The organism is Brachybacterium sp. EE-P12, assembly GCF_003711805.1.
In the GTDB taxonomy this organism is placed as follows: domain Bacteria; phylum Actinomycetota; class Actinomycetes; order Actinomycetales; family Dermabacteraceae; genus Brachybacterium.
In genome coordinates, this window is the sequence record NZ_QXCP01000012.1 from 172,715 (window position 1) to 286,141 (window position 113,427).

The following is a 113,427-nucleotide window of genomic DNA, read 5'->3' on the forward strand; positions in this document are numbered from 1 at the left end:
GCCGGGCGTTCGCGGTTCTTCCTGCGGTGATCACTGCACTTTCGTGCTGATCAGCCGAACAGCGCCTCGGTGTCGTCGTCGACCCAGTCCAGGGTGCGCTCGACGGCCTTGCGCCACAGGCGCATGTAGCGGTCGCGGGTCTCCTCGTCCATCTGGGGCTCCCAGCGCTTGTCCTCGGCCCAGTTGTCGATGACGTCCTGCTCGCCGTCCCAGTAGCCCACCGCGATGCCGGCCGCGTAGGCGGCGCCGAGCGCGGTGGTCTCGATGACCTTCGGGCGCACGACGGGCACGCCGAGGATGTCGGCCTGGAACTGCATGAGGGTCTCGTTCTTGACCATGCCGCCGTCGACCTTCAGCTCGGTCAGCTCCACTCCCTCCGAGGCCGCGTCGGCGATCGCCGCGTCGAGCACCTCGCGGGACTGGAAGGCCGTGGCCTCCAGCACCGCGCGGGCGATGTGGTTCTTGTTGTGGAAGCGGGTCATGCCGACCATCACGCCGCGGGCGTCGGAGCGCCAGTGCGGGGCGAACAGGCCCGAGAACGCCGGGACCACGAACAGCCCTCCGTTGTCGTCGACCTGCGTGGCGAGGTCCTCGATCTCCGGGGCATCCTTGATCAGGCCGAGGTTGTCGCGGATCCACTGCACGAGCGAGCCGGTCACCGCGACCGAGCCCTCGAGGGCGTAGACCTGCTTGTTCTCGCCGATCTTGTACGCCACCGTCGTGAGCAGCCCGTTCTCGCTGCGCACGAGGTCCTCACCGGTGTTGACCAGCATGAAGTTGCCGGTGCCGTAGGTGTTCTTGCCCATGCCGATCTCGAAGCAGGCCTGGCCGAAGGTCGCCGCCTGCTGGTCGCCGAGGATGCCGGCGATCGGGGTGTCGATGAGCAGGCCCTGCTTGCGCCCGTAGCCGTAGACCTCGGAGGAGGACTTGATCTGAGGCAGCATCGACATCGGCACGCCCATGTCGGCGGCGATCTCCTCGTTCCAGTCGAGGGTGTCGATGTTCATCAGCATGGTGCGCGAGGCGTTGGTGACGTCGGTGACGTGCACGCCGCCGTCGGTGCCGCCGGTCATGTTCCACACGAGCCAGGCGTCGGTGTTGCCGAAGAGCAGCTCGCCCTGCTCGGCCCGCTCCCGGGCACCCTCGACGTTCTCGAGGATCCAGGCGATCTTCGGGCCGGAGAAGTAGGTCGCCAGCGGCAGTCCCACACGCTCCTTGTACTTGTCGGCCCCCTCGTCGCCGCCGAGCCGATCGCAGATCTTCTGGGTGCGGGTGTCCTGCCAGACGATCGCGTTGTACACCGGCTCGCCGGTGTTCTTGTCCCACACCACCGCGGTCTCGCGCTGGTTGGTGATGCCGACGGCGGCGAGCTGGTGGCGGTTGATCTCGGCCTGCTGCAGGGCATCGGCGACGACGGCGCGGGTGTTGCGCCAGATCTCCAGCGGATCGTGCTCGACCCAGCCCGACTTCGGGAAGATCTGCTCGTGCTCCTGCTGGCCGGACGAGACGATCTGGCCGGCGTGGTCGAAGATGATCGCGCGGGTCGAGGTGGTGCCCTGGTCGATCGAGAGGATGTATTTCTGGTCGGTCATCGGAACTCCTTCGTGGTGATGAGCGGGGGTACGGGATCCATCGTGCCGGACGGTGCCCGCGAGCGGTCGCGGCCCGGCGGCGGGGGATCAGAAGGCCATGGAGGCGAGGCCGGCGAGGACGCCGCCGAGGATCGGGCCGAGGACGGGGACCCAGGAGTAGCCCCAGTCGTTGCCGCCCTTGTGCGGGATCGGCAGGACCGCGTGGGCGAGCCGGGGGCCGAGGTCACGGGCGGGGTTGATGGCGTAGCCGGTGGGTCCGCCGAGGGAGGCGCCGATCGAGACGACCAGCAGCGCGACGGCGAGCGGGCCGAGCCCGCTGGGGGTGTTGCCGAACATGATGATCACGAAGACCAGCACGAACGTCGCGATGATCTCGGTGACGAGGTTCCAGCCGTAGGAGCGGATCTCGGGCCCGGTGGAGAAGCTGCCGAGGATCGCGCCCGGATCGGTCTCCTGGTCGTAGTGGTTCTTGTACGCCATCCAGGCCAGGACCGCGCCGACGAAGGCGCCGATCATCTCCGCGGCCAGGTAGGCGAAGGTGTTGCCGAGGGTCACGGGGATCCCGTCGGCGTACTCGCCGCCGCTGGCCGCGAGGCCGAGGGTCACTGCGGGGTTCAGGTGGGCGCCGGTCTTGTAGGCCGTCCACACGCCGGCGAAGACCGCGAGGCCCCAGCCGACGTTGATCAGCAGCCAGCCGCCGCCGTTGCCCTTGGTCTTGCCGAGCACGACGTTGGCGACGACGCCGCCGCCGAGCAGGGTGAGCATCGCCGTGCCGGCGATCTCGTACAGGAAGATGGTTGCCATGGGGCCTCCTCGTCGAGCGGCCCCGCGACGCAGCGGGACCGGTGGCATCCAGGTGGTGGGGAGAGGGGCGGAGCGTGCTCCGCCGACGGGGGCCGAGGGCGCACCACGGCCGATGAGCGGCCGCGGCGCCCCTCGACCCATGAGGGGTCGGGGCGTGCGGGGTCAGCGGCGGTCGGGCACCTCCGATGCGGTCGCGATCCGGGCGGCCACCTCGTCGTCCGAGGTCGTCCCTTCCGCATCCAGTCGTGCCGCGATGTATCCGCGATAGGCGGAGACCTCCGCCGCGGTCGCGGCCTCGTCCCAGCCGAGCTCGGCGGCCAGGAGCGCAGCGACCTCCTCGGCCGCCGCGACGCCGCGGTCGCGGGTCTCGTAGTCCAGCCGGGTGCGGCGCTCGAGCACGTCGGCGAGGTGCCGGGCGCCCTCGGCGCGGGCGGCGTAGACCACCTCGGCGCGCAGGTAACGGGGGGCGTGCTCGAGCGGCGTGGCGAGCGAGGGGTCCTCGTCGATCAGCGCGAGCACGTCGGTCAGCAGCGCGCCGTAGCGGAACAGGAGCCGGTCGGTGCGGATCTCGTCGAAGCCGTGGCGCCGGGCGATCTCGGCCTTGTCGCGCACGAGCGTCTCGTAGCCCTGCGCGCCGATCACGGGGACGGAACGGGTCAGGCTCGGCCGGCCCGGCTCGATGTCCTTGATCGCGAAGTCAACGACGTCCTCGGCCATGACCCGATAGGTGGTGAACTTCCCGCCCGCGATCGCGCTCAGACCGGGTTCGACCTGCATGACGGTGTGCTCGCGGGAGACCTTGGTCGAGCCCTTCCCGGAGCCCTCGCCCTTCTTCACCGGCTGGAGCAGGGGCCGCAGGCCGGAGTAGACGCCGATGACGTCCTCGCGGGTGAGGTCGTCCTTCAGCACGGCGTTGGCGTGCTCGAGCACGTAGTCGATGTCCTCGGAGGTCGCTCCGACGTCGCGGGGGTCCTGGGTCCAGGGGGTGTCGGTGGTGCCGATGACCCAGTACTCGTCCCACGGGATGATGAACAGCACCGACTTCTCGGTCTGGGTGATGATGCCGGTGTCGGGCACGGCCGGGATGCGGTCGCGGGCGACGGTGACGTGGATGCCCTTGGAGGCGAGGACCTCGAGGCCGGCGTCGGCCCCGGCGAGGTCCTGCTGCTCCTGGGTCCAGACACCGCCGGCGAGGATGGTCTCGCGGGCGTGGACGTCGAACTCCTCGCCGGTCTCCTCGTCGCGGACCCGCGCGCCGATCACGCGCTCGCCCTCGTGGAGGTATCCGACGACGGTCGTGTAGTTCGCGACCGCGGCGTCGTGCTGGGCGGCGGAGCGCACGAGCATCATCACGAAGCGGGCGTCGTCCATCTGCGCGTCGTAGTACTCGAGCGCGCCGACGGCCTTCTCGCCGTCCAGGGCCGGGAAGACCTCGAGCATCTTCTCGTGCAGCAGGTGACGGTGGAAGGGGACGGCGCGCTTGCGGCCGATGGACTGCATCGCGTCGTAGAGCATCACGCCCGAGCCGATGAAGCCGCGGTCGATGACCTTCTTGAAGAAGGGGAAGACGAACTTGATCGGCTTCACGAGGTGCGGCGCGGTGTGCTCGAGCAGCAGGTCGCGCTCGCGCAGCGCCTCGGCGACGAGCTTGAAGTCGAGCATCTGCAGGTAGCGCAGGCCGCCGTGCATGAGCTTGGAGGAGCGGGAGGAGGTGCCGGAGGCCCAGTCGTGGGACTCCACGAGGCCGACGGACAGGCCGCGCGTGGCCGCGTCGAAGGCGGCGCCCGCGCCGTTCACGCCGCCGCCGACGACGAGCACGTCCAGGGGGTTCTCGGCGGTCGCGCCGCGGAGTCGGGAGAGATGCTCCGTGCGCCCCTCGGGGGTGAGCGCGGATCGCTGCTGATCGGTCACTCTGTCTGCTCCTTCGCATCGCACCTGGTGCTCCCGGCCGGTGGGCCGGGTGTTACGGCCGGTGGGCCGGGTGTCCCCGACCGGTGGGGCCGGACGTCCCCGGCCGGTCGGCCAGGGCCGCCGCGCGTCTCGGCGGCGGGGACGGGGCCATCCTGGGACGGTCGTGCAGCACGCCGCAAGCCGGGTGCACGAACGTGCAAGACTGACGTCCATGAACCGCGACTCCCGGCTCGAGGACCTCTTCACCGCTGCACGGATGTACTACGGGCAGAGCCGGACCATGGAGGCGATCGCCGGCGAGCTCGAGGTGTCCCGCTCGACCGTCTCGCGGATGCTGCGCGACGCCCGCGAGGCGGGGCTGGTGCGGATCACCCTGCGTCCGCCCGACGCGCACCGCGTCGAGGACCTCGCCCGGCGCATATCCCGCCAGTACGGGGTCACCGTGCACGTCGTCCCCGCCCCTCCCGAGGGGGACCAGCGCGACCGGCTCGCCGCCGTGGTCGAGACCGCCGCCGAGCTGCTCGACCGGATGCTCGAGCCGGGCACCACGCTCGGCGTCGCCTGGGGCACCACCGTCGCGGCGCTGCTGGGCGCGGTCCGGCCCCGGCCCGTGCCCGGACTGCGGATCGTGCAGCTGAACGGCGCGATCAACGTCGAGGGCTCGGGGCTGACCTACATCGCGACGGTGCTCGCCCGCGCCGCGGACCGCTGGGACGCGACGGTGCACCAGTTCCCGGTGCCGGCCTTCTTCGACTACGCCGCCACGCGCGAGGCGATGTGGCACGAGCGCTCCGTGCAGCGGGTGCTGGAGACCCAGTCGCAGGCCACGGTCGCCGTGTTCAGCGTGGGCGCCTTCGACGCAGAGGTCCCCAGCCACGTCTACACCCACAACTACCTCACCGCCGCGGACCTGCGCTCGCTGCGGGCCGACGGCGCGGTGGGCGATGTGTGCACCGTCTTCCTGCGCGCCGACGGCACCTTCCGCGACATCGCCATGAACGCCCGCGGCTCCGGCACCGCCCCGGACCGCCTGGCCCGGATCCCGCGGCGCCTGCTGATCGCCTCCGGTTCGCGCAAGGCCCTCCCGCTGCGTGCGGCGCTGCGGGCCGGGGTCGCGACCGACGTGGTGATCGACGAGGTCACCGCCGCAGCGCTGCTCGCGCTGCGCTGAGCTGAGCAGGGGCAGCGCGCCGCGTCCGATACTCCGAGCGCGTGTCAGGTACCCCGAGCGCGTGTCAGGTTCTCAGCCACTCCGTGCCCAGAAGCGGTTGCGATCGAAGCATTCGCCGACGCCCCTGCGCGACACCCGGGCCACGTCCGATACCCCGAGCGCGTGTCAGGTTCTCAGCCACTCATGCCGCGAGAACGGCTCAGATCGAAGCAGCGCCCCGCATACTGCAGCTGGCCGAGCGCCGCCCGCCGCTCGGCCATCGTCGGCCAGGCGGGCCGGCGGGTGAACGAGCGGGCAGCCGAGCGGAAGTGCGGGTGAACGAGCGGGCAGCCGAGCGGAAGTGCGGGTGAACGAGCGGGCAGCCGAGCGTGCGCGGGCGGGTGAGCAGGTGTGCGAGCGATCAGCGCTGGCGTCGGGCGATCCGCATCGAGAGCCCTCGTGCCCCGACCTCGGTGACCACACGCCGGATCCGCTCCTCCGTCGGGGCGCGGAGCCCGCGTTCCTCCATCGTGCGACCGATCCGCAGCAGGATCCGCGTCGGCCGGAGCAGATCCTCACCGTTCGCCCTGCTCAGCGTCCATCCGCGAGAGGCGAGCTCGTCTCGCCGCACCTCGTCCTCGCGCCACTGCCCCTTCGTGCGCCGGTGCCCGTCACCGTCGTACTCCAGACCGAACCCGATCTCTTCCCAGGCCAGGTCGATCTCCTTCGTGCTCCCCGTGTGAGGCACCGTGACGGGGAGATTGAGCGAGGGCCGGGGGAAGCCCGCCGCGTCCAGCAGCAGACGGAAGATCGTCTCCCCGGGTGAGCGCACTCTCGGCCGAGCGAGCCCCAGGGCCTCGAGCGCACGCGGCGTGCCGGGCCGACCGCGTGCTGCGGAGACCGCGCCCGCCATGCTCTCGAGGCTCTCTCCCGGGCACCGGGACCGAGGGCCCACCACGGCATCGGCCGCCGCGACGACGTCCCACAGCGGCATCATGGTCGCGAGCTCCCGCAGCACCTCGGAGGGCGCGGAGACGGTGAGCTGCCCGACGGCCGTCGTCGGCCCCGGAAGCAGGCGATGCACGACCGCGCCCCGCGCGACACCCGAGGTGCCGCCCCGCTCGACCCGCGCATGGAGGATCGGCAGGCTCGCGCCGGTGCGGAGCGAGGCCCCGGGTAGCAGCGACGGGATCCGCTCCACGCCGTCCGCTTCGAAGAGCTCCTGGTCCCGGAGAGCGGAGATGCCGCCGTCGAGCCGGAGCGGGAACGGCATGCCCAGGAACAGCGCCGCCGTCGTATGGCTGAGCACGGATCCCGGCTCCACCCGGTTCTGCAGCACCCACGCCATCGAGTTCAGCAGTGCGGGGTGGTCTGTCAGCGTCTGATAGCCCGGGAACACCGTGGTGAAATCTTCCGAGGCCAGATGGCGCGTGTGGAAGCCCAGGCTCCTCCACACGCTGTGATGGACGAGAGCCCCGCGGTACCGATCCACCGACTTCCTCATGCGGCCGACGTTAGGCACCGTCCCCTCACCCTGCTCACCCTCGGGCCACGATGTGCACGGCGCACCGCTGGGGAGGACCGGTGCACGAGAGGCGCTGAACCCCGACAGCTCGCAACTGGGCATGCCGGTGTCAGGTTCTCAACCGTTCTAGCGATCAGAGCGGCTGAGATCGAAGCACTCGTGGCACGGCGCCGCGCCTGTCGCGGCGCAGTCGCGGCACCTGGGCCTCGGGTCTCGGGTCTCGGGTCTCGGGGCTCGGGGCGCGGGTCTCGGGGCGCGGGTCTCGGGACCTCGGCCGGCGGCGGTGGCGGTGGTCGTCACCGGATGTGGACCAGCCTGAACGCCTCGCAGACCACGAGCATGTCCGGCGTGAAGCCCTGGTCCGAGTACGCCGCCCAGAAACGCTCGTGGATCCTCCGCCAGGAGTCGAGGCTGCGGTCGTCCTCGCCCTCCGCGTGGGCGTGCTCCGCGGTGACCTGGTCGAAGGGCACGATGTCGATCGATGTCACCTCGAGGACCGCTCGAGGCTCCCCTGCACCGTCGAGGATGATCGAGAGCTCGCCGACACACGGCACCTGCTCCTCGCCGGTCTCGTAATCCCCCAGCGCCGAAGCGGTCGCCGTCTTCACGCCCTCGAGCACGAGGCCGAGCAGTGCGTCGGCATGCTCCGGGGTCGCTCCGAAGGCCCAGGCCTGCGGGAGCTCAGCGGGGAGTTCGGGATGCGCGGCCCGAGCCTCGGCCCAGAACTCGCGGAGGTGCCTCTCATCGCTGGTCACCAGCTCACGGTAGCCGACCTGGAGGGTCGCCGCACGACCGCCTGCGCAGCGACAGTGCGCGGAGCGCGCGACGCTCCGCGAGTGTCAGGTTCTCAGCCGCTCTCGCCCTCGAACCAGCTCAGAAAGGAGCACTCGTGAGTCGTCGCCGGTCTGCGGCACCGGCCCCGTCGATCACCGCGCACACCCGCCCCGCAGTCAGCCCTCGGCGGCGGTGAAGTCCAGGCGCTCGGGATGGGTGTAGAGGTTCATGCGGCCGTCTCCGTCGTCCTGGGCGCGGGTGAAGCCGACGAGGGTCTGCCCGAACTCCTCGGCGGTCTCGACGGCGAGCGAGCTCGCGGCCGAGACGCAGGCCAGCAGAGGGACTCCGGCCATGCACGCCTTCTGGACGATCTCGAAGCTCGCCCGGGAGGAGACCAGCAGGAAGCAGTCGCGCAGCGGCAGCCTGTCCTCCATGAGCGCCCAGCCGATCACCTTGTCGACCGCGTTGTGCCGGCCCACGTCCTCCCGGACCACGAGCAGATTCCCGTCCAGGTCCACGAGCGCGGCGGCGTGCACTCCGCCGGTGCGGGCGAAGACGGCCTGCTGCCCGGAGAGCTCGCGGGCGGCGCGCAGGATCACGCGCGGGTCCAGGGTCCAGGACTTCAGCAGGGTGTAGCGGCTCTTCTGCCGCACTGCGTCGATGCTCTCCGCCCCGCACACCCCGCAGGCCGACGTGGTCGTGAAGGTGCGCGTGACCTGCGGCAGCAGCTGCGGCCGGGTGGTCGTGAAGTCCATGACGTTGTAGGTGTTCTGCGCGAAGCCGCTGCCGGCGTCGATGACGGCGCCGTCGCAGTAGCGGGCCTCGGCGACATCCTCCCGTTCCCGGATCAGACCCTCGGCGTGGAGGAAGCCGTGGATCAGCTCGACGTCATGGCCGGGGGTGCGCATAGTGAGCGAGAGCTGCTGTCCGTTCAGGCGGATGTCCAGCGGCTCCTCGCCGGCGACGTGGTCGCTCTTGCGCCCGGCGTACAGCTTCCCGCCGCGCACCCGGACGGTGCGGATCCGCGTGCTGTCGGTGACCCTGGCCATCCCTCGAGGATAGTCCGGCCGCCTGTGCCATCGACCTGCGCCATCAGGTGCCGTCGGCCCCGCCGTCCACGTCCTCGCCCCCGCCCCGGCCGTTCTCGGCCAAGCGCTTGGCGAGGTCGAGCTCTTCCTGCCAGCCGCGGAGGTTCTCCTCGTAGTTGCGCCGACGCACCGCCTCGTCGAGTCCGAGCTTCGCGAAGCCGCGCTCGCGCACGGTGAGCCGCACGAGGTTCCGTGCGGCGGTCCCGGCGGGGTCGATCACGAACTCGACGGTGTTGTTCGGGGCGTCGGAGATCTCGCCGAGCCCGCCGCCGAGCCAGCGGAACGCCACCCGGTTCGGCGGCTCGTGCGCCTCGATCGCGAGCTGGAAGCTGCCGTGGACGGGATCGACCACCCGCGTGACCGGACCGGTCGTGGTGATCGTGTGCTCGCGGTACTCGCCGTCGTTGATGAACCATCCCGGCTCGCGGACGACCGCGAACACCCGCTCGGCGCTCGCACCGATCAGCACGCTGTGCTCGATCTCGTCGGGGACCGGGGCGTCGGCGGGCAGGACGGACTCGTCGGCCATGGCTGTGCTCCTCGGATCGGGGCGGCCTCGTCGCCGCCTGATCAGAGCGTGCCAGAGTTCCGGGCTCCGGGCGAGAGGCGCTCCGGGGCGGTCAGCTCTTGGTGACCGCCGCGGCCAGCAGGTTCAGCGACTCCTCGAGCTTCTCCTCGGGGATCACCGGGAAGCGGACCTGCTTCAGCAGCGCGGGGTCGGTGACATCGGACCAGCTGTAGGTGAGCGAGACCTCGGTGGAGTCGGAGCCCTGCGGGGCGAGCTCGTAGAGCCACTCCCAGCCCAGCGGGCCCTCGGGTGCGACGCCGTCCTCCTCGGGGGCGGGTTTCCAGCCGACCATCTTGTTCTCGTCGTAGGCGGTGACGAAGTTGTGGGTGCGGTAGTCGCCGCCCATGTGCTCGCCGTGCATGTTCATCACGAACTTCTCGCCGGCGGCGGTGATGCGCTCGGTGTCGTCGGCGGCGCGGACCATGCCGGAGCCGTCGAACTCGTGGTGGCGCGCGGGGAGGGTCAGCACGGCGAAGACGTCCTTCGCAGGGGCGTCGATGGTGCGGGTCACGGTCAGATGCGTCTGCTCTGTGCTCATCCCTTCACCCTGCCGCGCCTGCTCCGAGATGTCACGCCACGGCGACCGCACGGTCGGAACGCCTGGTGGGAGGGCCGGCCAGGGCCGGATCGGGGCATGGAGGGGCGCCGGCTCGGCGGCACGAGAAGGGGTGCCGGCGCAGCGAACGAGGGAGGGGCCGGACCGCGGCGTCAGGCGAACTGCGCGGGGCGCACGGAGCGCTCGGCGGACTCCTCCTCCGGGGAGGCGGAGCCGAGCTCGGCCATACCGTCGACCAGCCAGCGCACCACATGGTCGGCGAAGGAGGCCCGCGGGAGGATCCGCCAGGTCTCCTCACCGCTGCGCACGAGCACCACCGGGACGGTGCTCAGCAGCGTCGCCTCCGCGCGGCCGACGCCGAACACGCGCGGGTGGAGGTCCAGCGCCACGCTCTTCTCGAGCACCTCGCGGGCCCCGGGCCCCTCGAGCACGAGCACGGTGCGGTGGGCGGAGAGGTCCACGGCCTGGCCGGGGATGCCCTCGAGCGCCTCCTGGCACGCCGTCTCGACGCCGGGCTCCTGGCGTCGGGAGACGTCCACGGCGAGGAACTCGTCGGGCGCGAGACGCAGCACGTGCAGTCCGTCGAGGTCGCCCGTGACCTGGCCGTGCGTCGTGGGCAGGGGCACGCCGAGCACCTGCTCGAGCGCCCGGGCGCCGGGGCTGCCGGGCTCGGCGCGCAGGCCGAGCTGGACGGCGAACTCGTGCTCGTGCAGGGTCGCGCCGCGCGGCCCGAGCACCGAGGCGCCCTCCATGAGGTCCGCGAGATGGCGGGCGGGCGCCGCGCGCAGCGCCTCGAGCACCTCCAGCGGCGCGGCCGCAGGCTCCGAGGCCGCCGACGAGGGCTGGGCCGGGACCTCCCCGGCGGTGGAGGGGGTCGTGGGGGTGGATTCAGCCGTCACGGCGGGCTCCTTCAGGGTCGACGAGCACGGGAGAGGTGATGGTGAGGTCGACGAGCCGGTCCCCCTGCGGGGAGCGGACCGTCTCGCCGATGCGGCCGAGGCCCCCGTCGACGAGGGCGAGCGCGAAGGGCTGCCCGAGCTCGGCGGAGAGATACGAGGAGGAGACCCAGCCGATCATCGGCACCGGCCCGTCCTCGGGGGTGATCGGGGTGCCGACGTCGACGATCTGCGCGCCCTCCTCGAGGCGCGTCGTGCCGTCGGCGCTGAGCAGTCCCACGAGCTGGCGGCGGTCCTCGCGCACCGAGTCGGGCCGGTCCAGGGACCGCTTGCCCACGAAGTCCTTCTTCTTCGCACCGACCACCCAGGACATGTTCGCGTCGTGCGGGGTGATCGTGCCATCGGTGTCCTGGCCGACGATGATCAGGCCCTTCTCCGCACGCAGCACGTGCATGGTCTCGGTGCCGTAGACGGTGATCCCGAACTCCTCGCCCGCGGCGAGCACGTCCTCCCAGACCGTCCGGCCGTAGAACGCCTCGACGTCGATCTCGAAGGCGAGCTCGCCGGAGAAGGAGATCCGCGGGATCCGGGCGGGGATGCCGCTGGCGAGGACCGTGTCGCGGAACTCCATGAACCCGAACGCCTCCTGGGAGACGTCGAGGCCGGGGGCCAGCTTCGCGATCACGTCGCGAGAGCGCGGGCCGGCAACGGTGATCGTGGCCCACTGCTCGGTCACGGAGGTCATGGACACGTCCAGGTCCGGCCACTCCGTCTGGTGCCACTCCTCGAGGTGGTCGAGCACCGCGGCGGCGCCCGAGGAGGTGGTGGTCATGAAGAAGCGGTCCTCGGCCAGGCGCATGGTGACGCCGTCGTCCATAATCATCCCGTCGGGCCCGCACATCACGCCGTAGCGGCCCTTGCCGACGGGCACCTTGAGGAAGCCGTTGGTGTAGATGCGGTCGAGGAACCTCGCGGTATCGGCGCCGCGGATCTCGATCTTCCCCAGCGTGGTGCCGTCCATCGCGCCGACGGAGGTGCGCACGGCCGCGCATTCGCGCAGCACGGCCGCGTCCATGTCCTCGTCGCCCTGCGGGTAGTAGCGGGGCCGCTTCCACTGGCCCACGTCCTCCCACTCGGCGCCGTGCTCGAGGTGCCAGGGGTGGATCGAGGTGATGCGGGCGGGGTCGAAGAGCTTCCCACGACGCCTCCCGGCCAGGGCTGCGAAGCTGACCGGCGCGTAGGGGGCGCGGTAGGTGGTGGTGCCGATGCCGCCGAGGTCCTCCTCGCCCAGCAGCACGCTCATCACGCCGATCGCGGCGACGCCGGAGGTCTTGCCCTGATCGGCGCCGGTGCTGATGGAGGTGTACCGCTTGACGTGCTCGACGGCGCGCATCCCGGCGCCGAGCGCCCGCAGCACGTCGCGCACGGTCTGGTCTCGCTGGAGGTCCACGACGTGCTCTCTCCAGCGCTCGGGGTCCTCCTGCGCGGAGCCGACGGGGCCCGAGTCCGGGCTCGGCACGAGCCACAGCGGCCGGGCCGGGGCGACGGGGGCCGACGGCGCGGCGTGCGGGATCTCGGCCTCCACGGGGTGACCGGCGGCGGTCGCGGCGGCGGCCCCGGCCCGCGCGCCCTCGGCGAGCACGTCGGCGAGGTCGGCGGTGCCGAGCACGGCGCCGGCCAGGTGCTGATCCTCGACCGAGGGGACGGCGACGAACGAGGTCAGCGCCTCGTCGTACTGGATCCTGCCCTGTCGCTGGGAGTGCAGGTGCACCAGCGGGGAGAGCCCGCCGGAGACGGCCAGGAGGTCCGCGGGGACGGTCTCGACCTCCCCCGCGATCTCCCCGTCGACGCCCAGCGGCGCGATGCGCACTGCCGAGAGGCGGCCGCCCGGGCCGCCCCCGTCGGTGTCGACGACGGACCAGCCGAAGCGGGCCTCGACACCGGTCGCCTCGAGCACGGCCGCGGCGCGGGCGGAGGGCTCGGGGCGGGAGTCGAGCACGACGGGCACGCGGATCCCGGCATCGTGGAGGTCGGCGACGAGCTGCCAGGCGGAGTCGTTCGTGGTGAGGACGGCGACGTCCTCGCCGGCGGCGACGCCGTAGCGGTTCAGGTACGTCTGCACGGCGGCGGCGAGCATGACGCCGGGCCGGTCGTTGTGCGCGAACACGACGGGGCGGTCCATCGCGCCGGGGGCGAGCACCACCTGGGCGGCGCGGATGTGCCAGACGCGCTCGCGCGAGACCCCCTCGCGCCCGGCCTCCGCGTCGGGGCGGCCGAGGTGGTCGGTGCGCTTCTGCAGGGCGGTGAGGTAGTTCGCGTCGTAGCTGCCGAAGACGGTGGTCCGCTCGAGCACGGTGACGTCCTCGGTGCGGCGCAGCGCGGCGACGGTGCGGTCGGCCCAGTCCATGGCGTCGGCGTCGTCGATCCGCATCCCGCGGGAGGACAGCAGGGATCCGCCGGCCAGCGGCTGCTCGTCCAGCAGCATGACGCGGGCGCCGGAGCGGGCGGCCTCGCGGGCGGCGGCGAGACCCGCGGGTCCGGCACCGACGACGAGCACGTCGGTGTGGACGTGCTTGTGGTCGTAGCAGGCGCGGTCCTCGCGGGGGTCGAGGGTGCCCATGCCGCTGAGCAGGCTCGCCTCGAGCCCGTCGACGGCCTCGACGGCGGTGGCCGGGAGCATCGACTCGTCGGTCCCGTCCTCGCGCCGGTCGTGGACGGTGAGCAGCGCATTGGTCTCCTCGAGGCCCGCGGCCATGAGGCCTCGGGGTCGGGAGAGGTAGATCGAGGGGGCGACGGCGAGCCGGCCCGCGGCGAGCAGGGCGCTGGCGACGCTGTCCCCGGCGAGCGCGGGCAGGGCCTCGCCGTCGACGGTGAGGGTCAGGGGGCGTGCGGGGTCGACGCCGTGGGCGGGGCCGCGGCGGGGGGTCCGGGGCTCAGGCATGGTCGTCCTCGTTCCCGGTGCGTGCGTCGGCGTCGGTGCCGACGGCGGCGGAGCTGTCGGTGGCGGTGAGGGCGGCGTCGCCGTCGGCCCGCCCGTCCGTGCGTCCCTCGGTGGTGGCGGCGGCCGCGAAGCGGTCCGGCTCCGCGGCGTCGGCCGGGATGTCGGGCGGCGTCGGGAGGTCGGGGCGCGGGGAGCCCATCGGGTAGATGCGCTCGAAGCGGTAGGTGCGGGTGTCGCGCAGGGCGTTGAACCACTTGCGGCACCCGGCCGAGTGCTGCCAGCGCTCGGCGAGGACGCCCTTGGTGTTCGCCCGGTAGAAGAGGTAGCGGGACCATTCGCGGTCGTCGAGGGCGGAGGGGTCCTCGGGGTAGGGCACGTGGGCCTCGCCGCCGTAGCGGAACTCGACCTCGTTGCGCGGGCCGCAGTGGGGGCAGTCGATGAGGAGCATGGTGGCCTCCTGGGAACGTGGCGTATCGAGGGTCGCGGTCAGTGGGCGACGCCGGCGGCGCCGTGCTCGTCGATGAGGTGGCCGGTCTCGAAGCGCTCGAGGCTGAAGGGCCGGTTGATCTCGTGCGCCTCGTCTGTCGCGATGGTGTGGGCGAGGGCGAATCCGGCGCCGGGCGTGGCCTTGAACCCGCCGGTGCCCCAGCCGCAGTTGACGTAGAGCCGGTCCACCTCGGTCTTCGAGATGATCGGGGAGGCGTCGGCGGTGACGTCGACGATCCCGGCCCAGGTGCGCAGCACCCGGGCCCGCGCGAAGATCGGGAAGAGCTCCACGGCCGCCGCGAGCTGGTCCTCGATGACGTGGAAGGCGCCGCGCTGGCCGTAGCCGTTGTACTGGTCCACGCCCGCGCCGAGCACGAGCTCGCCCTTGTGGGCCTGGGAGCAGTACACATGCACGTGGTTGCTCATCACGACGGCGGGGTGGACGGGCTCGAACAGCTCGCTGACCAGGGCCTGCAGCGGCCGGGACTGGACGGGCAGGCGCACCCCGGCGGTCTCGGAGACCTCGGTGGAGTGCCCGGCCGCGGCGAGCGCGACCTTGCCCGCGCCGATCCGGCCGCGGGTGGTCTCGACGCCGACGGCGCGGCCGTTCTCGACGATCACGCCTGTGACCTCGCAGTTCTGGATGATGTGCACGCCCAGCTCGTCGGCCTTGCGCGCCAGGGCCCAGGCGACGTGGTCGTGCTTGGCGATGCCGGCGCGCGGCTGGTAGGTCGCGCCGAGCACGGGATAGCGGATGTCCTGGGAGGTGTTCAGGATCGGCACGACCTCCTTGACCTGCTGGGGGTCGAGCCATTCTGCGTCCACGCCGTTGAGCCTGTTGGCGTTCACGCGGCGCACGGAGCCGCGCACGTCGCCGAGGGTGTGGTCGAGGTTGAGCACGCCGCGCTGGCTGAACAGGACGTCGTACTCGAGCTCCTCGGGGAGCTGCTCCCACAGCCTGAGGGAGGCCTCGTAGATCATCGCGGACTCGTCCCAGAGGTAGTTCGAGCGGATGATCGTGGTGTTGCGAGCCATGTTGCCGCCCGCCAGCCAGCCGCGCTCGAGCACGGCGACGTTCGTGATGCCGTGACGGGAGGCCAGGTAGTAGGCGGCGGCGAGCCCGTGACCGCCGCCGCCCACGATCACGACGTCGTAGCCGGAGGCGGGGTCGGGCGTGTGCCACAGGAAATCCGGGTGCTCGGGGAGAAGGTCGGCCATGGAGGGTTCCTTCGACGAGGGGCCGGGTGCTCCCGACGGTGGGTGCCGTCCCGGACGGACAGTGTGTCGACCAGTCGCCACTGACTGATATATCACTTCTGGGTCACAGTAGGGTGGGGCGCGGGCGGTGTCAACAGCGCCTTGCCCACCGCTTCCCGACGTCCCGGCACAGGAAGAGGAGACGGCATGACGACGAGCGCCGAGACCGCACCGGCCTCCCTCGCGACGCAGGCCTACCTGGCGCTGCGCGACCGCCTCGTCCTGCTGGACATCGCCCCCGGCGAGCCGCTCCAGGAAGCCCGACTGGCCGAGGAGCTCGGCGTCGGCCGCACCCCGCTGCGCGAGGCGCTCAAGCATCTCGAGCTCGATCATCTCGTGGTCACCTACCCGCGCCGCGGCACCTTCGCCACGAACGTCGACATCACGGCGCTCGCCGCGATCACCCAGGTGCGCGCCGCGCTGGAGCCCGTGGCGGTGCGGGCGGCGAGCGCGAACCAGGACCCCTCGGCCCGCGCCGCGCTGGAGGAGGCCGCCCGCTCGCTCGAGCCGCTCGAGGCCGACGCCGATGTCGACGGCCCAGGGCGAGCCGATCCACCCGACCCTCGCCGAGCCCTGCAGGTGGACGTCGAAGTGCACCGTGCCATCTACCGTGCCTGCGGGAACCTCTACCTCGCCGAGCCCCTGCTGCGGCTGGACAACCTCTCCACCCGCATCTGGTGCGTGGCGATGCACCGTCTGCCGGGCCTGACCTCGCACGTCACGGAGCTGCGGGAGCTGCTCGAGGCGATCCTGGGCGGCGACGGCGACCGGGCCGCGGAGCTGATCTCCCGGCACGTCGCGGAGTTCGAGTCCTCGATCCGGGCGGTGCTCTGAGCGCTGCGCCGAGCAGCGGGGCGCCCCACGCCTTGACGTGACCTGCAACACAGGGCAGGGTGTGCAACGCGGTTGTCCCGATCGCAACGAGCGCCGCCCTCGCGCGCTCACCGCCCCCGCGTCATGCCGTCCCGCGCGGACCGACGCATCCGGCCTCCCAACGGCGGGAGGCAGACAGGAGCCCCATGTCCAGCGACGCCGCCCACGGAGCGCCCACCGCCCCCGGCGACCCGACAGCGGCCGGCTCCCCCACCACGCGACTCGGCCGCGCCCAGATCCGGCTCACGCTGAGCACCGTCGGCCTCGGCACGTTCATCGAGTGGTTCGAGTACGCGAGCTATGCGTATCTCGCCACGACGATCGCCACGGTCTTCTTCCCCAGCGCGGACGGGAGCGTCGCGCTGATGCAGACCTTCGGCATCTTCGCGCTCTCGTTCCTGGTCAGGCCGCTCGGCGGGCTGTTCTGGGGGCACTTCGGCGACCGCATCGGGCCCAAGCGCACGCTCACCCTCACGATCGTGGGCATGGGGGTGGCGACCTTCGCCATCGGCGTGCTGCCCGGCTACGCGTCGATCGGCATCGCGGCACCGCTCCTGCTGCTCGTGGCACGGATGCTGCAGAGCTTCTGCGCGGCCGGCGAGTACTCGGGCGCGGCGGTCCTGCTGGCGGAGCACGCTCCGGCGAACAAGCGGGCCCGCTGGGTCTCGACGGTCCCGATCGCGACCTCCGCGGGCTTCCTCGGGGCCTCCGTGGTGGCGTCGATCCTCAACGGCCTGCTGCCCGCCGAGGCCGTGCAGGAGTGGGGCTGGCGGATCCCGTTCCTCGCCGCCGCGGTGCTGACGATCGTGGTGCGCTGGATCCGCCGCCGGGTCGCCGACTCGCCCGTGCGCGAGCGGATGGAGCAGGAGGAGTCCGTCGCGAGGGCACCGCTGTTCGAGCTGGTCAAGGGACACTGGCCCTCGATGCTGCGGATGCTGTTCATCATGGCCGTGAACGCGAGCGGCTACTACCTGGTGCTGACCTACATGGCGACCTACATCGAGGTCGAGCTCGGGCTGACCGCCTTCCAGTCGAGCCTGATCATCTCGCTCGCGCTCGTGCTCTACCTCCCGCTGATCTTCGTGGGCGCCTGGCTCTCGGACACCTTCGGCAGGCGGCGCCTGCTGCTGGTCAACGCGGTCGGGTTCATCCTGCTGAGCTATCCGGCGTTCGTGCTGCTGGGGCAGTCCGGATTCCTCGGCGTGCTGCTCATCCAGATCTCGCTGGTCGCGCTGTTCAGCCTCAACGACTCGACCTTCGCCGTCTACTTCGTCGAGGCCGTGCCGCCGCAGGTGCGCCTGAGCGGCTTCGCGATCCCGTTCAACTTCGGCAACGCGATCTTCGGGGGCACGGCGCCGTTCATCGCGACCTGGCTGATCTCGGTGACCGACAGCTCGTACTCACCGGCCCTCCTCATCATGGGCCTGTCACTGATCGGCCTGGTCGCACTCATCTTCCAGGGCGATGCCTACGACCCGCAGGCTGCCCGGGAGGCCGTGGAGCAGGAGGAGCAGCAGGGGGTCGGCACCGCCTGACCCTCCCGGGCGCGCACGGCGCGGGGTGCTCGACGCCTCGCTGCTGCTGCACCTGCAACCCGAGCTGCGCTCGCTTGACGCGACCCCGCCCACGCGCAACACTGACGCAACCTGGTTGCACGCCTTGCAACCCTCGAGATCATCACCCGGACCGTGCCCCACCGAAGGAGACGATCATGACCCAGTCCACCGCGACCTCCGTGAGCGATCTCGAGCGCCTGAAGGTGCTCCACAACGGCGAGAAGCAGCCGCTCACCTTCTCCGATGCCGAGTTCGAGCGCCGCCTGACCGGGCTGCGCCGGATCATGGCGGAGAAGGACCTCGACGCCGTGCTCCTGACCAGCTACCAGGGCATCAAGTACTACTCGGACTTCCTGTTCACGTACTTCGGCCGCTCCTACGGCATGGTCGTCACCGCCGACGACACCTGCACCATCAGCGCCAACATCGACAACGGCATGCCGTGGCGCACCAGCTACGGCGAGAACATCGTCTACACCGACTGGAACCGCGACAACTTCTACTACGCGCTCCAGCAGGCCCTCGCCCAGCGCGGCATCACCTCGCCGAAGCGCCTGGGCATCGAGGAGGACACCGTCTCGCTGCAGATCCATCGCCGGCTCCAGGACGCCTTCCCCGGCGCCGAGCTCGTGGACGTCTCCGAGGCCGCGATGCGCCAGCGCATGATCAAGTCCGACGAGGAGATCGCGGTGATCCGCGAGAGCGCCCGGGTCGGCGACATCGGCGGCGAGGCGATCCGCGATGCGGTCCACGCGGGGGTGGCGGAGTTCGAGGTGGCGCTGGCCGGCACCGAGGCGATGACCCGCGAGATCGCGAAGGCCTTCCCGCACCGCGAGGTGCGCGACACCTGGGTGTGGTTCCAGTCCGGGATCAACACCGACGGCGCCCACAACTGGGCCACCACCCGGAAGGTGCAGGAGCACGACATCCTCTCCCTGAACGCCTTCCCGATGCCCACCGGCTACTACACGGCCCTCGAGCGCACGCTGTTCTTCGGCGAGCCCGACGAGGAGTCGCTGCGACTGTGGAACATCAACGTCGAGGTGCACCGCGCGGGCATCGAGCTGATCAAGCCCGGTGCCGTGTGCAAGGACATCGCCCACGAGCTCAACACCATCTACGCCGGCTACGGCCTGCTGCCGAACCGCACCTTCGGCTACGGGCACTCCTTCGGCGTGCTCTCGCACTACTACGGCCGCGAGGCGGGGCTCGAGCTGCGTGAGGACATCGACACCGTGCTCGAGCCGGGCATGGTCGTGTCGATGGAGCCGATGATCACCGTTCCCGAGGGGCAGCCCGGCGCGGGCGGCTACCGCGAGCACGACATCCTCGTGGTCGGCGAGGACGGGGCCGAGGACATCACGAAGTTCCCCTTCGGCCCGGAGCACAACATCATCCCGGCCTGAGCCCTGCGGGCCGGCCTGCCCCGCGCCAGCAGCGGGATGGTCAGGTACTGGCGCAGGGCGTCCCAGTACGCCCATATGGACGTACTGGGACGCCCTGCGCCACCGGATGACCACGATCTCCCGGCTCCTGCCGCCAGGCCCTCGCGCCGCCAGGCCCTCGCGCAGCGCGCCACCGCTAGGATCCGAGGATGACCAGCACCAGCGACCGCGAGCGGACCGAGACCGGCCGTGGGGCCTCCGTCATCGTCAACGTCCTGCGGATCATCCGCTGCTTCACCGTCGAGCAGCCGCAGCAGGGCGTCACGGAGATCGCCGAGAAGGTCGGGCTGCACAAGTCCAGCGTCTCGCGGATCCTGGCGACCCTCGAGCAGGAGCGGGTGGTCCAGCGCGACGCGGAGACCCGGCGCTACCGCCTGGGCCTGGGGCTCATCGCCGTGGCAGGCCCGCTGCTGGCGGAGCTCGACGTGCGACGGGTCGCGCTCGAGGACCTCACGGAGCTCGCCGAGCTCACCGGGGAGACCTCCGCGCTCGCGGTGTGGAACGGCGAGGCCTCGGTGACCGTCGAGCAGGTCCCGAGCCGCCACCAGATCAAGCACACCTCCGTGCTGGGCAGCCACTACCGCACCGCGCTCTCCTCGACCGTGCAGGTGCTCCTCGCGGCGCTCGACCCGGGCGAGGCCGAGGAGCTGGTCTCCTCGGGCACGATCCGCCTCGAGGAGGGGTGGACGGTAGCCGGATATCTCGACCGCCTGGACGAGGTGCGCGCGCAGGGCTACGCCCTCAACGACCGCGCGACCTCCGAGGACGAGGTCTCCCTCGCCGCGCCGGTGCACGATCACCGCGGGGAGGTCGCCGGGGCGGTGCTGCTCGCGGCGCCCTTCTACCGGGCCGGTGCGGAGCAGCTGCCCGTGCTCGCCGACCGCACCCGCGCGGCGGCCGACGCGATCTCCCGCCGCCTCGGCGCGGTGCGCGCGGGCTGACCGCCCGTCACAGCGGGCCGACGACCGCCTCCGCCACGCCGCAGGGCACTGAGGAGACGAGGGCCTCCGCCATCGTCTCGCCGACGTGCTCGTACGACTCGTCGCGCGGCCGAATGAGCTCCAGCGCCGCGTCGGCGAGGCTCACCGCGACCGGGCCGGTGATGACGATGCGCATCAGACCAGGCCCTTCTCCGAGAGCCAGGCCGAGGCGATGTCGGCCGAGGACTGCTGCTCGACGGTGCTGCGACGGTTCAGCTCGACGAGGTCATCCGCGCTGAGCTCGGCGAGGACCGCGTCGATCGCGTCGGCCGCGGCCTCGTCGATCTTCTCGGAGACGACCGGCACCACGTTCTGCGGCAGGATCATCGACTCGGGGTCCTCGAGCACCACGAGGTCGTTCTCGGCGATCGCGGGGTCGGAGGTGTAGATGTCCGCGAGCTGCACATCGCCGTCGACCAGCGCCTGCACGGTCAGCGGGCCGCCGGAGTCCTCCACGGGCACCACCGAGACGTCGACGCCGTACACCTCCTTCGCACCGTCGGGCCCGTAGGGGCGCACCTCGAACTCGCTGTTCGCCGCGATGGTGAGGTCCTCGTCGACGCCTGCGAGGTCCCCGATCGCGGTCAGGGAGTGCGCGGAGGCGAAGTCGGCGGTGGTCGTGTAGGAGTCCTGGTCGGTGGCCTCGGCGAAGTCGAGCACCCGCAGCCCGTCCGGCAGCGCCTCGGCGAGCGCGGAGTGGACCTCCTCGGGCGTCGCGGAGACGGCCTCGGAGTCGTAGTGCTGCAGGAGGTTCCCCAGGTACTCCGGCAGCACGTCCAGCGCACCGGACTCGAGCTCGGGCATGTACACCTCGCGCTGCCCGATCTGGTACTGGCGGTCGACGGTGAGCCCCTCGGCCTCGAGCGCCTGGGCGAACAGCTCGGCGATGATCTCGTTGGAGTAGTAGGCCTGGGAGCCGATCGCGATCGCCGCCCCGGATCCGCCGCCGTCCGAGGAGCCGGAGCCGGAGTCGCCGCCGGAGCCGTCCTCCTCCTCGAAGGGGTCGGAGCTGCCGCAGGCCGCGGCGCCGAGGGCGAGGCCGCCCGCGCCGAGGACGCCGAGCAGGTGACGACGGGTGCTGTGGATGCTCATGAGGGATCTCCTGGGTGGGTGGGTGCGAGCGGTCGGGAACGGGCCGGGGCGTGGGGTGGAGTGGTCGGCTGATGGCGCAGGGCGTCCCAGTACGGCTGTACAGGCGTACAGGGACGCCCTGCGCCAGTACATGACCAGCCGCAGCGGGGCAGGAGCGGTCGGCGAGCGGCGACGGCACGGGCCGAGGTCATGGGGCGACCGTCCCGCGCGGGGCGGTGAGGCGCTGGAGGAGCAGCAGGGCGAGGTCGAGCACGAGGGCGAGGACGATGACCAGCAGCGAGCCGGCGATCATCTGCGGGTAGTCCTGGGAGCCGAGGCCTTGGAAGATGTACCGTCCCAGCCCGCCGCTGCCCACATAAGCGGCGAGCATGGCGGTCGCGACGACCTGCACGGTCGCGCCGCGCACCCCGCCCACCAGCAACGACATCCCGAGCGGGATCTCGACGCGGGTCAGGATCTGCCACTCGGTCATGCCCTGGGCGCGCGCGGCATCGACAGTGGCGGGATCCGCGGACTCGACGGCGGAGTAGGCCCCGGCCAGGAGGGACGGGATCGCGAGGGTCACGAAGGCGAGCAGCGGGGCGGTCAGCCCGATTCCCACCAGCAGCGCGAACAGGGTCACCAGGCCCAGGGTGGGCAGGGCGCGGGCCACGCCCGCGGCACCGACGGCGAGGCCCTTGAAGCGGCCGGTATGGCCGACGTAGAGCCCGACGGGCACGGCGATCAGCGCCGCGACCAGAACGCCGAGCGCGGTGTAGCCGAGGTGCTCGGCGGTGCGGACGGGGATCCCGGAGGGCCCTGACCAGCGCATCGGATCCGCGAGCCAGTCAAGCGCGCCGAGGAAGGGGTTCTCGTTCACGGCCGGCCCGCCTCCCGTCCTCGATGCCAGGGCATGAGTAGGCGCCCCAGCATCACCAGCAGCGCGTCGGTGAGCAGGGCGAGGGCGGCGGTGGCGACCACGCCGGCGGCGATCTCGGCGACGATCCCGCGCCGCACCCCGTCCACGAAGAGCATCCCCAGGCTCGGCACTCCGAGCACGCCGCCGACGGTGACCAGCGAGATCGTGCTCACCGCGACGACCCGGACCCCGCCCAGCAGCACCGGCCCGGCCAGCGGCAGCTCGACGGCGAGGAAGCGGGCGGCGGGCGCGTAGCCCTGCGCGGTCGCGGAGCCGAGCACGTCACGGCTCACCGAGCGGAACCCGTCGGAGGCGGTGGGGACCATCAGCGCGAGCCCGTAGAGGGTCAGGGCGACGACGATGTTCAGGGGGCTGCGCACCCCGGTGCCGATCAGGCCCGGCAGCAGCACGAACAGGGGCAGCGAGGGGATCGCGTACATGAGCCCGGAGGTGGTGGTCACTCCGGTGCGGAGCCAGCCACGGGAGTTCGCGAGCTTGGCCAGCGGCAGCGACAGCACGAAGGCGAGCAGGATCGGGGGCAGCGCCTGCACGAGGTGCGCGCCCGTGTAGCCGGCGATGACGTCGAGGTTGTCGAGGACCCAGCTCACCGGGGCCGCTCCTCGGTGGCCAGCGCTTCCGCCCCGGGCCCGGCGGCCGCGTCACCGTCGGCCGCGCCTCCGTCGCCGAGGCGCCCGTCGGCCCCGGCGAGCACCCCGGCGGCGCGTCCGTCGGCGTCCACCACGACGTCGCGCCCGTCGACGTGCTCGACGTGGAGGGTGCGCGCCCCGCGGTCGGCGCCGACGAAGCTGGCCACGAAGTCGTCGGTCGGGTCGGCGAGGATCTCCTGCGGGGTGCCGACCTGCGCGATCCGGCCGCCGGGGCGGAGGATCGCGACGCGGTCCCCGATGCGGAAGGCCTCGTCGATGTCGTGGGTGACGAAGACGATCGTCTTGCGCAGCTCGCGCTGGAGGCGCTGCAGCTCGCCCTGGAGCTCGTCGCGCACGATCGGGTCGACGGCGCCGAAGGGTTCGTCCATCAGCAGGATGTTCGGGTCGGCGGCGAGGCCGCGGGCCACCCCCACGCGCTGCTGCTGGCCGCCGGAGAGTTGGGCGGGATAGCGGTCCGCGAGGTCGGGGTCGAGGCCGACGGTGTCCATCAGCGTGCGCGCCCGTTCGCGCGCCTCGCCCTTGGCGGTGCCGCGCAGCACGGGGACGGTGGTGATGTTGTCGAGCACGGTGCGGTGCGGGAGCAGCCCGGAGGCCTGCATGACGTAGCCGATCGAGCGGCGCAGGACGACGGGATCCATCGCGGCGACGTCCTCGTCGTCGATGTGGACGCGCCCCGCGGTCGGGTCGACCATGCGGTTGATCATCCGCATGAGGGTGGTCTTGCCGGAGCCGGAGGTGCCCACGAGCGCGACGGCCTCGTGGGAGGCGATCTCGAGGGAGAAGTCCTCGACGGCGACCGTGCCGCCGGGGTACTCCTTGCGGACGTTCTCGAAACCGATCACGGGGCCTCCCAGCGGAGATCTTGCCGACGAGCTCTCGTCGCCGGATGCTCCAGCCTATCCATCCCGGGCGAGGCGGTGGACGGACCGGTGGGAGGCGAGCGGGGCAGGAGGGTCATGCCTCGACGGGGACTTCGGTCAGGCGCCACGTCTCCTCGTTGTCGTAGGCGAGCGGGCCGGTCACTCCGTACTGCAGCGTGACCTGCGCGCCCTCCTCGACACCGGCGACGTCGCGCGGGAAGACGAGCTCGAGCACGCGCGGCACCCCGCCGTCGGCTGCGGAGTTCATCGACAGATCGGTCAGCGGCCGGATCGTGTCCGCCTCGCCGCCGGCGCGGTGGAAGGCCGGGTAGGTGATCACGCTGCCCACGAGCACCCCGACGCCGCCGCTGCTGGCGAGCAGGGTGTAGTCGCTGACGCCGTCGGGCTCCTGGGGCATCCCGGTGCCGGAGTCGAACTGGCCGATGCCGGTCACGCCGTTGCGCTCCTCGTCGGTGGGGGTGACCTCGAGGGTCACCACGAGGTGGCCCTCGACCATCCGGGCGGCGCCGAGCTGCAGGTCGAAGGGGCGCAGCACGTTGTGCTCGGTGCCGTCGAACTGCACGCCCTCGGCGGCGGTGCCGACCCTGCCCTCGAACTCCGGCAGCTCCGTCGTCTCCTGCTCCTCCCGCAGCGCGGTCTCGAGCACGATCTCGACGCGCCGGTTCAGCGCCTTGCCCTCCTCCGTGTCGTTGGAGGCGATCGGCTCGGACTCGCCCTTCCCGTCGGTGGACAGCTGGTACGCGCCGGCGTCGAGGCGATCGGCGAGCGCCTCGGCCACGGCCTCCGCCCGCTCCTTCGAGAGCTTCAGGTTGACGTCGTCGGAGTCGACGCTGTCGGTGTGGCCGATGATCGTCACCGGCCCGGACTCATGGGACTCGATCCGCCGGGCGGCCTCGTCCAGGGCCTCCTCGGCCTTCTCGTCCAGGTCCGCGGAGCTCGAGTCGAACAGCACGTCGGAGCTGATCGCGACCGTGGTGGTCTCGGCCTGGCGCTGCTCGCGGATCGGCTGGGCGAGGTCCTGGGACAGCGCCAGCATCGGCTCCAGCGGCGCCTCCTCGACCGCGGCGAGGTCCAGCTGCTCCTCGGCGCCGTCGATGGCGGGCACCTCGGCGTCGATCACCGGTACGTCCGCGAACAGCGGGAGCTTCGGGACGTAGACGGCGAGGGCGTCCGCGCCAGGGTCCGCGAAGGCGACCTGCACCGTGCCGCGCAGGCCGTCGCCCTGGGAGCCGCCGCCGTCGGAGGTTTCGCCCTGCCCTCCTTCGACGATCAGCCCGACGGTCTCCCCGTCGCCGTCGAGGGCGGTGGAGGCGACACGGTCCCCTGCGAGATCCAGCAGTCGCACGCCGAAGCAGTCCCGGGTGTCCCCGGACGAGGAGCCCCACCCGTCGCCCCACCGGTCCGTCGCCCCGGAGGCGAGGCCCGCTGCCAGGGCGTCCTGCTCCTCGGCGTCGGAGGCGCCCTGGTCGGCGCTGAGGTCGAGGGTCAGCACGAGGCTCTCGCCGCTGCGCACCAGCGGGCGCACCCCCACCGTCACCTCGGTGCGGCCCAGCATGAACGTCGAGCTCGCCACCGCGGCCGAGGGATCCGCCGTCGCGTCGGCGCCTCCTCCGCCGCCGTCGCTGCCCGATGAGCCGTCCCCTTCCTGCGCCGGGTCCGCCTCGTCACGATCCGTGCAGGCGGTGACCACGCCGCCGGCGAGGAGCGCGGAGAGCATCGTGCGTCGTCGCAGAAGAGCCATGTCCGGCAGGGTAGGCACATCGGTCATCTGTCCTCAAACCGCCGTGCGGCACCCCGCCATCCCGTGCCGCCGGCGCAGTCGTCCCCTGCCGACGGCTCACCGCAGCGGCAGCGGCGGATGCTCCCCGACGCGCAGCGTGCCTCGGTGCACGGTCAGCGCCGCCCCCTGGCCCAGGGTCGCGAACCCCGCCTGCGGGTAGCCGGTCGAGGAGACGAGAACCCGGTCGGTATCGGCCCGCCAGCGCAGGTCGTAGACCTCCACCGGCTGGTCGGCCGGGGCCTGGGCGGGGTCGTGCTGGGCGTAGGCGACGAGCGTGCCGGGGGTGGTGAGCAGGCAGTTCAGCGACTCCGGCGGGCGGTCGAAGAGCTCCGTGGACAGCGCGGTGAGCTCGGCGGCGGCGTGCTGGACCGCGAGCGCCCAGTCGGGTGCTCCGTCACGCGGCGGCAGCTCGTCGGCCCAGGCGGTGATCAGCGAGAGGAACAGTTCGGAGTCGGTGGTGCCGAGCGGGACGCGGCCGCCGCGGGCCAGGATCCGCTCCCGCAGCTCGTCGGAGAGGTCGAACTGTCCGTTGTGGCTGAAGGTCACCTCCTCCTCGACGAAGGGGTGGGTGTTCTCGGGGGTCAGGGCGAGGCCCACGCTCGCCCGGCGCAGGTGCACCACGATCACCTCGGCGCGCGCCTCGTCGACCGCGTCCCCGTAGGCGCCCGAGGCGAGCGCGGTGTCGGTGCCGCGGCGCAGCAGCGGACGGGTCGGCGCTGGATCGTCGCCGCCGTCGGCCCCGGTGCCGGGGGGATAGGAGGCCACACCCCAGCCGTCCTTGTGCCGCTCCGAAAGCGCGGTGAACAGCGGGAGCTCCTCCGGGACCGCCTCGGGCAGCGGCAGCGCGCCGCGGGAGACGACGCCGAGCAGACGGCACATAGGACTCCTCCTTCTCCTCCTGACCGGGCCATCCTCCGGTGCAGGGCCGACGGGCCGGCGTCGGCTCAGCTCGCCGCCGCGCGGGCCTTCATCCGCGCGTCCAGCGCGAGCGCGACCCGGGTGAGCAGGAAGTTGATGACGATGTAGATGACGGAGACGACGAGATACGTCTGCACCAGGTAGCGGGTGATGGACACGAGCGTCTTGCCCTGGAACTGCAGCTCGTTGTAGCTGACCACATAGCCGAGGGTCGAGTCCTTCAGCAGGGTGACCAGGGCGAGGATGAGGCTCGGCAGCACCAGGCGCACCGCCTGCGGCAGCACCACCGAGACCATCGCATCGCGCCTCGAGAGCCCGATCGCGGCGGCGGCCTCGTGCTGCCCGCGGTCCACCGCGTTGATCCCCGCGCGGAACACCTCGGCGGTGGTCGCGGAGGAGACCAGGATCATCGGGATCACCAGCATCCAGAACTGCGGGAAGGTGACCCCGAAGGCCGGCAGGGCCAGCAGGAACGCGTAGACGACCAGCAGCATCGGGATGCCGCGGTAGAACTCGATCCACACCGCCGCGAGCGCGCTCAGCATCCGGAAGCGGGACAGCCGCGCCAGGGCGAGCAGCAGCCCGAGCGGGAAGGCGACCACGGCCGCGAGGGCCGTGACCTTCAACGTGCCCCACAGCCCCTGCCAGAGGAAGGCGATGTAGTCCGCGCGCAGGTAGACGACCCACTTGCCCGGGTCGAGCTGGCCGTTGGACTGGAACTGCCACAGCGCGCCGACGAGCAGCGCGAGGATCACCAGCACGCTGAGGATCGACAGCAGCAGGATGCGTCGGCGACCCTTCGGGCCGGGCGCGTCGAAGAGGACCTGGGTGGCCGTGGTGCTCATGCCTGGGCTCCTGCCGTCACGTCGAGCGCGGCGCCGGCCCGCGACCGATCACGGCCGCTGCCCGGGGAGACGGCCCGCTCGATCACGCCGCCGAGGGCCGCACCGCCGAGGGAGAGGATGAGATAGGCGGCGCCGGCGATGAGGAACATCAGCACCGCCTGGGCGTAGCGGATGTTCAGCGTCTGCGTCACCCAGGTGACCTCCTGCACCGCGATCGCCGAGCACAGCGCCGAGCCGATCACGGTCCCGATGAACACGTTCACCAGCGGCTGGACCATCGAGCGGAACGCCTGCGGCAGCACCACGTGGCGCAGCGTGCCGAAGAAGCCCAGCCCGATCGATCGGGCCGCCTCCGCATGTCCGACGGGCACGGTGTTGATGCCCGAGCGCACGTTCTCGCACACGAACGCCGCCGACGACAGGGTCAGCCCCAGCACGCCGCACCAGAAGTACGGCAGGCGCAGCCCCACGTCCGGCAGGCCGAAGGCGATCAGGATGAGCAGGCTCAGCAGCGGGATGTTGCGGAAGATCTCGACGTACACGGTCGCCGCCCAGCGCAGCGGCGGGATCGGGCTGACCCTCGCCACCGCCATCGCGGTGCCGACGACGAGCGCGAACACGTAGCCGAGCACGGTCAGCGCGACGGTGGTCCCGATGCCCTGCAGCAGCAGCGGGATGTTCTCGCGGATGGCGTCCATCTGGGGCCTCTCGGTGTGATCGGGGACGGGGGATCAGCGGGCCGTCGGCCGATGGGGCGCCTCAGGGGCTGCCCGTCGACCTTCCGCCGCGCACCGGCCGGCGCGCGACGGAGGGCCGGCCGGCTCAGGAGGGGAGGTCGCCGGGGGTGGGCGGCTCGGGCGCCTCGGTGTCGATGACCTCGCCGATCGTCGCTGTCCACAGCGCCTCCCAGGCGCCGGAGTCGATGATCTCCTGCAGGAAGGTGTTGACGAAGTCGACCGCGCCCTCGGAGTCCTGGGACAGGCCGATGCCGTAGGGGTCGTCGACGAAGGGCTCGCCCACCACGGTGACCTCGGGGTCGGCGGCGGAGTTGCCCAGCAGCACGCCCTGGTCGAGCACGTAGGCGTCGGCGCGGCCCTGCTTGAGCGCCGCGACGCAGGACTCGTTGTCCGGGAGGGTCTGGACGAGGGAGGCGTCGTAGTCCGGGATGAACTCCTCCGCGGCCTGGATGCCGGTCGAGTTCGCCTGGGTGACCACCTTCGTGCCGGTGAGGTCCTCGGGCCCGGAGATCTTCTCGGCGTCCTCGGTGCGCACCTGGATCGCGGTGCCGGAGAGGTAGTAGGGGCCGGCGAAGTCGATGACGTCGAGACGCTCGGGGGTGATCGAGTAGGTCGCGATCACGCAGTCCACGGTCCCGTTCTGGACGAGGGTCTCGCGGGTCTCGACGGTGGTGTCGATGTACTCGACCTTCTCGTCCCCGCCCTCGCCGAGGATGTACTTGGCCAGCAGCTGGGTGATCCCGGCGTCGAAACCGGTGGGCTGCCCGCCGGTGGTCGAGGCGAGGGAGAAGACCTGGTTGGCGACGGTGCCGCCGCGGATCAGCTGGTCCTTCTCCTTGATCGCGGCGGCCCAGGCGCTCGCGGCGACGGCGTCGTCCTCGGCGACGGGGCCGGAGGCGATCACGTCGGCGAAGGGCGAGCCCTCCTCGTCGCCGCCACCCGCGCCGCCGAGGTCGGGGCCGTCGCCGGTGTCGGAGCCGCAGGCGGCGAGGCCGACGAGGGGCAGGGCGGCCGCGGCGGCCACGATCGCGCGGCGGCGGGGGCGGAAGCTCGTGTGGGTCATGGATCTCTCCGGTCTCTCGGTGGGAATCGGTGCGCGCGCCGGCGGGTCAGTGCGCGAGGATCTTGGACAGGAAGGCCTTCGCGCGGTCGCTGCGCGGGGCGGTGAAGAACTGCTCGGGCTCGCCCTCCTCGACGATCTCGCCCTGGTCCATGTAGACCACGCGGTCGCACACGTGCCGGGCGAAGCCCATCTCGTGGGTGACCACGAGCATCGTCATGCCGGCCTCGGCGAGCTCGGCCATGACGTCCAGGACCTCGTTGATCACCTCGGGGTCCAGGGCCGACGTGGGCTCGTCGAACAGGAGCGCCTTGGGCTTCATCGCCAGCGCGCGGGCGATCGCGACGCGCTGCTGCTGGCCGCCGGACAGCGCCGTGGGCAGGGAGTTCGCCTTGTCGGCGAGGCCCACGCGCTCGAGCAGCTCCATCGCCTGGCGGTCGGCGTCCGCCTTCGACGCCCCGCGCACCTTGCGGGGGCCGAGGGTCACGTTGTCGATCGCCTTCAGGTGCGGGAAGAGGTTGAAGCTCTGGAACACCATGCCGACGTCGGCGCGCAGGCGGGTGAGCTCCTTGCCCTCCTCGGGCAGGCGCTCCCCGTCGATGGTGATCTCGCCGCGGGTGATGGTCTCCAGGCGGTTCAGGCAGCGGCACAGGGTCGACTTGCCGGAGCCGGAGGCGCCGATCAGCGCGACGACCTCGCCGCGATGGATGTCGAGGTCGATGCCCTTCAGCGCCTGGAAGTCGCCGAAGAACTTGTCGACGCCGCGCGCAGAGATCAGGGGGTCGCCGGTTCGACGTGAGTCACCGCGGCGGGCGCTGCGCTCGGCGGCCTGCGTGCCGGCGGCGCCGCCCTCGGCACCCTGCGGGCCGGCAGGACGCTGCGGGCCCGTCCCCGCGGCGGCGGCATCGGCAGCGTCGTCGGCCTCGGCGGCGTCGGGCGGAGTGCTGGTCTCGTTCATCCCCTGAGAATGCGTCCCCGCGCGACATCTGTCCAGATGAGAGAAGGGCTGATCGCATGTCGGGATCCTTTCGTGACCGCCTGGCACGCTCTGGTCGCACGCCTGCCATCGGCCCCGTCATGCAGCGTCACGTCACGTCACGCCGTGCCACGCACCGAGTGCTGCGTCTGGACCGCTATGACGAGCTCATAACGGTCCAGACGCAGCACTCGGTGTGGGATCGGTGCCTCAGCCTCGGTAGGCGCCCTGGTAGACGGAGTCGAAGGGGGTGTGCCCCTGCTGGCGATGCTCGATGGAGCTGGTGACCACGGCTTTCGCGGTGCGGGCCGCCTCGAGCGGGGTCGCGCCCTTGGCGAGCTCGGCGGTGACGGCGGCGGCGAGGGTGCAGCCGGCCCCGTTCACGCGCTCCTCGCCGATCTTCGGGCTGCGCAGCTCGACGGTCTGCTCGCCGTCATAGAACACGTCCACCGCATCCTCGCCCTCGAGCACGACCCCGCCCTTGGCCAGCACGATCACGTCGAAGGTGTCGTGGATCCGCTTCGCGGCCTCGGTGAGCTCCTCGACGTTCTCGATGCTCTCCATCCCGGACAGGGCGAGGGTCTCGAAGTGGTTGGGGGTGACGAAGGTGGCCAGCGGCAGGATCTGCGCCTTGAGCGCATCGTCGGTGTCCTGGGCGAAGCCGCCCTCGTTGCCCTTGCAGATCAGCACCGGGTCGAGCACGACGTTCGTGAAGGAGCGCTCGGCGAGGGCATGGGCGACGGTGTCGATCGTCGCCGGGCTGCCGAGCATGCCGATCTTCGTGGTGTCGATGTCGTGGACCGAGGTGCTCGCCTCGATCTGGTCGGCGATCAGCTGCGGGTCCAGGGGCACGAAGCGGTGGCCCCAGTCGTTCTTCGGGTCGAAGGAGACGATGCAGGTCAGCGCCGCGGTCCCGAAGGTGCCCAGCTGGTGGAAGGTCTTCAGGTCGGTCTGCGCACCGGCCCCTCCGGAGGCCTCGGAGCCGGCGATGGTCAGGGCGACGTGGGTCATGGGGGCCTTTCTCGGATTGCGTGCGTCGGTGCCGCTCGGTCGCGGCCGCCCGTGGCGCATCGGCCGACGGGTGCCGTCATGGCGGTGGTGACCGCGCGCTCCCAGGGCGGTCGCTCCCGCGGGGTCGTCGCCGCCCGTCGCAGCGGTCGTGCCGCGCGCTCCCAGGGCCCGGCGCCGGTGTGAGGCGCCGCCGACCCGTCGCTGCGGCAGGGGGTCGATCCTACCGGGTCCGGTACAGTGCCGGGCGTGCTGTCGCCGGACGAGACGACGGGGCGCAGCGTCCCGTCCACCACGCGCCGGGAGACAGCTCTGTCCGGGGCCGGGCCGAGGCCCGAGCGGCCCGAGGACGCCTCCCCCGCGCCTCCGGCCCGCTCCCTCCGTGACCGAGCGGGCGCGCTGGTGGACGAGCACCTGCGCTCGACGATGAAGTTCCTCGTCGTCGGCGGTCTCGTGTTCCTGCTGGACGCGGCGATGTACAACCTGCTGGTCTTCTGGCATCCCACGGACGGCTGGGGGCACGGGCTCCTGCACGGCACCCCGCTGACCGCGAAGGTCCTCACGATCGCCGCCGCCTCGTGCCTGACCTATCTCGGCAACCGCCTGTGGACGTTCGCGGACCGGCCCCGCCCCGAGACGACCCGGTCCATCATGCTGTTCGTCCTGGTGAATCTCATCGCGACGGGTCTGCAGCTGGCCTGTCTGGCGTTCTCCCGCTACGTGCTGGGGCTCGACTCCCCGCTGGCGGACAACATCTCGGGCACCTTCATCGGCCAGATCGTCTCGACCTCGTTCCGGTACGTCACCTACGGCCGTCTCGTCTTCCCGAAGCGCTGAACGCTCCGCGGGGCCGGGCTGTGCCGCCAGTGCGACGCGACGGCTGATGAGAGACTCGGGCCCATGAACTCCTCAGGACCCTGGACCCGCGCCGCCGCCGCTGCCGGCCTGCTCGTGGGCGGCGAGGCCCGCCCCACCGTGTTCGCGCAGATGTCCGCGAAGGCCGCCGCGCATGACGCGCTGAACCTCGGCCAGGGCTATCCCGACGACGCGCCGCCCGCGGTCGTGGCCGAGGCCGCCGTCGAGGCGATCCGCGGCGGCGCGAACCAGTACCCGCCCGGGGCGGGGGTCGCCGCGCTGCGGGAGGCCGTGGCCGCGCACCAGGCGGCCTGGTACGGGCTGGACTGGGATCCGGCCACGGAGGTCCTGGTCACGACCGGGGCGACCGAAGCGCTCGCGGCGACGATCCTCGCGCTCGTCGAGCCGGGCGACGAGGTGCTCACCCTCGAGCCGTTCTACGACCAGTACGCGGCGGCGATCGCCCTGGCCGGCGGCGTGCACCGGACGGTCCCGCTCACCTCGCACACCTCGGCCGACGGGGACCTGGTGCTGGGCGTGGACCGCGAGGCGCTGCGCGCGGCCTTCTCCGCGCGGACCCGGCTGGTGCTCGTGAACACCCCGCACAACCCCACCGGTCTGATGCTCGGAGCCGACGTGCTGGAGGCGGTCGTCGACGAGGCGACGCGGCATGACGCGCTGATCGTCACCGACGAGGTCTACGAGCACCTGACCTTCGACGCCCCGCACCGGGCGCCCGCGGCCCTGCCCGGCGCGCAGAACCGCACGATCTCGATCTCCTCGGCGGGAAAGACCTTCGCGGTGACCGGGTGGAAGATCGGGTGGATCACCGCTCGTCCCGAGCTGATCACAGCGATCACCGGCGCCAAGCAGTGGCTGACCTACGCCTCGGGCGCTCCCTTCCAGCCCGCGATCGCAGCGGGTCTGCGCATGGACCCGTCCGTCTTCCACGACCTCGCCGCGGACCTCCGCGCACGCCGCGACCTGCTCACCGACGGCCTGCGCGAGATCGGCTTCCGGGTCAGCGTGCCCGAGGCGGGCTACTTCACCGTCGCCGACGCGGCACCGCTCGGGGAGCCCGACGCCCGCGCCCTCGCCGAGCGCCTGCCCGGGGAGGCCGGGGTCGTCGCGATCCCGCTGTCGGCCTTCTACCGGGACGGCGACGCCGGGGACGCCGCCTCCCACCTGCGCTTCGCCTTCTGCAAGTCGCGGCCGACGATCGAGCAGGCCCTCGAGCGGCTCGAGAGCTGGGCGGCGCCCCGACGCTGAGCGGCGCTCGACCGGCGAAGGCTCCATATTCTCCGCCTGGCGCGGACTCCGCACTTCGTTATCCAGATGATGTCGGAAGAAAGCGCTTCGCACCCCTTCGCAGAATTATGATCTGGTTCACCGGAGCGCTCTAGCTCCGTCTTCTCTGCATCCCGAAGGAGACGGCCCCTCGCGCCCAGAATCATCATGAGCATCCCACCCCCTCAACCTCCCCAGTCAGGATCCCCCAACCCCTGGCACCCCTCGTCCGCGAACGGCCAAGGCCCCTCATATCCGTCAGGCCCCCCTTCGCACGAGCCCCCGTACGGGTCTCCCTACGGACCTCCGTCGAACGGCAGCCCGTACGGTGCGCCGCCGCCCACCACCTCTCCTGGTGCTGCTTACGGGTTCCAGCCCGGACAGCAGCCCCCGACCAAGAACGAGTCCGGCAGCGGGGGCGTCGTCAAGTGGTTGGTGATCGGCTGCCTCGGATGCGCAGGAATCGTCGTTCTCGGTTTCCTCGCGCTGCTCCTCCTCGCCGTGCTCGACGGAGGAGGCGACGACGAGACGCCGACCTCTACGACGTCGGTCGAGACGGGCGTCAGCGACGGCGGCGGAGAGGCGACAGACGCGGACGCGGAGAACGCGCCGGACGACGAGAGCGGAGAGGAGAACGCCCCTGCCGATCCCGCCGACGTCACCGCCGAGACGGACGCCGTCAAAGTCACCGTCCTGTCGATGGAGCGGACTCAGGAGCTGAGCGATTCGCTCTGGGAGTACACGACGAGCAACGAGTACGTCGTCATCGACATCAGCTACACCAACAAGTCCTCGGAAAGCCTGGACCTCTGGGCGAACGACATCGTCCTCGTCGATCCCGAGGGTAAGGAGTACGAGGCCAACACCGATGTCTCACTCGCCGTCGAGGCACCGATCATCATCGAGGAGATCAATCCGGGTCTGACCATCGAGGGCACTCTCGTCTACGAGGTCCCGGCGGGCACGGAGTTCGCAGAGCTCCGCTTCGAGGGGAGCTACGGGACCGGCGAGGCCGTGACCATCGACTTCGATTGAGTCAGCCCTCCGAGCCGTCGCGCTGACGCCCCCTTCCTGCCTCGTCGGCGGGAAGGGGGCGTCCCTCTCTCACGCCCTCGGGTCACCGACCCGCGGTGAACCGCTCTCCATGGAAGGCGCTGCCCGTCGTGCGCTCGGCGGCGCCGGAGGCGTCGAGATAGGGGGTGATCCCGCCGCGGTGGCGGGGGAAGCCGGCGCCGAGGATCAGCGCGAGGTCCACCTGCTCGGGCTGCTCGACCACGCCCGCCTCGATCATGAGCTGGATCTCCTCGGCCAGGCCCGCCCGCACCTTCTCCAGCAGCGCCTCCCCCACCAGCGGCTCGACCCCGGCGGGGCGCTCGCCCTCGCCGAAGACCTGTGCGACCGTCGGCGAGACCGGAGGGTGCACGGCGGTGCGGCTGCGCTCGGTGAAGTGGACACCGCCCTGCGCCATGACGCCCAGGCCGGGCGAGGCGTGGAAGCGGCCGCCGAGCTCCTCGACGAGCACCTGACCCACGTGGTCCGCGACGCCGAGACCCACGAGGTCCAGCAGCGCGAAGGGCCGCATCGGCATGCCGAGAGCGTCGAGGGAGACGTCGACCTCCGCGGGATCGGCGCCCGCGTCGAGGGAGGCGAGCACGGCGCCGAGCACGCGGAACAGGAGCCGGTTGACGATGAAGCCGGGCGCGTCGGCGCTGCGCACCGCGAACTTCCGCAGGCGGCGCACCACCTCGAGGCCGGTGGCGAGGGTCTGCTCGTCGGTGGCCTCGGTGTGGATCACCTCGACCAGCGGCATCTTCGCGACGGGGTTGAAGAAGTGCAGGCCCACCACCCGCTCAGGGCGGGCGAGCTCCTCGGCCATCCGCGCGACGGACAGCGAGGAGGTGTTGGTGACCAGCAGCGCATCCTCGGCGAGGACGCCCTCGAGCTCGGCGAAGACGGACTTCTTGACCGCGAGCACCTCGGGCACGGCCTCGAGCACGAGGTCGCAGCCTGCGAGGTCCTGCAGGTCGGTGGTCGCGGAGAGGTTCTCCGCGATCGCGGTCGCGCTCGCCTCGTCGAGCAGGCCGCGAGCGGCGGCCTGCGCGACCACGTCCCGGGCGGCGGCGAGGCCCTTCTCGGCGGTCGTCTCGTCGAGGTCGCGCATGACGACGGGGACCTGCAGACCGAGGGCGAGCTGCGCGGCGATCTGGGAGGCCATGAGGCCGGCCCCGGCCACGCCCACGCGACGGATCTCGCGGGCGCCCTCGACGGGGGTGCGGCCGGGCTTGCCGCGGCGCAGCAGCTCGGCGGAGTAGAGGGAAGCTGCGGCGGCGTCGCTGCTGACGAGCTCGGCGAGCGCCTCCCCCTCGCGGGCCAGGGCGTCCTCGAGGGTGGAGCCGGGCAGCTGCTGCAGCAGGATCAGCGCGCGGCCGACGGCGGGGGCGCCCTGCTCCTCGAGCCGCTGCGCCCAGGCGCGGCGGGTCTCGGCGGGGGTGTGCGGGGCGTCGAGGGCATCGAGCAGCTCCTCCGCCTCGGGGGATCCGGCCGCGGGCAGGGCGGGGGCGCGGCCGCCCCAGGCGGCTCGACCGGCCGCGTCGGCGGCGCTCGTGCCGGTCGTGCCCGCCTCGCCGATCACGGCGGGGTCGACCACGTCGGTGTCGGTCTCGTCGACGTCGACGTGGGCGGCGACCAGGGCGGCGAACTGGTCGAGCGCCTCGTCGAGGTCTGCGGCGAGCTCGTCGACCAGGCCGAGCTCCTCGGCTTCCTCCGCGGTGAGCTGCCGGTCCCGGGCGGGGTCCTCGAGGATCATCCGCACGGCGGTCTCCGCGCCGACGACGGACTGCAGGAGGGTGGTGCCGCCCCAGCCGGGCAGGATGCCGAGGCTCGTCTCGGGCAGGCCGATGCCGCGCACGCCGGGGGCGGCGGTGCGCACGTCGGCCATGAGCGCGACCTCGAGGCCGCCGCCGAGTGCGACGCCGCCCAGGTGCGCGAGGAGCGGCACGGGGCTGGTGCGCACACGGACCTGCAGGTCATGGGCGGCATGGGTCATCTCGTGGACGTTCTCGGCGGCGGTCGGGTCGGCGAACATCGACAGGTCCGCGCCGGCGAGGAAGGCGCGGCCGGTGCCGGTCATCGCGATCGCCTGGACCTCGCCGGCCTCGGCGCGGTCGAGCGCGGTCGCGATCGCGCCGGTGACGGCGTCGATCGAGCGGGGGCCGAGGGTGGCGGGGCGGCGCTCCTCCCCCTCGGGAGGGGCGAAGGTCAGCACGGCCACGGTCCCGAGTCCGGGGTGCTCACGGTCCTCCGTGAGGACGCGGGTGATGTGCTCGGTGTAGCTGCTCATCGGGGACCTTTCGCGATCTCGTCGTCGAGTGCCGCACAGTTGTCTGATACTGCCGGTTTCAGATAGATCATGCCTCAGCGCCGGGGCGGGTGTCCACCGCATCGGCGCGGCGGGCCAGCGGCGCGGTTCCCGCCGCCACGTGCACGACGGCTCCGGGGCGGCACCGCCGCCCTCAGCCGGTCGCGAAGTAGAGGACCTCTCCGCTGAACGTCTCCACGCCGAGGCGGAAGGTCTCCAGCTCGGTCTCGGGGACGAGGAAGGCGCTGTGGAAGCGGGCGCTCTGCCCGTCGGCGAGCGGCGTGATCCGCTTCATCGGGTCCGGGACGATGCCCTCGCCGACGTCGGGGAAGTAGGTGCGGTCGGACTCGCCGGTCAGCCACAGCTCCTCCGCGGGGGCGAGGTGCCCGGTGCCGTCGTAGCGCACCTCGTAGTCGACCAGCACCAGGTGGTATCCGTCCTGGAGCAGGTCCTCCCCTCCCGCGGCGGGCAGGGTCGCGTCGAGGTCGACGGCGTGCGGGGTGACGGAGAGGGTCCCGCCGGTCCAGACGTTCCAGGTCACGGTGTGCTCGCCGATGGTGGCCGGGTCGTCGTAGCCGCCGGTGCCGTCGTCGACCTCGCGCCCGTCGGCGTCGGTGACGGTGCCCGGCTCGCGCGTCCGCTCCTCCTCCTGCGAGGCGGGGGCGCGGGTGGCGGGCGCGGAGCTGGGGGCGGCCGACGGGACCGCCTCGTCGTCGGCGAGCAGCGTCCGTGCGGTCCCGAGCACGAGCGCGACGATGGCGACGGCGGCCGCCCCCTGGACGGCGACCATGGCAAGGATCGCCCAGGCGGGGAGGCGTCCCTCGCGGCGCCCCTCCTCGGGCGGTGGGGGCGGCGGCTCGTCAGTGAAGGTCGGGGCGCCGAAGGGCGCCTCGTCGCCGAGGTCCGAAGGGGTGCGCGGCGGCGAGGCGGCATCGTGCGCAGGCAGGGAGAAGGGGGCCACGGCGCCCATGGGGGACGACGGGGAGGGGGCGGGGGCTTCCGGCCCCTGTCGGCCGGCGCCGTCCTCCCAGTCGTAGTCGGAGGGCGACCCCCGTCCCGTACTCATGCTCCGAGCCTAGAGGACGGACACGTCGGGGGAGGCTGCTCGCCCCGGGGTCCACACCGGCCCCTTCGGCCCGCCGGCCCGCCGCGGGCGCTCAGCCGATCCAGGAGCCGACCAGCACGTAGACCACGACGGAGACGACCACGACGATCCCGAGCAGCGCGAGGGCGACGACGGTCGGCGAAGGCCGACGAGAGCCACGCGGCTCGGGCGTGCGAGGGGACTCGTCCTTGCTGGTCTGCGGCACGGACCGCGCTCCTTCCGGGGCAGGGCGGACCCGGCGGCTCCGGGTGCGTTCACGATACCTCGGCGACCGGGGACCACCCCGCGCTCGCGGACTCGGAGGAGGTCACGTAGCAGGATGCCTCCACGGGCTCTCGCCCCGGACCGATCCGAAGGTTCCGGGCCGACGGGAGTAGCGTGATCCGGTCTCGCCCCGCAGGGCGCACTCCCTGCCGCACCCCTCTCCTTCCCGTGCCCGAGGACCCGCATGACTGCCCACGACCCCCTCTCCGATACGCCGCTCCCGCCCGTGCACCTACCGACCCGCCCACGCGATGACGCGGACGGGCCCGGCACCGCCCAGGTGCCCGTCTCCCCTGCCCCGGCGGCGGGCGAGGCCGTGCTCGACGAACCGGCGTGGTCCTCGCTCACCGGTGCCCACCGCCACCTCGCGATCGGCAACGAGCACGTGCTGCGCTACCCCTCGGACGTCTCCCCCTTCGTGGGGGTGCACGACTGGGAGCACCCCGAGGTGTGGGACGCGATCCTGGACGTGTTCGGCCACGACGCCGTCGTCTCCGTCTCGCACGCCGATCCGGTGCTGCCCGAGGGCTGGCGCCCCGAGTTCTCGATCCCCGGGGTGCAGCTGGTCCAGACCGAGCGCCTCGCGCCGCAGCCCGAGCCGGAGGCAGTCGAGCTGGGCGCGGCGGACAGCGCCGAGATGCTCGCGCTGATCGAGCTGACCCGGCCCGGCCCCTTCGAGGCGCGCACCCATGAGCTGGGCCGCTACGTGGGGATCCGGCGGCAGGGAGAGCTGATCGCGATGGCCGGCGAGCGCCTGCATCCGGCGGGCTGGACGGAGATCAGCGCGGTCGCGGTCCACCCCGAGCACCGCCGGCAGGGACTCGCTTCCCGCCTCGTGCTCGACGTCGCCTTCCACATCCAGCAGCGCGGCGACCGGGCGCTGATGCACGCCTCCGCCGCGAACACCGTCGCGATCGCCGGCTACGAGAAGCTCGGCTTCTCCCTGCGGCGCCGCCTCACCTTCGGCGCGGTGCGCACGCCCTGAGCCTCGGGTCGCATCGGGGTGCGCCTGCGGCCCCTGCACGTCTCCCGGCTCGGTACCGTCGTGCCATGACCATGACCATGAGCGCGAGCTGGCCCGAGCCCCTGCAGGACGTGGATCGCAGCGATGAGGAGCTGCGGGCCTGGGTGGCCGAGCGGATCCACCGGCTGGACGCCGACGGGCGCCGCAGCGCCGACACCCATCTGGTGCGCCTGGACCTGCCGGAGGACTGGGACATCCAGCTCTACCTCAAGGACGAGTCCACGCACTCCTCCGGGAGCCTCAAGCATCGCCTGGCCCGTTCGCTGTTCCTGTTCGCCCTGGTCAACGGGCAGCTGCGTCCGGGTATGCCGGTGATCGAGGCGTCCTCCGGCTCGACGGCCGTGAGCGAGGCGCATGTGGCGCGGATGCTGGACATCCCCTTCGTCGCGGTGATCCCGCGCGGCACGAGCGCGCGCAAGATCTCGCTGATCGAATCCGCCGGCGGGCACTGCCACGTGGTGGACGGCGCCGCGGACATGAGCCGGGCGGCGCAGCGCCTGGCCGAGGAGCGCGGCGGGCTGTTCCTGGACCAGTTCACGCACGCCGAGCGGGCCACCGACTGGCGGGGCAACAACTCCATCGCCGTCAGCGCCCTGGCCCAGCTCGAGCTCGAGCCGCATCCGGTGCCGCGCTGGATCGTGGTCGGCGCGGGGACGGGCGGGACCAGCGCGACCTTCGGGCGCCTGCTGCGCTACCGCAGTCTGCCCACCTCGCTGTGCGTCGCGGACGTGGAGAACTCGGCGTTCTTCCCCGGCTGGGTCCAGGGGGATCCGACGCTCACGACGGGAGAGGGCTCGCGGATCGAGGGCATCGGCCGCCCGCAGGTCGAGCCGAGCTTCGTGCCCGGGGTGGTGGACCGCATGATCCGGGTGCCCGATGCGGCCTCGGTCGCCGCGGCCCGGTATCTCTCCGAGGTGCTCGGCCGACGGGTCGGCGCCTCGACCGGCACGAACCTCATCGCCTCCGCGCAGCTGATCGCCCAGATGCGCGAGGGCGGGGAGGCTGGCTCGGTGCTCACCCTGCTGTGCGATCCGGGCGACCGCTACTCCGACACCTACTACGACGACGACTGGGTCGCCGCGCAGGGCTGGGACCTCGCACCGTGGCGCGCGGCGCTCTCGGAGCTGCTGCCGCTCGGGGTGCGCTGAGAGGGTTCCGGGCGCCGGCCCCGCTCCGCCACCGGCTGGCTCCGCCACCCCGCTCCGGGATTGGTCATCTGCTGGCGCTGGGCGTCCCACTACGGCGATATAGGCACAGAGGGACGCCCAGCGCCAGTACCTGACCATGGCGCGGGGCCGCAGCACGCCGGGGCCACCGCGCACCAGGGACTCAGCACGCCGGGCCGCAGCAACCCGGGGCCGCAGCACGCCGGGGACTCAGCGCCCGGGCACCTCGAGCCTCCAGGCCTCGGCGAGCGCCCCACGCACGCGGACGCGCTCGCCGCCTGCCGGGTAGAAGCGCAGCGTGTGCGGGGTGGCCGCGTCCGGGAGGTGCTCGAGCAGGCTCGCGTCGAGGAACACCGTCGCGGGCCCGTCATCGACCGAGAACACCTCGCGCGCAGCGCCGTCGGCCTCGAGGATCTCGACCGTGACGGCCCCGCGGGTGCGCACCTCGGCCCGGACGGGCGTCTCGAGCACGAGCTCGGAGACGCCGGCGGGCACCTCGACCTCGGCGAGGGACGGAGCACCGATGCCGCCGGCACCGGCCACCGACTCGAGCGGCAGCGCCTCGACCCGCAGCGCGCGCAGCTCCGGGGCCGGCGCGCTGCGCAGCTCCTCCCCGTCCAGCCGCAGCTCCCGCGGGAAGGTCAGCGTTCCCGCCCAGCCCTGGGCGTCGGTCTGCTCCTGGGTGCGCTGCAGACCCTCCCAGGACCAGCCCCACACCAGCACCCGGTCGCCCTCGGCGTCGACGACGGCCTGGGGTGCGTAGAAGTCAGGACCGATGTCGACCTGTCCCCCGGCGGACGGAGCGAAGCGCGGCGCGCCATCCGGGCCGTCGACGAGGTCCCCCACCAGGTAGTCGACCTGGAGGGTGGAGCGCTCGTGGGTGTCCGGGTGGCCCCAGCGGGAGACCAGCAGCACCCAGCGCCCGCCGACGGGCACGAGCTGCGGGCACTCCCAGAGGTCGGCGGGCGCATGCTCGGCGGCGACCGGGTCGTCCCCGTGCAGCAGCGTGCCGACGAGCTCCCAGCGCTCGAGGTCCTCGCACGAGTACAGCAGCAGCGTCGGCACGAGCTCCCCGCCCTCGCGCACCCCGGCGCCCTGGATCCCCCAGCGCTTCCCGCCGTGGGTGAACACGAAGGGATCGCGCACGCCGACCAGGCCGGGGACCTCGGGCACCTCGGCGGCGACGACCCCGGGGCGCACCAGCGCGGTGCCGCTCGCGTCGAGCCGGGCCACGAGCACGCGAGAGAGCTGGTTCTCGATCCCGTCGACCCCTGAGTAGACGAGGGTGGGCACGGCGGGAGCACCGGGCCCGTCGGCGACGGCACCGACGGAGCGGTCAGCAGCAGCAGCGGCGACCGGGTCGCCGGGTGCAGGGTCGAGGAGACCGATGCCGCTCCAGCAGCCGTCCTGGTCGGCCTCTCCCGCGCGGGGCACGGGGCCCAGCGGCTCCTCGCGCCAGCTCACCAGGTCCGAGGAGGACATGTGCCCCCAGTGGATGAGCTCGTGGCGGGTGGAGGCGGGGTTGTGCTGGAAGAACACGTGCCAGCGGCCGTCGGCGGTGCGGTGGATGCCGTTGGGGTCGTTGATCCAGCCGCGCGGGTGGACGCGGTGGAGGGCCGGGAAGCCGGGGTCGAGGGGCTCGGTCATCGTGATGCTGCTCCTGGTGACGTGGGGGCGGGGAGGGTGCGCCGAGGGCGGCGGGCAGGGGTCACTTCGAGGACCCGGCGGTGAGGCCCTCGCGCAGGTAGCGCTGGCCGAAGAGGAAGACGACCACCGCGGGGACCATCGAGAGGATCACCCCGGCGAGCACGACCGAGATCGAGCCGGTGCCGAGGTTGCCCTGCAGGGTGACGAGGCCGAGCGGGAGGGTGTAGTTCTGCTCGGAGATCATGAAGATCAGCGGCCGGAAGAACTCGTTCCAGTGGTAGTTGAAGGCGAGGACCCCGACGATCGCCATCCCGGACAGCGCCAGCGGCGCGTAGATCGAGAAGAAGGTGCGCCAGGGGCTCGCGCCGTCGAGGGCTGCGGCCTCGCCGAGCTCGAGCGGGAGCCCCAGGAAGTACTGCCGCATCAGGAAGGTCCCGAAGGCGGTGGGGATCGCGGGGAGGATCAGCGCCAGCAGCGTGTCCGACAGACCCATGCCGCGGATGATCATGAACACCGGAACGATCGTGACCTGCACGGGGACCATCATCGTGGACAGCACGATCGCGAACAGCAGGTTCTTGCCGCGGAACTCCATGCGGGCGAAGACGTAGCCGGCCATCGCGGCGGTGAGCATCTGGCCGAGGGCGACGACGCCGGTCACCAGGGCGCTGTTGAGCACCAGCAGCGGCACGGCGATCTGCTCGAACACCGCGGCGTAGCTCGAGAAGTCCGGGGAGGTGGGGAAGAAGCTCGGCGGGAGGCTGAAGGATTCCGCGGCGGGGCGCAGCGAGGTGGTGAAGGTCCACCACACCGGGCCGAGGGTGAGGACGGCGGCGACGAGGAGGGCGGCGTACTTGGCGAGGGCGGGCAGGCGGCGTGTCATCGGGGGTCCTTCCGGACGGGGGCAGGGGCGCTCACGGCGGCGGGAGCGCGGCTCACTGGTAGAAGACGAAGCGTCGGGCGAGGCGGAACTGGACGGCGGTGACGAGCATGATCAGGATCATGAGGACCAGGCCGATCGCGCTGGCCCGCCCGAACTCGAGCTCGCGGAAGGCGCTCTCGTAGATGACCATCACGACGGTGCGGGTGGAGTCGCCGGGCCCGCCGCGGGTGAGCACGTAGGGCTGGTCGAAGACCTGCAGCGCGGAGATGATCGCCATCACCGAGGCGACCAGGACGGTGGGGCTGACCAGCGGCAGGGTGAGGTGGCGGAACTGCCGCCACCCGGTCGCGCCGTCGATGGAGCCGGCCTCGTAGACCTCGGTGGGGATCGCGCTGAGCCCGCCCACGAACAGCAGGAACGAGAAGCCGAAGTTCTGCCACACGTACACCGCGATCACCACGACCATCGCCCACTGGGGGCTGGTCAGCCAGGGCACGGCGGGGATCCCGAGGAGGGAGAGCAGCCAGTTGATGACGCCGTAGCTCTCGTTGAACAGGTACTTCATGAGGATCGAGACGCTCGCGGCGGAGAGCACCAGCGGGAAGAAGAAGGTCGAGCGGAAGAAGACCCGCAGCCATCCCGGCATCCGGGAGCTGACCAGCACCGCGAGCAGCATCGCGACGACCAGCTGGGCGGTGACGGCGAAGAGCACGAACACGGCGGTGTTGAGGAAGGAGATGCCGACGGTGCGGTCGGTCGCCATCGCGGTGAAGTTCGCCAGGCCCACGAACTGCGGGGCGGTGATGATGTCCCAGCGGAAGAAGGCCAGCACGAGCGAGCCGACGATCGGCAGCACCACGAAGATGCCGATGCCGAGCATCGTGGGGGCCAGGAACAGCCAGCGCAGCAGGGCGCTGTCGCGGTCGGTGGTCATGAGGGGTCCTCCTCGGCGAAGACGTCGCGCAGATCGGCGTCCAGCGACGCGAGGGAGCGCGCGACCAGGTCGGGGCCGCCGGACAGGGCGGTGGAGACATTGCGGATCAGCGCCGTCTCGACGGCGGCCTGCTGGGGCGGCGCGGGGATCGGGCCGGTGTCCGGGAAGCGGTCGAGCGTCTCGTAGAAGCGGGACCAGTGCTCGGGGCCGACGCCCGTGTACAGCGAGTCGCTGACCATCGAGCGGCGCGTCGGGGTGGTCGACGGGGTCGGGAAGGCGAGCTCCATCGCCTCCTTCGAGGCGGTGTACTTGATCCACTCCCAGGCCTGGTCGGGCTTGTCGGTGGTCTTCATGACCGCGTACCCGGCGGCGCCGAACTGATGGCGCTGGCTGCGCCACTTCGGGAAGAACTGCACGTCGTACTGCTCGGGGCGCATGCCGCCCTCGGCCAGTCCCTGCACCCAGTAGCCGCCGGCGGGGGTGGTGCCGATGCGCCCGGAGGCGAAGAGGCCGACGAGCGTGTTGCCGCCGCCTTCCTCGGGGCGCACGGCGAGCCCCTCGCCGACGAGGCCGCGCAGGTACTCGAAGCTCTCGTGGACGCGGTCGTCGGTCGCGTTGGAGCCGGTCCACAGGTAGCCGCCGGAGCGCTGCTCGCCGGGGTAGAACGTGGACCAGAAGCCCTCGCCGCCGGCGGCCCGCTCCTCGATGAGGAAGGAGGTGTCGTTGACGTAGAGCCAGGGCACGATCCCGCCGAAGAGGCGGTTGGTCCAGTAGTACGGGGTAGCGTCGCCCTTCATGCCGCGCAGCAGCTCGGTGAAGTCGTCCTTCGTCCACTCCTCCCCCGGCATCTCGAGCCCGTTGCGCTCGATGACGTCGAGGTTGAGGTACATGTTGGCGGCGTTGAAGTCGAGCGGCAGCTGGAAGAGCGAGCCCTTGTACATGAACGCCTCGACGAGGCTGGGGTGGACGTCCTCGAAGTAGTCCCGCATCTCCTCCGCGTCGCGCAGGAGGTAGTCGTCCAGCGGCAGGGCGAGCCGCTCGGCGAACAGCTGCGCTCCCTCGGTCGCGGTGTAGACGATGTCCGGCTGGGTGCCGGAGGCGACCATCGTGAGGATCTTCGCGAAGAAGTCGCCCCAGTCGGTGGCCTGCACGGACTGGATGAGCACGGGGATGTCGGGGTGGGTCTCCATGAAGGCGTCGGCGATCTGCTGGCGACCGGCGGCGTCCTGGGAGGTGCCGAGGATCAGGATCGTCAGGGCGTCCTGTCCCCTTCCGGGGATGTCGGCGCCGGTGAGCCGGGGCCAGGCGGCGACGGTGCCGGCGAGGGCTGCCGCGCCGCCGGCGCCGAGGAGGGCGCGGCGGGTGAGGGTGGAGGGGCTGGCCATGCGGTCCTCTTCGTCGAGAGTCGGGACAGTCGGGACGGGCTGGGTGGTGCGGTGCGGGCGGCCGGGGGCACTGCCGACCCCTGGACGCCGCCCGACGCTTACACACGTGTCGAAGCGGTGTGCGGCGAGTATGGGGCACCACTTTCACACGTGTCAAGGCACGGCGTTCGCGGATGCCCTGGAGCGGGCCCTGCAGAAAGGGGCGTCCAGCGGCACGCTGCGGAGCTGAGCGCCGCGCCGTGCCGCTCAGCGCCCGAAGATGCAGGCGCGACCACGAAAGGACGGCGGGCTGCCCGAGCAGGTCAGCCCGCCGGAGCCAGGTCAGCCCTCCGGAGCGCTCCCCACCGAGTCGCGTTCGACCAGCGGGCACTCGACGACCTCGACCCCCTCGCCGCCGACGACCCCGTCCCCCGCGAGCCGCGCGAGCAGCGCGGCCATCGCGAGCCGCCCCATCTCCTCGTGGGGCAGGGCGATCGTGGTGAGCTTCGGGACCAGCCGCTCGGCGAAGAAGTCCTCGTCGTCGAAGCCGATCACGGAGAGGTCGCCCGGCACCGACACACCCGCGGCGGTCGCGGCATGCAGCGCCCCGGCGGCCACCCGGTCACGGATGCAGAACATGCCGGTCGGCGGCTCCGGCTCGGCCAGCAGCCTGGCCGCGACCCGATAGCCGTCGTCGATCTGCCATCCGGCCGGGGCCACGCGCGGCTCGATGCCTGCGGTGGCCAGCTCGTCGCGGAACCCGGCCTCTCGCTCGACGACACCGAGGGAGCGATCGTCGCCCGACAGCATGGCGATCCGCCGATGCCCGGTCTCGACCAGCCGGCGGGCCGCACGCCGGGCGCCGCCGTAGTCGTCGGGCAGGAAGGTGGGCGGCGCCGCGGCCTCTTCGTCACCCTCGACCTCGCAGTTCAGCAGCACCAGCGGGATCCCCGGCGGCACGTCCGGGAGGGGCACGCGCACGCGCCCCATGGTCGCGTAGATCAGCCCGTCGACCTGCCGCTCGGCGAGCAGGCGCGCGGCGTCCTCGACGGTGTGGTCCCGCAGCGAGAGGTCCACCGTGATCACCAGGTAGTCGTGCTGGGCGGCGATCATCGAGGCGGCGCGCGCCATGCGACCCGCGAAGGGCGAGGTGGCGATCTCGTCGGTGATCAGGCCGATCGTGCGGGAGCGACGCTCCTTGAGCGAGATGGCGAGGGCGGAGCGGGTGTAGCCGAGCTCGGCGGCGGCCGCGAGCACACGCTGCTGCGTGGCCGGTGCGACCGTCCCCTCGACGCGACCGTTGAGCACCATCGAGACGGTCGCGCGCGAGACGCCCGCGCGAGCCGCGACGTCGGCGGAGGTGGGACGGCGGGGCGAGGGGCTCACAGCTCGCAGGATACGCGGCCCGGCATGGTTGACAGCGTCGTCTAGAGCGCTCTAGATTGCCGTCACCGAAGAGCCCGCCCCGAAGCAAGGACGCCTCATGGCCATCGCCCGCACCTCCGCCCCGCCCGTCCGCGAGGACGCCGTCCCCCTCACCGCCGCGCCCCGCGTCGGCATCGCCCCGGACTCCTGGGGCGTGTGGAACCCCATCGATCCCGCCCAGCCCGAGCCCGAGCAGTACCTGCGCGAGGTCGCCGAAGCCGGATTCCACTGGACCGAGCTGGGCCCCTACGGCTATCTCGGCACCGATGCGGGCCGTCTCGCGGAGCAGTTCGCCGCGCACTCGCTCCAGCTCTCCGCCGGCACCCAGGCGATGCCGCTCGAGCAGGGTCCCGCGACGGTCGAGACGGTCTGGGCCGAGACCCGCGAGATCGCCGCGCTCGTGCGCGCCCTCGGCGGCGAGCACCTCATCGCCCTGCCCTCGATGTGGGAGCGCGAGGCCGACGGCCGCGTGCGCGGCCCCCGCACCCTGGACACGCAGGGCTGGGAGCACCTGTCCTCCGGCCTCGACGCGATCGGGCGCCGGCTGCGGGAGGAGTTCGACCTCGCCCTGCAGTTCCACTCCCACGCCGACAGCCCCGTCGGCACCCGCAGCGAGGTGCTGCGCCTGCTGGAGAGCACCGATCCCGAGGCCGTGAACCTGTGCCTGGACACCGGACATCTCGCCTACTACCAGGCCGATTCGGCGGGCCTGCTGCGCGAGGTCCCCGAGCGAATCGGCTACCTGCACCTCAAGCAGGTCGCCCCCGAGGTCCTGGCCGACGTGCTGAAGAACGACGTGCCCTTCGCCGAGGCCGTCGGCCGCGGGGTGATGGTCGAGCCGCCGCACGGCGTGCCCGGCTACGGCCCCGTCCTCGAGCTCGCCGCCGCGGCGCATCCGGGGATCTTCGCGATCGTCGAGCAGGACATGTACCCCGTCGCGGACCTCTCCGAGCCCGCACGCATCGCCCGCCGCACCCGCGAGCACATCGCCGGCTGCGGCGCCGCCGTCCGCTTCCGCTGACCCCTGCCCCGTTCGAAGGAGAACCCTCATGACCACCTCCCCCACCCCCGTGCGCATCGCCGTGATCGGCGCCGGCATGGCCGGCCAGGCCCACGCCTTCGGGTACCGCACCGCGATGATGGCCGTCAGCTCCTCGCTGCGCGTCGAGCTCGACACGATCGCCGACCCGAACCTGCCGCTCGCGCAGTCCGTCGCCGACCGCTACGGCTTCGCCCACGCCACCGGCGACATCGACGCGCTGCTGGAGCGCGAGGACATCGACGCGATCAGCGTCGCGCTGCCGAACTTCCTGCACGCCGAGGTGCTGCCGAAGGTGCTCGCCTCGGGCAAGCACGTCCTCGCCGAGAAGCCGATCGGCCGCACCGTCGAGGAGTCCTCCTCCCTCCAGGCCCTCGCCGAGGCCTCTCCCGCGGTGACCGGCGTGGGATTCTCCTTCCGGCGCCTGCCGGGACTCGCCGCGCTCGCCGCCGCCGTGCGCGACGGGCGGATCGGCGAGGTCCACACCGTGCGCGGCTGGTACCGGGCCGACTACGCCGCCGATCCCGCCGGGGCGCTGTCCTGGCGCTACTCGCAGGAACAGGCCGGCGCCGGCGCGCTGCTGGACATCGGCTCGCACGCGATCGACGCGGTGCAGTTCGTGGCCGGCGCGATCTCGAGCGTGGACCGGGCGAGCCTGCGCACCGTGATCACGGAGCGGCCCGAGCCGGCGGCGGGCGCGATCGGCCACGGCGCCTCGACCTCGACCGAGCGCGGCCCCGTGGACAACGACGACATCGCCCTGCTGAGCGTCGGCTTCGCCAGCGGCGCCGCGGGGCAGATCGAGCTCAGCCGCATCGCCCACGGCACCCCGAATTCCCTGGGCGTGGAGGTGTTCGGCACGAACGGGCACGTCACGTTCGAGTCGCAGCGCGCCGGCGAGTTCACGATCTTCGAGGCAGGGCTGACCGATGCGGCCTACAACGGCCCGCGCACCGTGGTCACCGGTCCCGAGCACCCCTACTTCCGCGACGTCGCGGCGATGCCGGGAGGCGGTGTGGGCACCGGCTACGCCGAGGCGTTCACCGCCGAGATCCAGGAGTTCGTGCGCGCGATCGGCGAGGGCGCCGCGATGGACACCGACTTCGCGGCGGCGACGGCGATGATGCGCGTGGTCGGCGCGGCGCTGGAGTCCCACCGCAGCGGGCAGGCCGTCGAGATCGCCTGAGCCCGACCCACCCGATCCGGACCGAGACGAAGGAGTCCTCACCATGTCCGCCAGAACGACCTCCAGCCCTTCCGCCGGGCCACCCGCCGGCTCGCGCGCCGTGGACGCCTCGCAGCTCCCGCCGCTGATCCCGGGTCCCCATGGCCGACGCCTCACGATCGTCGCCCTCATCGCGACGATCGGCGGGCTGCTGTTCGGCTACGACACCGGGGTCATCAACGGCGCGCTGCGCCCGATGACCGCCGAGCTGGGGCTGACCCCGCTCACCGAGGGCGTGGTCACCTCCTCCCTGCTGTTCGGCGCCGCCGTCGGGGCTTTCCTCGGCGGCCGCCTCTCCGACGCCTTCGGCCGGCGCCGCACGATCCTGGGCCTCGCCGTGGCCTTCCTGGCGGGCACCACGATCTGCGTGCTCTCCCCGAGCTTCGCGGTGATGGTGCTGGGTCGCGTGGTGCTGGGCCTGGCCGTCGGCGGCGCCTCCACCGTGGTGCCGGTCTACCTCGCCGAGCTCGCGCCCTACGAGACCCGCGGCTCGCTCGCGGGCCGCAACGAGGTGATGATCGCCGTCGGCGCCTTCGCCGCCTTCGCGGTCAACGCCGTGATCGGCAACGTGTGGGGGCACCTGGACGGGGTGTGGCGCCTCATGCTCGCCGTCTGCGCGATCCCCGCGATCGCGCTGTTCGTCGGGATGCTCACCATGCCCGAGTCCCCGCGCTGGCTGGTCGGCCGCGGCCGACGGGACGAGGCGCTCGCGGTGCTGCGCACGATCCGCTCCCCCGAGCGGGCCGAGGCGGAGCTCGCGCAGGTCGAGGTCGCCGCGGGCGGGGAGCGGGCTCGCCGCACCAGCTCCTGGCGGACGGTGCTGGGGAACCGGTGGCTGCGCCGGATCCTGCTGGTCGGCGTCGGAGTGGCCGTGTTCCAGCAGCTCACCGGCATCAACACGATCGTCTACTACGGCCAGGTGGTGCTGATCGAGGCCGGCTTCGACGAGAGCGCGGCGCTGATCGCGAACGTGGTCCCGGGGCTCATCGGCGTGGTGGGCTCGATCGCGTCGCTGTACATGATGGACAGGGTCGACCGGCGCACCATGTTCCTCACCGGCTACTCGCTGATCACGCTGTGGCACCTGCTGATCGCGGGCGCCTCGGTCGCCCTGCCCGCGGACAGCGCGGCCCGCCCCTACGTGATCCTGGTGCTGGTGGTGCTGTTCGTCGGCTCGATGCAGACGTTCCTGAACGTCGCGACCTGGGTGATCCTCTCGGAGATCTTCCCGCAGCGCATGCGCGGCCTGGGCATCGGCGTGGCCGTGTTCTGCATGTGGATCGCCAACGCGCTGCTGGGGCTGTTCTTCCCCTCGCTCGTGGACGGGATCGGGCTGACCGGCGCGTTCCTGCTGCTGGCGGTGCTGAACCTGGCCGCGGTGGTGTTCGTGCGCACCACGCTGCCCGAGACCCGCGGGCGCACCCTCGAGGCGATCGAGGAGGACGTCACCACCGGCGAGATCTACGCTGTCGCGTCCCACGATCGGTGACCCCCTCGCCGGGGCGGTGTTGAACCTTCCCGGAGGCTCGACACCGCCCCGACGAGGCTCACGAACCAGGCGCTGTCGGCAGTGCCGAGAGGGGCTGACCGTACGCGACGTCGATTTTCGTGAGGTCCACGGTCCGACGCAATGCGTGGCCCCATCCGTGGTCACCGGTGTCATGCTGCACACGGCCGAGCACGATCGACGGGGCCACACCAAGCGCTCCTGCCGCTCGCTCGACTGCTGCGAGATCACGGCGGCGCGGGAGCGACGCCGCCAGAGCCGGCGGGATCAGAGTGTCACTGCTGAAAGCATCCGCCTCTGCCTCCCACTGCGAGGAATCGGAATCGAGGAACAGCCCAGTCCTGCTGTGCAGGAGCACATGCCCCAGCTCATGGAAGAGCGTGAACCAGAGCTGATCATCGGACTTCCTCAGCGCCGAGAGCTGGATCAGCGGCACGCCGCTGAACCAGCGTGTGGCGCCATGCACGCCGACGCCAGGAATCGCCGGGGTCAGGTGTACGCGCACCCCGACCGTCCGCAGCATCCTCACGGCGGCCGGGATCGACGAGGTCGGCTCATCCTGGGTGCTCTCGCGCAGTTCGGGGAGCATCTTTCGAAGTGCGTCCTCGTCATACTCCGCGATCACGCCATCAGCCTCCGCCGCACGTTCACCGATTCGCAGCCAGGCCTCGAGCTTCGGAGCATGGTCGTGCGAACGGGCCTCTCGACGGTAGGCCACGTTGCCCTGCGACCACGTGGCGTCCAGAGCATCCATACTCGCAACCCCGAAGAATGCGAGGAGGTCACGAACGCTGCCGGCCCGGTCCCGCGCTCCACTGGCGATTATTCCGAGTTTCCGCAGTTCAGTGAGCGGGAAGGCCTTGGCGCGCTCGTACTGCGCGGCATACGCCTTCTCCTGACGCAACCGAGCCAGTGCATCGCGATACGCGCTCTCGTACTGGTTCCAGATGCGCGCGGGAACACCCGTCGTCGACTCGAGGGACAATGCGACGTCATGGGACAGCGCGGCTTTCCCGGAGATCAGCTCGCTCACATGCTTGCGGGAGACGCCCAGGCGGCGCGAGAGCTCTGCCTGATTGACATCGTGCTCCTCCAGCCACTCGTCGATGTACTCGCCCGTAGCTACAGCGAACCCCAGATCCGCGGTCATGGAGATCCTCCTTCCAGGGGCCTCGAGACTTACTTCCTGTGGTAGTCGACGATCTCGACGATGATCACGTCCACCTCGCCCTCTTCCACCTCGGCGACGACAAGCCGCCAGTTGGCTGACAGCCGTGCAGACCACTGACCAGTGCGGTCCGCCTGCAACCTCTCCCATCTGCCGGTGCCGAGAAGCAGGTCCTCCATCGATCGGGCCGCCACGAGCTCCTGAAGCCGGCGACGAAGCGTCTTCACGACCTTGATGTCGAAGCGGCGTTTCATCTGCTTCTCGTCCGTGCAGACCTTGCGCAGCTCCTCCGAGCCGTACCCGAGCCTCATCGATGATGTTACCTATCGTGTAACAGGAAGTCCATGGAGTCTGCCGGCCGTCACACCCGCAGCCGACAAGGCCGAGTATCTCCGATGCGTCCGACATGCGAGTCCGCGACAGCCCCGGATCAGCCTCACGCCATCCCGAAGCTCCTACGCCACCGACCCCTCACACCACCGCGGTCATCCCGCCGTCGACGTGGAGGGTCTGGCCGTTCACGAAGCGGCTCGCGTCGGAGGCGAGGAAGACCAGCGGGCCGACGAGGTCCTCGACGTCGCCCCAGTGCCCGTCGGGCGTGCGCCGCGCGACCCAGGCGGAGAACTCCTCGTCCTCGACCAGCGCCTTCGTGAGCTCGGTGGCGAAGTAGCCGGGGGCGAGGGTGTTGACCTGGATGCCGTGCGGGGCGAGGTCCGCGGCGAGGCCCTTGGTGAACATCGCGATCCCGCCCTTGGTCGCGCTGTAGGCGGCGATCGAGGGGCGCGCGAGCTGGGACTGGACCGAGCCGATCTGCACGATCTTCCCGCTGCCGCGCGCGATCATGCCGCGGGCGACGCGGCGGGCGCAGTAGAAGGCGGCCGAGAGGTTCGTCGCCAGCAGCGCGTCCCAGTCCTCGTCGGCGAACTCCGCGATCGGTGCCCGGCGCTGGATGCCGGCGTTGTTGACCAGCACGTCCGGGGTGCCGTGCGCGGCCTCGATCTCGCCGAGCGCTGCATCGACGGCGGCGGGGTCGGTGACGTCGAAGCCGGCCGAGAGCAGCTCCGCCCCCTGCCCGGCCTCGTCGGCGATCTCCTCGGCCGCGGCGGCCGCCCGCAGCGGGTCCCGGCCGTGGACGATCACGCGCGCCCCGGCTCGGGCGAGGCCCGTGGCCAGCGCGCGGCCGATGCCGCGGGTCGAGCCGGTCACCAGGGCGGTGCGGCCGGAGAGGTCGAACAGATCGGTCATGGAGGTGCTCCTTCTCAGGGACGGGGAGGGGTCTCCCCGAGGATCTCAGGCCCGCGCGGGGCTCGTCGGGGCCTGGCTCGACGGCGCCTGCCCGACCTCGGCGGGGACGACGGCCGCCTCGGCCTCGTAGGCGGAGTCCTGCTCCGTGGTGGACAGGCGGATCGCGTCCTCGGTGCGCAGCAGGTCGCGACCGCGGGTCTCGGGGACCAGGAAGGTCGAGGCGGTCGTGATCGCGGCGAGGGTCGCCATGTACAGGCCCAGCACGATCCAGTTGCCGTCGGTCCAGGCCATCAGCGAGGCGCCGAGGACACCGGCGAGGCCGCCGGCGAGCACGGCGGAGAGCTCGCGCGCCATCGCCACGCCGAGATAGCGGTGGCGGTTGCCGAAGAGCTCGGGGAGCATCGCGCACTGCGGGCCGAGCATCGAGTTCACGGCCACGCCGATGCCGACGGCGACCACGGCGATCGACAGGCCGGTGCTGCCCAGCGACAGCATCCACCAGGCCGGGAAGCTGTACAGCAGCATGAACACGGCGCCGAAGCGGTAGACGGGCACGCGGCCCACCTTGTCGGAGAGCGCACCGGTCAGCGGCACGGAGAAGACGCCGAGGAGGGAGCCGAGGGTCACGCCCCAGGCGACGGAGCCGCGGTCCAGGCCGATCGCCGCGGAGGTGACGAAGGCGAGGGAGACGGACTGGAAGAGGTAGGAGCCGCCGTTCTCGGCCATGCGCAGCCCGATCCCGACGACGACGCCGGGCAGGGCCTTGGTGAAGATGTCGCGCAGCGGCCGGGAGGCGGTCTGCTCGCGCTTCTCGAGGTGGACGAAGGTGGGGGTCTCCTCGAGCTTCGCGCGGATCCACAGGGCGATGAGGATCAGCACGAAGGAGGCCAGGAACGGGATGCGCCAGCCCCAGGCGAGGAACTGCTGCTCGGGCAGCAGCGACAGCGCGGAGAAGGCGACGCCGGCCAGGAGCGTGCCGGCCTGGATGCCGACGAAGGGCAGGGCGGCGAAGAAGCCGCGCCGCTTCACCGGGGCGTACTCGGCCATGAGCACGGTGGAGCCGGCCTGCTCGGCGCCGGCGCCGAAGCCCTGCGCGAGGCGCAGGATCACCAGCAGCACCGGGGCGAGCGCGCCGACCGACTCGTAGGTGGGCAGCACTCCGATGAGCATGCTCGAGCCGCCCATCAGCACGATCGTGGTGACGAGCACGAAGCGTCGGCCCACCCGGTCGCCGAGGAGGCCGAAAACGAGGCCGCCGACGGGGCGGGCCGCGAAGCCGACGCCGTAGATGCCGAAGGCGGCGACGAGCGCGATCGCGGGATCGGACTGGTCGAAGAACAGCCGGTCGAAGACCAGCGCGGTCATCAGGCCGTACATCGCGAAGTCGAAGTACTCCAGCGCGCTGCCGACGCTCGAGGAGAGCGTGGCCCGGCGCAGGTTCGCCTGGTACTCGAGGTCTGCGTCGGCGGCGACCGCGCCGGGCGGGGTCGTGTGGTCGGCGGCCGGACGCTCCGGGGACGGGGTGGTGCTCATGGGACATCTCCTTCGATGGCTCGCAGAGGGGGCCGACGGGCCCGAGGGGCCGGGCTCAGTCGGCGGGGCGGAGGAAGGGGTTGGTGAGCTGGGCGGCGACGCCGACGGCGGCGCGGCCGAGCCGCTCGAGGGTCTCCTCGTCGGCCTCGGCGGCGGGCAGTGCGACACCGAGGGCGAGGGGCGGGTCCGAGGGGCGCCAGGGCTCGAGCGGCACGCCCACTCCCCAGAGCCCGTCGAAGCCGTGGCCGGGGTCGATGGACCAGCCGCGCTCGCGGGTCTCGGCGATCTGGGTGCGGACCTGCTCTGCGGGCGGGATGTCGGGCGTCTCGGTGCGGGCGATGATCTCCTCGACGCGCGCGTCGTCGAGGCGGGAGAGCATCGCCAGGCCCACCCCGGTGGTGACGGCGAGCAGGCGCGAGCCGAGCGGGGTGCCGAGGCGGTGGGCGCGGCCCTCGTGTCGGGCGAGGTAGAGGGAGCTGGTCCCGTCGAGCATCCCGACCTGGACCACCTCCTCGCGCAGCACCGGGTCGGCCTCGACGACGCCGTAGAACTCGCGGATCTGGTTGAACTGGTGGGCGAAGGCGCCGCCGAGCTCGGCGGTGCGTCGGCCCAGGCGGTACCCGGTCTCGACGCGGCGGATCATCCCGCCCTCCTCGAGGACGGCGCAGACGTTCGAGGTCGAGGACTTCGCGGCGCCGAGGGCGCGGGAGAGGTCGGAGAGGGTCAGCGGCGCGCCGCCCGACTGCTCGAGCAGCTCGAGCACACGCAGGGCGCGGGTGACGGCGGGGGCGGGGTCGCGGGTCGGGTCGCTCATCGGTGATCGCTCCTCGGTGTCGTCTCGCGGCTCAGTAGAACTCGACGGTGTCGACGAGGTTCTCGAGCTCCTCGCCGTCCAGGAAGCGGCGGAGGTTCTCGACGAACTGCGCGACGATCCGCTCCTCCTCGCGGCTGTCGAGCGCTGCGGTGTGGGGGCTGATCAGCACGTTCGGGTGGTCCCAGAGGGGGCTCGAGGGCGTGAGCGGCTCGCGGGCGACGACGTCGAGGGCCGCGAAGCCGATCCGTCCGTCCTCGAGCGCTCCCTGCAGCGCCGTCTCGTCGACGACGGTGCCCCGGCCGACGTTGACGAGGATCGTGCCGGGGCGCACGGCGCCGAGCACCTCCTCGCCGACGAGGCCGGTGGTGGTGTCGGTGTCGGGCAGGGTCACGACGATCGCGTCGACATCGGCGGCGGCCGCGGCGAGGTCCTCGATCGGGACCAGCTCGTCGACGCCGTCGACCGGAGCGCCGGAGCGGGTGGTGCCGAGCACCGTCGCGCCGACGGCGTGGAACAGGGCCGCGCAGGCCCGGCCGATGCCGCCGAGGCCGACGACGAGCACGCGCATGGTGTCCAGCTGACGCATCTCCCAGCGGGGCGCCCACTCGTGCGCACGCTGGTGCTCCTGCAGGCGGGGCAGGGTCTTGGCCCCGGCGAGCACGCCGAGCAGGGCGAACTCGGCCAGCGGTCCGCCGTGGGCACCCGCACTGGTGGTGACGGCGATGCGCTCGAGCTGGTCGGCGTCCAGGTCCGCGGCACGCAGCTGGGAGCCGCCGCCGGCGGCCATGGTCATCACCCAGCGCAGGCGCGGGTTGGCCGCGGCGGTGCGGGCGAGCTGGGCGGGATCGACGTCGGGCAGGGAGAAGAGCACGTCGGCGCTGTCAACCAGCTGCTCGTAGCGGCGCTGCTGCTCGCCGGTGCGCTGGTGGGCGGGATCGCCCTCCCAGTCGGCGGGGAAGCGGCGGGGCCGGTAGAGCTCGTGGTCGCGGACCACCTCGACGCGGGGCTCGGCCTGCTCGATGCGGGCGCAGAGACGCTCGGGCAGGTCCACCGCGATCACGACGCGGGGGCGGGCGGCATCGGCGGGGGCCGGCTGCGCGGGGGTGGTCGTCATCGACGCTCCTTCGCTCGGACGGTGACGGTCTGCGGTGACTGCGGAGTGAGCGTACAGCAGATTCAGAGGAGTGAACAGCGTCCACTCCTGTGGACTGTCGTAGTCTGACGCCATGCGAACCGATGACGCTTCCTCGACTCCCGCCAGCCCTGCCACCCCCGCTCCCTCCACTGCCGAGGACGCGTCCGCGCGCCTGGGCGTGATCGGCCTGGGCTCGATGGGCGAGCCGATGGCCGGGCGCCTGCTGGCCGCGCGCGGCAGCCTCGTCGTCCACTCCCGCAGCCGCAGGCCGGCCCTGCTCGAGGCGGGCGCGACCTGGGCGGAGACCCCGCGCGAGCTCGCGGAGCAGGCCGACGCCGCCCTCGTGATGCTCCCGGACCTGCCTCAGCTCGCACCGATGCTCGAGGGACCCGACGGGCTGCTCGCAGCCGGCACGGAGCTGCTGCTCATGATCGGCTCGACGAGCTCCCCGCGCGGGATCCGCGAGCTCGCGGAGCGGCTCGAGCGCGAGTCCGAGGGCCTCGTCCGCCTCGTGGACGTGCCGGTCTCGGGCGGCGAGAGCGGCGCGAGGGCAGGGACGCTGTCGATCATGGCCGGCGGCGCCGAAGAGGACGTCGCCCGGGCGACGACGCTGCTCGCTCCCTGCGGGACGGCGCGGCACCTGGGCCCGCTCGGCGCGGGAGAGGTCGCGAAGGCCTGCAACCAGATGATCGTGGGCGCGACGATGATGGCCCTCGCCGAGGCGACGGTGCTCGCCGAGCGCAGCGGGATCGCGCCGGCGGCTCTGTTCGAGGTGCTCTCCGGCGGCTACGCGGGCTCGCGGCTGCTCGAGGACAAGCGGGAGAATCTCGTCGCGGGCGACTACTCCCCCGGCGGCATCGCCGCGTACATGACCAAGGACCTGGGCTTCGCCGCGGACGTCGCGGAGGACACGGAGAGCGCCCCCGCCCTGCTCGGTGCACTGCGCAGCGCCTACGACGAGCTGGTCGCGGCGGGCCTCGGCGAGGAGGACCTCTCCGTCGCGCGACGCTTCATCGCCGAGCGGCACGGCGCGGAGTGACCCGCTTCTCGAAGGTTAGGCAAGCCTTGCCTGATGCTCTGCTCGCGTCCTAGGGTGGCGGCTCCGGCATCCGCCGACCGTCCCCCGACCGCTGAGGAGCCCCCGTGCCCATGATCCCCCTGCGCCACCTGCTGATCGGCGATGAGCACGACCTCCCGCTGCTGAGCTCGCTGCTGCGCACCCTGCCGCCGGACACCGTGGGCGAGCTGGTGCTGGAGCTGCCCGACGAGCGTCGGCCCCTGCTGCCCACCCCTCCCGGGGTGACCACCCGCCATCTCGTGCTCGGCCGCGGCCGCCGCCGCGGGGATCGCGCCTGCGCGGCGCTCGAGGCCTGGACCGAGGAGTGGCTGCTGGACGAGCACCTCCGGGCGGACGCGCACGCCGTCTTCGTCGGCCTCACCCACAACCCGAAGGTCGCGGCGCTGTGCGACCGCCTCGCGGCGCAGCACCCGACCCTGCACATGCACCGCCCCAGCCGCGTCGGCTCCGTGCACTGACGAATATCGGACCGGCACCGCGCCGGGACCGAGGACCCGGCCCGGTCCCCGCACTCGCGGGAGGATCGGACGAACGCCCCTGACCCCGACACCGGAGGACTCCATGACCGTCGTGAAGATCAACCGCCTCGCCGTGCCCGCCGGGCAGCAGGCCGAGCTCGAGAAGCGCTTCGCCGCGCGCAAGCACTCCGTCGACGGGGCGCCCGGCTTCGAGGGCTTCGAGCTGCTGCGCCCGGTCGCGGGCGAGGAGCACTACTTCGTGCTCACCCGCTGGGCCGACGACGAGAGCTTCCGGGCCTGGGCGGACCAGCGCCAGAAGCGGGACCCCTCCACCACGGTCTCCCGCGCCGAGGGCATGCTCGAGTTCGAGGTCGTGGAGCTGGACTGAGCCTGCGGCTGGAGCGGGCGTCGGGGCGCCCCGACCTCTCCGGTATGTTCGCCGGCATGGCCGCGACACCGCCCGTCCCGGCCCCGTCCGGTCGACTGCGCCGGGTGGGGGTCGTCCTCGCGATGCTCGCCGCTGGGCAGCTGCTGGCCGGCGCGCTCGTGGTGCTGCTCGCCGAGCCTGCCTCGACCTTCCTCGCGCTCGGGGCGCTGCTCGCCGCGATCGCGCCGTGGGTCGTCGCCGCCGCGACGCTGCGCCCGCGCGCCCCTGGCCCGGTGACGGCCGCGGACGCCCTGACCCTGCTGCGCCACCTGGGCACGGGGGCTCTCGCGGCGGCGACGGTGCTGACCCTCGGCGGGGAGCTGGCCGCGCGGTCGTGGCCACTCGTGGTGCTGATCGGGGCGACCCTGGCCTCCGACGCCGTGGACGGCCCCGTCGCCCGGCGCACGGGGAGCGCCGGCCCCATCGGCGCCCGGCTCGACATGGAGGCCGACGCGGCACTGGTGACGGTGCTGTCGGTGCTCGCCGCGACGGTGGTGGGTCCGTGGGCGCTCGCGATCGGGCTGATGCGCTACGCCTTCGTCGCCGCCTCGCGGGTGCGGCCCGCGCTGCGGGAGCCGCTGGACTTCAGCCAGTTCCGGAGGTTCGTCGGCGGGGGCCAAGGGGTCGCGCTGCTGATCGCGCTGGTCCCCATCGTCCCTGCCCCGGCGGCGGCCGCGGTGGTCGCCCTCGCCCTCGCCCTGCTCGTGGTGTCTTTCGGGCGGGACGTGGTGCGCCTCGAGCGCGCGCAGCGGGCCGCAGTACGCTGAGGCCGACGGCAGCGCCGCCTGTCGTGCACCCGGAGACCTCGACCCGGTGCCGCACGGGCGGCGCCACGACGGGAGACCTCGCATGACGCTCCAGAATCCTCCGGCCGGCTACCCCGTGATGAGCGGGATCGTCCTGACGACCCTGATCACCGCGATCGTCCACCTCTCCCCGTGACCCTGCTGGTCGTCGAGGCGGGCCGCGCCCGGAGCACGGCCCGCTGAGCATGTCGTCCGCTCCGGCGCGACTGCACCGGAGCGCACGAGCGGCGGCGGAGCCCCCGCTCCGCCGCGCCCTGCCGATCTGTCTCGAACAGGCCGCTCACGCGAACGCGCTCACCCCGGTGATCGACCGGCCCACGATCAGCGACTGCATCGTGTCGGTGCCCTCGTAGGTGTGCAGGGCCTCGATGTCGCTGCGGTGGCGCACCACGCGGTTCTCGAGCAGGATCCCGGAGCCGCCCAGGAGGTCGCGGGCGTTCGAGGCGATCTCGCGGGCGGCGCGGGTGTTGTGCACCTTCGCGAGCGAGGCCTGCTCGGGCCGGATCGTCCCCGCCTCCTCCAGCTGGGCGAGCCGCAGGCAGTACAGCTGCATCGAGGTGAGGGTCTGCAGCATGTCCGCGAGCCGCACCTGGACGTGCTGGGCCTTGGCGAGCGGGCGGCCGAACTGGATGCGGGTGGTGGCGTGCTCGAGCGCGGCCTCGTAGCAGGCGGTGGCGTGGCCGAGCGCGCCCCAGGCCACGCCCGCGCGGGTCGCGAAGAGGACCTTCGAGGTGTCCTTGAAGGAGCGGGCGCCGGGCAGGCGCTGATCCAGCGGGACGCGCACGTCCTCGAGGGTGATGTGGGCCTGGTGGATGGCGCGCAGGGCGACCTTCCCGCGGATCACCTCGGCCTCGTAGCCGGGCAGGGACTGGTCCACGAGGAACCCGCTGACCTGGCCGTTCAGCGCCTCGTCGGAAGGGTCCTCGATCCGCGCCCACACCACGCTCAGGTGACAGCCCGCGCCGTTGCCGATCCAGCGCTTCTGACCGGTCAGCACCCACTCGTCGCCGTCGCGGCGGGCGACGGTCTCCAGCGAGACGGAGTCGGAGCCGTGGTCGGGCTCGGTGAGGGCGAAGGCGGCGTGCTCGGCGCCGGTCGCGAGCGGCTCGGCCCAGCGCTGCTTCTGCTCCGCCGAGCCCAGCAGCATGATCGAGCGCAGCGCGAGCCCGCCCTGCACGCCGACCATGGTGCCGACGCTCCCGTCGATGCGGGAGAGCTCCATGTTCACCAGGCCCGCCCCGAGCGGGGAGAGGGTGCGGTGGCCGGGCACGTCCAGGCCGTCGGTGAGCAGGTCGAGCTCGCCGAGGCGGGCGATCAGCTCGATCGGGTACTCGCCGCGGTCCCACCAGTCGTTGATGCGCGGGAGCACCTCGTCGGCGAGCGAGCGGGCGTCGGCCCAGGCCTTCAGGTCCTCGCCGGCGACGTCCTGGAACAGGGCGAGATGGTCCGCGGCGGCGGGCAGGAGGGCCTCCGGGGTCGCGGCGCTCGCGTCGGGGGCGGAGACGACGGCGTGGTCGGTCACCACGGAGTCGATGCGGTCGCGCTCCTCGTGGTCGCCGGGGTTGCCGCCCAGGGAGATGTGGCCGGGCACCGGGGCGTCCCAGCTGCTGGGGCCACGGCCGGTGTCGGGGGTGCTGCCGGTGGTGGTGTCGTTGCTGGTCATCACTTGATCCTCTCGATGATGAGGGCCATGCCCTGGCCGCCGCCGACGCACAGGGTCGCCAGGCCGTAGCGGCCGTCGCGCTCGGCGAGACCGTTCAGGAGCGTGGTGGTGAGTCGCGCACCGGTGGAGCCCCAGGGGTGGCCGAGCGCGATCGCGCCGCCGTGGACGTTGAGCTTGTCGTGGGGGATGCCGAGGTCCTCCGCGGAGGGGAGCACCTGGGCGGCGAAGGCCTCGTTGAGCTCGACGAGGTCGATGTCGGCGATGGTCAGTCCCGCGAGGTCGAGGGCGCGGCGCGTCGCCTCGACCGGGCCGAGTCCCATGATCTCGGGGCTGAGGCCGGAGACGCCGGTGGCGACGACGCGGGCGAGCGGGGTGATGCCCAGCTCCTCGGCATACTCCGCTTCCATGATGACGAGCGCGGCGGCGCCGTCGTTCAGGGGGCAGCAGTTGCCGGCGGTGACGGTCCCCTCGGGGCGGAAGACGGGGTCGAGCCCGGCGACGGCCTCGTAGGTGACGCCGGCGCGCGGGGAGTCGTCGGTGTCGACGACGCTGCCGTCGGCCAGGGTGATCGGGGCGATCTCGCGGGCGAAGAAGCCGGAATCGCGCGCGGCCTCGGCGCGGTTCTGGGAGGCGACGGCGAACTCGTCCTGCGCCTGCCGGGTCACGCCGCGCAGCTCGGCGACGTTCTCGGCGGTCTGGCCCATGGCGATGTAGGCGTCGGGCAGCTCGCCGTCCTCGCGCGGGTCGTGCCAGGGGGCGGGGATCTCGCGGGTGGCGCGCTTCTCGGTGCGCTCCCAGGCGGCCTGGAACTCCGGATCCCGGGCGTCCTCCTCCATGAGCTTGCCGGTGCTCGTCGAGATCGACTCGACGCCGGCGGAGATCACGGCGCGCGCCTCACCGGAGACGATCGCGTGGAAGGCGGCGCGGGTGGTCTGGATCGAGGAGGCGCAGAAGCGGGTGACGGTCGCGCCGGGCACGGCGTCCAGGCCCAGCTTCACGGCGACCGTGCGGGCGAGGTTCCCGCCCTGCTGGCCCTCGGGGATCGCGCAGCCGAGCTGCAGGTCGTCGATCGTGGCGGGGTCGAGCTGCGGGACCTGGTCGAGGGCGGCGCGGATGGTCTGCGCGGCGAGGTCGTCGGGCCGGACGTCCTTCAGCGAGCCCTTGCGGGCCCTGCCGATCGGCGAACGGGTGGCGGCGACGATGACGGCTTCGGGCACGGGTCCTCCTGTGACGGCGGTGTCTGCGGGGCGCAGACCGTCAGGGCCCGCGCTCACTCGTTAGTGATACTACGGGTTGCAGGTACCTCGGGGGAAGTCGGGCCCGCCTACTCAGCCCCGACGCGGTGTGAGCAGCAGTCGTGCGAGCAGGTCGATCGCGGCGCCGAGCACGCCGATCACGAGGATCACCACCAGCATCTCGTCGTAGGCGAGGCGGTCGCGGGCGTTGAGGATCTCGTAGCCCAGCCCGCTGGTCACTCCCAGCATCTCGGCGGGCACGAGCACCACCCAGGCGATGCCGAGGGCGAGCCTGATCGACTGCAGCACGGCAGGCCGCACCGACGGGACGAGCACCGTGCGCAGCATCTCGCGCCGGTTCGCGCCGAGGGTGTGGGCGACGGCGACGTAGCGCGGGTCGATCGCGGCGACCGCCGACGCGGTGCCCAGCAGGATCGGCCAGATCGCCGCGGCCGCGACGAGGAAGACCACCGGCGCCGAGCCCACGCCGAGCAGCGCGACGGCCACCGGCGCCCAGGACAGCGGCGAGATCATGCGCACGAACTGGACGGGCAGCGCACTCGCCCAGCGGGTGGGGCGATGGAGCCCGATGAGCACGCCGACGGGGATGCCGAGCGCGGCCGCGATCCCCATGCCGAGCAGGAGCCTCAGGGTGCTGGTGACGAGGTCCTGGACGAGAACGCCCGTGGCGAGGAGGGAGGCGAGCGCCCCGGGCACGCCGAGGGGGTTCAGCGCCGCGAGCATGGGGCTGCCTGCGCCGCCGACGGCGGTGAGGGCCCACCAGGCCAGCCCCGCTGCGAGGACGCCGAGGGCTCCCCAGGCCAGGGCCGGACCGCGCTGCGCACGTGCGCCGGGACGACGCCCGGGGCGTCGCGACGGCCCGTCGGCACCGCGGCCCGTCGGATCCCCGGGACGCGCTTCGGCGGCGGCGTCCCGAACCACAGGACGGTCGGGGTCCTCGGAGTCGAGATCGGCGGGGGCAAGGCTCATGGGTCGATCTCCTCGGGGTCGTCGAGGCCGGTCAGGGAGCCCGGGTCCAGACGCCGGGCGGCCTCGCGCAGGGCGGTGTCGTCGACGACGAGGTCGTGGGCGGTCTCGGGGTCGAGCTCGGCGAGCGCTCCGAGCGGGGCGTCGAGCACGGTGGTGCGCATCTCGCGGACGAGCCGGGCGGTGAATCCGGGGCGCAGCACGGGCGTGAAGTCGAGGGTCTCCCCGCGCCAGTCGGGATGGGCGACGTGCGCGCGCCCGGCGTCCTCGCGGTGCATGGCCGCGGCGATCGCGGCGGGCGGCTGGGGGAGGTAGCTGCCGGCGAGCTCGGCGGCGACGCCTTCGCGGTCTTCGCGGCAGGCGATCTGCGCGCGCACGAGGGCCTCCGCGACGCCGGCGACCTGCTCGGCCGGACGGTGCAGGAGGGCCCCGGAGGCGACGGTGACGCAGCAGGGATGGGAGCGCCACACGTCGCCGAGGAAGCGGCCGATGGTGCCCGCGCCCGTCGTCTCGCCCATCGCGTTGAAGGGGTCTGCCACGGTGTAGCCGCTGATGGAGCCGGCGTCCAGCGCCGGGATCATGTCCGAGGGCGCCATCGGCACCAGGGTCACCTCGCCGCGGTCTCGGGAGGCGGTGCGACGCACGACGGGGGTGAGGCCCTCGGCGCGCAGCATCTGCTGGACGATGATGTTGTGGATCGAGAACCAGGCGGGCACGGCGAGGGTGCTCCCGGCGAGCGCGCCGAGCTCGGGCACGTCCCGACCGAGGGTGACGGCGGAGCCGTCGACATGGTTGGCGCCGAGCACGGTGATGTCGGCCCCGAGGTCCAGGCGCATCTGCAGCGCCATCGGGAACAGCAGGTGGACGAGGTCGACGCTCCCGGCCAGCAGGGCCTCGCCCATCGTGGCCCAGGAGCGCAGCCGCACGGGCTCGGCCACCTCGACCCCGGCCTCGGCGAAGAGGCCGCGGGAGTGGGCGATCAGCAGCGGCGCGGCGTCGGTGATGGGGAGATAGGCGATCCGCAGCGGGCGACGCGCGGAGGAGTCCGCTCCGCCTGATCCGGAGCCGCCCGGCCCGACACCGCCCTGCCCGGCCCCGCCCTGCCCGCTCCCGCTCGCGGGGACCTCGCCGCGTGCGCCCAGGCCGATCCCCGCACCGGCGAGGCCGGAGAGCGCGAGCGCTCCCCCGCCGCCGAGGACGGCGCGTCGGCTCGGGCCCCTCGCACCCGGGACCGGGTGCGGGGAGCGCCGAGGGGTCATCGGCTCGCTCCGGCGACGGCGCCGCGCCGGTAATGGGCGAGCATCTCCTCACGTGTGGTGCCGTCCTCGCGCGGGGACCAGTCGGCGGTGATCCCGCGCGCCCCGTCGAGGTAGACGATGCGGTCGGCGACCACGAGCGCCTCGTCGACGTCGTGGGTGACCAGCACCGCCGAGATCCGCACGTGGGTGAGCACGTCGCGCAGCCAGGTCTGCAGGTCGGCGCGGATCGCGGGGTCCAGGGCGGAGAAGGGCTCGTCGAGCAGGACCACGGTGGGGTCGACGGCGAGCGCCCGACCGAGGGCGACGCGCTGGGCCTGCCCGCCGGAGAGCTCGGACGGCAGGGCGCCTGCGAGCTGGGCGATGCCGAGGTCGGCCAGCAGCTCGGGGACCCGCTCGGGGCGGAAGCGGCCGGCGTTGGCGGCGTAGCGGCCGCCGAGGGCGATGTTCTCGGCGACGGTGAGCCAGGGGAAGAGGTCGGGGGACTGCGGGACCAGGGCCGGCAGTCGGGGGTCCGCCCCGCGGTCGATGCGCCCGGACTGCGGCTGGTCGAGGTCGGCCAGCAGGCGCACCAGGGTCGACTTCCCGGCCCCCGAGGCGCCGAGCACGCACAGGACCTCGTGCTCGACGACCTCGAGGTCCAGGTCCTGGAGCACGGGGCCGGCGCCGCCGGGATAGCGGTGCGTGACCCCGTGGAGCGCGAGGCTGCTCATGCGGGACCGTCCCCCGGTGCCTGGACGCCGGCCCGGGACAGCAGGTGGCGCAGGTGGGTCTCGGTCGGGGACTGGACGGGCAGGAACGCCGCCTCCCGGGCGCGGCGCGAGGTGTCGGAGGCGAGCGCGTAGCCGCGGCCGCCGACGATCTTCTGCTCGAGCCGGGTGGCGCGCCCGGTGAGCAGCGCGGCTGCGAGCCGCACCCGCACCAGCTCTGCCGGATGCACTGCGTCGGCCTGATGCGCTGCGGAGGCCGCGCGTACTCCTCTCGAGAGCGCCTCGCGCAGCTCGCGCCACTCCGCGGCGGCCGCGGCGAGCTCCTCGGCGAGGACCTCTCGGGCCGCATCGTCGGCCCCGGCCTCGGCCGCGTCCAGCGCCGCCCCGGCGAGCCCGAGGCACATGGCAGTCTGGATCTGCAGGAACGCGGCGCGGACGTCGTCGCGGAAGGCGGGCAGGTCACGGGTGAGGACGTCCTGCTCGGGGATCTGCACGCCGTCCAGCAGCAGCACGCCGGAGGCGGTGGCGTCCAGCGCCGTGAGCCCGGTGAGCGCCTTGACCCGCACTCCGTCGGCGTCGCGCCGGTGGCGGACGACGGCACGTCGGCCGTCCTCCCAGCGGACGGGGGTGACGACCCAGCCGCCCTGGCGGAGGTTCGAGCACCACGGCAGCACGCCGGAGACGGCGATCGCGCCGTCCGGGGCGTCGGTGGCCAGCAGAGGGATCTCGCCGAGGCCCGCCTCCTCCTTGAAGGCGGGGGCCATGCCGGAGGCGAGGGCGACGGAGCCGTCGGCGGCGCCGTCCGGCAGCGGGGTGCCGGTCGCCTCGTGGTACGCGATCGCCGAGCGGTGGCCCCACAGCGCGAAGGCGCTCGCGGTGCAGCGCCGGGCGAGGGCGTGGGTGAGCTCCGCGGCCAGCGGCAGCGGCGCGGCGAGGAGGTCGAGCTCCCCGAGCGCGGCCAGCCCCTCCCAGAGGTCCGCCTCGGCCCGGTCGACCGCCCCGGCCCGCTCGGCGACGCGGGCGAGCACGCTCTCCGCCGTCGCGGGAGGCTCGGCGAGACCGAGCCCGGCGCGGGCGGCGGGGACCGTGCCGGCCGCGGGCACGCCGCTGCGGGCGGAGGTGGTGGTCATCAGGCGCCCGTGGTGTCGAGCTCGATCGCGCCGAGCGCCCAGATGCGGTCGATCGGGGTGGAGACCGCCTCGCGGGCGCGCACCACGGCGTCCTCGTCTGGCGCGTCGTAGAAGCACAGGCACTTGGCGGTGTCCTCGCGCACATAGGTGCGCAGGAAGCTGGTCTCGGGGACCTGCGCGTACTTCGGTGCGTTCGCCTTCTTGCGGGCGAGGTACTGATCCATCGTGATCTCGGCGGGGATGTCCCACTCCACGAGGTAGCCGGCGCCGCGGCGCAGGGCCTTGATCTCCTCGAGCTCGGCGCCGACCAGGCGCACCTCGTCGGGTCCCTGGACCTCGTCGGCGACCGCGCGCACGGCCTCGCCGACGGCGGCCGCGGCCTTCGCGGACCCGGCCTCGACCACCGTGAACAGGCGCGAGTGATCGGCGGCGACCTGCGACTCGATGATCTCCGCGGGGTCCCCGCCGTCGGCGCCGAGGAGGGCGTCGAGCACGGCCTGGCTGCCCTCGCGGGTGGCGGAGGAGGGCACGATCTCCAGCAGGTACAGCGACATGAAGGCACCTTTCGTCGTCCGCTCCGATTCCACGACGGAACGAAGCATCGCTTATGTCGGCCCATAGCATGGCACAGGGTCGAGGGCACTGTCGTCCCCCGCGGTCACGGACGGTCCGGCTCAGGGCCGGTCCGCGGTCTGGGCCTCGGTCGCCATCCGCGCCACGTGCAGCGCGAGATAGGAGATCTCGTCGTAGGAGAGGCCCTCCCCCATCCGCAGCTGCACGATCACGGCGAGCTGCTCGGCGGTGCGGGTCGCCTCGGGATAGGCCTCGCGGATGGTGCGGCTGATGAGGGACTGCTCCCCGGAGAGCTGTCGGTGCTGCTGGATGCGCACGAACATGTAGCGCACGTGGGTGATGAACCGGGCCGCGGCCATGGAGTTGCGGTCCAGCGCGATCCCGAAGCGCTCCCCCACGATCGCGAGCATCTGCTGGATGACGCCGGTCATCGTGTAGGTGAAGGAGAGGTCGCCGGTGGAGAAGCCGGCGCCCACCAGGTGCAGGGCGAGCGCGGTCGCCTCGTGCGCGGGCAGGCGCGGCTCGACGAGGCGGTTCATCTCCTCCAGCAGGCGTCGGGCGCGGTCGTGCTCCTGGGGATAGAGGGTCTGGACCTCGGCGCGCAGCGGGTACTCGATCTCGATCCCGCGGCGCAGCCGGTCCAGCGCCCCGGAGACGTGGTCGGCGACGGCAATGGCGAGGGTGGGGCGGTCGGACTCGCCGTGCTCGATCCCGGCCTCGCGAAGCGCGATCACGACGGCGCGCAGCACCTCCTGGTCGATCATCGCGAAGGCCTCGGCGAGGTGGTCGGGGTCGCGGCCGTCGGCCGGGACGAAGACCTGCACGATCTTCGCGGGGTCGACCTCCTGGCCCACCTGGGCGCGGAAGCCGATGCCGCGTCCGGTGAGGATGACCCCGCGCCCCGTGTCGTCGCGGGAGAGCACCACGTTGTTGTTCAGGACCCGCAGCACACGCATCGGCTCCGCACCCTCCTGTCGTTCCTGCTGGGACGCCTCCGTCCTCCCGCACGGAGCCGGCCGCGGGGCGGCGCGGTCCGTGCGCTCCGTCGGCCCGGGGCGCGCCCTCCCTGCTCGGAGGGTACGCGCACCGGGCCGACGGGCCGCTCAGCGGCGGGCGGTGAGCGCCGTGTCCCCGGCGACGACCTCGCCGGAGGGGGCGGGCTCGACGGCGGCGAAGGTCGCAGTGTTCGGCACGGTCACGAGCGTGATCGGGTCGACGCCGGCCTCGCGGATCGCCTCGAGGTCGACCACGGCCAGGAGATCGCCGGCCGCGACCCGCTGCCCCTGCCCGACGCGCACGTCGAAGCCGGTGCCCTGCATGGTCACGGTGTCGATGCCGACGTGCACCAGCACCTCGGCGCCGCCGTCGGTCACCAGGCCGAAGGCGTGCCCGGTGGGGGCGACGCTGGCGAGCAGCCCGTCGGCCGGGGCGAGGATGCGCCCGTCGGCCGGGACGATGCCCACTCCTTCGCCGAGCGCCCGGGAGGCGAAGACGGGATCGGGGACCTCGTCGAGGCCGACGAGCCGGCCCGCGACGGGAGCGGCCACGACGACCTGGTCGGTGGCGGTGGGGGCAGCAGCGGCGGCGGGGGCAGCAGCGGCGGCGGGGGCAGCAGGGGCAGCGGCGGGGGCGGTCTCATGAGCAGGCGCGGCCTCGGCCTCGGCGGCGTCACGGGCGGCATCGGCCTCCGCGCGCTGCTCGGCGGTGCGGTAGTCCGAGACGTACACCAGGACCATCGCGACGACGAACGCGACGGCGATCGCGATGACGTAGGTGAGCATCGGGTCGAACACCGGGATGGTCAGCAGCGAGGTGAACGCGAAGACACCGGTGTTCACACCGCCGAGCAGGCCGACGATCAGACCGCCCGCGAGGCAGCCCACCAGCATGCGCGGGTAGATCCGCTTGAAGCGCAGGTGGATGCCGTACAGGGACGGCTCGGAGATGCCGCCGAACAGGCCTGCGGCGAGCGCACCGGTCGCGGTCTGGCGCATCTCGGTCTCGCGGTGGCGGATCGAGAGCAGCAGCACGCCGGCGGTGGCGCCGAAGCAGGCGAAGTTCCACGCGCCCATGGGGCCCTGGATGAAGTCGTAGCCGAGGGCATTGATGTTCTGGAGCATGAGCGCGTTCAGCGGCCAGTGCAGGCCCAGCGGCACCAGGAACGGGTACAGCAGCGGGATGAGGATCGCGAAGACGAGCGGCGCGTTGCCGTTCAGCCAGGCCAGGCCCGCGCCGAGCCCGTTGCCCGCCCAGATGCCGAGCGGGCCGATGCCGAACGCGGTCACCGGGATCATCACCAGCATCGCGAGGAAGGGGACGAACACCAGCTGCACGTTGGCGGGGAACACCTTCTGCAGCCCCTTGTAGACGAGGGCGAGCAGCGCCGCCATCAGCAGCGGCACGAACACCTGGCCGCCGTAGTCGTTCAGCTGCATGGGCAGGCCGAACACGGTCGCCACGCACTGCTGGGTCCCCAGCAGCTCGTTGGTGGTGCAGGTGACGCCGGGGGCGGTGCCGTCCAGCAGGCCGATGTAGTCCGGGGTCATCACGGCGGCCATCACGGCAGCGCCGACCCAGCCGTCGATCTGGAGCTTCTTGGCCGCGTTGTAGGCGACCATGATCGGCAGGAAGTACAGCACCGAGCGCCACATGGCGTCGACGAACACCCAGGTCGCGGACTTGTCCTCGGCGCGGAAGTCGATCATGCCGAGGGCGTCGAGCACCGAGGCGATCGCGATGATGAGGGAGGCGCCCAGCAGCACGCCCATGAGGGGGCGGAAGGAGTCCGAGAGGTACTCGAAGAAGCTGTCGAGCCAGGACCACCTCCCGCGGCCCTTCGCGCGGATCTCGGCCTTGACCTCGGCGTCGGTCTTCGCCCGGGGCGTGCCGCCGTCGGCCATGGCGGGCAGGTTCATGATCTGGGAGTAGACCCCCGCGACCGCACCGCCGATGACGACCTGGAAGCGGTCGCCGGACTGGGGGACCGTGCCCATCACCTCGGGCAGGGCGTCCAGGGACTCGCGGTCCACCCGGGCGCCGTCGTGCAGCTGGAAGCGCAGCCGGGTCGCGCAGTGGGTGAGGCTCTCGATGTTCTCGGGTCCGCCGACGCCGCGGAGGATCTTCTCGGCGGTCGAGGTGGCGGTCCCTGGGGAGGAGCTGCTCATGCGGCGCCCTCGCCCCCTTTCGTGGTCTGGTCCGGCTCGACGAGGGGCACGGACCCGCGTGCGGGCAACAAAAAAGACCCGGGGCCCTGCCGGGTGCGTGAGGGCGCACGGCATGGTCCCAGGTCTTGCTCCCCCGCCGGGACGGGGGATGACAATCCGGTGAACGCTGAGTTCGCGATGGACCTTAGCAGGATCCGGACGGAGCGCAAGGGGACCTTCGGCCCCCACTACCCTCGCGGGCATGTCCGCGCCCCGCCCTGCAGCCCCGGCCTCCGTCTCCGGATCCGCCTTCACGGTCGACGTCCCGACGCTGGCCGACGTCCCGGCGCTCGCCCGCGTCCACGTCCGCGGCTGGGAGGTCGCCTACGGGCACGTCCTGTCCGGCGAGGAGTGGTTCGGCCAGCCCGCGATCGAGCGACGCATCGAGCAGTGGACCCGCTGGCTGACCCCGGGCGCCCCCGAGGCCGACGAGGGCGCCTTCCGAGCGGGCCGCGACGGCGACGGCACCCCCGTCGGCCTCGCCGCTTCCTGGCCGCCGCGGGATGCGGAGCCGGTGCGGGAGCGGGAGCTGTCGGTGCTCTACGTCGAGGCCGCCTGGCACGGCACGGGGATGGCGCAGGCTCTGGTCGAGTCGTTGATCGGCGAGGAGCCGGCGAGCCTGTGGGTCGCCGAGGACAACGCACGTGCCCAGCGTTTCTACGCGAAGCTCGGCTTCGCGCCCGACGGGGCCCGGCACGTCGATCCGCGGTGGCCCGCGCTGCCGGACATCCGCATGGTGCGGTGAGCCGGCGCCCGCCTCCGGTCGCGCCTCGTCCCGCCGAGGATCCACCTGCAGGCTGACCCTCTCGCCCTCCTCGGCGGACGCGCCCGGAGGGCCTGCGACGCGAGGGTGGAGCCATGAAGAACGCCACCATCGCCACCAGCCGCACCCGAGCCGACTCCGACCACCTCATCCCCTATCGTCCCCGGCCTGCGACCTGGGGAGACGTCGAGACCCTGCAGGCCGTCCGCGCGCAGCGGTCCCGCGCCGCGGGCCAGGGCCTGGACCCGAGCACCCTCGAGGCCCGAGCCGGGCGCCGAGCAGACCGGACGCACGAGGCGGGCCGGGGGCCGGCGTCGCAGCGGACCGTGCCGGCCGGCCGGCACCGCGCCCGGCCGTCGTTCCCCGCCCTGCTCGCGCCGCTGCTCGGCGTGCCCCGCAGCGCCTGAGAGGCGGAGGGGTCGAGATCTCGACCGGACCGAGCGCCCCACGGGCTCTGCACCGAACACCGCACCGAGCGCTGCATCTGGACCGCTATGACGGCCCTGAAGCGGTCCGGATGCAGCACTCGATCTCAGCGGAAGTCCAGGGCCGGCGCGAGGTCCGCGGCCCGGAAGCAACGCTCGACCGCGACTCCCCCGGCGCGACGCGAGGTTCTAGGATCAACGCCATGACCAGCGCCTCGAACCGTCTCGCCGGTGAACGCCTCGACTATCTCGCCGGGTCCCTCGCGGACTCCGCGCCTGCGGACCCGCTCGAGCTCTGCGATGCCTGGCTGCAGGATGCCTTCGCCCGCCGGGAGTCGCACGGGGACATCACGGACCCGACCGCCGTCGTGCTCTCCACGGTCGCCCTCGACGCCGACGGCGCACCGCGCCCGCGCTCGCGGACCGTGCTGCTGAAGGGGCTCGACGAGCACGGCGCCGTGCTCTACACGAACCTCGAGTCGGACAAGGCCCTCGAGCTCGCCGCGACGCCGCGGGCCGCGCTGCTGCTGCCCTGGTACCCGCTGCAGCGCCAGGTGCGGATCGAGGGCGTGGTCGAGCAGGTCCCCGCGGCGGAGTCCGACGCCTACTGGGCCACGCGCCCGCGCGGCTCGCAGCTGGGGGCGTGGGCCTCCCACCAGTCCCGCGAGATCGACTCCCGCGACTCCCTCGAGACGCAGTACGCCGAGGTCGAGGCGCGTTTCGAGGGCGCGGAGGTGCCGCGTCCGGAGTTCTGGGGCGGGCTGCGCGTACGGCCCGTCCGGGTCGAGTTCTGGCAGGGGCGGGCGCACCGCGTGCACGACCGGATCGTCTACACGCGCACTGCGGAGGGTGACGGCTTCGGACCCTGGGGGAGGCATCGTCTGCAGCCCTGAGACGGGGAACGGGCGGGACGGGGATGCCGCCCGGCCGACGGGGCGCCCGGCCGACGGGGCGCCCGGCCCGAGCTCGCGCGTGGTCCACGCCCGGCCCGAGCTCGCCCGGCGTTCATATGCCGAAGGCGGGCGGGTAGGTGATCCGTCCGCGCGGGAGCGGACGGTCCGGGTCCAGGGCGAGGGCCATGAAGGCTTCGTCGGGCACGTCGAAGGGGGCGCCGATGCCGTATCGCGAGGCCGGAGCGAAGCCGAAGCGAGGGTAGTAGTCGGCATGGCCGAGCACGATCACGCAGTTCTCCCCGGCCTCCCGAGCGGCCCCGAGCGCGGCGCGGATCGCGGCGCTGCCGGCCCCGCGCCGCTGCCGGGCGGGCAGGGTCGCGCACGGGGCGAGGGCGAGCACGGGCTCCCCGTCGACGTGGGCTCTGGTCAGCAAGGCGTGGGCGACCGGGCCGAGGTCCTCGTCGGCAGCGGCGTCGGCACACGCGCGGGCACCGGCATCGGAGCGGGAGGGGGCATCGGCGTGGGCGATCCAGGAGAGCCCCTCGATCCAGGCATCCGCGTCCCGACGCAGGGCCTCGACGAGGTCCGCCTCCTCGGAGGTGGGGAACGCGGCGAGCAGCAGGTCGCGAAGAGCGGCGGCATCCTCCGGACGCTCGGGCCGAGTGCGCCAGACGGACTGCGGCGGGCCCTGCGGCATACCCGCCTGCGAGTCGTCGACCAGGGCATCCGTCGGCGGCACGCCCGCCCGCGAGGCGTCGGACAGGGCCTGCGGCGGAGGGGTGCCCGGCGATCGCCGGGGCGGCTCCGCCTCCCTGGCCCGGCCCGGGGACGGCGGGTGGTCGCGAGAGGTCATGACCCCAGGATGCATCGCCTGCCGGAGGCCCGGGGCCTCCCGCCGCGGCCCGTCATCTCGTCATCGGCGCCCGCTCTCGCCGGTCGGAAGGGCCGGGCCGGACCCGCTACCCTCGTGACAGCCCGCCGCCCCCGCCCCTCCCGAGGTCTGCACCCATGGTCGCTCCCCGCTCCCGCACCCCGCTCGTGCTCGGCATCGTCGGCGGCATCGCCTGCCTGGGCCTCGTGCTCCTGCTCGTCCTCGGCGGCATCGTCGGCTACCTCGTCCTGAAGGAGGGCTCGGAGACCGCAGCCGACCCGGGCCCCTCCACCCCCGCCGCGCCCGGGGACGACAGCGGCGCAGGAGAGCTCGTGGCCCCGCCCGGCGTCTCCGAGGACCAGCCCTATCTGGAGCTGAGCTCCAGCACCGACGGCCCGGTCGTCGACGTGCACCTCGACTTCCTGTGCCCGCACTGCAGGACCTTCCAGGAGACACAGGGCGAGGACCTCGCGGAGCTGGCGCAGGACGGCGCGGTCACCCTGCGGGTGCACCCCCGCCCGATGCTCGACGCGAGCTCGACCCCCGCCGGCTACTCCGGCCGGGCCGCGCACGCCGCGATCTGCGCGTACGCCGAGGACCCCGAGCAGTGGTTCCCGGCGGAGGCCGCGCTGTTCGAGAACCAGCCCGGCAGCGAGGGACTGACCGACGAGGAGCTGGTGGAGATCGTGGACGGGGCGACGGGGCTGGACATCAGCGCCTGTCAGGCCGAGGGCACCTACCAGCCCTGGCTCCAGGAGGTCGTCGAGCCCGACGCGCAGGCGACCACCTCGGGCACCCCGACCGTGCTCATCGACGGCACGGAGTTCACCGGCGACCTCGCAGCGCCCGGCTCCGTGAAGGAGGCCGTCGAGGCGGCCTGACCAGGCGTCACGCGAGCGACCAGGCATCGCCGGAGCGGCCAAGTGTCGCCATGGCGACGCTGTGGGGACGCCGTGGCGAACACCTGAGGACGGTCCTGCCACGCCTCTGGGCACCTCTCGCACCCGGCCCTAGCGTGGGAGCATGCGGCCCGAGATCTGGCACAGCCCCGTCGGCCTCACCCATGACGCCGGGTGGGAGCTCGACGTGCGACGCATCGTCCCCGGCCCGGCCGCCGAGACCTGGCGGCGGCTGCTCGACGAGTGGCTCCCGCAGTGGCTCGGCGTCGACTCCGTCCCGCAGATGGTCGGCGCGCCCGTGCACCGCGGAGGCCGGGTGCGCGGGCGGGTGATCGGCTGCCATGTGGGCCGACGGGTGCAGCTCCGGTGGACGCCGGAGATCCTGGACCACGAGACCGTGTTCCAGGTGACGCTGCAGGAGACGCAGGCCGGCGCGGCGCACGGCGATACGGCGGGCACGGAGCTCACGATCCACCAGGAGCGCCTGCTCGGCCCGGCAGAGCGGCAGGGGCTGCTGGAGCACTGGCAGCAGGTGCTGGACGAGCTCATCACCGGTCCGGGGCGCGAGATCGGCGGCCGTCCGCTCGACCTGAGGGGCTGAGCGGCGCCTGTCGGACTGAGCGCGGCCTTCAGGAGCTGGCTCCGATCAGCCGCGCTCGGCTCGCTCACCAGATCTGCCCGGTCCGCCTGGCTGAGCTGCGTGGTCGCCTGCGCAGGGCCGCGCCTCACGCCTCGTCGACGGGGTGGGCGAGCGCGCCCTCGCCCTCCGGGATCTCGGCGTGTTCGCGCAGCACCTCGATCCGGGCCACGTCGATGTCGACCCCGCCGGAGATGCCGGAGACCGTCCCGTCGAAGCGCACCTGCCACACGGCCCAGTCGCCCTGCACGGGTCGGGAGCCGTCGGAGAACAGCCAGTCCGGGCGCGAGTCCGTCACCGGCAGCCCGTAGTGGTCGCGCCACTCGGAGGAGGAGTAGATCAGCAGGCGCCGGCCCCATTCCTTCTCGACCGCGGCGGTGAACGCGTCCACCTCGGCCTGCGCCTCGGCCGCATCGGGCCGCTCCCCGCAGGCGCCGTCGAACTCGAGGTCCAGCGCCGGAGGGAGCGCGGAGTCGTCCGGCGGCGCCGCGGCGAGGAAGTCCTGGGCCTGCTCCGCCCCGGAGGAGCACAGCGTGAAGTAGTGGTACGCGCCGGGGACCACCCCGGCCGCCTTCGCCCCGTCCCAGTTCTCCTGGAAGCGGGAGTCGGCGAAGCCCGAGCCCTCGGTCGCCTTGATGTACGCGAAGCCGTACCCGTCGGCGGCGACCTGGCCCCAGTCGATCTCCTCCTGGTGGGCGGAGACGTCCAGGCCCATCACCTCGTCGGGCGCGAGCGTGGTCTCCCCGGGCAGGTTCTCGAGCGCCGGTGCCTCGGTGGAGGTTGCCGAGACCTGCATCGCGGCGTCATCGGCGGAGAAGGGAGCCTTCTCGGTCGGCGGCTCCTCCTTCGTGCCGCCGAGGCTGCGCACGAGCCCGACGGTGCAGCCTCCGATCAGCAGCACGAGAAGCAGCGCGAGGGCGCCGGCGACGATCTGACGTCGACGGACCTGCTCGGGTGTGAATCGGGGCACGACACGGGACGGTACCGGAGCGCATGCGCCAGCCGCGGGAGGCGGGCCGGTGCTGCGACGAGGGGGGGAACGCGCTTCCACCTGGAGCAGGCGGACGGGCAGGGCCCACGCCGGGGACGCGCGCGGGCGGGTCCGGCTCGTGCGCCGCGCTCATCGAGCAGGGGCTCTCACCCGCTCGCGCTCGCCGGGCGCGGCTCGTGCCCGTCCCGCTCAGCGGGCGAACAGCCCCGCGAAGGCGCGCAGGAGGCGAGGCGGCTGGTCGGCCTCGACGTGGCGCAGCTGGGTGAAGATGTCCTCCATCTCGTCGGGCGAGAAATAGCCGTGGTCGCGATAGGCGCGCGCCCGCTCGATGATCGAGGGGACGTCGAGCTCGGGGTGGAACTGGGTCGCGTACTGCCGGGTCCCGACCCGGAACATCTGCACCGGCGCAGTGCGACCGCTGGCGAGCGCGGTCGCGTGCGGGGGCAGGGTGTGCACGGCCTCCTTGTGGCCGACGAGCCCCAGGAACGTGTCGTCCAGCTGCGCGGCGCGGATCAGCGGGTCCTCGCGGCCGGCGTCGGTGAGGGTCACCTCGACGGCGCCGAGCGGCTCGCCGTGGGTGCGGTCGATCAGCGCTCCCTGATGGGTGCCGAGGGTCCCGATGCCGTAGCAGGCGCCGAGGAAGGGGATGTCCTCGGCGACCACTCGGTCCAGGACGCGGAAGATCTCGGCCTCGGCGCGGACCTGCGCGGCGGACTTCTCCGCGACGGGGTCGGAGACGGTGAAGGGGCTGCCGCACAGGATGATGCCGGAGATGTCCACGCCGACGAGGTCGGGGAAGGGATCGCGGTCCAGGCGGGCCCAGATCAGCTCGTCCTCGGCCAGTCCGGTGAAGGCGAGGACGGCCTCGCGCTCGGTGAGGGCGACGTCGTCCTCGGGGCGGGTGGCGATCTGCACGAACGGTTTCACGCACGCATGCTAGCGGCCGACGGGACCGGCGGCGGACCGTAGTGTGCGGAGACGACCTTCTCCGCCGCGAGTGGAGGACCCGCTGTTCTCGGAGGAGAGATCATGCCTGACCCCTCTGCCCCGCTGGTAGCCGGGCACCCGATGCCGACGCTGCTGGGGCAGGGGCAGGATCCGGAGCTCGTCGCCTGGCGGGAGCGGCTGCCGGCCCAGGTGGACGATCTTCTCGCGCGCTGGGAGCTGGAGGCCTCTGCCCCGTTCGTCCCCGGCGGGTCCAGCGCCTGGGTGGCACCTGTCCGGGACCGGGACGGGGCCGAGCTGGTGCTGAAGGTCGCGTGGGCTCATGAGGAGGCGCGCGACGAGGCCGCGGGGATGCGGGCCTGGCAGGGTCGTGGCGCGGCGGTGCTGCACCGCAGCGAGCGCGTGGGGGACACCTCCGCGCTGCTGCTGGAGCGGGTGCGGCCCGGGGTGCCGCTCGCGCAGCTGCTGACCTCGCCGGACCGGGACGAGGTGCTCGTGGGGGTGGCCCGTCGGCTGTGGGTCCCGCCGGCGCGGCTGGTCGGCGAGGAGGACGCCGCCTCGTTCCGCCCGCTCGTGCACATGTGCGCGTGGTGGGCGGATCGGACGCTGGAGTCGGGGGCCGGGGAACGAGCGGGGCTGCCCCGCGAGGTGGTGGAGCGGGGCCTGGAGCTGTTCCGGTCGCTGCCCGCGCAGTGGGACGGGGAGCAGGTGCTGCTGACGACCGACCTGCATCCGGGTAATCTGCTCGCGGGCGGGGTGCCGTCGAGCAGCCCGGGCTCGTCACGGCGCTGGGTGCTCATCGATCCGAAGCCGTACGTCGGCGATCCGCACTACGACCTGCTGCAGCACATGCTGAACGATCTCGACCGTCTGCGGGCCGAGCCCGTCCGTTTCGCGGATCGCATGGCCGACCTCGCGGGACTGGATCGTCGCCGGACCCGTCGCTGGCTGTTCGCCCGGTGCGTGCAGGAGGCCGGCCAGTTCGACGGATTGGCCGAGGTCGCGCTGAGCCTCGCGGCCGACGGGGACTGGTGAGCAAGGGGTCCGTCGGCCAGATCGTCGCCCGGGCCCGTCATGGTGAGGAGTCGTCGAGCGGAGCAGGGGTGTCGTCGTCCCGCGCCGCATCGGCCGGTCCTCGCCCGGTCAGCAATCTCGTCGGCCCGGTCTCCCGCTCCGTGCCGGAGTGGCCGGTCCAACGCACCCGATGCCCCGGTCGTCCCGGGTCCTCGACCCGTTCGACGTTCGCGTGGAGCTGCTCCTTCTTGTTGCAGTGGGCACAGAGCCCCTGGCCGTTGTCGAGACTGGTGGGGCCACCGCGGGAGACCGGGACGATGTGGTCGTACTGGCGGATGGTCGCGTTGCAGAACGGCCCGCGGCAGGTGGTGTCGCGCCAGCTGAGGAAGCGGCGCATCGCCGGCGGGAACGGCCGGGAGGTGGCGTCCATCGCGACGAGCTCGTCGGCGGTGGGGTGGGCGTAGAGACGCCGCAGCATCACGCGCACGGCGTCGCCGTCGGGACCGAAGGGATCGCTCTGTCCGTCCTCGGGCGCGGTGGTGCACGCGCGGAGCTGCTCGCGGACGGCCTCTGCCGGCACGGCGCCGTATCCCTCGAGGTGCGCGATGTCCCCCGAGTCGGGGCGGAACAGCGCGCGGTCGGTGATGATCACGCCGACCTCGAGGGTGACGGGCGGGGCGGAGCCGTCCGCGGGACGGAGCACGGCGTCGACCAGCGCATCCGCCATCGCAGCCCCGTGGCCGTTGCGGTCGCCGGCGGCGCGGCGGCGCTCGGCCTCGCGGTTCAGGCAGCGGTGGAGCTGCTGGGCGTCGAGGGCCGAGAGCCGTGCCGTGAGGGTCGCCATCCCGTGCTGACCGGGGGTCATGGTGACGTGCCGGTCCCTGTGCGCCCGTCGGTGCCGGAGCGTGGCCCCTTCGGGATCGAGCTCCCCGGCGATGGTCGCCACGGCGTCGCGCCAGCGGCGGGTGCCCGCGCCGTCCATCTCCGGCAGGCGCTCGCCGAGGATCCGGTCCACCTCTCGGGCGAGGTCCGGGTCCAGCACGGCGGAGGCATCGGCGACGGCGTATGCGGCATCTCCGGCCAGGCGCCCGTCGGCGAGCGCGGACATGGTCCGCGGGAGCGTCTCGACCAGGCGCCGGGCCGAGGCGAGGGTGCGGCCGGCCATGTGCGGGGAGCGACGTGTCAGCAGAGAGACGTCGGTGACGGTGGCGCCGTCGGCCTCCCGCTCGATCCGGGCGCGGGAGGGTGTCGCCGCGCCCTCATGGGCGGCGCGGTCCCGTGCCTGGTCCCAGCGATCGCGCCGGGTGGCGTCCTGCAGGGCGGTCACGGCGCGCGCCTCGAGGGAGTCGAGAGCGCCGCGGGAGGCCTGGATCGCGCCGAGCAGATCGGAGAACTCGCGCCGGCTGCGGCCGGCGGTCTCGAACAATGCGCCGGGATCGCTCGCGAGGCCCTGGAGGAGGAAGGCGAGGTCGCCGAGGTGGTGGGTGAGGCCGGCGGGGTCTGTCCCGCGCAGCGCGGCGAGGATCTCCTCGGGGGTGTCCTCCCCCGAGGAGCCTCGGAACCACGGTGCGCTCGTCATGACCCCATGCTTCCTGGGCTGGTGGCGTCGCACCAGGCCACCACGGGAAATGTGGATCCGCAGGGGGTGTGGAGGAAAGGTCGAGGGAGGAGCGGCGGGCAGGCCGAGGGAGGAGCGGCGGGCAGACCGAGGGAGGCGCAGCGGGCAGACCGAGGGAGGAGCGGCGGGCAGACCGAGGGAGGCGCAGCGGGCAGGTCGACGACGGTGCGGCGGGAAGCTGGGCCCGCCGCCCGTTCAGCCGACCGCCCCACAATGGAGCCATGACGACTCTCGCAGATTTCACCGCCACCACCCTCGCCGGCGAGGAGCAGGACCTCTCCGCGCACCTGGGCTCCGTCGTGCTCGTAGTCAACACCGCGAGCAGGTGCGGACTGACCCCGCAGTACGAGGGGCTCCAAGCCCTCCACGAGCGCTTCGCGCCGCAGGGGCTGAGAGTGCTCGGCTTCCCGTGCGATCAGTTCATGCACCAGGAGCCGGGCAGCGATGCGGAGATCTCCGAGTTCTGCCAGGTCAACTATGGGGTCACCTTCCCGATGTTCTCGAAGGTCGAGGTCAACGGGGAGGGCGCGCATCCGCTGTACCGCTGGCTGACCGGGGCGCACGAGGTCGAGGGAGGGCTGGAGATCCCCGCCGGGGACATCGAGTGGAACTTCGCGAAGTTCCTGCTGGGCCGCGACGGCACGGTGCTGCGCCGCTGGTCCCCGCAGACGGAGCCGGCCGACATCGCCGACGACATCGAGGCGGCGCTGCGCGCCTGAGCCCGCGGGCGCCCCGCACACTCGCCGCCCCCTACTCGTCGCCCCACTCGTCGCACCGCGATCGTCGCACCGCGCCCGCGGCGCCGAGTCATCACGCGGCGCCGCGTCTCACCCCGGCAGCGTCCACCCGTCGGCGATCACCGCCTGTCGATCCTCCGCACGGTCGGTGTCCACGAGCACCTCGCGCCCGTCGGTGATCCGCAGAGCACCCACCCAGGCGCCGAGCCCGCGCGTGGACGCGTCGGTGGTCAGCGACAGCCGCACCTGCACCTCGCCGGCGAGCGGGCCGTCCGCGCCGGTCAGCGGGAACGTCCCCGTCCATGCGACGCGGCGCCCCCAGCCCGTGATCGTCCCGTCGGGGATCTCGACGGGCTCCTCGTGGCGGGCGGTCAGACGCCCTGGCAGCGGGGTCCAGCTGGCACCCCCGTCGGCCGAGACCTCGAGGACCAGCAGGTCGTAGGCGGTTTCGAGATGCGCGAACAGCTCCACCTCGAGCTCCGGGTCGCGGCCGGGCAGCTGCGCCGAGACCTCGAGGGTCGCGGCCGCGTCGTCGCGGTCCCCGGCGCGCCAGCCCCCGCGCAGCCGCTCCGGGACGATGCCGAGCGCGTGGGCGACGCAGGTGGAGACCTCGCGCCTGGTGACCGAGGTGGTGGACCACTCGCGGGTGGGGTGCACGGAGTTGGTCAGCAGCACCACGACCGTCTCGGTGAGCGGGTCGATCACGAGCGAAGTGCCGGTGAAGCCGGTGTGGACGCCGCTGTACGGGCTGGTCAGCCCCGCGTGGTAGAACCAGGCCTCGAGCTCGGGCCCGAGTCCGCGGCGGGCCCCGCCCACCCCGGTGACCTCCGCGATGCGGTCGGTGAACATCGACTCGACGGTGTCGGGCTGGAGGATGCGGGCCCCGCCGTAGGTGCCGCCGTGCAGGAACATCTGCGCGAACACGGCGAGGTCGCGGGCGGTGGAGAACACGCCCGCGTGCCCTGCGACGCCGCCGAGTGAGTAGGCGTTCTCGTCGTGCACGTGGCCGTGGACCAGATATCCGTAGTACTCCACGTACTCGGTCGCGGCGATGCGGTCCTTCAGCTCCGCCGGCGGGTTGTACATCGTCTCGTCCATGCCGAGCGGGACGGTGATGTGCTCGTGCACGTACTCGTCCAGGCTCTGCCCGGAGAGCTTCTCGACGATGAGGCCGAGGGTGATCAGCCCCAGGTCGGAGTAGACGTACTTCGTGCCGGGCGGGGTGTCCGGCACGACGGTCAGGACCGCGTCGATCCGCGAGGGCACGTCGGGGTGGGCGGAGTAGAGGTCGATGAAGGCGGGCAGTCCGCCGACGTGGGTGAGCAGGTGCTGGATCGTGACCTCGCCCTTGCCGTTCTCGGCGAAGCGCGGGAGGTGCTCGGCGACTTTGTCGTCCAGGCTCAGCAGTCCCTGCTCGACGTGCTGCATGACGGCGGTGGCGGTGAAGATCTTCGAGATCGAGGCGAGGTCGTAGATCGTGTCCGCGCGAGCGGGGATCCGCTGATCCTCGGGCAGCTCGGTGCTCGCGTCCTGCCAGCGCAGCGCGTACCCGTCGGCGTGCTCGTAGGCGATGCCGCGCTGCGAGGCGACCAGCAGCGTCGCCCCCGCGAAGCGGGGCGGGTCGTTGTCCAGTCCCGCGCGGAGGATGCCGGGGAGCTGCTCGAGCACCTCGGGGTCGAGGCCGACGTCGGCCGGCTCGGCCTCGTGGAGGGTCTTCGCGGAGCCGCGCCGGTTCCAGGGGTGGGGGTGGGGTCCGCCGGGCCGCCAGCCCGGGGCGGCCGCCGCGTCGCGGCGCTCGGGGCGGTCCTTGCGGGGCGCGGGGTCGCCCATGGCGTGCGCAGCGGCGGGGAGACCGACGGCGCCTGCGCAGGCGGCGATCGCTCCCGCGGCGAGGCCGGTGCGGCGGGTCATGCCGTCGGGGGCAGGGGCTCCTGGCGTCGGGCCGACGGGATCACCGCCGACGGGAGCGCTGCCTGCGGGGTCGCTGCCTGCGGGGTCGTTGCCTGCGGGGTGGTTGCCTGCGGGGTGGTGCTGCGGCTGGTCCATGGGGCTCCTTCGCGTCGAGTCCGCCGCACGGCCGGGGGCGTCCTCGATGACGCCGCATGTCCGTCACCGCAGGTCGGACCGGGGTGGCACCCGGGGTCCGCTCCCCCTCGGCAGGAGTCCCGCGCACCGTCGACCAACCTATCGCCGCGCCCGGACAGCGGCAACCGTCGCCTCGCCGGTATGGAGGGCGGGTCGCATCGCCGATGTGGAGGGCGGAAAGGAGCGCGCGCCCCGGAGGCCGGCAGCCGGCCGCTCAGCCCCGCTGCCCGACCGCTCAGCCCCGCTGCAGCTCGAGAACGGGCACGCAGGCGGGGCTGAAGCCGAGCACCTGGCCGTAGAAGGACAGCGACGCCTCGATCGCGCGCACGATCGTCCCCGCCTTGCGGAAGCCGTGCTGCTCCCCCTCGAACAGGAGGTAGGCGTGGGGGATGCCCTTGGCGGCGAGCGCATCGCGGAACGCCTCGGACTGGCTGGGCGGGACGATCCTGTCCTCGTCGCCCTGGAGCAGCAGCACCGGGCACTCGAGCTCGTCGACGTGGCTGAGCGGGGCCCGCTCGACGTACAGATCGCGCCGCTCGGGATAGGGGCCGACGAGCCCGTCGATGTAGCGGGACTCGAAGTCGTGCGTGTCCAGACGGAACTGCTCGAGCTCGGCGACGCCGAAGCTGGAGACCCCGGCGGCGAAGGCGTCCGTGCGGGTCAGGCAGGCGAGCGTGGTCCAGCCGCCCGCGCTGCCGCCCTCGATCGCGAGCCGGTCCCCGTCGGCGATCCCCTCGGCGACCAGGTGCTCCATCACGGCGACCGTGTCGCTGACGTCGACGACGCCCCACTGCCCGCGCAGACGGTTGCGGTACTCGCGGCCGTAGCCGCTCGAGCCGCCGTAGTTCACGACCACGACGCCGAGGCCGCGCGAGGTGTAGTACGCGATCGGCAGCGACAGCACCGGCGGGACGTGCGCGGTGGGCCCGCCGTGGACCTGCGCGATGAACGGCGGCAGCTCGCCCTCGCGGCCGGCGAGGCCCTCCTGTCGGGGGCGGTGCACGATCGCGTGGACCACGCCGCCGTCCGGCAGCGGGACCTCGATGCTCTCCGCCTCCGGCAGCAGCCCCGGATCCGGGGCGTCCTCGCGCGAGGAGCGGAGCACGGTCAGCGGGGACAGGGCCGGGGCGCCCTCGAGCCGGAGCTCGGCGACGTGGATCGCGTCGAACTGCGTCGGGGAGGCGCCGTCGAGCACGAGCAGCCCGTCCTCGCGGCGCTGCGCGGAGCCGATCGAGGTGAGCGGGCAGCCCAGCGGCGTGAGCTCGCCGGTGCTGATCCGCAGCACGGACAGGGAGGTCGCGGCGCGGCCGTGCTGCACGAGGACGCGGTCGGCGTCGAGCACCTGGTACCAGGTGGTGCCGAGCGCCCACATCGGACCGGCGAACTCCTCCTCGCGCTCGAGCACCTGACGGGCGCCGGTCTCGGCCGACCACACCCACGGGTTCCACCAGCCGGTCGTGTCGGAGAGGAAGAGGAGCCGCTCGTCGTCGAGCCATTCCGGCTGCAGCACCGAGACGTCGGTGCCGCCGGCGACGATCTCGCCCTCCCCGGCGCTGCCGTTCAGCAGCGGCGCGACGTGCAGCTCGGTGCCGTCCCACGGCATCTGCGGATGCTCCCAGCTGATCCAGGCCAGACGCGTCCCGTCGGGGCTGAGCCGCGGGTGGGCGACGAAGCGGGAGGAGGGCGTGATGCGGCGCAGCGCGGAGGAGTCCTCGGCCGCGGAGCCGTCCAGCGGCACCGCCACGACGTAGCGCTCGATGTACGGGGCGCCCTCGGCGTCGGCGCGGGGGCCGTCCGCGCCGCCGGTGTGGTCCTCGCAGATCCACCACACCTCGGCGGTGCCGTCGGCGAGGGTGACCACGGTCGGATCGGCCCAGCGCAGCGAGGGCCCGTGGGCGGAGGCGACCTCGGGGCCGACGGGGGTGAGCGGGCGCGGCTGCTCTCCCTCACGCAGCGCGTGGACGCGCTGATCCTCGAAGTTCACGAACACGACGAGCGGCGGGCGGGCGGCGGAGGTCCCGGTGGGAGCGGACTCGCTCCGGGGCCTCGGCTCGGGTGCCGCTGCGGCGGGCTCGGGCACGACGGTCCAGCTCGCGCCGCCGTACTCGTGCACGCGCGAGCGGGCGTTGTACGGGGCGGGGAGCACGGTGACGGTCTCCGCCGGGGCAGACCCTGTCGGGGCGGTGCCGTCGGCCGGGGCCGGGTCCTGCAGACCGACGGGGCCCGCGGTGCGGACGATCGCCTGGCGGCCGCCCTCGGTCGCGATGCCCTCCGTCCACCACACCTGGTCGCCGACGAGGTGCGGGGAGCCCAGACGCGTGCCGCCGGTCGCGAGGAGCTCGGCGGTCAGGGGCGAGGGCCAGGAGCCGTACGGGAGTGTGGTGACCATGAGGTCAGGGTATGCAGTCGGCGTGTGACTGGCGGGGGAATCTGCGAGGAGGGGCCGAGACCTGCACGGTCCTCCCCCCGCTCCGGCTCAGGACCGCCGCGCAGCCAACCCCGGCACCTCACATCGGGTGGGCCTGCGAGCTTGCTCAGGCCAGGATCGTCCCCTCGACGGTGAGCACCGTGGCTCCACCCACCCACAGCGTCCCGTCGGCCTCGCGCTCGAGGAGCACCCGGCCCTCGCGGCCGAGCGCCGTGCCCTGCGCGGCCGTCCACCGCTCGGGCGCCTCGCCGCGCGAGAGCAGCCACTGGGCGATGCCGGCGTTGAGGCTGCCGGTGACCGGGTCCTCGACGCCGACGGGCGCGAAGGCGCGCACCTCGTACAGCGGAGCCCCGTCGGCGCCGCCGCTCCCCCACCACCCCATCACCCCGACCTTCCGCTCGCCGAGCGCGAGCAGGTCGGGGGTCAGGGCGAGCACCTGCTCGGCGTCCTCGAGCTCGAGCACCTGCCAGCCAGGCCCGTTGTCGGCCCAGGTGTGCCCCCGCACCGCAGTGCGGTCCACGCCGAGCGCCGAGGCGATCAGGTCGACCTCGTCCTCCTCGAGCGGCCCCTCGCGCATCAGCGGAGGGGCGGCGAAGGCGAGCTGCTCCCCGGCGCCGGTCACCGCAGCGCCGCGACCTGCTCCCGGACACCGCACCTCGACCACGCCGATCCCGCACTCCTGCACGATCCGCTCCCCCGCCGGGACCCCGCCCGCATGCAGCCAGGCCCGGGCGGTGCCGAGGGTGGGATGACCGGCGAAGGGCAGCTCGCCGCCCGGCGTCCAGATCCGCACCCGGTAGTCGGCGCCCGCCGCGGTGGGCGGGAGCAGGAAGGTGGTCTCGGAGAGGTTCGTCCACTGCGCGATGCGCTGCATGTCCGCGTCGGAGAGCCCGTCGGCGTCGAGCACCACTGCGAGCGGGTTGCCGCGCTGCGGCGCGTCGGCGAAGACGTCGAGCTGGAGGAAGGGACGACGACGGGGAGCACGGCTCGAGGCGGTCATGGCACCCATCCTCTCCTGCCGGTCATGGCCGAGGCGCGGCGTCGGACCGTGGGGGTCCGGCGCCGCGCCTCGGCCAGGGGTGCCTGCGTGCGGCCGACGCTCAGCGGCCGCAGGCGTCCAGCGCCTCGGTCTCCGCCTGGATCGCCTCGGCGCCGTAGTCCTCCGGCTCGGACTCGGGGATGTCGGTGCCGTGCAGGGACGCGCCCGCGGTCTCCTTGAGGAAGAACAGCGCGGCCATGCCCACCAGGCAGCCGATCATCACGTACACCGCCGGGAACTCCAGGAACCCGGTGCTCTCCACGACCGCCTCGTTCAGCGGCGCGGCCGTGCCGCCGAAGATCGAGGTGAACACGTTGTAGGTCACCGCGAAGCCGGCGAAGCGCACATGTGCGGGGAACATCGCCGGGAAGGTCGCGGAGATCGTGGACAGCTGCGGGATGTACAGCAGGCCCAGCACCGCGAAGCCCAGCATCGCCAGGCCGAAGCTCTGCCCCATCAGCCAGTACATCGGCAGCGCCATGATGAACAGGCCGATCATCGAGAACCACCACATCTTCTTGCGGCCCACTCTGTCCGAGTACGCCCCGCAGAACGGGATCACCGCCATCATCGCGATCTCGCCCACGAGGATCACCATGAGCGACTCGTTGGGGCTGAGGTGGATCTTCGTCTCGAGATAGCCCGGCATGTAGGTGAGCAGGGTGTAGTTCGCGATGTTCAGCGGGATCACGAGCCCCGCCATCACCAGGATCGGGCGCCAGTACTTCACGATGAGGTCGCGCAGGCCGCCGGTCGCGCTCTCCTCCGCCTCGCCGGCCTCCTCGAGGTCCTGGAAGACCGGGGTCTCCTCGAGGCGCGAGCGCAGGTACAGGCCGATCAGGCCCAGCGGGGCGGCGACGAAGAAGGGCAGACGCCAGGCCCACGCCATCATCGCGTCCTCGCCGAGGACCAGCTGCAGGAAGAGCACCACCACGGTGCCCAGCGCGAAGCCGCCCAGCGTCCCGAACTCGAGGAAGCTGCCGTAGAGTCCGCGGCGCTTGTCCGGCGCGTACTCGGCCATGAAGGTCGCCGCGCCGCCGTACTCGCCGCCGGTGGAGAAGCCCTGCACCATGCGCAGCACGGCCAGCAGGATCGGGGCGAGGATGCCCACCTGCTCATAGGTGGGCAGCACGCCGATGAGGAAGGTCGCGGCGCTCATCAGGATGATCGTCAGCGCGAGCACCTGCTTGCGGCCCATCCGGTCGCCGAGCGGCCCCCACACGAACCCGCCGAACGGCCGGGCGATGAAGGAGATCGCCAGGAAGGCGTAGGTCCAGAACAGCCCCTCGGAGCCCGAGGGGAAGAAGTGGGCCGCGATGTAGGTCGCGACGACCGCGTAGGCGCCGTAGTCGTACCACTCGGTGGCGTTGCCCATCGCGGAGGCGGCGACGGCCTGCCGGATCGTCCGACGCGGCGGGAGGTCCTCGAAGGCGGTCTCGCCCGTCGTCGTGGGAGGTTCGCCGCCGGGGGCGGGGGTCGGGGAGGTGGATGTCGTCACAGACAGGTCATCCGTTCTTCGCGCACGTGCCGCAGCACGCTGTGGCGGCACTCCCCGCCGGCACGGGCCGGCGCCCGCGAGCGGGAAGCGGCCGGTGACAGGTGGTCACCGGACGGACGCGGGGCGCCTTCACCGACCGGATGTCGGCGGGCGCCCCGTCGGCAAAACGTCGTCACGATAACGACCTCCCTCGCCGGTTTCCAGCCGGTACCTCTTCCCGACACGGTGTTCGCGCAGGTGGCATCGACAAAAAATTCCCTGCTCAGAGCCCTGCGGAGCGGTCCGCCGAACCGGCTCCCCGCCCCGGGGCGGGTCCGGCCCGGACACCGCCGCAGCCCGTCCAGGACCTCGTGAGACACTGACCGCGGAGAGCCGGGAAGTCTGGTCGGCACGGAGGTCCACCCTCCGTACACCCGTCAGCGATGCCGAAAGAGACCAGTATGGTTCTCCAGTCCCCCACCCCGTGCGTCGGAGTGCGGATCGACCGCTCCTCCTGCAGGCGCCGACGTCCACGGGCACGGTGCGGGAGCGCGGCGGATCCGCGTCCGTCCTGTCCCGAAGGTGACGTGATCCGCGATGGACTTCCCCGTCTGGACCCTGATCCCGTTCGTGCTCATGCTCGCCGGCATCGCGGTCTTCCCGCTGGTGCCGCAGCTGGCGCACCTGTGGGACCGACCCCGCAACCAGCTGCTGTACGCGCTGGTCCTCGGCGTGCCGGTCGCGATCGGGCTGCTGATCGCGGCGCATCCCGAGCTGGTCGCCCATGCGCTGATCGAGTACGTGCAGTTCATCGTGCTGCTGCTGGCGCTGTTCACGGTCTCGGGGGCGATCGTGCTGCGCGGCGACCTCGCCGCGACGCCGCGCACCAACACCGCCTTCCTCGCCGTGGGCGGGGTGCTCGCGAGCTTCATCGGCACCACCGGGGCGGCGATGCTGCTCATCCGTCCGATCCTCGCCACGAACTCCGAGCGCCGCTACCGGGCGCACACCGTCGTCTTCACGATCTTCGTGGTCGCCAACTGCGGCGGACTGCTCACCCCGCTCGGCGACCCGCCGCTGTTCCTGGGCATGCTGCGCGGGGTCCCCTTCACCTGGACCTTCCACCTGATCCCGCAGTGGCTGTTCGTGAACTCGCTGCTGCTGCTGACCTACTGGGCGCTGGACCGTCGCTTCCACGCCCGGGAGAACCCCGAGGCGCTCGCCCAGGACAGCGAGAACCGCGCCCCGCTGCGGCTGGGCGGCGCGCCGAACCTGCTCTGGTTCGCGCTGATCATCCTCGCCGTCGCGAAGATCCCCTCGCTGGACATCGACGCGGTCGCGCACGGCCACATCGAGGGCCTGAACTGGGTGCCCTGGCGCGAGCTGGTGATGCTCACGGCCGCAGGCGGCTCGCTGCTCACGGGCTCGAAGAAGATCCGCTGGCAGGAGAACGAGTTCTCCTGGGCACCGATCCAGGAGGTCGGCGCGCTGTTCATCGGCATCTTCCTGACCATGGTGCCCGCGCTGCAGGTGCTGCGCGCGGCCGCTCCGAACTTCCCGCTGAACGAGATCACGCTGTTCGTGTTCACCGGCGGGCTCTCCTCGGTGCTGGACAACGCCCCCACCTACGTGACCTTCTTCGAGATGGCCACGCAGATCCCCGGCGAGCCGCGCGTGGCGGACGTGCCCGAGGCGCTGCTGGTCTCGATCTCGCTGGGCGCCGTGCTGTGCGGGGCGATGACCTACATCGGCAACGGCCCGAACTTCATGGTGAAGTCCGTGGCCGAGGACGGCGGCGTGAAGATGCCGACCTTCCTCGGCTACGTCCGCGCCGCCTTCCAGTACCTCGCCCCCGTGCTGCTGGCGATGGTGCTGCTGTTCATCGCCGATGCATGGTGGGCGAAGGCGCTCGGCGGCGTCGTCGTCGCACTGCTGCTGGTGCGCGTGCTGCGGCACGCGACCGCCCCGCCGCCCCAGGTGCTCGGCCGCGCCGACCGCCGCCCCTCCCCGGAGGCCCCTGCGCAGGACTGATCCGCGCCGACGGGGCCCCGCTGCACATCGACCCCGACCCGCAGGAGACACGTCCATGACCACCACCCCGTCCTCGACCGCGGCGTCCCGCCGTGAGCACGGCACCTTCCGCGTGCGCCATCCCGCCGAGGAGTGGGTGACCCGCGCGATCCCCGGCGGCGCCCTGCTGCTGCTGGCGACCGTGCTGGCGCTGCTGTGCGCGAACACGCCGCTCGCGGATGCCTACTTCGGGGTGCGCGACGCCCACGTCGGCCTCGAGCTCGGCCCGCTCTCGCTGGACCTCTCGATCGGGCACTGGGCCTCCGACGGGCTGCTGGCGGTGTTCTTCTTCCTCGCCGGGCTCGAGCTGAAGCAGGAGTTCGTCGTCGGCGACCTCCGCTCCCCCGCCAAGGCGCTCGTGCCGATCGCAGCGGCCTTCGGGGGCGTCGCCGTGCCGGCGATCCTCTACACCCTCATCAACCTCGCCGGCCCTGCGGGATCGGGAGGCGGCTGGGCGATCCCCGCTGCGACCGACATCGCCTTCGCCGTCGCGATCCTCGCGCTGCTGGGCTCCTCGCTGCCGACGGCGCTGCGCACCTTCCTGCTGACCCTCGCGATCGTCGACGACCTCATCGCGATCACGATCATCGCGATCTTCTACACCTCCGACCTGCGCCTGGGCTTCCTGGCGCTCGCGCTCGTGCCGCTGGGGGCGTTCTGGTGGCTGACGAACCGGCGCGAGGCCTGGTTCAAGAAGCACTACTGGACCGCGTGGGCGCTGCTGCTGCCGCTCGCGGTGATCACCTGGGTGCTGTTCCTGAACTCCGGCGTGCACGCGACGATCGCAGGCGTGGTGCTGGCCTTCCTGGTCCCCACCCGCGGGATCTCCGAGTACGGGAAGCAGCACTCGCTCTCCCACACCCTCGAGCACCGGCTGCGTCCCTTCTCGAGCGCGATCGCGGTGCCCGTCTTCGCGTTCTTCAGCGCCGGCGTCGCCGTCGGCGGGTTCACGGGGCTGCTCGAGGCCTGGCAGTCCACGGTCGCGCTCGGCATCGTCGTCGGACTCGTGGCCGGCAAGATCGTGGGCATCGTCGGCACCTCGTTCCTGCTCACGCGCCTGACCCGCGCGACGCTCGACGCGAGCCTGCGCTGGGTGGACATGCTCGGGATGGCGGCCGTGGCGGGCATCGGCTTCACCGTCTCGCTGCTGGTCTCCGAGCTGAGCTTCGCGGCGGGCGATCCGATGTACGACGAGGCGAAGGTCGGGGTGCTGACCGCCTCGGTCCTCGCCGCCGTGCTCGGCGCAGCGATCCTCCTGCCGCGGAACCGGATGTACGCACGCCGGGCGCACGAGGCCGGGGACGGCGACGAATTCGGGAGCGCCGGTCAGTCGCCCGAGGGGCGTGATCCGCGCGCCGGCTGGGGCGACGTCAGCTGAGCGGATCACGCCGCCCGGGCGGCGGGGCTCAGCGCGGGGCGCGCAGCACCTGCACGACCGTCGGCTTCGGGCCGCGGCCGTCGAAGTCGGGGAAGAAGGAGGTGTGGGCTCCCCACTCCCCGTCCTCGCCCGGGTGCTGCACCGAGACGAAGGCGCTGCGGTCCTGGTCGCGGACGATCGGGCCGCAGGTCTCTGCGTCCACCGGGACGGACAGGAACTGCTCGACGCGACCGCGGGATCCCCCCTCGAGGGTGACGCGGAACAGGCCGTCGTTGTAGCCGATGCCGGAGGGGGCGCCGTCGGTGGAGATCCACAGGTTCCCCACGGAGTCGAAGGCGAGGTTGTCCGGGCAGGAGATCGGGGAGACCTGATCGGCGGGGAAGCCGGAGAAGTAGGTCTGGTCCCCCTGGGCCGGGTCTCCGCAGACCAGCAGCAGGTTCCACGCGAAGGTGGTCGAGGTCTGGTCGCCCTGCTCGTCGATCTCCACGACGTGGCCGTCGCGGTTCTCGGTGCGGGGGTTCGCCTCGTCGGCCGGGGCCTTCCCCTCGGTCCCCCGGCCGGAATTGTTCGTGCAGGCCACGTACACGCGGCGCGAGTGCAGCGAGGGCTCGACGTCCTCGCAGCGGTCCATCTTCGTGGGGCCGACGGCGTCCGCCGCGAGGCGGGTGTGCACCAGCACCTCCTCGACCGTGAAGCCCTCGACCGCCGACTCCCCGTCGACCACGAGCGGCAGCCACTCGCCCGTGCCGTCGAAGGCGCCGTCGGAGGGGACTGCGCCGGAGCCGTCGATCTCGCTCTCGGGCGAGTTGCCGGTGAACTTCGCGACGTAGAGGTCGCCGTTCTCCAGCAGGGTCATGTTGTGCTCCCGGTCGCCCTCGACGTAGCGGTCGCGGGAGACGAACTTGTACAGGTAGTCGAAGACCTCGTCGTCGCCGGAGTAGGCGACCGCGCGGCCGTCCTCGGCGATGATGATGTTCGCGCCCTCGTGCTTGAAGCGGCCCAGCGAGGTGTGCTTGCGCGGAGCGGAGGTGGGGTCGAAGGGATCGACCTCGACGATGTACCCGAAGCGGTTGACCTCGTTCTCGTAGCCCTCGTTGCGGGCGTCGTAGCGGTCGTGGGCGTTCTCCCAGCCGCGGGCGGTCGCGGCGTCGCGCAGGCCGTAGCGCTGCTCCGCCTCGGAGGTGCCGGCGGAGCGGAAGTAGGCGTGGAAGTTCTCCTCGCCGGAGACGAGGGTGCCCCACGGGGTCAGGCCGCCCGCGCAGTTGCCGAGGGTGCCCAGCACCGTGCGGCCCTCGGGATCCTCGACGGTGCGCACCAGCTCGCTGCCGGCGGCGGGACCGGTGAGGGTGAACTCGTCGTCCAGCAGGATGCGGCGGTTCAGCTCCGCGCCGCGCACGTAGCGGTAGGGGGCGGTGCGGCTGCTCCGCTCGAGCTCGACGACGGTGAGGCCGTGGGCGGCGCGACCGATCTCGACGGCCTCCTCGGCGTCGGTCCCGGACGGGAGCATGATGTTCTCGTTCGTGTACTCGTGGTTCACGAACATCACCGCACGCAGGCCGTCCGTGCCCGGGAGCTCCTGGATCTCGGTGTAGTCGTTGTTGTAGCCGAACTGGCGCTTCTGGGCCTCGGCGCTCTGGGCGTCCCAGTCGAATTCGGGCGCGTCGTCGAACAGCGGGTCGCCCCAGCGGATCACGGGATGCCAGGCGAAGCCCTCGGGGACGGTGAGCTCGTCGACCGTGGCCGGGACCGGCTCGATCGGCGTGAAGGTGAGCTTGGTGCCGTTCGGGGGCCGACGGTCGACACGGCCCCTGCCGGTCCCGTCCTGCCTGCCGGCGGCAGGGTGCGCGAGAGCGCCCTGGGTGCCGGCCAGGCCGATCGCGAGGGCGGCGGTGGAGCCGCCGAGCACGGCCCGGCGCGTCAGCGCGCTCGAGGCGATGTCGCGGAAGGTGGGGTTGTCGGAGCTGTTGCACTCGCCGAAGGCGCACTGGCTGGCGCACTTGAGCTGGCAGGTCACCGCGGAGCGCTTGCCGCGCACCGCATCCTTCATCAGGAGGGGGAGGTCGAGCAGTGCCATGGGGGAGGCTCCTTCTCTGGTGTGCATCGCTCCCGGCGCAGCGGCGCGCGGGACGAGATGACGATGCGCCAGAAAGATGAGGGCCTCCCCTCCCTCGGGGAACCTCCGCGTGAACTCTGGGTGACGGGCGCGGCGCTCAGAACCTCGCGGGCGCGACGAATCCTTCGGGCTTGACGAGCACCACCGGCACGGGCGACTCGATCGCGACCCGCTGCGAGGTCGACCCCAGCAGGATCTTCCCGATCGGTGTGCGCTTGCGGATGCCGAGCACCACCAGCGCGACGTCGTCGTGCTCGACGGCGTCGAGGATGTCGTCGGCCGGGTCGTCGCGCCTGGGGACCGTGCGCAGCTCGAACCCGAGCCCGGTCTCCTCCAGCCGCTCCTGGAGCGGGCGCTTGTCGGTGACGCCGCGCGCCTTGCGCGGATCGGGGGCGCGCTCGGAGGCGAGCACGAGCAGCGAGGCGTGACGCCGCTCCGCCTCCTTCACGGCGAAGGCGAAGGCGGCCTCGCTCGTGGCGCTGGGGACGTACGCGAGCAGGATCGTGGTCATCGGGTCTCCCTCGGGGTGCGGGTCACAGGGACCGGGACGGGATCGGACGAGGCGGGACGGGGCGGGGTCAGTCCCTGCCGAGGTCGTCGGGATGGCGGAACCGGGTGCGACGGGCCCGCACCGCGCTGTTGTAGAACCAGGTGATCACGTACAGCGCGAGGCCCACGAGCAGCAGCCCGCCGGCGATCACGTAGTTCTGCGTCGGCTGCGCGATCGGCGAGACCAGCGCGAAGGATGTGATCGCACCGATCACCGCGAGCGCGGTCGGGGTGCGGAAGTGGCGCACGTCGACCTTGTCCTTGCGCAGCACGAGCACGGAGATGTTCACGAGCCCGAACACGGTCAGCAGCAGCAGGGCGGTCGTGCCGCCGAGCGCGGCGATGGTGTCCTCGGCGAGCACGTAGCGCACCGAGAGCACGAGCGCGACGGCGAGGACGGTGGAGAACACGATGCCGGCCCACGGGGTGCGACGCCCCTTCAGCACGCCGCGCAGGAAGCCCGGCAGCACGGCCTGCTTCGCCATGCCGTACAGCAGGCGGGAGGCCATCATCATGTTGATCAGCACCGTGTTCGCGACGGCGAAGATCGAGATGAACGCGAAGATCGTGTCGATCGGGATCGCCGGGGCGCCCTCCTTGACCACCTCGAGCAGCGGGGTGGTCGACTCGGTGAGCTGGCCGATCGGCACCACCGCGACGGCGAGGATCGAGATCAGCACGTAGATCACGCCCGTGATCGACAGGCCCGTGATGAGGGCGCGGGGGAAGTTCTTGACCGGATCGACGGTCTCCTCGGCCATGTTCACCGAGTCCTCGAAGCCGACCATCGAGAAGAACGCGAGGGCGGTCGCGCCGATGATCGCCATGAACATGCCCTTCTCGTCCTGGGTCTCGAAGAGCACCACCCGCGAGAGGTCCGCCTTGCCCTCTCCGATGGCGAAGAAGCCGACGATGATCACCAGCGCGAGACCCGAGAGCTCGATGAAGGTCAGCACGACGTTCGCCTTGACGGACTCGGAGACGCCGCGCAGGTTGATCAGTGCGACGAGCACGAGGAACGCCAGCGCGATCGTCGTCGTGACCATCCCGGCCGCATCGCCCAGCGGCTCCTCGAGGGAGAAGGCCTTCAGCACGTTCTCCGCGAGGAAGATCGCGCTGGTGGAGGCCGAGGTGATGCCCGAGGAGAGCACCGCGAAGGTGACCATGAAGGTCAGGAAGTGGATGCCGAACGCCTTGTGCACGTACAGCGCCGCACCCGCCGCCTGCGGATACTTGGTGACCATCTCGACGTAGGACAGCGCCGAGACCATCGCGACGGCGAAGGCGATGAGGATCGGCAGCCAGCCGGCGCCGCCGACCTCGCCGGCGACCTTGCCGGTCAGCGAGTAGACGCCGGTGCCGAGGATGTCGCCGACGATGAACAGCAGCAGGAGCTTCGGCGTGATCGCCTTCTTGAGCTCGGGCTGGTCGGAGCCGGTGGACGGATCGCCGGCGGCGCCGGGATCGCCGGCGGCGGTCGGGGCGGTCTCGTGGGGCTCGCTCATGGGATTCCTCCCGGGGAAGACAGGGACAGGAGCCGCCGTCGAGGAGCGGCCGGCGGGCGACGGACGCCCACCGCCGAGGGGATCCCCGGACGACGGTGGAGGCACTCTACCGTGCGGTGACCGCGCTCACAGCACCTGCGTCCGCGCGGCGCTGCCCGCGGTCGCCGTCGTCATCGTCGTGGCCGTCGTGCTCGTCGTGGCCGTCGTGTTCGTCGTCGCCGTCGCCCTCGTCGTCGTGCCGGCGGGCGTCCAGGCGCAGGGTCTGGACCCACTGCCGGGAGGCGTCGGAGCTGATCGCCATCACGCCGAGCGCCGAGGCGCCCGCGCCGACCAGCAGCGAGTGGGCGACGTCGCCGCCCGCGGTGCTCGTCACGACCAGGCGCGCGAAGGCGTCGACCGTGAACAGGGCCATCAGCGCGATCCGCGCCCAGCGGCTGCGGCGCAGCACCCCGGCCTGCAGGAGGAGCAGCGCGAGCGCGAAGGCCGAGGCTCCCCAGATCGCCTCCGTCGAGGGCAGCACGAGCGCCGCGTCGGGGAAGCGCACGGTGGGGTCGACGCCGGTGCCGATCGCGAACCATGAGATCCCCACCAGCACGGCCTGCAGCAGCACGAGCAGCCCCGTGAACACGACAGACGGCGGCGGGACGTGGTGGTCCGCGGCCCGGGCGAGCACCTCGTGGACGTCGTCGACCGTCCCGTGCCACTGGGCGGTGAGCTCGTCGGCGACCTCGGTGCGTCGGCCGGGGAAGCGGGTCGCGCTGAGCGCCGTCTGGGTCGCGGCCCGGGCACGGGCCTTCATGACGGAGCTGCCGGTGGGACGGTGGCGCGGGAGCATGATCGCGCTCGCGCCGTCCGAGCGCGAGGCGGCCCCGGCCACGTCGATCACGGGCAGGTCGCCGTCGGTGCTGATGCGGTCGCCCTGCCCGTTGCGATCGTGGTACGCGGTGGAGAACTCCTCGATCAGCTCGACCTCGACCTCCGGATCGGCGTAGCGGATCGTGTCCACGAGATAGTCGCGCTCGACGTCGATGTTCTCGTCGATGCGGTGAGTGACCTGCAGGGTGAAGAAGGAGAAGCCGACGGCGCGGTCGTAGGACGCCGCCGCCAGCCAGTCCGAGCGGTACCCGCCCGGGAGCACGAAGCCGCGGGGCACCCGCCAGAAGCGCACGTGGTGGCGCTTGGCCGTCGTGCCGCCCACCTCCTGCTGATAGGTGAAGTCGTGCCTGCGCCCCATCAGGTACAGGTCCGAGACGGGAGCGGAGGGATAGGAGCGGCGCAGCAGCGTGGAGCGCACCATCGACCAGGCCGAGGACAGCGTCCGCTCCTCGGCGAGCACCCAGCCGGCCCGACGCATCGCCACGTGCAGATCCCGCTCGGGACCGTCCAGCGCGATGTTGATCGGGTCCGAGAGCACGCCCTCCGTGGTGCGGGTGCGGCCCAGGAAGTAGTCCGGCAGGTAGATCCAGGTCATCAGCTGGTGCAGCCGCGGCAGCGTGATGTAGGTCAGCAGGATCCAGAAGCCCAGCAGGTAGAGCAGCCGCACCGGGGTCAGGGAGAACCCCTCGACCAGGTACAGCAGCGCCAGCCAGATCGAGACCACCACGCCCGCGGCGATGAAGAGGCTGTCCAGCAGGGCGTAGAGCTCGAAGCGGCGGCCGCGCGGGACGTGCCCGCGGGAGTGGTCGTAGCCCGGCGGCTCCGTGGGCACCGGTCGGCCCAGCGGGATCAGCCGGGAGGTCCGCGCCGGGGTCACCGCCGGCGTCCCGTGCTCGGCGACGTCATGAGGACATCGTAGGGGGACGCGCTGTGGGTGCGCGTCCGGCCGGGAGGGCGGTTCGGCGGGGCCGGCGGGGCCGGCGGGCCGAACCGGATGAGCGGGCCGTGAAGCGGACCTGCCCGGCTGATCCGCACCGAGTGCTGCATCTGGACCGCTATGACAGCGTGATAGCGGTCCAGATGCAGCACTCGGAGCGCGGGAGGGCGGGAGGGCGGGTGCGCGGGGGCGCGGGAGGGCGGGAGGGCGGGTGCGGCCCCGGGAGGCGGATCCGTCAGTCTCCGGACGGGACGGTGGCCGCGCCCTGTGCGGCCCGGCGCACGGCGAGGGCGCCGACGAGCCCCAGCAGCAGGAAACCGGCCGCCCCGGCCATCGCGATCCGCGCGCCGTCGGTGAAGACGAGCTCGAGCTGGTCGATGACGCCCGGGGCCATGCCCTGGCCGCGCAGCGCGGGCAGGATCGAGCCGGCCGAGTCCGTCAGCTGCTGTCCGAATCCGGCCGCCTGACCCGTGAGGTCGTCGGTGCGGGCGGAGAGCCCGGCGGCCAGGAGCGCACCGGAGACCGCGGTGCCCAGCGCCGTGCCGAGCTGGCGCACGGTGGACTGCGTGGCCGACCCCTGCCCGGACTGCTCGGGAGGGACCGGGGCGAGCACGGTCGAGGTCAGCTGCGCCGAGGCGAGGCCCAGGCCCAGCCCGTAGACCACGAGGATCCCGATCAGCAGCAGCACGGGCGAGGCGGGGGCGAGCACGAGCGCGAGCACGCCCACCCCGACCACTTCGAGACCGAGCCCCACCAGCACGGTGCCGGGCGCGCCGATCGCCGCGGCCAGATGCCGGGCCAGCGTGCCGGAGAGGAACGCCCCGCCGGCCATCGCGGCGAGCACACCGCCGGACTGCAGGGCGCCGAGGCCCTGGACGTCCACGAGATACAGCGGCAGCACGAACAGCAGCCCGAACTCCCCCACCGCCACGGCGCCGGCGGTCACGTTGCCCCAGGCGAAGGCCGGGAGGCGGAACAGGTCGAGGTCCAGCAGCACCGCCTGGCCGCGGGCTCCGCGGCGGCGCTCCCACAGCACGAAGGCGAGGAGCAGCAGCAGTCCCGCGGCCAGCACCAGCGGGGCGAGGGAGAGGCCGGCCGGGCCGTGCAGCTCGCGCCCGCCCAGGGCGAGCGGTGCCTGCTCGCCCCACCAGCCCAGCGTGGTCGCCTCGATGATGCCGAAGACGAGCAGGCCGAGCGCGCCCGCGCTGAGCACCGCGCCGAGCAGGTCGAGCCCGCGCCGCGCCGCGAGCCGCGACGAGGCCCCGCCGTCGGCCGTCCCGTCGTCGACCGTCCTGCCGTCGGCCGTCCTGCCCGCGTCGCCCTCCTCGCGGCTCTCCCGCACCCAGGCGAGGGCGCCGGCGATCACCGCGATGCCCACCGGCACGTTGACCGCGAAGATCCACGGCCAGGAGAAGCTGCTGGTGAGCCAGCCGCCGAGGAGCGGACCGAGAGCAGCCGCGCCCGCCATCACCGCGCCCCACACCCCGAACGCCGCGGCGCGCTCGCGGCCGCGGAAGGTCGCGTTCACGCTCGAGAGGGTCGACGGGAGGATCGCCGCGCCGCCGACGCCCTGGAGCAGGCGCGCCGCGATCAGCGTGCCGCCGGAGCTCGAGAGCGCGGCGAGCACCGAGGCGAGCACGAACACTCCCACCCCGGCGATCAGCAGGCGACGCCTGCCCAGCCGGTCGCCGAGCCGGCCCGCGATCAGCAGCAGCGCGGACAGCACGACCGCGTAGCTGGTGGTGACCCACTGGGCGTCGGTGAGGTCGAGGGAGAGGTCGGAGATGATCGTCGGCAGGGACACGGCGACGATGGACCCGTCGATCACGATCAGCGCGAGCCCCGCGGCGAGCACGCCGAGGGCCTTCCAGCGGTGGGGGTCCGGGGTCGAGAGCGCGGCCGACGGGGCTGCGTGGTCTGGGGTCGTGGATGCGGAGGACGGTGACGGGGTCGCGGCCTCGGCCGTGGCCCCGTGCCGGGAGGGGCTCGGTGTCGTCATGCCTCCACGATATGACGTGCCGTCAGAATCCTCCATCGTCCTTTCGGTGGATCCTGTGCTCGGGGCAGCGGCTCTGCACCGAGTGCTGCATCTGGACCGCTACGACAGCGTGATAACGGTCCAGATGCAGCACTCGGCGCACGTCGGTGGCGGACGGGGAGGGCAGGCACGTCGACGGCGCGGCGTTCACACTCGGGCAAGCGCACTCCGGCGCACCGTAGGCTGGTCACGACCCCGAGGAGAGGAAGCTCCATGTCCACATCGCATCCCGTCGTCCCGGCCCTCGACCTCCGCGGCGGCCGGCCGATCCCGCAGCTCGGCTACGGCGTGTTCAAGGTCGATCCCGACATCGCCGCCGACGTCACCGCGCAGGCCCTCGCCACCGGCTACCGCCACATCGACACCGCGAAGATCTACGGCAACGAGGAGGGCGTCGGCCGCGCGATCGCCGAGTCCGGGATCCCGCGCGAGCAGCTGTTCGTGACCACGAAGCTGTGGGACGACGCCCACGCCTTCGACGACGCGATCGCCGCGTGCGAGGCGTCCCTCGAGCGGCTCGGCCTGGACTACGTGGATCTCTACCTCGTGCACTGGGCGGTGCCCTCGCAGGGGCAGTACGTCGAGGCGTGGAAGGCGCTGATCGCCCTGCAGGAGCGCGGCCTGGTCCGCTCGATCGGCGTCTCGAACTTCCCGAAGGAGCAGCTCGCGGAGATCATCGAGGCCACCGGGGTCGTCCCGGCGATCCACCAGATCGAGCTGCACCCCTACTTCCAGCAGCGCGAGCTGCGCGCGATCCACGAGGACAAGGGGATCCTCACCGAGTCGTGGGGGCCGCTGGGCCAGGGCAAGTCGGACCTGCTCGAGAACCCGGCGGTCACCGCGATCGCCGAGGCGCACAGCGCCTCCCCCGCGCAGGTGGTGCTCGCCTGGCACCTCGCCCACGGCATCGTGACGATCCCGAAGTCGGTGACGCCCTCGCGGATCGTCGAGAACCTCGCCGCGGTCGAGCTGACGCTCACGGCCGACGAGGTCGCGGCGATCGACGCGCTGGACCGCGCGGACGGCCGCGGCGGGACGGACCCGGCGAGCAGGTGAGCCGCTGACCGTGCGGGGCCATCGACCGAGCGTCGGCGGCCCCGTCCGCGCGGGGAGCGCCCGTCTTTCGGGCGGCGTTTCCCCGAGGCCGGGGCATGGGCGAGACTCGACCGGTGCACGGGGGTCGTGCGCACAGGGGTGAGCGAGAGGGGAGCGCGCGATGCATGACGCCGCAGCAGTCCGGACCGACACGGGAGAGGGCGGCGTCACGTCGCCGGTGACGGCATGAGCGAGGCGCAGGCCCCGGCCCCTCGACGCCTCCGCCGCCTGCTCGTGATCGTCGGCGCGGCGGTCGTGACTCTCGCGGTCGTGATCGGCGTGATCGCCCTGGGCGGGAACGGTCCGGGACCCTCGCGCGCCGTGGCGGACATGGGCAGCACCGAGATCTCCGGGTCCGAGCCCGACGACTCCGACGCCCCCGCCGAGGCCGACGTGGACCTGCCCGCCGGGACCGCCGACATCGACGTCGCAGGCTCGGACGCGCAGGGGACCGCGCTCGTCCGCGCGAGCGTCGATCCCGCCGAGGACGTCGAGCTGTCCGAAGGCGGCTCCGCCTTCCTCACCGCCGCCGGCGGCAGCGGCACCGTGTCCGCGACCACCTTCGTCCCCGTCCGGGACGGGGCGATCACGGTGGGCTCCTCCGCCGCAATCTCGGTGCACCTCGAGGTCCTGGCGCTGTTCGACGGCGATGCCGACACCGCGGGATCGCTGCGCCTGCTCCCCGCCCCCGTCACGGTCGTCGACACGGAAGACGGGGTGGGCTCCGAGGACCTCACCACCGCGATGGACGTCCACGTCAACGGCTACGCCGCACCTCAGGGGACCCCGCACGTGCTCGCCCGCCTCACCGCGACGTTCGACGAGCCGGCCGCCGTGACCCTGTCCGAGCAGACGGTGCGGTTCCCCGCCGGCACCTCCACGACCACCTCGGTGCTCGCCACGGCCGAGGACGTCATCACCCTCTCCGCCGAGAGTCCCGGCGAGCTGAGGATCGACGTGATCGGCCACGTGACGGCGACGGACGGCACCGCCCGGACCGGCGCCGGCGGCGACTCGACCACCGCCGGTGCCGTGATGGGGCTCGCGGGCGAAGCACCCCAGGACCTCTCCTTCGCACCGGACGCCCCCGCGGAGGTGGACCTCGGCGATCTGCACGCCACCGCGATGATCGGGCTGCTCTCCCCCGACTCCGGTGCGGCCGGCTCGATCACCAGCACCTACGACGACAACGCCCAGCACCAGGGCACCGCCGTGACCGCCGAGGCCGAGCGCGCCGGCGAGCTGGTCATCGTCGACGGGAACTCCCCCGAGCTGTCGGCCGACGTGGACGTGCAGGCGGAGTTCCTGCCCGTCGCGATCGTGCAGCCGCACGAGGTCCTGGCCGGCCAGGACGTCGACGTCACGATCGATTCCTTCCCCGAGCTCGAGGCGGATGCCGAGAACGGGGTGCTCCGCTTCTCGGGGACGTTCCGCGCCCCGCATCGGATCGCGGCGATCCGCGTCGAGATCGACGGCGAGCAGGTCGCCGCCGGTGCCGCGCTGCGCCTCGACGGCAACGGCGGCACCTGGCACCAGGACGTCATCCCCTCGACGAGCGGGCCGACGGAGGTCGTGGTCACCGCCGAGGACGTCGGCGGGACGACGGCCACCGCGACCTGGGACGGCACCGTGACCGTGCCCGCCGACGACGAGGTGGTGCTCTCACCGCAGGCGAGGATCCTCACCGAGGAGGAGACGGGCGGCATGACCGAGGAGAGCGCGGCGGTGCTCTCCTCCGCGGACGCACCGAGCTACGGAATCGGCGATGCCGTGGTCGCGGGTGCTTCCGACACCCTGCCGGAGGGCGTGCTCGGGCAGGTGCTCGCGATCCGCTACGAGGAGGGGCGCTGGCTGACGGTGCTCGGCCCCGCGACCCTCGGCAACGTCATCCTCCAGGGAGACTTCGACCTGGTCCTGGACCGCACCGACTCCGATGCGGTCGTCCAGCGGGACGCAGACGGCGACGAGCAGGAGCTGTCCACGGGCACCGCGGGGACGGCGGTCGGCGGGGGCGGCGCTGCGACGGGCGTCCCCGCGGGTGGTGCGGCAGGAGCCGGCGGCGCCGGCGCGTCGGGGGTGCCTGTCGGCGGCGCGGCCCCGCTCGCACCCCGACCGCGGACGGACGGATCGGCGGGCGAGCCGCGAGAGCTCGACAGCGACGAGACGTACAACCTGATCACGCACACCTGCGACGAGGACCTCGAGGAGATCCCGCTGGCCTCCGAGGACACCGAGACCACCTCGGCCGACGGCCTGTGGACGCTGACGGGATCCACGAAGCTCGACGCCTCGGTGACCTGCGAGGCGAAGCTCGGCGTGCGGATCGCGTACAGCGCCGTCTACAAGCCCGAGGGCGTGATCGGCGTCGGCCTCGACGCCGTCGACCTCATGGGGGCCACCGGCATCCTCTCCGAGGACGAGGCGAAGACCCTCGACGGCGTCCTGACCACCGCCGGCTCCCTCTACGAGAGCGACTGGACCATGAGCACCTCGCTGCTGGGCACGGCCGAGGCCCAGCTCGAGCTCACCGGCAGCGTGAAGGGTGAGATCGCGACGGTCGACGAGGAGCTCGAGGCCCACCTGCCCCTGGCGCGCACCACGTTCACCCTCGGGCCCGTCCCCGTCACCCTGGACGGGGACGTGACGCTCACCCCGCGCCTCTCGCTCGAGGCGGAAGGCGAGCTGGAGCAGACCACCGCGTTCTCGGGCCGAGTGGAATCCGGGCTCACGCTCGAGCGCGGCGAGGGCATCGCCCCGCTCTCCTCGCTGGAGACCGACCTGACGGCGACGGCCTCCGGGACGATGAGCTCGACGGCGACCGCGGCCCTCGCCGTGACACCCTCGCTGACGCTGTACAAGTCGATGTCCCTCTCCCTCACCGCCTCGCCGACCGCGACGGCGACCGCCACGGGCACGTTCGAGGCCTCCGACGGCGGTGCGCTCTCGCTCAGCGACCAGGACGCCGTGACCGAGGGCGCCCGCGAACGCTCCCTGGAGCTGACCACCTCGGGCAGTCGCTTCCTCGACCTCGAGGGCTCGTTCTCGATCGGCCTGGACCTCGAGCGTGAGCTCGCGGCCTTCCCCCGGATCCTCTCCGTGCTAGAGGATGCGGGCGTCCCCCTCGAGGTCACGATCGTGGACAAGTCGTTCGCGGAGGCCACCGTCGCCGAGGAGACCCTGTGGGAGCACACCTTCCCGGACGGCACCGATCCCGGGAGCATCGAGCCCGACCTGCCCGAGCTCGACTTCGGCGACGGCGGCACCGAGCTCCTCGCCGAGCTCGAGGGGAAGACCTTCCTGTTCTCCTCGGGCGCGGGCGCCTGGGCGACGTACTACGAGATGGGCCCGGACGGCACGTTCACCGGCAGCTTCCATGACACCGACGCGGGCGGGGGCTCGGAACCGGGCATGGCACATCAGTATCTCGCCGAGTTCGAGGGGCGGTTCGAGATCGGGGAGCAGATCGACGAGACCACCTACGCCCTGGACCTCGCGGAGCTGGAGCTGACCACCCCGTCCAGCGGCACGTCGCAGGAGGGTGACCTCGAGATCGAATACGCGGCGGACGTGTACGGCCTCGACCAGTGCCGCGACTTCCGCCTGCTGCTGCCGGACACGCCCACGAGCTCCCTGAACGAGGCCCAGATGCTGTGGTCGAGCGCGGCCCGGAACGGGGCCACCCTGTCGGTCTTCGCGGTCACCTGCTACGAGGAGGACCGCGAGGAGGACATCATGCACGACGAGATGCTCTGACCGGGCGCTGCGTCTCGACGGGTGCTGACGTCCTCCTCCGCTCGTCCGCCCCCGGGCCGTGCCCCCGTCGGCACCGAGTGCTGCATCTGGACCGCTAAGTTGCCGTCATAGCGGTCCAGATGCAGCACTCGGTGGACGAGGAGGAACCGGGTCCCCTCAGTAGTAGACCGCGAGCGGGCCCGTCGGCCCCTCGATGACCTGCACCGGGGTGTCGAACACACGGCTGAGCACCTCGCCGTCCATGATCCGCGCGACCGGTCCGGACTCGACCACGCCCCCGTCCTTCATGGCGACGATGTGGTCGGCGTAGTGGGCGGCGAAGTTGATGTCGTGCAGCACCACCACGATGGTGCGGCCGAGCTCGCGGGCGGCGTCGCGCAGGCGTCCCATCATCTGCACGCTGTGGCGCATGTCGAGGTTGTTCAGGGGCTCGTCCAGCAGCATGTACTCGGTGTCCTGGGCGAGGACCATCGCGACATAGGCGCGCTGGCGCTGCCCGCCGGAGAGCTGGTCGAGATAGCGGTCCTCGAGATGCTCGAGGTCCAGGAAGTCGATCGCCTCGGAGATCTTCTGCTCGTCCAGCGCCGTCAGGCGCCCCTTGGAGTAGGGGAAGCGGCCGAAGCCCACGAGCTGGCGGACCGTGAGCCGGGTGATGAAGTGGTTCTCCTGTCGCAGCACCGAGAGGATCCTCGCGAGGTCCTTCGAGGCGGTGGAGGTGACGTCGTAGCCGGCCACCTCGATCGCGCCCTCGTCGATCCCGTTCAGCCTCCCCACCATGGTCAGCAGGGTGGACTTCCCCGCACCGTTGGGGCCCACCAGGGCGGTGACGCCGCCGGCGGGGATCTCGAGGTCCAGCGGGCCGATGTCGACCGTGTCGGTGCTGGACCGGTACTGCTTGCGCACCGCGTCGAGGGTGATCACAGGCGTCCCTTCCGCATGATGACGGCGAGGAACACGCTCCCGCCGACGAGTTCGATGATGATGGAGACGACGCCCTGCGCATAGAACACGTGGTTCATCACGAAGTAGGCGCCGGCGAGGACCACGAAGCCGGTGAGCACCCCGATGGGGAGCAGGCGGCGGTGGTCGTGGGTGCCCGCGAGCTGGAAGGTCAGCGTCGCGACGAGGAACCCGAAGAACGTCATGGGGCCGACGAGAGCGGTCGAGACCGCCATGAGCACCGAGACCAGCACGAGCATGTAGATGGTCTGGCGGCCGTGGTCCACGCCCACGTTGATGCACACGTCCCGTCCGAGGGAGATGACGTTCAGGGTGCGGGCGCTGGCCCAGATCAGCAGCCCGGCCACGAGCACCAGCGGGATCGCGTAGGGGAGGTACTCGGAGCTCGCGTTGGTCACCGAGCCGAACAGGCGCGCGGTGAGCACGTCGAACTCACTGGGGGTGAGCAGGCGCTGCATGAAGGTCGACACCGCCCCCATGCCGCCGCCGATGATGATGCCCACCAGCAGCATGACCTGGATGTTCGCGTACTTGCCGCGCAGCAGCCAGCCGTACAGCAGCACCGAGAGCCCCACCATCGCCACGACCTGCAGCAGGAACTGCGTGGTGCCCTGCAGCGCGACCACCCCAGCGACGCCGAGGACGTACACCGCACTGGTCTGTATCACGGTGTACAGGGACTCGAAGCCCATGATCGAGGGGGTGATGATGCGGTTGTTGGTGACGGTCATGAAGGTGATCGTCGCGATCGCCTGGCAGAAGGAGACCACCGCCATCACCACCAGCGAGGTCGCGCGCATCTCGGCGATCAGCCAGAAGCCGCGGGAGCCGGCGGGCATGGGGTTGTCCGCCGCGAGCAGGCCGTAGCCGGAGGCCGCGGCGAGCACGGCGAGCCCGGCGAACACCAGCCAGTAGCGGCGCCGGGAGCGGGCGTCGGGGAAGGCGCCCGCGCTGCTGCGTGGCCGGCGCGGGGCTCCGATCACCTCGAGGTCGCCGACGAGGTCACCCGGGGAGGTGCTGATCTCGGGGCTCGTGGCCTCCTCGACGACGGCCTCCAGGCGGCGCTCCCCGCCGCGGTGCCGCTCGCGGTGCGAGCTGTGGGTGCGGTCTGGCCGCGGGGCGTTCCCTGACGGGCTGCCGGCGGAGGTGGTGAGGCGCTCAGACATGTCGACGCTGCCTCACGAGCAGGGCGATGAACACGACCGCTCCGACGATCCCGAGGATCAGCGAGACCGGCACCTCGAAGGGCATGATGATCGTGCGCCCGATGAGGTCGCAGATCGTCACGATCGCGATGCCGAGCAGGCACACCCACGGCAGGTTCGAGCGCAGGTCGTCGCCGCGGATGAGCGAGACGACGTTCGGGACGATCAGGCCCAGGAAGGGCAGGTTCCCCACCACCACGGTGACCACGCCGGTCGCGATCGCGACGAGCCCGGTGCCCAGCAGCAGCACCCGCTGATAGTTCACGCCGACGTTGGTGGCGATGTCCTCGCCGAGGCCGATCACGGTGAGGCGGTCCGCGACCAGGAACACCGCGATCCCCACGATCAGCACGATCCACAGCACCTCGTAGCTGCCGCGCAGCACGGAGGTGAAGGAGCCGGCGAACCACACGCCGAGGTTCTGCAGCGCGTCGAACTGGAGGGCGACGAAGGTCGAGACGGAGCCGACGACCGCGCCGAGCATGATGCCGATGATCGGCACGATCAGCGAGCTGCGCAGCGTCACCTTCCGCAGGAACAGGAAGAACACCATCGTGCCGACGAAGGAGAACACGATCGCGACGCTCATCTTCTCGAGCAGGCCCGCGCCCGGCACCAGCACCATCATGAGGATCAGCCCCAGCCCCGCCCACTCGGTGGTGCCCGTGGTGGTGGGCTCGACGAAGCGGTTCTGGGTCATCAGCTGCATGATCAGCCCCGACATCGACATCGCGGCGCCGGCGAGGACGAGCGCGATGGTGCGGGGGATGCGGGTGATCGCGAACATCTGCGCGCCGTCGTCGGCGCCGAAGACGTCGTAGACGCCGGTCAGCAGCGAGGCGAGCAGCAGCAGCGCGACCAGCACGATGCCGATCATGAGCTTGCCGTCGATCAGGCGGTCGCGCCGGCGTCGCGTCGGCGGGGCGGCCGTCGGCGGCGCCGACGGAGCGGCCGGGGCGGGCTCCGAGGGCGTGGCGGGGACGGGGCGGGACATCAGGACTCCTGGGCGGGACCGGCGGACGACGGGAGCCGACCGGCCACAGGCCGCACGGCGGGCGGGGCCCCGAGGGCCCTGCCCGCCGTGCGGCGGTCGACGTGGACGGACGTGATCAGGCCTTGCCCTCGAGCGCGTCCGCGAACTCCTCGAAGAACTCGGTGTAGGTCTGGATCGACTCGTTGGTGTACGTGTCCGCGGGCATGTAGACGATATTGCCCTCGGCGACGGCGGTGACGCCGGCCAGCGCCTCGGAGGACTCCAGCAGCTCGTTGGCGGGCTTGTACTCCGGGTCGTCGGCGGAGATGGCCGCGTCGCGGTCCATCACCAGGATCCAGTCGGGGTTCGAGTCGGCGATGGCCTCGACGGAGATGTCATCGCCCTGGTGGTCGTCGCTCGAGCCCTCGACCTCGAGCGCGGGCACCAGGTCGAGCGCCTCGAAGGTCCAGCCGAGCGCGCGGCCCACGCCCGGGGCGATGTAGCCGATCTCGCCGCCGGAGGTGTTCACGGCCATGACCGTGGAGGAGCCGTCGTAGGCGCTCTTCACGCGCTCCATGGCGGCGTCGAGATCGGTGCCGAGGGCCTCGGCCTCGGACTGCTTCTCGAAGATCTCGCCGAGCACGGCGACCTGGCGCTTGAGCTCGTCGGCGAAGGGCTCGTCGTCGCGCGGGTCGAGCTCGAGCACGACGGCGTCGGGCGCGTACTTCACGAAGTCGTCGTGGTACTGGGAGAAGCGCTGGCCGTTGATGATCAGGGTCGGCTCGGCGGCGACGACGGCCTCGAGGTCGGGCTCGCGGTGGTTGCCGAGGTCGATGATCGACTCGTCGTCCTTGTAGTCGATCGTCGTGGGCATGAGCGTGCGGGCCGCGGCGGTGAGGGTCACGCCCCAGTCGGAGAGCGTCTCGAAGGTGCGGTTGTCGGTCGCGACGACGGAGGCGGGCGGGACCTGCACGGTCTGGGTGCCGTTGTTGTCCTCCACCTCGAGGCTCTCGCCCGCCGCGCCGCCCGTGTCGGAGGCCCCGGTCCCGGCGCCGGTCCCGCTGCCGCAGGCGGTGAGGGCGAGGCCGAGGGCCCCGACGGCGGAGACGGCGCCGAAGCTGCGGCGGGTGAAGGAGGTCATGGGGAGTCTTTCTCTCGACGGGGTCCGGGACCGTCGGCGGCGTCCGCGGGGGATGCACGACCGACGACGCCCCTGAGGCTAGCCTCACCTGCTCAGTTTTCGCCACTGCGGGCTTGCTTTATTCGCTGGGTGGACCTGTGATCGTGGTCACCGACCCTGACCTGCAGGGACTTTCGGCCCGGCCTGGGACGCCCCGGCACGGGCCGCTAGGGTGGCTCCGGCGCCGAGCTCCACCTCGGCCCACGACGTGGAGGGGGCTCCGGGGGCACCGGGGCGAGGCACGGGACGAGGGGACGCACGATGGACGACCGCGGCGCGGGTCAGGGACCGCAGCTGCCCGACTTCTCGACAGGCGGCGGCCCGGACGGCAGCAGGCCCGAGCGCGGCGGCGGCACGCCCGAGCGCGGCGGCGCGCTGCCCGACTTCACGGACGGACCACCTGCGCACTCCGGGGATCCCGCCGGGAGCGGCTCCGAGCCGCCCTCCACCCTGCCGGGCCCGACAGGCGGGGACGACGCCGGTTCCGGACGCGGCCCGCTGCTCGCGCTGCTGCTCGGCGGCGGCGGGTGCCTGGTGGTGATCCTCGCCGTGATCGCGCTGGTGCTCTCCCAGACCGTGCTGAAGGGCGGCCGGGAGGACCCGACCAACGGGCCGACCACGAGCGCGTCGGAGACCGCGGACGGGACGGACCCCTCGGGCAGCACGAATCCGTCCGACGGCGGGGGCGCGTCGGACGGCGGCGGAGCGGCGCCGGGCGACCAGGACCCCACGACCGAGGCTGCGGCCTCGGGCACCGCCTGCACCACCCAGGAGGGCGGCGCCGTCACCGAGCAGGTCGACGGGGCGGTGCGGGTCGGCGGCCTGGAGTTCCCACAGCCCGAGGGCTGGGAGGTGGGCACCGGCTGGGGCAACCAGAGCGCCTATGTCACCGACCAGCACCATGCCGACCAGCCCGTGGAGGCGGGCTGGTACACGCTCGCGGGGGTCGGCAAGGTCGAGTTCCCCGAGGAGGAGGGCGGCTACCCGGGCGCCGAGGAGGCCGCGCGCGCGATCTTCCTGTGCGCGCTCGAGCCCGAGCAGGGCGAGGAGCTCTACGGCGATCCGGCCATGCTGCGGAACTATCGCGACGAGGCCACCACGGTCGATGGGCACGACGCCTGGATCGTCTCGGCCGACGTGGTCATCTCCGATCTGGCGCTGCTCCACTCGACCGACGCCTGGCGTCGCGTGGTGATCGTGGTGGACACCCCGGACGGGCCCGCGGCCTTCGACGGAGGCGCCGCACTCGGCCATGACCAGCAGGTCGCGGACCTCGAGACGATGCTCGAGGGACTCACGGTCCTCTGACCCCGCGGCTCTGACAGCGGTTCCGCAGCGGCGCCGCGCGAGGGTCGACGTCACCGGATCGAGAAGTTCCTCGCCGACGCTGTCGATCCGGACCGCCCTCGTTCGTCATAGTGGTGTCCGGGCCGCACGGTCCGGGCATCGCACCGATGGAGGAGTGACCATGAAGTACGTGCTGCTGCTGATGGGGAACCTGGACGATGCTCGCTGCGGCGAGACCGAGGAGGGCCCCGGTCCCGAGGAGTTCGCCGCCTTCGACGCCGAGCTGGAGAAGGCCGGCGTGCTGGCCGGCGGCTTCGCCCTGACCGACCCGGAGGAGGGCACCAGCGTGACCCGCGCCGACGCCGAGGCGGAGGCGGTGATCACCGCGGGCCCCTACGCCGAGAGCCGCGAGTTCGTGGGCGGGACGATCGTGCTGGAGGTGCCGAGCCTCGACGAGGCCCTCGCCTGGGCGGCGAAGTGCCCGGGCGCGATCGGGGGCCGCGTCGAGGTGCGGCCGCTGCTCGAGATCTGAGCCGGAGCAGACCGGAGGGGGCAGAGATGGAACCCGACGCGACGCACGAGCAGGGTGCGGACGACGTGCTGGCCCGGGTGCACCGGGAGGAGCACAGCAGGCTGCTCGCCACGCTCGTGCGCCGCTTCGGGGACCTCGACCTCGCCGAGGACGCGGCTTCCGAGGCGATGGAGGCAGCCCTGCGCACCTGGCCCGAGCAGGGCGTCCCTCGCACGCCGCTGGCCTGGCTGACCACGGCCGCGACCCGGTCCGCGCTGGACCGGGTGCGGCGGGATGCGACCGCCGCGCGGCGCCTGGCCGTCCTGCGCGTGCGCGAGGGGACGCCGACGGCTCCCAGCGCGGAGTCCGGCGCTCTCGAGGACCCGGCGCTCGGGGACGGCTCCGACCTGCCCGACGAGCGACTCGCGATGCTGATGGGCTGCTGCCATCCGGCGATCGCGCCCGCGGACCGCATCGCGCTCATGCTCCGCTTCGTCGGCTCGCTGACCACGGCCGAGGTCGCGCAGGCCCTGCTGCTGCCGGTGCCGACGCTGCAGGCCCGGATCACGCGGGCCAAGAAGCGGATCGCGGGCGCGAGCATCCCCCTGACCGTTCCCGCGGACCCCGAGGAGCGGGCGCGGAGGATGCCGCTCGTGCTGCGGGCGATCTCGCTCGTCTTCACCGAGGGATACGCCGCGACCAGCGGGGACGCACCGATCCGCCGGGATCTGACCGCCGAGGCGATCCGCCTCGCGAGGATCCTCGAGCGCCTCTCCCCCGACGACGCGGAGCCCGCGGGGCTGCTGGCGCTCCTGCTGCTGACCGATGCGCGCTCCCCGGCGCGCGCGGATGCCGACGACGTCCCGATCCCGCTCGAGGACCAGGACCGCACGCTCTGGGACCGCGAGCGGATCACGGAGGGGCTGGCCCTCGTCGAACGTGCCGCGTCCGCGCCCGACGCCGGTCGCTACGCGATCCAGGCGGCCATCGCCGCGCTCCACGCCGAGGCTCCGCGCTTCGAGGAGACCGACTGGGCTCAGATCGTGGCGCTCTACGATCTGCTGCTGGCCCGCGGCGAGGACCCCGTGGTGCGCATGAACAGGGCGATCGCGGCGGGGCGGGCACACGGCCCCGAGGAGGGACTGGCACTGCTCGAGCAGCTCGGCGAGGAGCCCGAGCTGCGCGCCCACTCCCCCTTCCACGCGGCGCTGGCTCTATTCCACGAGGAGACCGGGCAGCACGGCCGGGCCGTCGGGGACTGGGAGCGGGCGCTCGAGCTCGGCGGCAGCGAGGGCGAGCGGCGCTTCCTCGAACGTCGCCGGGATTCGGCGCGCACCCGGGCCTGAAGGGCTCCGCGGCCGACGCTCGCACATCGGCCGCGGATGCGGATCCCTCGGTGGCGGTCGGGGCTCGCTCGGCGGCGGCCTGACCGACCCTGCCGCCGCCGCGGCTCACTCGGCGATCTTCGCGCCCTTGTCCTTGCCGCCGGCGAGCACGAGCGCCGCAGCGATCGCGAGCAGCCAGGTGTCCTTCGCGATGGCGGTGCCCTCCTGGGTGGGGCGCACGCCGTCGGCCTGGGTCATGCCGGGGGTGCGCAGGTACATCGAGACGAGCGAGCCGGAGAAGGTGCCGAGCGCGAGGCCGGCGATCTTCGTGGGCACGAAGGGCAGCAGCAGGGAGGCGCCGACGGCGATCTCGCCGTAGCTGAGGAACTTCGCGAACTGCTCAGGGGTGAGCTTGCCGAGCGCCGGCACGCCCTGGGCGGCCATGCCGCGCATGTGCTCGGCGGTTCCGGCGTCCATCCCGAGCTTGCCGATGCCGGAGTTGAGGATGAACGCGCCGGGGACGGCGCGGAGGAGCGCGGTGCTGAGTGCCATGGGAGGACCTTTCGGACGCGGGACGACGACAATCTGCTTTCGTTTTCAACAATAGGGGCTGGGGCGGGGCGCGTCCACCCCTCGCCGCGGCGAGGCGGGACACTGGAGCGATGCACGGACCGTCACGGGGTGGGCCCGACCGCAGCAGCCGGACCTGCCGGAGCAGCCGGTGGGGCCGATGAGCAGCCTCGCGTTAGCGCTGGTGCTCGTCGCCGCGCTCTGCCATGCCCTGTGGAACCTCGCCGCGAAGCGGGTGGACACCGGCGGCTACGCCTTCGTGTGGAGCTACGACCTGGCCTCCGTGGTGCTGTGGGCGCCGCCGGCGGGGCTCGTGCTGCTCACGAGCGGGCACGCCCTCTCCCCCGCCCTCGTCCTCGCCCCGCTGGTCTCGGGCCTGCTGCACATCGCCTACCAGCTCACCCTCCAGACCGGCTACGCCCGGGCGGACCTCGGGGTCGTCTACCCCGTCGCCCGCGGGGTGGGCCCGGTGCTCTCGATGGCGGTGGCGATCCTCGTGCTCGGGGAGCGACCGGGCTGGGCGGCGGGGATCGGCGCGCTCGTGGTGATCGCCGGGATCGTCGTGGTCGCCACCGGCGGGGCCGCCTCGGGCCGCCACGGGGTGCGCGCCGGGCTGCTCTGGGGCGGTGCGACGGGACTGGCGATCGCCGCGTACACGCTGTGGGACAGCTGGGCCGTCACGGCGCTCGCGCAGCCGCCGGTGCCCTACTTCGTCATGAGCTGCCTGTGGCAGGTGGTGCTGATGACGCCGACGCTGCTGCGCCGGCACCGGGCGGCGCTGCCTGCGGTGTGGCGCGCCCGGTGGCGGGAGATCGCGGTGGTCGCGGTGCTCTCGCCGCTCGCCTACGTGCTGGTGCTGGAGGCGATGCGCACCGCGCCGGTGTCGCTGGTCGCCCCGGCCCGGGAGTCGAGCATCGTGGTGGGCTCGCTGCTGGCCTGGTGGCTGTTCAAGGAGCCCGACCCGCTGCGACGCCTGCTCGGCGCGGTCATCGTGCTGGGCGGGATCGCGCTGATCGCGGTGTGAGCGCGCCGCCTGCCGCGTCAGGCGCGGGCGAGGATCTCGCCGTGCAGCAGGACGAACCAGCCGTCGGGGTCCTGCGCCCAGGCGCGGAAGGCCTCGGCGATCTCCTCGCGCTCGGCCGCGTCGGCCCAGCCCTCGCGCTCGAGCTGGTCCGCGAGCGGCGCCGTGGTGATCCGGCCCGACCAGGTCGCCGCCCATGCGGCTCGGCTCTCGGGCGTCGCGTGCAGCCAGGTGGAGCTGGTGGGGGTGACCTCGGTGAAGCCCGCCTCGTGGGCCCAGGCGAGCAGGCGCCGTCCGGCGTCGGGCGTGCCGCCGTTGGCGCGGGTGGCGCGGAGGTAGAGCGCGAGCCAACGGTCGAAGGCCGGCGTCTCAGGCCACCAGCGGAATCCCTCGTAGTCGCTGTCGCGCACGGCGACCAGTCCGCCGGGGCGGGTGACACGGCGCATCTCGGCGAGCGCCTGCACCGGGGCGGGCAGGTGCTGGAGCACCTGGTGGGCGTGGACCACGTCGAAGGCGTCGTCCTCGAAGGGCATCGCCTGCGCGTCGCCGACGCGCACGTCGACCTCCCCGAGCCCCTGCCGCTCGAGCTCGGCGCGGGTGAGTGCGGCGGACTCCTCCCCCACCTCGAGCGCGACGACGTGCTCGGGGCCGACGATCCGGGCGAGGTCCGCGGTGATGGTGCCCGCGCCGCTGCCCACGTCCAGCAGCCGCTGCCCGGGCCGCAGGTGCGGCAGGAGGTGCGCGGCGGAGTTCTCCGCAGTGCGTGCGCGGTGGCTGCCGAGCACCGCAGCGCCGTAGCCGTGGGTGTAGGGGGTCGGATCGCTCATGGGCCGACGGTATGCCGACGCGGCGCCGTGGGCGCCGGAGGATCGCTCCGCGGACCGGGGCCGGCTCATCGGCCGGGCGCTCGGCGCGTCGGCGCCGCCTCGCGAGCGGCCGGGTGCTCGCACGCGCGCGCGGGCCAGGAGGGCGGCGCACCGCCGGCGACCAGATGCTGCAGCAGGTCGACGACCTCCTGGCTGCGCTCCCGGTGCCTGACCTTCATCGTCAGGTCCCTGCCCCAGCGCACGCGGACGCGGAAGCGGGCGGAGAGCAGCCGCTCCTCGAGCGCGGCACCGGTGACCGCGGCGGCCGGCGCCTCCTCGAGCACGGTCCAGCCGCGCAGGCGGTCCATGACGATCAGGACCCTGCGGTCGGTGACGATCAGCAGCGGGAAGGTGTCCGAGCGTGCGGCGCCCACCGCGACCTCGTGGACGGTCTCCTCGGGGTAGAGCACCCGTCGGGGCAGGTTCGTATCCACCGCTCGGAAGCTCAGTCCCCGGTTCCGCGCCATCGCCCGGCGATAGGTGGCCTCAGCGCGGCTCGCCCCGGACCGCTCGGCGAGCATCCCGGCCATGACGGCATCGGCGTCCTGGCCGTGCCGCTCACGGATCTCCCCCTGCAGTGCTGCCGCCTCGTGCAGTCGATAGCGCCGCTTCCCCATGCCGGAG

Annotated in this window: 99 protein-coding genes; 32 read left to right on the forward strand and 67 right to left on the reverse strand. The window is 72.7% G+C overall.

From position 1 onward, the window contains the following. Positions 1 to 50: 50 nt before the first annotated feature. The 3 genes from glpK to D1648_RS16705 all read right to left on the reverse strand — a co-directional run bounded on the left by glpK (position 51) and on the right by D1648_RS16705 (position 4,307). Entirely contained in the window at positions 51 to 1,592 is a 1,542-nt protein-coding gene (glpK, locus tag D1648_RS16695) for a glycerol kinase GlpK (RefSeq protein WP_122943720.1), read from the reverse strand. Between the two features lie 87 nt (positions 1,593 to 1,679). Beyond that, positions 1,680 to 2,396: an MIP/aquaporin family protein gene (locus D1648_RS16700; protein WP_122943721.1), complete on the reverse strand. Its 717-nt coding sequence runs from the start codon at positions 2,394 to 2,396 to the stop codon at positions 1,680 to 1,682. A gap of 162 nt (positions 2,397 to 2,558) precedes the next feature. Further along, positions 2,559 to 4,307 (reverse strand): glycerol-3-phosphate dehydrogenase/oxidase, encoded by a 1,749-nt coding sequence (locus tag D1648_RS16705; RefSeq protein WP_122943722.1) that lies wholly within the window; start codon positions 4,305 to 4,307, stop codon positions 2,559 to 2,561. Between the two features lie 211 nt (positions 4,308 to 4,518). On the opposite strand from D1648_RS16705, the gene D1648_RS16710 reads away from it, so the two are divergent. After that, the gene (locus tag D1648_RS16710; RefSeq protein WP_122943723.1) at positions 4,519 to 5,478 is read left to right on the forward strand and encodes a sugar-binding transcriptional regulator; all 960 of its coding nucleotides are present in this window, start codon (positions 4,519 to 4,521) and stop codon (positions 5,476 to 5,478) included. A 400-nt stretch (positions 5,479 to 5,878) separates the two neighbouring features. On the opposite strand, the gene D1648_RS16715 is transcribed toward D1648_RS16710, so the two are convergent. The 9 genes from D1648_RS16715 to D1648_RS16750 all read right to left on the reverse strand — a co-directional run bounded on the left by D1648_RS16715 (position 5,879) and on the right by D1648_RS16750 (position 15,509). Then, entirely contained in the window at positions 5,879 to 6,961 is a 1,083-nt protein-coding gene (locus D1648_RS16715) for a hypothetical protein (RefSeq protein WP_126282001.1), read from the reverse strand. A gap of 317 nt (positions 6,962 to 7,278) precedes the next feature. After that, complete coding sequence (locus D1648_RS16720) at positions 7,279 to 7,737, reverse strand: ASCH domain-containing protein (RefSeq protein WP_122943725.1); 459 nt, start codon at positions 7,735 to 7,737, stop codon at positions 7,279 to 7,281. A gap of 195 nt (positions 7,738 to 7,932) precedes the next feature. Next, positions 7,933 to 8,805: a formate dehydrogenase accessory sulfurtransferase FdhD gene (gene fdhD / locus D1648_RS16725; protein WP_122943726.1), complete on the reverse strand. Its 873-nt coding sequence runs from the start codon at positions 8,803 to 8,805 to the stop codon at positions 7,933 to 7,935. A gap of 43 nt (positions 8,806 to 8,848) precedes the next feature. After that, on the reverse strand, positions 8,849 to 9,373 hold the full coding sequence (locus tag D1648_RS16730) for a polyketide cyclase (RefSeq protein ID WP_122943727.1): 525 nt from the start codon (positions 9,371 to 9,373) through the stop codon (positions 8,849 to 8,851). Positions 9,374 to 9,464: 91 nt separating this feature from the next. Beyond that, complete coding sequence (locus D1648_RS16735; protein ID WP_122943728.1) at positions 9,465 to 9,950, reverse strand: SRPBCC family protein; 486 nt, start codon at positions 9,948 to 9,950, stop codon at positions 9,465 to 9,467. A 170-nt stretch (positions 9,951 to 10,120) separates the two neighbouring features. Further along, positions 10,121 to 10,867, reverse strand: coding sequence for a sarcosine oxidase subunit gamma (locus tag D1648_RS16740; protein ID WP_370239891.1), 747 nt, complete (start codon positions 10,865 to 10,867; stop codon positions 10,121 to 10,123). Then, positions 10,857 to 13,805, reverse strand: coding sequence for a 2Fe-2S iron-sulfur cluster-binding protein (locus D1648_RS16745; protein ID WP_164518781.1), 2,949 nt, complete (start codon positions 13,803 to 13,805; stop codon positions 10,857 to 10,859). The genes D1648_RS16740 and D1648_RS16745 overlap by 11 nt, the downstream gene beginning before the upstream one ends. Continuing rightward, positions 13,798 to 14,253, reverse strand: coding sequence for a sarcosine oxidase subunit delta (locus D1648_RS17985; protein WP_164518782.1), 456 nt, complete (start codon positions 14,251 to 14,253; stop codon positions 13,798 to 13,800). Before D1648_RS17985 ends, D1648_RS16745 begins: the two co-directional genes overlap by 8 nt. A gap of 38 nt (positions 14,254 to 14,291) precedes the next feature. After that, a complete protein-coding gene (locus D1648_RS16750; RefSeq protein WP_122943729.1) occupies positions 14,292 to 15,509 on the reverse strand; it encodes a sarcosine oxidase subunit beta family protein in 1,218 nt (405 codons plus the stop codon). A gap of 186 nt (positions 15,510 to 15,695) precedes the next feature. On the opposite strand from D1648_RS16750, the gene D1648_RS16755 reads away from it, so the two are divergent. The 4 genes from D1648_RS16755 to D1648_RS16770 all read left to right on the forward strand — a co-directional run bounded on the left by D1648_RS16755 (position 15,696) and on the right by D1648_RS16770 (position 20,363). After that, entirely contained in the window at positions 15,696 to 16,382 is a 687-nt protein-coding gene (locus tag D1648_RS16755; RefSeq protein WP_122943730.1) for a GntR family transcriptional regulator, read from the forward strand. 185 nt (positions 16,383 to 16,567) lie between these two features. Beyond that, a complete protein-coding gene (locus D1648_RS16760) occupies positions 16,568 to 17,956 on the forward strand; it encodes an MFS transporter (protein WP_122943731.1) in 1,389 nt (462 codons plus the stop codon). Positions 17,957 to 18,132: 176 nt separating this feature from the next. Further along, positions 18,133 to 19,383, forward strand: coding sequence for an aminopeptidase P family protein (locus tag D1648_RS16765; RefSeq protein ID WP_122943732.1), 1,251 nt, complete (start codon positions 18,133 to 18,135; stop codon positions 19,381 to 19,383). Between the two features lie 188 nt (positions 19,384 to 19,571). Further along, positions 19,572 to 20,363 (forward strand): IclR family transcriptional regulator, encoded by a 792-nt coding sequence (locus D1648_RS16770; protein ID WP_122943733.1) that lies wholly within the window; start codon positions 19,572 to 19,574, stop codon positions 20,361 to 20,363. Between the two features lie 7 nt (positions 20,364 to 20,370). Here the strand turns inward: D1648_RS16770 and D1648_RS17990 are convergent, their stop codons facing one another. The 12 genes from D1648_RS17990 to D1648_RS16825 all read right to left on the reverse strand — a co-directional run bounded on the left by D1648_RS17990 (position 20,371) and on the right by D1648_RS16825 (position 31,268). Beyond that, positions 20,371 to 20,538 (reverse strand): hypothetical protein, encoded by a 168-nt coding sequence (locus D1648_RS17990; RefSeq protein WP_164518783.1) that lies wholly within the window; start codon positions 20,536 to 20,538, stop codon positions 20,371 to 20,373. Continuing rightward, on the reverse strand, positions 20,538 to 21,494 hold the full coding sequence (locus tag D1648_RS16775; protein ID WP_122943734.1) for an ABC transporter substrate-binding protein: 957 nt from the start codon (positions 21,492 to 21,494) through the stop codon (positions 20,538 to 20,540). The genes D1648_RS17990 and D1648_RS16775 overlap by 1 nt, the downstream gene beginning before the upstream one ends. Positions 21,495 to 21,681: 187 nt before the next feature. Further along, positions 21,682 to 22,353 carry an ABC transporter permease gene (locus tag D1648_RS16780; protein ID WP_122943735.1) on the reverse strand — a complete coding sequence of 224 codons (672 nt, stop codon included), beginning with the start codon at positions 22,351 to 22,353 and terminating at the stop codon, positions 21,682 to 21,684. Further along, entirely contained in the window at positions 22,350 to 23,000 is a 651-nt protein-coding gene (locus D1648_RS16785) for an ABC transporter permease (RefSeq protein ID WP_122943736.1), read from the reverse strand. The genes D1648_RS16780 and D1648_RS16785 overlap by 4 nt, the downstream gene beginning before the upstream one ends. After that, positions 22,997 to 23,902: an ABC transporter ATP-binding protein gene (locus D1648_RS16790; protein WP_241155556.1), complete on the reverse strand. Its 906-nt coding sequence runs from the start codon at positions 23,900 to 23,902 to the stop codon at positions 22,997 to 22,999. The genes D1648_RS16785 and D1648_RS16790 overlap by 4 nt, the downstream gene beginning before the upstream one ends. A gap of 112 nt (positions 23,903 to 24,014) precedes the next feature. Then, entirely contained in the window at positions 24,015 to 25,682 is a 1,668-nt protein-coding gene (locus tag D1648_RS16795) for an OmpA family protein (protein ID WP_164518784.1), read from the reverse strand. A gap of 96 nt (positions 25,683 to 25,778) precedes the next feature. Continuing rightward, positions 25,779 to 26,600 (reverse strand): class II glutamine amidotransferase, encoded by an 822-nt coding sequence (locus D1648_RS16800; protein ID WP_122943738.1) that lies wholly within the window; start codon positions 26,598 to 26,600, stop codon positions 25,779 to 25,781. A 65-nt stretch (positions 26,601 to 26,665) separates the two neighbouring features. After that, a complete protein-coding gene (locus D1648_RS16805) occupies positions 26,666 to 27,484 on the reverse strand; it encodes an amino acid ABC transporter permease (RefSeq protein ID WP_122943739.1) in 819 nt (272 codons plus the stop codon). Continuing rightward, positions 27,481 to 28,182: an amino acid ABC transporter permease gene (locus D1648_RS16810; protein ID WP_122943740.1), complete on the reverse strand. Its 702-nt coding sequence runs from the start codon at positions 28,180 to 28,182 to the stop codon at positions 27,481 to 27,483. The genes D1648_RS16805 and D1648_RS16810 overlap by 4 nt, the downstream gene beginning before the upstream one ends. 124 nt (positions 28,183 to 28,306) lie before the next feature. Then, the gene (locus D1648_RS16815) at positions 28,307 to 29,284 is read right to left on the reverse strand and encodes a glutamate ABC transporter substrate-binding protein (protein WP_122943741.1); all 978 of its coding nucleotides are present in this window, start codon (positions 29,282 to 29,284) and stop codon (positions 28,307 to 28,309) included. 46 nt (positions 29,285 to 29,330) lie between these two features. Beyond that, the gene (locus D1648_RS16820; RefSeq protein WP_305038069.1) at positions 29,331 to 30,239 is read right to left on the reverse strand and encodes an amino acid ABC transporter ATP-binding protein; all 909 of its coding nucleotides are present in this window, start codon (positions 30,237 to 30,239) and stop codon (positions 29,331 to 29,333) included. Positions 30,240 to 30,467: 228 nt separating this feature from the next. Further along, on the reverse strand, positions 30,468 to 31,268 hold the full coding sequence (locus D1648_RS16825; protein WP_122943742.1) for a hydroxymethylpyrimidine/phosphomethylpyrimidine kinase: 801 nt from the start codon (positions 31,266 to 31,268) through the stop codon (positions 30,468 to 30,470). A 246-nt stretch (positions 31,269 to 31,514) separates the two neighbouring features. On the opposite strand from D1648_RS16825, the gene D1648_RS16830 reads away from it, so the two are divergent. The 3 genes from D1648_RS16830 (at position 31,515) to D1648_RS16840 (ending at position 34,442) form a co-directional block, all read left to right on the forward strand. Further along, positions 31,515 to 32,102: a GtrA family protein gene (locus D1648_RS16830; protein ID WP_241155557.1), complete on the forward strand. Its 588-nt coding sequence runs from the start codon at positions 31,515 to 31,517 to the stop codon at positions 32,100 to 32,102. A gap of 63 nt (positions 32,103 to 32,165) precedes the next feature. Continuing rightward, positions 32,166 to 33,389, forward strand: coding sequence for an aminotransferase class I/II-fold pyridoxal phosphate-dependent enzyme (locus D1648_RS16835; protein WP_122943743.1), 1,224 nt, complete (start codon positions 32,166 to 32,168; stop codon positions 33,387 to 33,389). Between the two features lie 453 nt (positions 33,390 to 33,842). Continuing rightward, complete coding sequence (locus D1648_RS16840) at positions 33,843 to 34,442, forward strand: DUF4352 domain-containing protein (protein WP_164518786.1); 600 nt, start codon at positions 33,843 to 33,845, stop codon at positions 34,440 to 34,442. A gap of 82 nt (positions 34,443 to 34,524) precedes the next feature. On the opposite strand, the gene D1648_RS16845 is transcribed toward D1648_RS16840, so the two are convergent. The 3 genes from D1648_RS16845 to D1648_RS17995 form a co-directional block, all read right to left on the reverse strand. Then, entirely contained in the window at positions 34,525 to 36,747 is a 2,223-nt protein-coding gene (locus D1648_RS16845) for a 3-hydroxyacyl-CoA dehydrogenase NAD-binding domain-containing protein (RefSeq protein ID WP_122943745.1), read from the reverse strand. A gap of 172 nt (positions 36,748 to 36,919) precedes the next feature. Further along, positions 36,920 to 37,831 carry a hypothetical protein gene (locus D1648_RS16850; protein WP_126282002.1) on the reverse strand — a complete coding sequence of 304 codons (912 nt, stop codon included), beginning with the start codon at positions 37,829 to 37,831 and terminating at the stop codon, positions 36,920 to 36,922. A 91-nt stretch (positions 37,832 to 37,922) separates the two neighbouring features. After that, positions 37,923 to 38,075 (reverse strand): hypothetical protein, encoded by a 153-nt coding sequence (locus D1648_RS17995; RefSeq protein WP_164518787.1) that lies wholly within the window; start codon positions 38,073 to 38,075, stop codon positions 37,923 to 37,925. 243 nt (positions 38,076 to 38,318) lie between these two features. On the opposite strand from D1648_RS17995, the gene D1648_RS16855 reads away from it, so the two are divergent. Both D1648_RS16855 and D1648_RS16860 read left to right on the forward strand, forming a co-directional pair. Beyond that, positions 38,319 to 39,119 (forward strand): GNAT family N-acetyltransferase, encoded by an 801-nt coding sequence (locus D1648_RS16855; RefSeq protein WP_122943747.1) that lies wholly within the window; start codon positions 38,319 to 38,321, stop codon positions 39,117 to 39,119. Between the two features lie 71 nt (positions 39,120 to 39,190). Next, positions 39,191 to 40,306 (forward strand): PLP-dependent cysteine synthase family protein, encoded by a 1,116-nt coding sequence (locus tag D1648_RS16860; protein WP_122943748.1) that lies wholly within the window; start codon positions 39,191 to 39,193, stop codon positions 40,304 to 40,306. A gap of 228 nt (positions 40,307 to 40,534) precedes the next feature. Here D1648_RS16860 and D1648_RS16865 read toward each other — a convergent pair whose 3' ends face one another. The 5 genes from D1648_RS16865 to D1648_RS16885 all read right to left on the reverse strand — a co-directional run bounded on the left by D1648_RS16865 (position 40,535) and on the right by D1648_RS16885 (position 46,538). Then, positions 40,535 to 41,971: a glycoside hydrolase family 32 protein gene (locus tag D1648_RS16865; protein WP_122943749.1), complete on the reverse strand. Its 1,437-nt coding sequence runs from the start codon at positions 41,969 to 41,971 to the stop codon at positions 40,535 to 40,537. A gap of 61 nt (positions 41,972 to 42,032) precedes the next feature. Then, on the reverse strand, positions 42,033 to 42,854 hold the full coding sequence (locus D1648_RS16870; protein ID WP_122943750.1) for a carbohydrate ABC transporter permease: 822 nt from the start codon (positions 42,852 to 42,854) through the stop codon (positions 42,033 to 42,035). A gap of 52 nt (positions 42,855 to 42,906) precedes the next feature. Next, entirely contained in the window at positions 42,907 to 43,788 is an 882-nt protein-coding gene (locus D1648_RS16875; protein ID WP_122943751.1) for a carbohydrate ABC transporter permease, read from the reverse strand. Then, positions 43,785 to 45,173 (reverse strand): extracellular solute-binding protein, encoded by a 1,389-nt coding sequence (locus D1648_RS16880; protein WP_122943752.1) that lies wholly within the window; start codon positions 45,171 to 45,173, stop codon positions 43,785 to 43,787. Before D1648_RS16880 ends, D1648_RS16875 begins: the two co-directional genes overlap by 4 nt. A gap of 321 nt (positions 45,174 to 45,494) precedes the next feature. Then, positions 45,495 to 46,538: a LacI family DNA-binding transcriptional regulator gene (locus D1648_RS16885; RefSeq protein ID WP_122943753.1), complete on the reverse strand. Its 1,044-nt coding sequence runs from the start codon at positions 46,536 to 46,538 to the stop codon at positions 45,495 to 45,497. Positions 46,539 to 46,635: 97 nt separating this feature from the next. Between D1648_RS16885 and D1648_RS16890 the strand changes: the two genes are divergently transcribed. Genes D1648_RS16890 through D1648_RS16900 form a run of 3 tightly spaced genes read left to right on the forward strand, consistent with a single transcriptional unit; the run spans position 46,636 to position 50,330 of the window. Then, positions 46,636 to 47,598 (forward strand): sugar phosphate isomerase/epimerase, encoded by a 963-nt coding sequence (locus D1648_RS16890; RefSeq protein WP_122943754.1) that lies wholly within the window; start codon positions 46,636 to 46,638, stop codon positions 47,596 to 47,598. Positions 47,599 to 47,626: 28 nt separating this feature from the next. Continuing rightward, positions 47,627 to 48,802: a Gfo/Idh/MocA family protein gene (locus D1648_RS16895; RefSeq protein WP_122943755.1), complete on the forward strand. Its 1,176-nt coding sequence runs from the start codon at positions 47,627 to 47,629 to the stop codon at positions 48,800 to 48,802. A gap of 43 nt (positions 48,803 to 48,845) precedes the next feature. Beyond that, a complete protein-coding gene (locus tag D1648_RS16900; protein ID WP_122943756.1) occupies positions 48,846 to 50,330 on the forward strand; it encodes a sugar porter family MFS transporter in 1,485 nt (494 codons plus the stop codon). A gap of 58 nt (positions 50,331 to 50,388) precedes the next feature. Here the strand turns inward: D1648_RS16900 and D1648_RS16905 are convergent, their stop codons facing one another. The 6 genes from D1648_RS16905 to D1648_RS16930 all read right to left on the reverse strand — a co-directional run bounded on the left by D1648_RS16905 (position 50,389) and on the right by D1648_RS16930 (position 56,222). Further along, positions 50,389 to 51,498 (reverse strand): ImmA/IrrE family metallo-endopeptidase, encoded by a 1,110-nt coding sequence (locus tag D1648_RS16905; RefSeq protein ID WP_122943757.1) that lies wholly within the window; start codon positions 51,496 to 51,498, stop codon positions 50,389 to 50,391. Positions 51,499 to 51,527: 29 nt separating this feature from the next. Next, complete coding sequence (locus tag D1648_RS16910) at positions 51,528 to 51,827, reverse strand: type II toxin-antitoxin system RelE/ParE family toxin (RefSeq protein ID WP_122943758.1); 300 nt, start codon at positions 51,825 to 51,827, stop codon at positions 51,528 to 51,530. Positions 51,828 to 51,987: 160 nt separating this feature from the next. Then, the gene (locus D1648_RS16915) at positions 51,988 to 52,761 is read right to left on the reverse strand and encodes an SDR family oxidoreductase (protein ID WP_122943759.1); all 774 of its coding nucleotides are present in this window, start codon (positions 52,759 to 52,761) and stop codon (positions 51,988 to 51,990) included. Between the two features lie 45 nt (positions 52,762 to 52,806). Beyond that, positions 52,807 to 54,294: an MFS transporter gene (locus D1648_RS16920; protein WP_122943760.1), complete on the reverse strand. Its 1,488-nt coding sequence runs from the start codon at positions 54,292 to 54,294 to the stop codon at positions 52,807 to 52,809. Between the two features lie 55 nt (positions 54,295 to 54,349). Then, positions 54,350 to 55,108, reverse strand: a complete 759-nt coding sequence (locus D1648_RS16925) for an IclR family transcriptional regulator (RefSeq protein WP_122943761.1) — start codon at positions 55,106 to 55,108, stop codon at positions 54,350 to 54,352. Positions 55,109 to 55,139: 31 nt separating this feature from the next. Then, the gene (locus D1648_RS16930) at positions 55,140 to 56,222 is read right to left on the reverse strand and encodes a D-2-hydroxyacid dehydrogenase (RefSeq protein ID WP_122943762.1); all 1,083 of its coding nucleotides are present in this window, start codon (positions 56,220 to 56,222) and stop codon (positions 55,140 to 55,142) included. Between the two features lie 112 nt (positions 56,223 to 56,334). On the opposite strand from D1648_RS16930, the gene D1648_RS16935 reads away from it, so the two are divergent. The 4 genes from D1648_RS16935 (at position 56,335) to D1648_RS16950 (ending at position 58,973) form a co-directional block, all read left to right on the forward strand. Further along, positions 56,335 to 57,282: an NAD(P)-dependent oxidoreductase gene (locus tag D1648_RS16935; RefSeq protein WP_122943763.1), complete on the forward strand. Its 948-nt coding sequence runs from the start codon at positions 56,335 to 56,337 to the stop codon at positions 57,280 to 57,282. A 110-nt stretch (positions 57,283 to 57,392) separates the two neighbouring features. After that, positions 57,393 to 57,779, forward strand: a complete 387-nt coding sequence (locus D1648_RS16940) for an SIP domain-containing protein (protein WP_122943764.1) — start codon at positions 57,393 to 57,395, stop codon at positions 57,777 to 57,779. A 103-nt stretch (positions 57,780 to 57,882) separates the two neighbouring features. Further along, positions 57,883 to 58,167 (forward strand): antibiotic biosynthesis monooxygenase, encoded by a 285-nt coding sequence (locus tag D1648_RS16945; RefSeq protein WP_122943765.1) that lies wholly within the window; start codon positions 57,883 to 57,885, stop codon positions 58,165 to 58,167. Positions 58,168 to 58,223: 56 nt separating this feature from the next. After that, entirely contained in the window at positions 58,224 to 58,973 is a 750-nt protein-coding gene (locus D1648_RS16950) for a CDP-alcohol phosphatidyltransferase family protein (protein WP_241155558.1), read from the forward strand. A 319-nt stretch (positions 58,974 to 59,292) separates the two neighbouring features. Here D1648_RS16950 and D1648_RS16955 read toward each other — a convergent pair whose 3' ends face one another. The 9 genes from D1648_RS16955 to D1648_RS16995 all read right to left on the reverse strand — a co-directional run bounded on the left by D1648_RS16955 (position 59,293) and on the right by D1648_RS16995 (position 69,730). Beyond that, on the reverse strand, positions 59,293 to 60,675 hold the full coding sequence (locus tag D1648_RS16955) for an acyl-CoA dehydrogenase family protein (protein ID WP_122943766.1): 1,383 nt from the start codon (positions 60,673 to 60,675) through the stop codon (positions 59,293 to 59,295). Beyond that, positions 60,675 to 61,892, reverse strand: coding sequence for an acetyl-CoA C-acetyltransferase (locus D1648_RS16960; protein WP_122943767.1), 1,218 nt, complete (start codon positions 61,890 to 61,892; stop codon positions 60,675 to 60,677). Before D1648_RS16960 ends, D1648_RS16955 begins: the two co-directional genes overlap by 1 nt. A gap of 111 nt (positions 61,893 to 62,003) precedes the next feature. Further along, positions 62,004 to 62,900: an ABC transporter permease gene (locus D1648_RS16965; RefSeq protein ID WP_122943768.1), complete on the reverse strand. Its 897-nt coding sequence runs from the start codon at positions 62,898 to 62,900 to the stop codon at positions 62,004 to 62,006. Continuing rightward, complete coding sequence (locus D1648_RS16970; protein WP_122943769.1) at positions 62,897 to 64,156, reverse strand: ABC transporter substrate-binding protein; 1,260 nt, start codon at positions 64,154 to 64,156, stop codon at positions 62,897 to 62,899. Before D1648_RS16970 ends, D1648_RS16965 begins: the two co-directional genes overlap by 4 nt. Next, positions 64,153 to 64,866, reverse strand: a complete 714-nt coding sequence (locus D1648_RS16975) for an ABC transporter ATP-binding protein (protein ID WP_122943770.1) — start codon at positions 64,864 to 64,866, stop codon at positions 64,153 to 64,155. Before D1648_RS16975 ends, D1648_RS16970 begins: the two co-directional genes overlap by 4 nt. Further along, positions 64,863 to 65,993: an acyl-CoA/acyl-ACP dehydrogenase gene (locus D1648_RS16980; RefSeq protein WP_122943771.1), complete on the reverse strand. Its 1,131-nt coding sequence runs from the start codon at positions 65,991 to 65,993 to the stop codon at positions 64,863 to 64,865. The genes D1648_RS16975 and D1648_RS16980 overlap by 4 nt, the downstream gene beginning before the upstream one ends. Then, a complete protein-coding gene (locus D1648_RS16985) occupies positions 65,993 to 66,547 on the reverse strand; it encodes a DUF4242 domain-containing protein (protein WP_122943772.1) in 555 nt (184 codons plus the stop codon). The genes D1648_RS16980 and D1648_RS16985 overlap by 1 nt, the downstream gene beginning before the upstream one ends. A gap of 120 nt (positions 66,548 to 66,667) precedes the next feature. After that, the gene (locus D1648_RS16990; protein WP_122943773.1) at positions 66,668 to 67,522 is read right to left on the reverse strand and encodes a PRD domain-containing protein; all 855 of its coding nucleotides are present in this window, start codon (positions 67,520 to 67,522) and stop codon (positions 66,668 to 66,670) included. A 147-nt stretch (positions 67,523 to 67,669) separates the two neighbouring features. Beyond that, entirely contained in the window at positions 67,670 to 69,730 is a 2,061-nt protein-coding gene (locus D1648_RS16995) for a glucose PTS transporter subunit IIA (protein ID WP_122943774.1), read from the reverse strand. Positions 69,731 to 69,971: 241 nt separating this feature from the next. Here D1648_RS16995 and D1648_RS17000 point away from each other — a divergent pair, with 241 nt between their 5' ends. From D1648_RS17000 to pdxH, 3 genes are all read left to right on the forward strand, one after another. Continuing rightward, the gene (locus tag D1648_RS17000) at positions 69,972 to 70,514 is read left to right on the forward strand and encodes a GNAT family N-acetyltransferase (protein ID WP_122943775.1); all 543 of its coding nucleotides are present in this window, start codon (positions 69,972 to 69,974) and stop codon (positions 70,512 to 70,514) included. Positions 70,515 to 70,627: 113 nt separating this feature from the next. Then, positions 70,628 to 70,939, forward strand: coding sequence for a hypothetical protein (locus tag D1648_RS17005; RefSeq protein WP_122943776.1), 312 nt, complete (start codon positions 70,628 to 70,630; stop codon positions 70,937 to 70,939). 221 nt (positions 70,940 to 71,160) lie between these two features. Further along, positions 71,161 to 71,850 (forward strand): pyridoxamine 5'-phosphate oxidase, encoded by a 690-nt coding sequence (gene pdxH / locus D1648_RS17010; RefSeq protein WP_122943777.1) that lies wholly within the window; start codon positions 71,161 to 71,163, stop codon positions 71,848 to 71,850. A 112-nt stretch (positions 71,851 to 71,962) separates the two neighbouring features. On the opposite strand, the gene D1648_RS17015 is transcribed toward pdxH, so the two are convergent. Beyond that, entirely contained in the window at positions 71,963 to 72,703 is a 741-nt protein-coding gene (locus tag D1648_RS17015) for a GNAT family N-acetyltransferase (RefSeq protein WP_241155559.1), read from the reverse strand. Positions 72,704 to 72,858: 155 nt separating this feature from the next. On the opposite strand from D1648_RS17015, the gene D1648_RS17020 reads away from it, so the two are divergent. Together D1648_RS17020 and D1648_RS17025 are read left to right on the forward strand one after the other, a co-directional pair. Continuing rightward, positions 72,859 to 73,602 carry a thioredoxin domain-containing protein gene (locus D1648_RS17020; RefSeq protein WP_122943779.1) on the forward strand — a complete coding sequence of 248 codons (744 nt, stop codon included), beginning with the start codon at positions 72,859 to 72,861 and terminating at the stop codon, positions 73,600 to 73,602. Positions 73,603 to 73,744: 142 nt separating this feature from the next. Then, positions 73,745 to 74,221: a hypothetical protein gene (locus tag D1648_RS17025; RefSeq protein WP_122943780.1), complete on the forward strand. Its 477-nt coding sequence runs from the start codon at positions 73,745 to 73,747 to the stop codon at positions 74,219 to 74,221. Positions 74,222 to 74,345: 124 nt separating this feature from the next. Here D1648_RS17025 and D1648_RS17030 read toward each other — a convergent pair whose 3' ends face one another. After that, a complete protein-coding gene (locus D1648_RS17030; RefSeq protein ID WP_122943781.1) occupies positions 74,346 to 75,227 on the reverse strand; it encodes a GH25 family lysozyme in 882 nt (293 codons plus the stop codon). Between the two features lie 210 nt (positions 75,228 to 75,437). Further along, positions 75,438 to 76,175 carry a glutamine amidotransferase gene (locus D1648_RS17035; RefSeq protein WP_122943782.1) on the reverse strand — a complete coding sequence of 246 codons (738 nt, stop codon included), beginning with the start codon at positions 76,173 to 76,175 and terminating at the stop codon, positions 75,438 to 75,440. 102 nt (positions 76,176 to 76,277) lie between these two features. On the opposite strand from D1648_RS17035, the gene D1648_RS17040 reads away from it, so the two are divergent. Next, a complete protein-coding gene (locus D1648_RS17040; protein WP_122943783.1) occupies positions 76,278 to 77,228 on the forward strand; it encodes an aminoglycoside phosphotransferase family protein in 951 nt (316 codons plus the stop codon). A 37-nt stretch (positions 77,229 to 77,265) separates the two neighbouring features. Here the strand turns inward: D1648_RS17040 and D1648_RS17045 are convergent, their stop codons facing one another. Next, positions 77,266 to 78,786, reverse strand: coding sequence for an HNH endonuclease signature motif containing protein (locus D1648_RS17045; protein ID WP_122943784.1), 1,521 nt, complete (start codon positions 78,784 to 78,786; stop codon positions 77,266 to 77,268). Between the two features lie 260 nt (positions 78,787 to 79,046). On the opposite strand from D1648_RS17045, the gene D1648_RS17050 reads away from it, so the two are divergent. Continuing rightward, positions 79,047 to 79,544, forward strand: a complete 498-nt coding sequence (locus tag D1648_RS17050) for a glutathione peroxidase (protein WP_122943785.1) — start codon at positions 79,047 to 79,049, stop codon at positions 79,542 to 79,544. 108 nt (positions 79,545 to 79,652) lie between these two features. Here D1648_RS17050 and D1648_RS17055 read toward each other — a convergent pair whose 3' ends face one another. The 4 genes from D1648_RS17055 to D1648_RS17070 all read right to left on the reverse strand — a co-directional run bounded on the left by D1648_RS17055 (position 79,653) and on the right by D1648_RS17070 (position 86,612). Next, positions 79,653 to 81,608 carry a serine hydrolase gene (locus D1648_RS17055; protein WP_241155560.1) on the reverse strand — a complete coding sequence of 652 codons (1,956 nt, stop codon included), beginning with the start codon at positions 81,606 to 81,608 and terminating at the stop codon, positions 79,653 to 79,655. Positions 81,609 to 81,882: 274 nt separating this feature from the next. Next, positions 81,883 to 84,036, reverse strand: coding sequence for a prolyl oligopeptidase family serine peptidase (locus D1648_RS17060; protein WP_122943786.1), 2,154 nt, complete (start codon positions 84,034 to 84,036; stop codon positions 81,883 to 81,885). Positions 84,037 to 84,181: 145 nt separating this feature from the next. Then, complete coding sequence (locus tag D1648_RS17065) at positions 84,182 to 85,075, reverse strand: PhzF family phenazine biosynthesis protein (protein ID WP_122943787.1); 894 nt, start codon at positions 85,073 to 85,075, stop codon at positions 84,182 to 84,184. A gap of 100 nt (positions 85,076 to 85,175) precedes the next feature. Beyond that, the gene (locus tag D1648_RS17070) at positions 85,176 to 86,612 is read right to left on the reverse strand and encodes an MFS transporter (protein WP_241155561.1); all 1,437 of its coding nucleotides are present in this window, start codon (positions 86,610 to 86,612) and stop codon (positions 85,176 to 85,178) included. A gap of 576 nt (positions 86,613 to 87,188) precedes the next feature. On the opposite strand from D1648_RS17070, the gene D1648_RS17075 reads away from it, so the two are divergent. Both D1648_RS17075 and nhaA read left to right on the forward strand, forming a co-directional pair. Beyond that, a complete protein-coding gene (locus D1648_RS17075) occupies positions 87,189 to 88,622 on the forward strand; it encodes a sodium:proton antiporter (RefSeq protein WP_122943788.1) in 1,434 nt (477 codons plus the stop codon). Positions 88,623 to 88,677: 55 nt separating this feature from the next. Beyond that, entirely contained in the window at positions 88,678 to 90,039 is a 1,362-nt protein-coding gene (gene nhaA / locus D1648_RS17080) for a Na+/H+ antiporter NhaA (protein WP_122943789.1), read from the forward strand. 28 nt (positions 90,040 to 90,067) lie between these two features. Here nhaA and D1648_RS17085 read toward each other — a convergent pair whose 3' ends face one another. The 5 genes from D1648_RS17085 to D1648_RS17105 form a co-directional block, all read right to left on the reverse strand. Beyond that, on the reverse strand, positions 90,068 to 92,113 hold the full coding sequence (locus tag D1648_RS17085; protein WP_122943790.1) for a PhoX family phosphatase: 2,046 nt from the start codon (positions 92,111 to 92,113) through the stop codon (positions 90,068 to 90,070). 136 nt (positions 92,114 to 92,249) lie between these two features. After that, the gene (locus D1648_RS17090) at positions 92,250 to 92,663 is read right to left on the reverse strand and encodes a universal stress protein (RefSeq protein WP_122943791.1); all 414 of its coding nucleotides are present in this window, start codon (positions 92,661 to 92,663) and stop codon (positions 92,250 to 92,252) included. A 67-nt stretch (positions 92,664 to 92,730) separates the two neighbouring features. Then, on the reverse strand, positions 92,731 to 94,206 hold the full coding sequence (locus tag D1648_RS17095; protein ID WP_122943792.1) for an APC family permease: 1,476 nt from the start codon (positions 94,204 to 94,206) through the stop codon (positions 92,731 to 92,733). A gap of 106 nt (positions 94,207 to 94,312) precedes the next feature. Further along, positions 94,313 to 95,959 carry an LssY C-terminal domain-containing protein gene (locus D1648_RS17100; RefSeq protein WP_122943793.1) on the reverse strand — a complete coding sequence of 549 codons (1,647 nt, stop codon included), beginning with the start codon at positions 95,957 to 95,959 and terminating at the stop codon, positions 94,313 to 94,315. 295 nt (positions 95,960 to 96,254) lie between these two features. Continuing rightward, positions 96,255 to 98,018, reverse strand: a complete 1,764-nt coding sequence (locus D1648_RS17105) for an MFS transporter (protein WP_122943794.1) — start codon at positions 98,016 to 98,018, stop codon at positions 96,255 to 96,257. A 252-nt stretch (positions 98,019 to 98,270) separates the two neighbouring features. On the opposite strand from D1648_RS17105, the gene D1648_RS17110 reads away from it, so the two are divergent. Both D1648_RS17110 and D1648_RS17115 read left to right on the forward strand, forming a co-directional pair. Continuing rightward, positions 98,271 to 99,113, forward strand: a complete 843-nt coding sequence (locus D1648_RS17110; RefSeq protein ID WP_122943795.1) for an aldo/keto reductase — start codon at positions 98,271 to 98,273, stop codon at positions 99,111 to 99,113. Positions 99,114 to 99,338: 225 nt separating this feature from the next. After that, positions 99,339 to 102,905 (forward strand): hypothetical protein, encoded by a 3,567-nt coding sequence (locus D1648_RS17115; protein WP_122943796.1) that lies wholly within the window; start codon positions 99,339 to 99,341, stop codon positions 102,903 to 102,905. A 156-nt stretch (positions 102,906 to 103,061) separates the two neighbouring features. On the opposite strand, the gene D1648_RS17120 is transcribed toward D1648_RS17115, so the two are convergent. The 4 genes from D1648_RS17120 to D1648_RS17135 form a co-directional block, all read right to left on the reverse strand. Then, positions 103,062 to 103,826 (reverse strand): ABC transporter ATP-binding protein, encoded by a 765-nt coding sequence (locus D1648_RS17120; RefSeq protein WP_122943797.1) that lies wholly within the window; start codon positions 103,824 to 103,826, stop codon positions 103,062 to 103,064. Continuing rightward, entirely contained in the window at positions 103,823 to 105,031 is a 1,209-nt protein-coding gene (locus tag D1648_RS17125) for an iron chelate uptake ABC transporter family permease subunit (protein ID WP_122943798.1), read from the reverse strand. Before D1648_RS17125 ends, D1648_RS17120 begins: the two co-directional genes overlap by 4 nt. Then, positions 105,024 to 106,064: an iron chelate uptake ABC transporter family permease subunit gene (locus D1648_RS17130; RefSeq protein WP_122943799.1), complete on the reverse strand. Its 1,041-nt coding sequence runs from the start codon at positions 106,062 to 106,064 to the stop codon at positions 105,024 to 105,026. Before D1648_RS17130 ends, D1648_RS17125 begins: the two co-directional genes overlap by 8 nt. 115 nt (positions 106,065 to 106,179) lie before the next feature. Next, positions 106,180 to 107,184 (reverse strand): siderophore ABC transporter substrate-binding protein, encoded by a 1,005-nt coding sequence (locus D1648_RS17135; RefSeq protein WP_122943800.1) that lies wholly within the window; start codon positions 107,182 to 107,184, stop codon positions 106,180 to 106,182. A 300-nt stretch (positions 107,185 to 107,484) separates the two neighbouring features. Between D1648_RS17135 and D1648_RS17140 the strand changes: the two genes are divergently transcribed. The 3 genes from D1648_RS17140 (at position 107,485) to D1648_RS17150 (ending at position 110,367) form a co-directional block, all read left to right on the forward strand. Beyond that, entirely contained in the window at positions 107,485 to 108,531 is a 1,047-nt protein-coding gene (locus D1648_RS17140) for a hypothetical protein (RefSeq protein ID WP_122943801.1), read from the forward strand. Between the two features lie 160 nt (positions 108,532 to 108,691). Beyond that, entirely contained in the window at positions 108,692 to 109,042 is a 351-nt protein-coding gene (locus D1648_RS17145; RefSeq protein WP_122943802.1) for a YciI family protein, read from the forward strand. 26 nt (positions 109,043 to 109,068) lie between these two features. After that, positions 109,069 to 110,367, forward strand: coding sequence for an RNA polymerase sigma factor (locus D1648_RS17150; protein WP_122943803.1), 1,299 nt, complete (start codon positions 109,069 to 109,071; stop codon positions 110,365 to 110,367). A gap of 105 nt (positions 110,368 to 110,472) precedes the next feature. Here the strand turns inward: D1648_RS17150 and D1648_RS17155 are convergent, their stop codons facing one another. Beyond that, positions 110,473 to 110,898, reverse strand: a complete 426-nt coding sequence (locus D1648_RS17155; RefSeq protein ID WP_122943804.1) for a hypothetical protein — start codon at positions 110,896 to 110,898, stop codon at positions 110,473 to 110,475. A 178-nt stretch (positions 110,899 to 111,076) separates the two neighbouring features. On the opposite strand from D1648_RS17155, the gene D1648_RS17160 reads away from it, so the two are divergent. Beyond that, complete coding sequence (locus D1648_RS17160) at positions 111,077 to 111,940, forward strand: DMT family transporter (protein ID WP_122943910.1); 864 nt, start codon at positions 111,077 to 111,079, stop codon at positions 111,938 to 111,940. 17 nt (positions 111,941 to 111,957) lie between these two features. Here the strand turns inward: D1648_RS17160 and D1648_RS17165 are convergent, their stop codons facing one another. Both D1648_RS17165 and D1648_RS17170 read right to left on the reverse strand, forming a co-directional pair. Then, a complete protein-coding gene (locus D1648_RS17165) occupies positions 111,958 to 112,764 on the reverse strand; it encodes a methyltransferase domain-containing protein (protein ID WP_122943805.1) in 807 nt (268 codons plus the stop codon). A 65-nt stretch (positions 112,765 to 112,829) separates the two neighbouring features. Then, complete coding sequence (locus D1648_RS17170) at positions 112,830 to 113,420, reverse strand: PH domain-containing protein (RefSeq protein ID WP_122943806.1); 591 nt, start codon at positions 113,418 to 113,420, stop codon at positions 112,830 to 112,832. Positions 113,421 to 113,427: the final 7 nt, after the last annotated feature.

Coding starts and splice junctions, on each gene's coding strand:
- glpK (WP_122943720.1), bottom strand. CDS start 1,592: ATGACCGACCAGAAATACATCCTCTCGATCGACCAGGGCACCACCTCG.
- D1648_RS16700 (WP_122943721.1), bottom strand. CDS start 2,396: ATGGCAACCATCTTCCTGTACGAGATCGCCGGCACGGCGATGCTCACC.
- D1648_RS16710 (WP_122943723.1), top strand. CDS start 4,519: ATGAACCGCGACTCCCGGCTCGAGGACCTCTTCACCGCTGCACGGATG.
- D1648_RS16715 (WP_126282001.1), bottom strand. CDS start 6,961: ATGAGGAAGTCGGTGGATCGGTACCGCGGGGCTCTCGTCCATCACAGC.
- fdhD (WP_122943726.1), bottom strand. CDS start 8,805: ATGGCCAGGGTCACCGACAGCACGCGGATCCGCACCGTCCGGGTGCGC.
- D1648_RS16730 (WP_122943727.1), bottom strand. CDS start 9,373: ATGGCCGACGAGTCCGTCCTGCCCGCCGACGCCCCGGTCCCCGACGAG.
- D1648_RS16735 (WP_122943728.1), bottom strand. CDS start 9,950: ATGAGCACAGAGCAGACGCATCTGACCGTGACCCGCACCATCGACGCC.
- D1648_RS16745 (WP_164518781.1), bottom strand. CDS start 13,805: ATGCCTGAGCCCCGGACCCCCCGCCGCGGCCCCGCCCACGGCGTCGAC.
- D1648_RS17985 (WP_164518782.1), bottom strand. CDS start 14,253: ATGCTCCTCATCGACTGCCCCCACTGCGGCCCGCGCAACGAGGTCGAG.
- D1648_RS16750 (WP_122943729.1), bottom strand. CDS start 15,509: ATGGCCGACCTTCTCCCCGAGCACCCGGATTTCCTGTGGCACACGCCC.
- D1648_RS16755 (WP_122943730.1), top strand. CDS start 15,696: ATGACGACGAGCGCCGAGACCGCACCGGCCTCCCTCGCGACGCAGGCC.
- D1648_RS16760 (WP_122943731.1), top strand. CDS start 16,568: ATGTCCAGCGACGCCGCCCACGGAGCGCCCACCGCCCCCGGCGACCCG.
- D1648_RS16765 (WP_122943732.1), top strand. CDS start 18,133: ATGACCCAGTCCACCGCGACCTCCGTGAGCGATCTCGAGCGCCTGAAG.
- D1648_RS16770 (WP_122943733.1), top strand. CDS start 19,572: ATGACCAGCACCAGCGACCGCGAGCGGACCGAGACCGGCCGTGGGGCC.
- D1648_RS17990 (WP_164518783.1), bottom strand. CDS start 20,538: ATGCGCATCGTCATCACCGGCCCGGTCGCGGTGAGCCTCGCCGACGCG.
- D1648_RS16775 (WP_122943734.1), bottom strand. CDS start 21,494: ATGAGCATCCACAGCACCCGTCGTCACCTGCTCGGCGTCCTCGGCGCG.
- D1648_RS16795 (WP_164518784.1), bottom strand. CDS start 25,682: ATGGCTCTTCTGCGACGACGCACGATGCTCTCCGCGCTCCTCGCCGGC.
- D1648_RS16800 (WP_122943738.1), bottom strand. CDS start 26,600: ATGTGCCGTCTGCTCGGCGTCGTCTCCCGCGGCGCGCTGCCGCTGCCC.
- D1648_RS16805 (WP_122943739.1), bottom strand. CDS start 27,484: ATGAGCACCACGGCCACCCAGGTCCTCTTCGACGCGCCCGGCCCGAAG.
- D1648_RS16810 (WP_122943740.1), bottom strand. CDS start 28,182: ATGGACGCCATCCGCGAGAACATCCCGCTGCTGCTGCAGGGCATCGGG.
- D1648_RS16815 (WP_122943741.1), bottom strand. CDS start 29,284: ATGACCCACACGAGCTTCCGCCCCCGCCGCCGCGCGATCGTGGCCGCC.
- D1648_RS16820 (WP_305038069.1), bottom strand. CDS start 30,239: ATGAACGAGACCAGCACTCCGCCCGACGCCGCCGAGGCCGACGACGCT.
- D1648_RS16825 (WP_122943742.1), bottom strand. CDS start 31,268: ATGACCCACGTCGCCCTGACCATCGCCGGCTCCGAGGCCTCCGGAGGG.
- D1648_RS16835 (WP_122943743.1), top strand. CDS start 32,166: ATGAACTCCTCAGGACCCTGGACCCGCGCCGCCGCCGCTGCCGGCCTG.
- D1648_RS16845 (WP_122943745.1), bottom strand. CDS start 36,747: ATGAGCAGCTACACCGAGCACATCACCCGCGTCCTCACGGAGGACCGT.
- D1648_RS16850 (WP_126282002.1), bottom strand. CDS start 37,831: ATGAGTACGGGACGGGGGTCGCCCTCCGACTACGACTGGGAGGACGGC.
- D1648_RS16855 (WP_122943747.1), top strand. CDS start 38,319: ATGACTGCCCACGACCCCCTCTCCGATACGCCGCTCCCGCCCGTGCAC.
- D1648_RS16860 (WP_122943748.1), top strand. CDS start 39,191: ATGACCATGAGCGCGAGCTGGCCCGAGCCCCTGCAGGACGTGGATCGC.
- D1648_RS16865 (WP_122943749.1), bottom strand. CDS start 41,971: ATGACCGAGCCCCTCGACCCCGGCTTCCCGGCCCTCCACCGCGTCCAC.
- D1648_RS16870 (WP_122943750.1), bottom strand. CDS start 42,854: ATGACACGCCGCCTGCCCGCCCTCGCCAAGTACGCCGCCCTCCTCGTC.
- D1648_RS16875 (WP_122943751.1), bottom strand. CDS start 43,788: ATGACCACCGACCGCGACAGCGCCCTGCTGCGCTGGCTGTTCCTGGCC.
- D1648_RS16880 (WP_122943752.1), bottom strand. CDS start 45,173: ATGGCCAGCCCCTCCACCCTCACCCGCCGCGCCCTCCTCGGCGCCGGC.
- D1648_RS16890 (WP_122943754.1), top strand. CDS start 46,636: ATGGCCATCGCCCGCACCTCCGCCCCGCCCGTCCGCGAGGACGCCGTC.
- D1648_RS16895 (WP_122943755.1), top strand. CDS start 47,627: ATGACCACCTCCCCCACCCCCGTGCGCATCGCCGTGATCGGCGCCGGC.
- D1648_RS16900 (WP_122943756.1), top strand. CDS start 48,846: ATGTCCGCCAGAACGACCTCCAGCCCTTCCGCCGGGCCACCCGCCGGC.
- D1648_RS16905 (WP_122943757.1), bottom strand. CDS start 51,498: ATGACCGCGGATCTGGGGTTCGCTGTAGCTACGGGCGAGTACATCGAC.
- D1648_RS16910 (WP_122943758.1), bottom strand. CDS start 51,827: ATGAGGCTCGGGTACGGCTCGGAGGAGCTGCGCAAGGTCTGCACGGAC.
- D1648_RS16915 (WP_122943759.1), bottom strand. CDS start 52,761: ATGACCGATCTGTTCGACCTCTCCGGCCGCACCGCCCTGGTGACCGGC.
- D1648_RS16920 (WP_122943760.1), bottom strand. CDS start 54,294: ATGAGCACCACCCCGTCCCCGGAGCGTCCGGCCGCCGACCACACGACC.
- D1648_RS16925 (WP_122943761.1), bottom strand. CDS start 55,108: ATGAGCGACCCGACCCGCGACCCCGCCCCCGCCGTCACCCGCGCCCTG.
- D1648_RS16930 (WP_122943762.1), bottom strand. CDS start 56,222: ATGACGACCACCCCCGCGCAGCCGGCCCCCGCCGATGCCGCCCGCCCC.
- D1648_RS16935 (WP_122943763.1), top strand. CDS start 56,335: ATGCGAACCGATGACGCTTCCTCGACTCCCGCCAGCCCTGCCACCCCC.
- D1648_RS16940 (WP_122943764.1), top strand. CDS start 57,393: ATGATCCCCCTGCGCCACCTGCTGATCGGCGATGAGCACGACCTCCCG.
- D1648_RS16945 (WP_122943765.1), top strand. CDS start 57,883: ATGACCGTCGTGAAGATCAACCGCCTCGCCGTGCCCGCCGGGCAGCAG.
- D1648_RS16950 (WP_241155558.1), top strand. CDS start 58,224: ATGGCCGCGACACCGCCCGTCCCGGCCCCGTCCGGTCGACTGCGCCGG.
- D1648_RS16955 (WP_122943766.1), bottom strand. CDS start 60,675: ATGACCAGCAACGACACCACCACCGGCAGCACCCCCGACACCGGCCGT.
- D1648_RS16965 (WP_122943768.1), bottom strand. CDS start 62,900: ATGAGCCTTGCCCCCGCCGATCTCGACTCCGAGGACCCCGACCGTCCT.
- D1648_RS16970 (WP_122943769.1), bottom strand. CDS start 64,156: ATGACCCCTCGGCGCTCCCCGCACCCGGTCCCGGGTGCGAGGGGCCCG.
- D1648_RS16975 (WP_122943770.1), bottom strand. CDS start 64,866: ATGAGCAGCCTCGCGCTCCACGGGGTCACGCACCGCTATCCCGGCGGC.
- D1648_RS16980 (WP_122943771.1), bottom strand. CDS start 65,993: ATGACCACCACCTCCGCCCGCAGCGGCGTGCCCGCGGCCGGCACGGTC.
- D1648_RS16985 (WP_122943772.1), bottom strand. CDS start 66,547: ATGTCGCTGTACCTGCTGGAGATCGTGCCCTCCTCCGCCACCCGCGAG.
- D1648_RS16990 (WP_122943773.1), bottom strand. CDS start 67,522: ATGCGTGTGCTGCGGGTCCTGAACAACAACGTGGTGCTCTCCCGCGAC.
- D1648_RS16995 (WP_122943774.1), bottom strand. CDS start 69,730: ATGAGCAGCTCCTCCCCAGGGACCGCCACCTCGACCGCCGAGAAGATC.
- D1648_RS17000 (WP_122943775.1), top strand. CDS start 69,972: ATGTCCGCGCCCCGCCCTGCAGCCCCGGCCTCCGTCTCCGGATCCGCC.
- D1648_RS17005 (WP_122943776.1), top strand. CDS start 70,628: ATGAAGAACGCCACCATCGCCACCAGCCGCACCCGAGCCGACTCCGAC.
- pdxH (WP_122943777.1), top strand. CDS start 71,161: ATGACCAGCGCCTCGAACCGTCTCGCCGGTGAACGCCTCGACTATCTC.
- D1648_RS17015 (WP_241155559.1), bottom strand. CDS start 72,703: ATGACCTCTCGCGACCACCCGCCGTCCCCGGGCCGGGCCAGGGAGGCG.
- D1648_RS17020 (WP_122943779.1), top strand. CDS start 72,859: ATGGTCGCTCCCCGCTCCCGCACCCCGCTCGTGCTCGGCATCGTCGGC.
- D1648_RS17025 (WP_122943780.1), top strand. CDS start 73,745: ATGCGGCCCGAGATCTGGCACAGCCCCGTCGGCCTCACCCATGACGCC.
- D1648_RS17040 (WP_122943783.1), top strand. CDS start 76,278: ATGCCTGACCCCTCTGCCCCGCTGGTAGCCGGGCACCCGATGCCGACG.
- D1648_RS17045 (WP_122943784.1), bottom strand. CDS start 78,786: ATGACGAGCGCACCGTGGTTCCGAGGCTCCTCGGGGGAGGACACCCCC.
- D1648_RS17050 (WP_122943785.1), top strand. CDS start 79,047: ATGACGACTCTCGCAGATTTCACCGCCACCACCCTCGCCGGCGAGGAG.
- D1648_RS17055 (WP_241155560.1), bottom strand. CDS start 81,608: ATGGACCAGCCGCAGCACCACCCCGCAGGCAACCACCCCGCAGGCAAC.
- D1648_RS17060 (WP_122943786.1), bottom strand. CDS start 84,036: ATGGTCACCACACTCCCGTACGGCTCCTGGCCCTCGCCCCTGACCGCC.
- D1648_RS17065 (WP_122943787.1), bottom strand. CDS start 85,075: ATGACCGCCTCGAGCCGTGCTCCCCGTCGTCGTCCCTTCCTCCAGCTC.
- D1648_RS17075 (WP_122943788.1), top strand. CDS start 87,189: ATGGACTTCCCCGTCTGGACCCTGATCCCGTTCGTGCTCATGCTCGCC.
- nhaA (WP_122943789.1), top strand. CDS start 88,678: ATGACCACCACCCCGTCCTCGACCGCGGCGTCCCGCCGTGAGCACGGC.
- D1648_RS17085 (WP_122943790.1), bottom strand. CDS start 92,113: ATGGCACTGCTCGACCTCCCCCTCCTGATGAAGGATGCGGTGCGCGGC.
- D1648_RS17090 (WP_122943791.1), bottom strand. CDS start 92,663: ATGACCACGATCCTGCTCGCGTACGTCCCCAGCGCCACGAGCGAGGCC.
- D1648_RS17095 (WP_122943792.1), bottom strand. CDS start 94,206: ATGAGCGAGCCCCACGAGACCGCCCCGACCGCCGCCGGCGATCCCGGC.
- D1648_RS17105 (WP_122943794.1), bottom strand. CDS start 98,018: ATGACGACACCGAGCCCCTCCCGGCACGGGGCCACGGCCGAGGCCGCG.
- D1648_RS17110 (WP_122943795.1), top strand. CDS start 98,271: ATGTCCACATCGCATCCCGTCGTCCCGGCCCTCGACCTCCGCGGCGGC.
- D1648_RS17115 (WP_122943796.1), top strand. CDS start 99,339: ATGAGCGAGGCGCAGGCCCCGGCCCCTCGACGCCTCCGCCGCCTGCTC.
- D1648_RS17125 (WP_122943798.1), bottom strand. CDS start 105,031: ATGTCTGAGCGCCTCACCACCTCCGCCGGCAGCCCGTCAGGGAACGCC.
- D1648_RS17130 (WP_122943799.1), bottom strand. CDS start 106,064: ATGTCCCGCCCCGTCCCCGCCACGCCCTCGGAGCCCGCCCCGGCCGCT.
- D1648_RS17135 (WP_122943800.1), bottom strand. CDS start 107,184: ATGACCTCCTTCACCCGCCGCAGCTTCGGCGCCGTCTCCGCCGTCGGG.
- D1648_RS17140 (WP_122943801.1), top strand. CDS start 107,485: ATGGACGACCGCGGCGCGGGTCAGGGACCGCAGCTGCCCGACTTCTCG.
- D1648_RS17145 (WP_122943802.1), top strand. CDS start 108,692: ATGAAGTACGTGCTGCTGCTGATGGGGAACCTGGACGATGCTCGCTGC.
- D1648_RS17150 (WP_122943803.1), top strand. CDS start 109,069: ATGGAACCCGACGCGACGCACGAGCAGGGTGCGGACGACGTGCTGGCC.
- D1648_RS17155 (WP_122943804.1), bottom strand. CDS start 110,898: ATGGCACTCAGCACCGCGCTCCTCCGCGCCGTCCCCGGCGCGTTCATC.
- D1648_RS17160 (WP_122943910.1), top strand. CDS start 111,077: ATGAGCAGCCTCGCGTTAGCGCTGGTGCTCGTCGCCGCGCTCTGCCAT.
- D1648_RS17165 (WP_122943805.1), bottom strand. CDS start 112,764: ATGAGCGATCCGACCCCCTACACCCACGGCTACGGCGCTGCGGTGCTC.
- D1648_RS17170 (WP_122943806.1), bottom strand. CDS start 113,420: ATGGGGAAGCGGCGCTATCGACTGCACGAGGCGGCAGCACTGCAGGGG.